A 94,588-nucleotide genomic window follows, 5' to 3' on the forward strand; every position below is an offset into this window, starting at 1 on the left:
GCAACCCGACGCTGAACCGCTTCTTCTCGCTGCACTACCTGCTGCCCTTCATGATCGCCGGCGTGGTGATCCTGCACATCTGGGCGCTGCACATCCCGGGCTCCAACAACCCGGCCGGCATCGAGAAGAAGACCGAGAAGGACACTCTGCCCTTCCACCCCTACTTCACGGTGAAGGACGCGCTCGCGCTCGTCGTCTTCGTGATGTTCTTCTCGTGGTTCGTGTTCTACATCCCGAACTACCTCGGCCACGCCGACAACTACATCCCCGCCGACCCGGCGGTGACGCCCGCCCACATCGTGCCCGAATGGTACTTCCTGCCGTTCTACGCCATCCTGCGCGCCATTCCGGACAAGCTGATGGGCGTGCTCGCGATGTTCGGCTCGATCGCGGTGCTGGTGTTCCTGCCCTGGCTCGACACCTCCAAGATCAAGTCGGCGACCTATCGGCCGCTGTACCGCCAGTTCTTCTGGGTGTTCGTGGCGTGCTGCATCGGGCTCGGCTGGCTCGGCGCCAAGCCGCCGGAGGGTGGCTACGTCATCGCGTCGCGCATCCTGACGGCCTACTACTTCGCCCACTTCCTCATCATCCTGCCGCTGCTGGGTCTGTTCGAGACGCCGCGGCGCATCCCCGGCTCGATCGCCGAGGCGGTGCTGGGCAAGCAGGGTTCTGCGAGCGCGATGGCCGCCGGTGCCGCCGCTTCGCCGAACACCAAGGGCTGAGCGGTTACGGGGGATAGGACAATGATCAAGAACCGACTGGTTTCCCTCGTCGCCGGCGCCGCCGCGCTCCTCGCCGTCGCCGGCCCCGCGCTCGCGGCCGGCGAGGTGGTTCAGCCGCCGCGCAACTCCTGGACCTTCGCGGGGCCGTTCGGCCACTTCGACGCCACGCAGCTCCAGCGCGGCTTCAAGGTGTTCCGCGAGGTCTGCTCGAACTGCCATTCGATGAACCTGATCGCCTTCCGCAACCTCTCGGAGAAGGGCGGGCCGGAGTTCACGGAAGCCCAGGTGAAGGCGCTCGCCGCCGAGTACAAGGTCACCGACGGACCCAACGACTCCGGCGAGATGTTCCAGCGGCCCGCCCGCCCGGCGGATCGCTGGCCGGCGCCGTTCAAGAACAAGCAGGAAGCCCAGACCGCCAATGGCGGCGCCTACCCGCCGGACTTCTCGGTGATCGCCAAGGCGCGCACCTACGAGCGCGGTTTCCCGTGGTTCCTCTTCGACATCGTGCTGCAGTTCCAGGAGCAGGGCGTCGACTACATCACCGCGCTGATGCAGGGCTACAAGGAGCCCGAGCACGGTGTCGAGGTGCCGGCCGGCAAGTACTACAACACCTACTTCCCCGGCCACATCATCGCGATGCCGCAGCCGCTCAACGACGGCCAGGTCGAGTATCCCAAGGACGCCAATGGCCGTCCGCAGGCTCCCGAGACCATCGCCCAGTACGCGCAGGACGTCTCGGCGTTCCTGATGTGGGCGGCCGAGCCGCACCTCGAGGCCCGCAAGGAGCTGGGCTTCAAGACGCTGGCCTTCCTGCTCGTCTTCGCCGGCCTCCTCTACTTCACCAAGCGCAAGATCTGGTCGAAGGTCGAGGGCCACGCCCACGCCTGACGCTCACGTCGGCATGTCTTCGAAAAGGGCCCCGGGACACCGGGGCCCTTTTCCGTTGGACGTACCGGATCACGGCGGAAAGCCTTGTCACCCGGCCAGCCGTCCGTACAGTCCGGGCGAGGGAGACTCGTCATGACCAAAGCCATTCTCGGAATCATCGGTGGCTCGGGCATCTACGATTTGCCCGGTCTCGAGGACGTCCGCGAGGAGCGGATCGTCGGGCCGTGGGGCGAGCCGTCGGACGTCCTGCGCCGCGGGCGCATCGGGACCACCGAACTGGTCTTCCTGCCCCGCCACGGGCGTGGCCACCGCATCCCGCCGTCCGAGATCAACTACCGCGCCAACATCGACGCGCTGAAGCGCGCGGGCGTCACGGACATCGTCTCGTTGTCCGCCTGCGGTTCGTTCAAGCCCGACCTCCCGCCCGGCCTGTTCGTCCTGGTCGACCAGTTCGTCGATCGCACCCACGGCCGGGCTTCGAGCTTCTTCGGCACGGGCTGCGTGGCGCACGTGTCCATGGCTCATCCCGTCGGCCCCCGTCTGGCCGGCCGGCTCGCCGCCGCCGCCGATGCCGAGGGCGTCGCCGTGCGCCAGGGCGGCACCTATGTCTGCATGGAGGGACCGCAGTTCTCGTCCTATGCCGAGTCGCTCACCTACAAGGGCCTCGGCTACGACGTGATCGGCATGACAGCCATGCCCGAGGCCAAGCTCGCCCGCGAGGCCGAGATCACCTACGCCACGCTGGCCATGGTGACGGATTTCGATTGCTGGCATCCGGACCACGACCATGTCGACGTGAAGTCGGTGATCGAGGTCATGCACGCCAACACGGAGAAGGCCCGGCGCCTCGTCGCGCGCCTGGCGCGCGACTTCCCGACCGAGCGGGAGGACTGCCCCGCCGGGTCCCACAAGGCCCTCGACTTCGCCATCATGACCGCCCCTGCCCAGCGCGATCCGGCCCTGCTCGCGAAGCTCGACGCCGTGGCGGGGCGGGTGCTGCGCGGCTGACGTCCCTCATCAAACCGGAAGAACTCCATGGTCGATCTCCGCAGCGCCATCCGCACGATCCCCGACTATCCGAAGCCGGGCATCCTCTTCCGGGACATCACGACCCTGCTGGGCGACGCCCGGGCCTTCCGCCGGGCCGTGGATGAGCTCGTCCAGCCGTACGCGGGCACCAAGGTCGACAAGATCGCCGGCATCGAGGCCCGCGGCTTCATCCTCGGCGGCGCGGTGGCGCACCAGCTCTCGGCCGGCTTCGTTCCCATCCGCAAGAAGGGCAAGCTGCCCCACGCCACCGTCTCGATCGCCTACTCGCTGGAGTACGGCATCGACCAGATGGAGATGCACGAGGACGCTGTCGCCAAGGGCGAGCGCGTCATCCTCGTCGACGACCTCATCGCCACCGGCGGCACGGCGACGGCGGCGGTGCAGCTGCTGCAGCGCATCGGCGCCGAGGTCGTGGCCGCCATCTTCGTCATCGACCTGCCCGATCTCGGCGGCGCGGACAAGCTGCGCGCCCTGGGCGTCCCCGTCCGCACGCTCATCGGCTTCGAGGGCCACTGAACTCAGCTCCGGGGGCCGCCCGCCCCGAGCCACGCCACCCACCCCCACGGCCGCTCCAGGCCACCCACGCTCCGGAAGGATCCCCATGGCCCCGCTGCCCTACGCCACCATCCCCGACCTCGCCGGCAAGGTCGTCCTCGTCACGGGCGGATCCACGGGGATCGGCGCCGCCGCGGCCGAGGCTTTCGCCGCCACGGGCTGCCGGGTGATGGTGCACTACAATGCCAGCGCGGCCGAAGCGGAGGCGGTGGTGGCGCGCATCGTCGCCGCGGGCGGCCAGGCCGCCGCCGTGCAGGGCGACGTCACGGACCGGGCCCAGCCGGCGGCCATCCTGGCGGCCACCGTCGAGCGGTTCGGCGGCGTCGACGTCCTCGTCAACAACGCGGGCGGCATGCTCGGCCGCAAGTCGCTCGCCGAGATGACCGACGATCACTACGACCAGGTGATGCAGCTCAATGCCTGGTCGGTGCTCGCCTTCATGCGCGAGGCCCAGCCGCTGCTGAAGGCCCGGGGCGGCGGATCCATCATCAACGTGACCTCGATCGCCGCGCGCAACGGCGGCGGCAGCGGCGCCGAGCTCTATGCCGCGTCGAAAGGCTTCGTCTCGACGCTGACGCGCGGCCTGTCGAAGGCCCTGTGGAAGGACAACATCCGCGTCAACGGCATCGCGCCTGGCACGATCCACACGCCGTTCCACGAGCGCTACTCGACGGCCGAACAGCGCGAGGCGATGCGCCAGACCATTCCGATGGGCCGTCTGGGAACGTCCGAGGACTGCGCCGGCGCGTTCCTGTTCCTGGCCTCCGACGCCCTCTCCGGCTACATGATCGGGCAGGTGATCGAGGTCAACGGCGGCCAGTTGATGCCCTGAGGCATCATCCCACCAGGCGGATACCGGCTGGTGGACGAAGACGGTGCGCGCTGCCGGCCGAGGTCAGCCGGCGGCGCCCGGCGACACTTCCAGGAAGTTCGTCCCGGTGAACTCGAAGGCGCGCTCGCCCTTCTGGTTGTCGGCCCAGTTCTGGTGCGTCAACAGTCCCCAGCCGGGACGGCTGGCGGACACCCGCTTGTCGACGATCTTGCTCCAGAAGACCAGCGTGTCACCCGGCTTCACCGGACGCAGCCAGCGCAGGTCCCGGAAGCCGGGGGAGGGGCCGAGTTTGGGAACGGGCCGGCCTTGGGCCCGCGCGTCCTCGGCCTGGCGCTTCAGGCTGTCGACGCGCAGCCGCATCCACATGGAGGCCGTGTGCCACCCCGAGGCGCAGAGCCCACCGAAGTGGCTCGCCGCGCCGGCGGCCTCGTCGAGGTGGAAGGGCTGCGGATCGAAGGCGCGCGCGAAGGTCTTGATCTCGTCGGCGGTGAAGGTGTGGCTGCCGAGCTCCTCGGCCTCTCCGACCACGACGTCGTTGAAGAACCGGGTCACGCCAGGGCCTCCTGCGTCCTGCGGCCGAAGATGATGCTGTTCACCTCTTCCAGCACGACCTCTCCGGCCTGGTTCAGGAGTTCGAAGCGGAACTTCACGTAGCCGCGGTCGGCCTTCTTGGCGGAGGGGCGCGCCTCGAGGATCGTCTGGCGCACGCTCAGAACGTCGCCCGGCCGCACCGGCCGCAGCCACCGCATCTCGTCGATGCCCGGCGAGCCCATGCCGCGGCTTCCGCCCAGCATGTTGTCGACCATCATCCGCATCATGATCCCGCAGGAATGCCAGCCCGAGGCGGCGAGCCCGCCCAGCATCGACTGCGCCGCGGCGCCCTCGTCGAGGTGCATCGGCTGGGGATCGAACTGGCTCGCGAAGGAGACGATCTCCTCGCGGGTCACCTCGTGTCGCCCGTAGGTCGTCACGGTTCCGGGGACGAAGTCTTCGAAGGCGAGATCGGGCACGGGACTGATCCTTCGGACGGCGTTGCGCCGACGGCAGGCGTACGGAAGCACGAGGTCGGGGGCAACCCCGGCCGACGCAGGGCCGGTCAGTTGGCGAAGCGGAAGTGCAGGACGTCCCCGTCCAGGACCACGTAGTCCTTGCCCTCGAGGCGGAAGCGCCCGGCATCGCGTGCGCCGGCCTCACCCTTGTGCTGGACGTAGTCGCCATAGGCGATCGTCTCGGCCCGGATGAACCCCTTCTCGAAGTCCGTATGGATGACGCCGGCCGCCTGGGGCGCCTTGGTGCCCTTGGTGATGGTCCAGGCGCGCGCCTCCTTCGGACCCACGGTGAAGTAGGTGACGAGGTGCAGGAGATCGTAGCCGGCGCGGATCACGCGGTTGAGGCCCGGCTCGTCGAGGCCGACGGCCTCCAGGTATTCCTTCTGCTCCTCGGGGGCGAGGACGGCGATCTCGCTCTCGATCTTGGCCGAGACGACGACCGCCACCGCACCCTCTTCCTTGGCGCGGGCAAAGACCTTGGCGGAGAAACCGTTGCCGTCGTGGGCGGAAGCCTCCTCGACGTTGCAGACGTAGAGCACGGGCTTGGCCGTCAGCAGGTTCAGCATCTGGAAGTTGCGCTCTTCCTCGGCCTTGCGCTCGACGAGGCGCGCAGGCTTGCCGTCCTGCAGGAGCTTGAGGCAGCGCTGGATCAGGTCGAGCTGTTCCTTGGAATCCTTGTCGCCGCTGCGCGCCTTCTTCTCGAGCGCGGTGACGCGCTTCTCGAGGCTCTCGAGGTCGGCGAGCATGAGCTCGGTCTCGATGGTCTCGATGTCGGCGATCGGGTCCACCTTGCCCTCGACATGGGTGATGTCGCCGTCCTCGAAGCAGCGCACCACATGGGCGATGGCGTCCACCTCGCGGATGTTGGCCAGGAACTGGTTGCCGAGGCCCTCGCCCTTCGAGGCGCCGCGCACGATGCCGGCGATGTCGACGAAGGTGATGCGGGTCGGGATGATCTGGCCCGAACTCGCGATCTTCGCCAGCGTGTCCAATCGCGGATCCGGCACCGCGACGTCGCCGACGTTCGGCTCGATCGTGCAGAACGGATAGTTCGCCGCCTGCGCCGCCGCAGTCTGCGTCAGCGCGTTGAAGAGGGTCGACTTGCCGACGTTCGGCAGTCCGACGATTCCACACTTGAAGCCCATGTCAGTGCACCAGTCGTTCGAGGTGGGTAGGCTTGTGCAGGAAAGGGTTGATGAGTACCAGCCCCTCGATGCGTCGGCCGCGTGAGATCGTGAGTTCGAGAGCGCCTGTCAATCGGCGCCAAATCCTAGTTGCCCTTCGCCTCGCCCTTTTCCCGCAACGTCTTCACCTCCGCCCAGCCGCAGGCCTCCATGCGCAGGTGGACCTTGCTCTGGAAGGCGTTGTCGTCGCCCTTGGCGAGCAGGTCGGCGTGCATCGAGCAGGCGCCGCACAGATCGCCCACCCATTCCAGCTCGGCGCGTCCGAAGTCGTTGAGAACGTAGCCGTGCACGAGATCCTTATGGCCGGGATGGCCGATCCCGAGCCTCACGCGCTTGTAGTCGTTGCCGCACTGGGCGCTGATCGAGCGCAGGCCGTTGTGGCCGGCATTGCCGCCGCCGACCTTCACCCGCAGCTTCGCGGGCGCCAGGTCGAGCTCGTCGTGGAACACGACCACGTCGCCGAGGGCGATCTTGAAGAAGCGCTGGGCTTCCGCGACCGCCCGTCCGGACTCGTTCATGAAGGTCTCGGGCTTCAGCAGCACGATCTTCTCGTCGGCAATGGTGACGTCCGCGCTCTCGCCCTGAAAGCGGCGCCGCCAGGGGCTCGCCCGGTGCTCGCGCGCGATCGCGTCCAGCGCCATGAAGCCGATATTGTGCCGGTTGCCGGCGTAGCGGCTGCCCGGATTGCCCAGCCCGACGAAGAGCAGCATCGAGAGCTCCCGACATGAAGAGGCCGGGCAGGGAGGCTTGCTCCCGCGCCCGGCCCGGTCTCAGGTCCCGGCGGAACCGGCCTTGCGGCCGGATCGGCCTTACTTCTTCGCAGGGGCCGCCTTGGCGGGCGCAGCCGCCGGAGCGGCGGCGGGGGCCGCGGCCGGAGCCTCGTCCTTCATGCCCGACGGAGCGGCGATCGTGGCGATCGTGAAGTCACGCTCCTGGATGATCGGCTTGCAGTTCGCCGGCAGCGTCACCGCCGAGATGTGCAGCGAATCGTTGATGTCGAGCCCGGCGAGGTCCGCCGTGATCGAATCCGGGATGTTGTCGGCCGGAACGAGCATCTCGATGGCGTGGCGCACGATGTTCAGGGTGCCACCGCGCTTGATGCCCGGCGACGTCTCCTGGTTGATGAAGTGCACCGGGACGTCGACGCGGATCGACTGGCCGGCCTTCAGGCGCAGGAAGTCGACGTGAAGGGGGAAATCCTTCACCGGGTCGAGCTGGTAGTCGCGGGGCAGCACGCGGGTCTTCACGCCGTCCACCTCGACCTCGAACTGGGTCGTGAGGAAATGACCGGCGAAAATGAGCTGCTGGGTGGTCTTGTAGTCGAGGGCGATCGACACGGGCGCCTCTCCGGCCCCGTAGATCACGGCAGGCACGAGGCCCTGGCGACGAACGGCACGCGCGGCCCCCTTGCCGCCGGTCGGCCGCGTCGAAGCCTTGATCTGCTTCACGGCTGTGGACATGGATCTCTTCCTTCAAAACGAGAGGGCCGCCACGCGGCCCAACACGGTTGCGCCCGTGCCTCCAGGGGTGTCTGGCGGGCGCGGCGGTGCCATAGCAGAAAAGGCCCCGCGAGGGAAGGGCACCGTCCCGGACGGCTGCGAGACGGCTGGCGCCTCAGTCGAACAGGCTCGAGACGCTCTCTTCCAGCGCGGTGCGGTGGATCGCCTCGCCGAGCAGGGAGGCGACCGAAATCACACGGATGTTGCGTGCCACCTTCACGGCCTCGGTCGGCTGGATCGAATCCGTCAGCACGAGGGTCTTCAGCTTGGACGCGGCGATGCGGGCCACAGCGCCGCCCGACAGCACGCCGTGCGTGATGTAGGCGTGAACTTCCTTGGCACCGGCCTGCAGGAGGGCATCGGCCGCGTTGCAGAGGGTGCCGCCCGAATCGATGATGTCGTCCACCAGGATGCAGCAGCGGCCCTCGACTTCGCCGATGATGTTCATCACCTCGCTTTCGCCGGCGCGCTCGCGGCGCTTGTCGACGATGGCGAGCGGAGCATCGATGCGCTTGGCCAGCGCGCGCGCGCGCACCACGCCGCCGACGTCAGGCGAGACGACCATCACGTTCGACAGTTCCATTCGCTCCCTGACGTCGCGCACCATGACCGGAGCGGCGAACAGGTTGTCGGTCGGAATGTCGAAGAAGCCCTGGATCTGGCCGGCGTGGAGATCGATCGTGAGGACGCGGTCGGCGCCTGCCTGGGTGATCAGGTTGGCGACCAGCTTGGCCGAGATCGGGGTGCGCGGGCCGGCCTTCCGGTCCTGTCGGGCATAACCGAAATAGGGGATCACCGCCGTGATGCGCCGGGCCGACGAGCGGCGCAGCGCGTCCGTGATGATCAGCAGTTCCATCAGGTGGTCGTTGGCGGGGAACGAGGTCGACTGGATGATGTAGACGTCCTGGCCGCGGACGTTCTCCTGGATCTCGACGAAGACCTCCATGTCGGCGAACCGCCGGACCTGGCACTTGGCGAGGGGAACTTCCAGGTAAGCGGCGATCGCGTCGGCGAGGGCGCGGTTCGAGTTGCCCGCAACGAGCTTGATCGGAGCTTTCATCGGGTGGTCCCCGTTCCAACTGGAGTCGCGACCCGGCCGGCGGACTGGCCCGCGACGGCCAAGGCTGCCGGACTCGGCGCGAGGACCTTCGTCCTCGGGCGGGTCCATACCAGCGTCGGCAGCCCGGAACAATACGACCGGACCGTGACATCAACATCAAACAGCCGGAACAGGTGCACAAATCCCCGTCAGCCGCCCACTTGGGCGGGCCGCAAGCGCGGATGAGACCAAATCCGGGGCAAAGCGTTGATGCCCCATGCTCTGGTACGACGATTCATACACATCCGCGGTTCCCCGCATTCGCCTGCGAGCGGCGCGGGACGTCTGGCAGTCGGCGGCGGGCCGGTCCGAGCCCAAGGCCCAATCCGCGCGTCTCGCCGCCTTCGTGGGACTGTCCCAGGTGCTCCAGGGCGTCGCGGACGCGGCGCTGGCGGCGCGGGGCCTCGACGACGAAACGCCGGCCACGGGCGAGCTCGGCAGCGCGCTCCACGCGCTTGCGGCCGTGCTGGCCCGTCCCGACGACCCTGCCGCGGGCGAGCAGGAGGCCTCCCGCCTGCTGGAGGCGCTGGCCGAGGACGGTGAGGGCGACTGGCGCGACGAGACCATCGCCTGCCGCGCGCCGGAGGGATACGCCTTCTACGCGGTTTACCCGGAGGCCTATGCGGACGCCGCGCGGCGATCGGGCCTCGGCGCCGACACGCAGGTCATCGGCCTGCGCAGCATCGGGACGGGGCTGGCCGCCATGGTGGCCGCGGCCCTCGGGGCCGAAACCGCCGCCACCCTTAGGCCGGTCGGACAGCCCTTCGATCGCAGCGTCGTGCCCGGTCCGGGTCTTCTGCGCCGGTGGCAGGCCGCCTCGCGGTCAGCCGCCTTCGCCGTGGTGGACGAGGGGCCCGGCGCCAGCGGGTCGTCGTTCCGGGCCGCGGTGCGCTGCCTGGAGGAGTGCGGCGTCCCGCGCGACCGCATTCATCTCTTTCCGTCCCACGCCAACGGCCCGGGCGCCGCGAGCCGGCCCGAGTGGCGGGAGGCGTGGGCGGGCTTCAATCGCCATCCCGCCGACATCGACGCCTTCCTCGGCCTCGATGGGGCTGGCGACGTCCGGCGGCTCGAAGGCTGGATCGCCAAGGCCACGGGCACCGACGTCCGGTCCGTCCGCGACGTCTCTGCCGGGCGTTGGCGCGAGGTCTTCTGGCCCGACTCGGAAACCCTGCCCCCGGTCGCACCGGCCCTGGAGCGGCGCAAGATCCTGGCCGAGACCGGGCGAGGCCCCGTGATCGCGCGCTTCGCCGGCCTGGGCCAGCCCGGCGAGGACAAGCTCGCGCTGGCCAGGGCCCTGGCGGCCTGCGGCTTCGTGCCCGAACCCTACGGCCTGGCCTGCGGATTTCTGGTCGAGCGATGGCAGGAGGGCGCGCGGCCCGCGACGACGGCGCAGGATCGCGAGCGCATCCTCGCCGTCCTGCCGGACTATCTCGCCGCCCGGGCGCACCTCTTCCCGGGCCTCGGCCGCCGCGGCGCATCGCTTCCGGCGCTGGCCGCGATGGTCAGGCGCAATGCCGCCGTCCGCTTCGGACCGCAGGGCGAAGCCGCCGGGGCGGCCCTCGCGGCCCGCGCATCGGCCCTGGTCGAGAAGGTCCGCCCCATCTGCATCGATGGCCGACTGGACCTGTGCGAATGGCTGGTGGATGAGGGCGGGCGCGTCCTCAAGGCCGATGCCATCGACCACCACGACGACCATTCGCTGGTCGGCTGCCAGGACCTCGCCTGGGACGTGGCCGGCGCCGCGGCCGAATTGCACCTCGACACGGCGCAGACACGGGCCCTGTGCGGCGCGATCGGCGAACGTGGCGTGCCGCAGCCGGATTGGGATCTCGTGTCCTTCTACACGCCCTGCTATGCGGCGAGCCGCCTCGCGGCGGACTGCCTGGCGCGCGACATGGCGGGCCCGGGCGAGGAGGGGGAACGGCTGGAACGACGCGCCGACGGCTATGCCCACCGGCTGGCGGCGACGCTCGGCATGCGAGAGAGCCCCTAGCCCCAGCGCTCCGCGGCGCGGTCGTCGGCGTCCTTGGCCTCGACCCAGTCTCCCGCGGACCCGTCGATGCCGTGCTCCTTCTTCCAGAACGGCGCGCGCGTCTTGAGGAAATCCATCATGAACTCGGCCGCGGCGAACGCCGCAGCCCGGTGGGCCGAGGCCGCGACGACGAGGACGATGTTGCCGCCCGGCGGGATACGGCCGCTGCGGTGGATCGCCGTCAGGCCCATCAGGGGCCAGCGCGCGCAGGCCTGTTCGGCCACCCGGCGCATCTCCTCCTCGGCCATGCCCGGATAGTGCTCGAGCTCCAGGGCCGCGAGGCGCCCCTGCTCGTCCCGGCACAGGCCGGAGAACGTGGCGACGGCCCCGATGTCGGTGCGCCCGGCGGTCAGCGCCGCCACCTCCGACGCGAGGTCGAAATCCGCGGTCTGGACGCGGATGGCGACGGGGCAGGGGGCGGACACCTCAGCCCCCCGTCATCGGCGGAAAGAACGCGACCTCATGGGCGCCGGCGACCGGTGCGTCGGGCTTCACGTGCTTGCGATCCAGCGCCGCGCGCACCACGGCGGGATTTTCGAAGGCATAGGCATAGCCCTCGCCGCGTCCCGCGAGCCAGGCGGCGAGGTCCCGCACGGTCGTCACCTCGCCGGGGAGCTCGATCTCTTCCTCGGCCTTGCCGATGCGCTCGCGAACCCAGGCGAAATAGACGAGCTTCATCTCAGCCCTCGTGGTCGATCACGTGGTGGATGCCCGCCCGGAAATAATCCCAGCCCGTGTAGAGGGTGAGCAGCGCGGCGATCCACAGCAGCACGAGGCCGATGGTCACCGTGCCCGGCAGCACGGTCTCTCCCGCCGGCCCGACGATGAGGAAGCCGAGCGCCACGAGCTGAAGGGTCGTCTTCCACTTGGCCACGGTCGACACGGGCACGCTGACCCGCAGTTCGGCCAGGTACTCCCGCAAGCCGGACACCAGGATTTCGCGCGACAGGATGACGATCGCGGCCCAGATCGACCAGCTGGAGATGGTCCGGTCGGCGACCAGCATCAGGAGGCAGGCCGCGACGAGCAACTTGTCGGCGATGGGATCGAGCATGCGGCCAAGCGCCGACTGCTGCGACCAGGCCCGTGCCAGGTAGCCGTCGAAATAGTCCGTGATGGCCGCGGCCGTGAAGACCCCGAGCGCCACCCAGCGCATCCAGAACTCTTCCGGCCAGAACATGCACACGACCACGACCGGCACCGCGACGACGCGCCCGTAGGTGAGCACGTTGGGCAGGCTGAACGGGTGAGCACGCATGGGAGCGGAAAGCGTCATGGGCGCCGAGAGAACATGGCGGACGGGGAAGCGTCAACCGCGCGAGACGCCGTCCTGTATCCCGGATCCGACGACATCGTGTGCATGCGCTCAACGGCTCTCATGGAAGTGATCGTACACGGCCCTCGCCGTGGCCATGTTGACGCCGGGCGTGGCCGCCAGGTCGTCGAGCGAAGCCCGGGCGATGGCCTTGGCGGTCCCGAAATGCAGCAGCAGGGCCCTCTTGCGGGCCGGCCCGATGCCGGAGATCTCGTCCAGCGGGCTCTTCGTGAACTCACGCTTGCGCTTGGCGCGGTGGGTGCCGATGGCGAAGCGATGCGCCTCGTCCCGCAGGCGCTGGATGAAATACAGGGCCGGGTCGCGCGGGGCGAGCTTGAACGGTTCGCGCCCGGGGACGAAGAAGGTCTCGCGGCCCGCGTCACGATCCGGCCCCTTGGCCACCCCCACCATGGGCACGCCCTCGATTCCCAGGTCGCGCAGCACCCCCTGGGCAGCCTCGAGCTGACCCTTGCCGCCGTCGATGAGCACCAGGTCGGGCCAAGCCGGCATGTCGCCGCCGGCAGCCTCGGCATCGGCCCCGCCGTCCTGCGGCACCTCGCGCGGCGCCTCCTTCACGAGCCGCGCGAAGCGGCGCGTCAGCACCTCGCGCATCATGCCGAAGTCGTCGCCCGGGGTGAGCTCCGTCGACTTGATGTTGAAGGTCCGGTAGTGCGGCTTCGAGAAGCCCTGGCCGCCGGCCACGATCATGGCGCCGACCGCGTTCGTGCCCATGATGTGGGAGTTGTCGTAGACCTCCACCCGGCGAACCGGTCCCGCCACGCCGAAGGCCTGGCCGATGGCGGCCAGCAGCTTCTGCTGGGACGAAGTGTCGGCGAGCCTGCGGCCGAGCGCCTCGCGGGCGTTCTGGGCGGCGTGCTCGACGAGGTCGCGCTTCTCCCCGCGCTTGGGCACCGCCACCTCGACGCGCGATCCCGCCTTGGTCGAGAGCGCGTCCTGCAGCAGCTCCAGGTCCTCGGTGGCATGCGACAGCAGCACGAGGCTGGGCGTCGGCTTGTCGTCGTAGAACTGGGCGACGAAGGCGCCGAGCACCTCTTCGGCCGGGGTCGACCTGTCCGCCCGGGGGAAATAGGCGCGATTGCCCCAGTTCTGGAAATTGCGGAAGAAGAAGACCTGGATGCAGAACTGGCCCGCCTCCTCGTGGAGGGCGAAGACGTCCGCCTCCTCGACGCTCTGCGGATTGATGTCCTGGCTCGCCTGGATGGCCGACAGGGCGGCCAGGCGGTCGCGATAGCGCGCCGCGCGCTCGAATTCGAGTTCGTCGGACGCCCTCTGCATCTCGTCGGCCAGGGACTTCTTCACCCCCTGGCTTCCGCCCCGCAGGAAGTCGCGGGCCTGCGAGACCAGCCGGGCATATTCGACATGGCCGATCTCGCCCGTGCACGGGCCCGAGCAGCGCTTGATCTGGTGCAGCAGGCAGGGGCGCGTGCGGTTCTCGTAGTAGCTGTCGGTGCAGCTGCGCAGCAGGAACGCGCGTTGCAGCGCGTTCAGCGTTCGGTTGACGGCCCAGACGCTGGCGAAAGGCCCGAAATAGTCGCCCGGCCGGTTGCGCGCGCCGCGGTGCTTGGTCAGCTGCGGCGACACGTGGTCGCCGGTGATGACGATGTAGGGGAACGACTTGTCGTCGCGCAGCAGCACGTTGAAGCGCGGCTTCAGCTGCTTGATGAGGTTGGCCTCGAGCAGCAGGGCCTCGGTCTCGGTCTCCGTGGTGACGAACTCCATCGCCGCCGTTTCGGAGATCATCCGGGCGATGCGGTTCGAATGGCCGATGCCGCGCGTGTAGGACGCGACCCGCTTCTTCAGGCTGCGCGCCTTGCCGACGTAGAGCACGTCGCCGGCCGTATCCATCATGCGGTAGACGCCTGGCCCGTTCGGCAGCGTCTTCCAGAAATGCCGGATGACGGCGACGCCGGCGCGGAGCCGCGCGCTCCCGCCTTCGGTGTCGAAGGCGAGGTCCGTGCCGGAGTCGGCTTCCGTGGCGAGGTCGTCCGCCGCGTCCTCGACGAGGTCGGCGTCGTCCTCCTCCAGGTCCGGCGGGAGGTCTGAGTCGGGGTGCGTGCGGGGCGGCATGCGGGACATTTAGGACGCCCGGCCGCGTGAGGGAAGGCGCAGGTTGCCACCGAGTCACGCGTCGGGGCTGGTCGTGCGCCCACGCTTGCGCCAGGGGGCGCGCCGGGCGCAGTCTGGCGGCGCAAGGAACTCCGGAGCAAAGACCATGGCCTTCCAGTGCGACATTCCCGCCCGCCCGACCGTCCAGGTGGACGACGAGGCGGTCCGCATCACGCGCTGGGATTTCGAGCCGGGCGCGGTGACGGGGTGGCACCGCCACGGCTGGCCTTATTTCGTGGTCATGCTGGTGGCCGGCGTGCTGCGCGTGCACGACGGAAGCAAGGTCACGGACGTCCCCCTCGAGGCGGGCCAGTCCTATCGCCGGCCCGAGGGCATCGAGCACGACGTCATGAACGGCTCCGCGCACCCGATCTCTTTCGTGGAAATCGAGGTGAAGCGGCCGGATCTGCTGGCGAATCCGTAAGAGCCGCCGTCAGATGACCTGTCTTCCCGTTTCGATGTGAGCGAGCCCATGGCCGTGCATTTCAGCCGCGACGAATTCGCCAGCCGCCGTGACCGCCTGCTTGCGGCCATGGCCGCCCGAGGGCTCGACGGGATGCTGCTGTTTGCCCAGGAGAGCCACTTCTGGCTGACGGGCTACGACACGTTCGGTTTCTGCTTCTACCAGACCATCTACGTGGCCGCCGACGGACGCATGGCGCTCCTCACGCGCTCGGCCGACCTGCGCCAGGCCCAGCACACGTCCATCCTGTCCGACGTGCGCATCTGGCGGGATGCCGAGGGCTCCAATCCGACGCTCGACACGGTGCGGCTCGTGCGTGATCTCGGCGGGGCGGGCAAGCGCATCGGCGTCGAGTTCGACAGCTACGGCCTGACGCACTTCAATGGCCGGAGGCTGGAGGCAGCCTTCGACGGCGTGGCGACGCTGGTCGACGCGTCCGACCTCGTCTCGCGCCTGCGCGCCGTGAAGTCGGCGGCGGAGATCGCCTGCGTGCGCGAGGCGGGCCGGCTCTCCGACCTGGCCGACCGGGCCGCCATCGCAGCGATCCGCGCCGGTGCGGACGAAGGCGAGATCCTCGCCGCGCAGCAGGGCGCGGTGTTCGCGGCGGGCGGCGACTATCCCGGCAACGAGTTCATCATCGGCAGCGGCCGGGACGCGCTGCTGTGCCGCTACAAGTCGGGGCGCCGGAAGCTCGATGCGGTCGACCAGATCACGCTCGAATTCGCGGGGGCGTTTCGCCACTACCATGCCGCGATCATGCGGACGGTGGCCGTCGGTGAGCCCCGGCCGCTGCACGTGCGCTACCATGCGGTCGCGCGCGAGGCCCTGCTGGCCTGCGAGGCCGCGATCCGCCCCGGTGCGACGGCCGGGGACGTGTTCGCCGCCCATACGGGGGTGTTCGACGCGCACGGGCTGGGCACCCACCGTCTGAACGCCTGCGGTTATTCGCTGGGAGCGAAATTCACTCCGTCATGGATGGACCCGCCCATGTTCTACGCGGACAATTCATGGGTGCTGGAACCGGGCATGGTGATGTTCGCCCACATGATCCTCATGGATTCGCAGAGCGAGACGGCGATGTGCCTCGGGCGGACCTATCTGGTCACCCCGGAGGGGCGGGAAACCTTGAACTGTACCCAACTGGACCTGCAGGTCCGATAGGCGTAATGGTGCCGGGACGCGGCGTATCGATTGAACCGGGAGGAAGCACGATGAACCGACGCCTTCGGGTTGCCGCCGTCGTTTCCGCTTCGATCTGGGCCGCCGGCTGCCAGCAGGGCATGGAAGGCGCCGCCGTGAGCGCCCCCGGGGTTCCGGTGGCCGTGGAGACCATCGAAGGGGCGCCGGACGCCCTGCGGGCCAAGGTCAACGCCGAAGTCGCGACACAGGCCTCCGCCCGCCGCATCGAGCTCGTGTCGGGCGAGAGCGCGCCGCGCTACCGCCTGAAGGGCTATCTCACCGCCTACCCGACCGAGAACGGCGAGACGGCGCTGGCCTTCGTGTGGGACGTGTTCGACGCTTCCAAGAAGCGCGCGCAGCGCGTCTCCACCACCACCATCGCCCGGGGCCAGTCGCAGGATCCGTGGCAGCAGATCGGCGAAACGCAGATCGCCAAGGCGGCGTCCCAGAGCATGAACGAGGTCGCGAGCTTCCTCGCCGCCTCGGGAACGCCGACCGAGACCTCCGACGTGGGCCCGCGCATGGCCGGCACCAACAAGGCGCTCGGGTTCAGCGCAGCCGAGTGAGCGGCCAGGACGATCGCCCGCCGACCTTCGGATCGCCCCTCCCAAGTCCTTCGTGAAGGCGGTCGAAAACGCAACGGGGCGGCGTGTCCCGGACACGCCGCCCCGTCTCGCATCGAACAAGAGGTCGTCAGGCCGCCGCGGCGGCCTTCGGGCGCACTTCGGCGGAGTAGTCCTCGACCAGCGTGCGGGTGATGTTGCCGGGCTGGTAGCTGTGCGGGCCGACCTGCGACACCGGCGTGACTTCCGCGGCCGTGCCGGTGATGAAGCACTCGTTGAAGCTCGGCAGCTCGTCCGGCATGATCCGGCGCTCGATGACGTCGATGCCGCGCCGCTTGGCGAGGTCGATCGTCGTGCGCCGCGTGATGCCGTCCAGGAAGCAGTCGGCGATCGGGGTGTGGATGGCGCCGTCCTTCGTGAAGAACACGTTGGCGCCGGTGCACTCCGCCACGCGGCCCTGCCAGTCATACATCAGGGCGTCCGCAAAACCCTTCTTCTCCGCGCGATGCTTGGAGATGGTGCAGATCATGTAGAGGCCGGCGGCCTTGGCCTCCGACGGCGCGGTCATCGGGTCGGGGCGGCGATAGTCCGCGATGTCGAGCTTGATGCCCTTCATCTTGGTCTCGATGTCGAACATCGAGGGCCAGTCCCACACGGCGATAGCGACGTGGATGGTCGAGTGCTGGGCGGCGACGGCCATCATCTCGGACCCGCGCCAGGCGACGGGGCGGACATAGGCGTCCTTCATGTTGTTGAGCTCGAGCACCTTGTGCTTGGCGGCGTCGATCTCGGCGACCGAATAAGGGATCGTGAAGTCCAGGATCGAGGCCGACTTGTGCAGGCGCTCGGAATGCTCGGTGGACTTGAAGATCTGGCCGCCATAGGCGCGCTCGCCCTCGAACACGCATGACCCGTAATGCAGGCCATGGGTGAGCACGTGCACCTTCGCGTCGGTCCAGGGCACGATCTGGCCGTCGAACCAGATATAACCTTCGCGACGGTCGAACGGGATCACGGACATGGCCTACTCTCCTTGGGCTTGGGCGGCGGGACGGGATCGGCTCCGGAAGGGGCCTTTCCCGCAGGCGTCGGTTCTTTCCTTTCGCCGCGAGGCCTTGACGAGTAACAATCACTCTGAAATATGTCAACAACGCTGACATAAAATCGGAGCGGCTCCCCCGCGATGCAGACGGCCCTCGACACCGCGCTGGCAAAGCCGGCCGATCCCCATGCCGAACCGCCTCTTTTCGACCTCATCGAACTGCTCTTCTTCGCCTATCGCGATTTCGTCGGCGATCCGGACAGGATTCTGGAGCAGTATGGATTTGGACGCGCCCATCATCGGGTGCTGCACTTCGTCAACCGCAACCCCGGCCTGACGATCGCGGCCCTTCTCGATATCCTGAGGATCACGAAGCAGAGCCTGAACCGCGTGCTGAAGGAACTGATCGAGCAAGGCTATGTCGAGCAGCAGGCCGGCGAGACGGATCGCCGGCAGCGGCTGCTGTTTGCCACGGCGAGCGGCCGTGCGCTCGCGCTCGACCTCGCGACCCTGCAGACCCGCCGCATCGCCCACGCGATCGAGGAGGCCGGCCCGGAGGCCGCGGCGGCCGCCCGGCGGTTCCTCGCGGCCATGATCGACACGGAGGGCGCGGGTGTGCCGAGCCGCTTCGGCGAGGAGGCAGGCTCGCTCGACGACCCGGAGAAGCGACCTTGAACGCGGCGCGCTCCGTCGCCGTCCCGGCCGACGATGCACCCCACGTGCTCATCGTCGACGATGACCGGCGCATCCGCGACCTGCTGTCCCGCTTTCTCACCGAGAACGGCTACCGCGTCTCCACCGCCAAGGACGCGGCCGAAGCCCGCGGGCGCATCGCCAACCTGCTCTTCGACGGCTACGTCATCGACGTGATGATGCCCGGCGAGAACGGCTTCGACCTGGCGCAGTGGGTCCGCGAATCCTCGAGCGTTCCGATTCTGATGCTCACCGCCCGCGCCGACGCCAAGGACAGGGTGCGGGGGTTGGAGATCGGCGCGGACGACTACCTGCCCAAGCCCTTCGAGCCGCGCGAACTCGTCCTGCGCCTCAACAACATCATCCGCCGGACGGCCTCGTCCGCGCCGGCCACGCCGGCGCCGACGCAGCCCGAGCTCGTCCGGTTCGGACCCTACTTCTACCGCCTCGACAAGGGCGAGCTGCGCCACGGCGACGAGATCATCCGGATCACCGAGCGCGAGCGCGAGATGCTGACGATCCTGGCCCGCCAGCCCGGCGAGACCGTGCCGCGCGAAGCGCTGGCCGGGCGCGGCGAGCTTTCGAACGAACGGACCGTCGACGTCCAGATCAACCGGCTGCGCCGCAAGATCGAGACGGACCCCGCCAACCCCCTGCTGCTCCAGACGGTCCGCGGGAGCGGCTACCGGCTGGTCGTCGAGTAGCGCCATGGCCGCCGCCGAACAGGTCCTGCGGCGACCCTCCTCCGCCTGGCGCAAGGCCAGCCGGTTCGTCGGCGCCCGCATGCCCAAGGGCCTGTTCGCACGCGCGCTGATCATCATCATCGCACCGATGGTGATCCTGCAGTCGGTGCTCGCCTATGCCTTCATGGAGCGTCACTGGCAGACGGTGACGCGCCGGCTTTCCGCCGCGGTCACGCAGGACATCGCCGCGCTCATCGACATCGCCGAGAGCTATCCGCAGGACGCCGACTACGAGACGCTGTCGCGCATCGCCGGCGACAGGCTGGCGCTCGACGTCGAGATGCTGCCGCCGGGGCCGCTCCCGAGCCCCGCGCCCAAGCCGTTCTTCTCGATCCTCGATTCCAGCCTCTCGCACGAGTTGCGCCGGCAGATCGGCCGGCCCTTCTGGATCGACACGGTGGGCAAGTCCAACCTCGTGGAGATCCGGGTCCAGCTGGACCGTGGCATCCTGCGGGTGCTGACGCGCCGCTCGCAGGCCTATGCGTCCAACTCGCACATCTTCCTCATGTGGATGGTGGGCACCTCGCTGGTGCTGCTCGGCATCGCGGTGATCTTCCTGCGCAACCAGATCCGCCCGATCCTGCGTCTGGCCGAGGCGGCGGAGAGCTTCGGCAAGGGCCGCGAGATCGACTTCACGCCGCGCGGAGCGCGCGAGGTGCGCCAGGCCGGCCATGCCTTCATCGAGATGCGGCGGCGCGTGGAGCGCGCCATCGAGCAGCGCACCGCGATGCTGAACGGCGTGAGCCACGACCTGCGCACGATCCTGACCCGGTTCAAGCTGTCGCTGGCCCTGATGGAGGACGACGACGTGCCGGAGATCGACGCCCTGAAGAAGGACGTCGACGAGATGAGCCGCATGCTGGAGGCCTATCTCGCCTTTGCCCGCGGCGATGCCGGCGAGCAGTCGGCGCCCACCGACATGGGCGCCCTGCTCGAGGAGCTGAAGGCCGACGCAGAGCGCGCCGGCCATGCGACCCAGGTGGCGGTGAGCGGGGACCCCATCGCCACCGTTCGCCCCGACGCGTTCAAGCGCTGCATCGGCAACCTCGTGTCGAACGCGGCCCGCCACGGGGACCGGATCGCCATTTCGGCGGTGCGTGATCCGCGATGGCTGACCATCATCGTCGACGACGACGGCCCTGGCATTCCGACCGACCAGCGCGACGAGGTCTTCAAGCCGTTCGTGCGCCTCGACGAGGCCCGCAACGTCGACGAGGGCGGAACCGGGCTCGGCCTCGCCATCGCCCGCGACATCGCGCGATCCCACGGCGGCGACGTGATGCTGGCCGACAGCCCCCTGGGCGGCCTGCGCGCCACCGTCCGCGTGCCGGTGTGACGCCGGCGCGGCTTCACGCCAACGCGATGGCCGCGATCAGCCGGCCGTAGTCCGGCTCGCTGCGGTGCACCGTCCGCCGGTAGCTGTAGAAGCGGGTTTCGTCGGCGTAGGTGCACAGGCCGAGGTCCACGAACCGGCCGATGCCGGATCGCCCCATGCGGTCTGCGATGTAGGCGGGAAGATCGAACATCGCATGGCGCTCGCGCGCCGACGGCGTGAAGTAGCGGGCGTTGGCCGGGTCGACGTCGAGGAAGCGCTGCGAGAACTCCGGGCCCACTTCGTAGGCCGCGCGGCTGATCGTCGGGCCCAGCACGGCCACCGTGTCGGACCGCCGGGCGCCGAGCCCCTCCATTGCCGCCAGGGTGCTTTCGATCACGCCGGTGAAGGCCCCTTTCCAGCCCGAGTGGCAGGCCCCGATGACGCCGGCCCTGGGATCGGCGAACAGGATCGGGCCGCAGTCGGCGCTGGCGACGGCGAGGGCCAGGCCGCGCTCCGCGGTCACGAGGCCGTCGGCCTTGGGGCGGTCGCCGGGCCAGGGGCCACGGGCCACCACCACGTCGGGCGAATGCACCTGGTGGACGTTGACGAGCCGCTCGGGGGCGACGCCCAGGGCTGCCGCCATGCGGGCGCGGTTCTCGCGGACGTCGGCCTGGTCGTCGCCCGAACCCTGGCCGCCATTGAGGCTCGCGTAGATGCCCTTCGACACGCCGCCCTCGCGGGTGAAGAAGGCATGGCGCACGCCGGGAAGGCTCAGCGGCTCGGCCTCGATCCGACCGGGGAGGGGATGGTCGATGGCGCTCACGATGATTCTCCACCTGGGGACCTGGACAGTTCCCCGGCCTGCGGGACGCTGTCAAACCCGGCCGGGGTGCCCAGGCCGGCCTGGGTGACCGCGAGCACCTTGAAGAGCGAACCCATGCCCGCGGGCCCCTCGTCGGTGAGGCGGGCGAGGGCGCGGCGCTGGGCCTCGCCGCCGTCCGCGGCGCGGCGCGACAGCGCGGCCGCCCGCGCCGCGATCCCGAGCTCCCGCAGGAACGCGCCCTGTCCGACCGGGCCGTGGACGGCCGCACCCGCGCCGCGCGCCGCGACGCCCAGCGCGTGGAAGTCGACGTGCACGGTGAGGTCGGCCTCCCCGGGATCGGCGAGGACGTCGACGAAGGCGTGCCGCTTCAGGGCCTGGAGCGTGTCGCCCAGGGCCGGGCCCTCATAGCCGTAGTCGATGGCGAGCATCGCTCCCCCGGTCGCGGCGATGCGGCCGGCCAGCGTGGCGGCGATGCGCGTGCCCAGCTCGTGGAGTTCGAGCACGCCTCCGTCGGGACCGGCGGGAGCCGAGGCCGGGAAGGCCTCCGGCGCGAGCCCGAAGATCAGCCCGCCGGCGTCGTCGAGCCCCACCAGCCGCTCATGCCAGCGGCCGCCCCTGGCGACGATCTGGCGCACCGGCAACGCGTCGAAGAACTCGTTGGCGACCACGAGGAGGGGACCGTCCGGCAGGTCCTCGATTCCCGCGTGCCAGGACACGGCGACACCCGCCTCCGCCAGCGTGGCACGCTGCCTCTCCCGCAGGACGGGACTGGTCTCGACGAGATGGACCTCGAGCGCGTCGCGGAAGCCCGGCACGATGCGGGCGGCCCGCAGCGCATCGGCCATCAGCGTGCCGCGGCCGGGCCCCAGTTCCACCAGCAGCACGCGGCCCGGCCTGCCCATGCGCTGCCACGCGTCGGCGCACCACAGCCCCACGAGTTCGCCGAACATCTGCGAGATCTCGGGAGCCGTGGTGAAGTCGCCGTCCGCGCCGAAGGGGTCGCGCGTCATGTAGTAGCCGAAGCGCGGATCGCCCAGGCAGAGCGCCATGTAGCGCGCCACCGTGATGGGGCCCTCGACCGCGATGAGCCGCGCGAGTTCCGCGTGCAGCGGGGTCACGTGCCGGCACTCTCGCGCCGGGCCCGCCGGGAATAGGCCACCAGCACGAGCCCGGCGGCGATGAGGGGCAGCGACAGCAGCATGCCCATGGTCGCGCCGCCGAACAGGTAGCCGAGCTGGGCGTCTGGCTCGCGGAAGAACTCGCAGGCGATCCGCGCCAGCCCGTAGCCGATCCCGAACAGACCGGAGACGAGGCCCGGCCGGCGCAGGGCACCGCCGCGGATCGCCAGGGCGAGCACCACGAACAGCACCAGGCCCTCGAGGGCCGCCTCGTAGAGCTGGCTGGGGTGGCGCGGCACGGGCCCGCCGTTGGGGAACACCATCGCCCAGGGCACGTCGGCGGCCCGGCCCCAGAGTTCGCCGTTGATGAAGTTGGCGATGCGGCCGAGCAGCAGGCCGATCGGTGCGACCGCGGCGGCGACGTCGGCCAGCGACAGGACCGGCAGGCCGCGGCGCCGGGCCAGGACGACCAGCGCCAGCGCGCAGCCGAACAGGCCGCCGTGGAAGGACATGCCGCCCTTCCACACCGCCAGGATCTCGCCCGGGTTGGCGAGGAAGAAGGGCAGGTTGTAGAAGAGCACGTATCCCGTTCGCCCGCCGATCACGACGCCAAGCGCCGCATAGACGAGAAGGTCGTCGAGGTGCTCCGCGGTCGGGCGCACCCGCCCGCCCCATAGGGCTTCCGTCGCGGCGAGCCTTCGCGCGTAGAGCCAGCCGCCGATGAGGCCGACGACATAGGCCAGCGCGTACCAACGGATGGCGAAGGGCCCGACCTGCACGAGAACGGGGTCGATCACCGGAAACGGAATCGCGAGGGTGATCATGCGGGACGGCACATCCTGGCTGGCGCGGACGGCTTGCCCGCACGCCCTGCATGCGACGCATGCCGCGGAGCGTCAAGCTGAGGCCGGACGGGGCAGCAGCGCCGGCGGGGTGCACGGCTCGCGGCAGACGTGCTAAAGCAGGCCCGCGAGCGGCGACGCAGGCCCGCCTGAAACGGCGGGGACGGCAGGCGCGGCTCGGGGACGGGCCGCTTCCTGGCGGGGCGGCCGGTCCGGCTGGAGTGGAGGGACGCGGCGCCTTTGCCGCCCTCGCAAGGAGACGACCCATGGCCCAGAACCGCATCCTCGACGACATGGCGCGCCTCTTCACGGACGCGGCCGGCATGGCCCAGGGCGTGCGCCGCGAGGCGGAGGGCGTGATGAAGGCGCAGCTGGAGCGCCTCATCCGCGACATGGACGTCGTGAGCCGCGAGGAGTTCGAGGCCGTGCGCGAGATGGCTGTTCTCGCGCGTGAAGAGAACGAGCGGCTGGCGGCCCGCATCGCCGCGCTCGAGGCCCGCATGGGCGCCTCGTCGGGGGACTGATCGACCCCCGCGCGGACCCCGCCGCGGACGATCGCTTGTGGACGGACGGACCGTGCCGATTGTCGCGGGACCCCGAATCCAAGACGGTCCAACTCGCTCGTTGTGCGGCACGACTCGCCCGCGCTATCGTCGGAACAGGAAGTGATTCGCCGGCTTAGTCACAGAGATTCAATGTGAATCTCGGGTGGCGGCGAATGTGGTGTCCACCGGGGTTCTTCGCCCCGGAGGCAACGTGTTCCGGTGTTTGTGTGCGACCGCGTACCCACGGAACCAGCCACTCGAGCCGGGGAACGGCATGGCCGCCATGGAAGTCGAAGTCGTCGAAAGAGCAGAACATCCGCTGGACGTGGTAGAGCGTCTTGCGAACACGCATGACTGGAGGTTCGACCGCGCCGACGAGAACGAGATCTCGGTTTCGGTGACGGGTTCATGGTGCGAGTACCACGTCGCGTTCACCTGGCTCGACGACATGGAGGCGCTTCACGTCGCCTGCGCCTTCGACCTCAAGATTCCCGTGCGCCGTCGTCCGGACTTCATCGAACTGGTGTCGCTGATCAACGAGCAGCTCTGGGTCGGCCATTTCGACCTCTGGAATTCGGAAGACGTGGTGATGTTCCGCCACTCCCTGCTTCTGGCAGGCGGGGCGGAACCCAACGGCCGGCAGTGCGAGAGCCTGCTCAAGGTCGCGATCGATGCCTGCGATCGCTATTACCAGGCGTTCCAGTTCGTCCTGTGGGCCGGCAAGACGCCGCGCGAGGCCCTGGAAGGCGCCATGTTCGAGACGGCCGGAGAGGCCTGATCGTCCGGGCCGTCGCCCGGGGTGACAATTCGCCTCGTTCTCCTGCATAAAGCCATCGACGGTGCACCGCCGGCGCGGTGCGGTCTGTGCAGTGAGGCGCCGCGATGGCCGATCTTCCTTCCTCGCTCGTGCTCGTGGGCTGCGGCAAGATGGGCGGGGCCATGCTGGAAGGCTGGCTCCGCATGGGGCTGTCGGCCGAGACCACCACGATCCTCGACCCCCATGCCTCGCCGTCGCTCGTGGCGGCCTGCGAGCAGCACGGCATCTCGCTCAATCCGAGCCATGAGACGATCCGCCCGCCGGAGGTCCTCGTGCTCGGCATCAAGCCGCAGATGCTGGACGACGCGGCGTCTTCGCTGAAGGATCTCGTCGGTCCGCAGACCATGATCGTCTCGATCCTGGCTGGCAAGACGATCGCCAACCTCGCCGAGCGCATCCCGGCCGCGAAGGCCGTCGTCCGGGCCATGCCGAACCTGCCGGCGTCCGTGCTGCGCGGGGTGACCGGGGTGGTGGCGAACCCGGGCACGAGCGCGGAGCAGCGCCTGGTGGCCGAAACCCTGCTCTCGGCCGTCGGACGGGTCGAATGGCTCGAGCACGAAGGCCTGATCGACGCCGTGACGGCCGTGTCCGGATCCGGCCCGGCCTATGTGTTCTACCTCACGGAGTGCCTGGCCAGGGCGGGCACCGCCGCGGGGCTGCCGGCCGATCTGGCGGAACGCCTGGCGCGCGCGACCGTGGAGGGGGCTGGCGAACTCTTGCACCGGTCCGACCTCGCCCCGGGAACGCTGCGCGAGAACGTGACGTCCCCCGGCGGCACGACGGCGGCTGCGCTGGCCGTCCTCATGGCGGCGGACGGGCTCGATCCGCTCATGCGCGATGCCGTGGCCGCGGCGCGCCGGCGCGCCGAGGAACTGTCCGGCTAACGCCGCGCGTCTTGCGACGGCAGGTCGCAAGCCTTTGTCGGGCCACACGGCGGCCCTATCTTCATCCTCACGAGACAGTGCAGGAGGCTGACATGGCCAAGACTCCCGGTTCCAAGACTCCCGGTTCCAACACACCTGGTTCCAAGATGCCCGGAAGCAAGCGCGAACCCAAGGGCCGGCCCGAGACGGAGGCCGTGTCGGCGGGTTCGGCCGCGCCCCGGGCCTCCGCGCGCGACCGGATCATCGACGCCACGCTGGCCCTTGCCGCCGAGCAGGACTGGGACGAGGTCGACCTGCGCGCCATCGCGGAGCGGGCCGGCGTCACGCTCTCCGAGTTCCGCGACGCCTTCCCCTCCAAGGGAGCGGTCCTGGCCGGGCTGTCCCGGCGGGTGGACCGGATCGTCCTGGACGGCACCGGCTCCGAACTCGACGGCGAGCCGGTCCGCGAGCGCCTGTTCGACGTCATGATGCGGCGGCTCGACGCCCTCACGCCCTACAAGGAAGGGCTTCGTGGCATCGGGGCGTCGGTTCGCCGCGATCCGCTGACGCTGGGCGCGCTGAACCAGATGGCGGTCAACTCGATGCGGTTCATGCTCGCGGCCGCCGGCGTCGACACCAGCGGTCCGATGGGCATGGTCAAGGTCCAGGGCGCCGTCCTGATCTGGGGCCGGGTCATGGACGCGTGGTTCCACGACGAGGATCCGGGCCTGGCCAAGACCATGGCGACGCTCGATCGCGAACTCCGGCGCGGCGGCCAGTTCGTGTCCGGCCTGAACGACCTGTGCAAGCTCGCATCGCCGCTGCGCGCCTTCTTCGACCGCGCCGCGGAAGGGGGCCGCCGCTTCCGGGAGCGCCGCCGCGCCAGCCCGTACGACGATCGCGACCCGCGCGACGACGACTACGCGACGGCCGTTTGAGGGGCGACCATGTCCGACATGCCGGCGGCGGAGACCATCCGCTACGATGACTTCCTGAAGGTCGACGTTCGCGTCGGCACGGTGGTCAGCGCGGAGCCGTTTCCCCAGGCCCGCAAGCCCGCCTACAAGCTCACGATCGACTTCGGCGGCGACATCGGCATCAAGCGCTCGTCGGCCCAGATCACCGTGAACCACCGCCTGGAGGACCTGGTCGGAAGCCAGGTCCTGGCGGTGGTGAATTTCCCGCCACGGCAGATCGGGCCCTTCATGTCCGAGGTGCTGACGCTGGGCGTTCCCGACGCGGCCGGCGAGGTGGTGCTCATCCGCCCCGACCAGGCGGTGCCGAAAGGCGGGCGGCTCTACTGAGAGCGTCATCCGACGATGTCGGGGGTCTTCCAGCCGATCGACTGCCCCGCGTCGACGCACAGGGTCTGGCCCGTCACGCTGCGGGCTTGCGCCAGATAGAGCACGGCGTCGGCGATCTCCCCCGGGGAGACCGCGTGCTGCAGGGGCACGCCGGCCACCTCCTGGGCCATGCCGGCGTCGCCGTCATGGACGTTGGCCAGCGTCGGCCCCGGTCCGACGGCGTTGACCCGGATGCGGGGCGCCAGCGCCTGGGCCATCGTCGTCGTCGCCGCGTGCAGGGCCGCCTTGGTCAGGGTGTAGGAGAACACCTGCGGCGTGAGGCGGCGCACCCGCTGGTCCACGATGTTGACGATGGACGGCGCGTCGCCCGAGGCCACGCCCGCGAAGGCCGAGGCGAGCAGGGCGGGGGCCCGGATGTTGACCGCGAACTGGCGGTCCCACAGGGCCGGATCCAGGGTCTCCAGCGTATCCTTGTCGAAGGTCGACGCGTTGTTGACGAGGAGGGACAGTCCACCCAGCGCGGCGGCGGCCTCACTCACGAGCCGCGGACAGGTGGCGGCCTCCGAGAGATCCCCCTGCACCACGACTGCGGTCGTGCCTGACGATGCGAGCCGGGCGGCGAGGTCGTCGGCCTCCTGCCGCGATGTCCCGCAGTGGATCGCGACGGCATAGCCGGCCTCCGCCAACCGCTCGACGATGGCCCGGCCGACCCTGCGGGCACCACCCGTCACGAGCGCCTTGCGACCGCTCATTCGAACCCCCGGGCGCGCGCCTTGGCGAGCCGCTTGGCTTCCAGGTGCTTGGCCACGCGCAGGTAGCGGTAGAAGGCGAAGTTCATCGCGGTCATGAACCCGTAGGCTCCGCGCAACGCGTGGCGGCGAAAGACATAGGCTTTGACGAAGTTCGCCGGGAACTCGAGCAGCAGCCGCAGCACGGACACGCCGTCTCCGCGGGCCTCCATGTCGGCCACCAGGGCGTCGGTGTAGGCATTCAGCTTGGTCATCTGGTCGCCGAGCGATCGCACCGAGAAATGATGGATCGTGCCCTTCAGCTTGGCCACCCGCGCGCCCTGCGCGAGATCGACGCGGTCCCAGACCGGCGAGGCAGAATAGGAGCCCTTGTCGCGTCGGTAGAGGCGCACCGGCGAAAGCGCGTAGGCGAAGCGGTGCGGCGCGCCCTCGCCGGGAAAGATCTCGGCGATGCGGATGCGGTAGGCATCGGCCGCCGGGCCGTCCCCGGAGAACAGCGCGCGGATCTCGGACGCGAGATCGGGGGGCACGACCTCGTCGGCATCCAGGTTCAGGAGCCAGGGGTGGCGGCACAGCGTCTCGGCGTGGCGCTTTTGCGGACCGTAGCCCTCGAAGGCGTGCTCGACCACGCGCGCGCCGAGACTGGCGGCCAGCTCCCGCGTCCCGTCGGTGGAGCCGGAGTCGACCACCACGATGTCGTCGCTGAGGTCGCGGACCGCGCGCAGCGTCCGGCCGAGGCGGTCGGCCTCGTTCTTGGCGATGATGAAGATGGAGAGGGGAAGCGGGGTCGTGTCGGTCATGGTCCGCCGTCTGTTCACGCACGCATGACACGGGGGCGCAGACGCGACAAGACGCAACCCGTTTCAGGACGGCCGGCAGGGCGGGCCCTTTCACCTTCCGTTAACGCAGATGAACGGGGCGTTGAGCGCTCCCGGACAAGTTGAGAGATTGGTTACCCTGAATTTCGGTTAGGGTTAAACAAAGCGAAGCTTTGGCGTATCCAGATCGCGAGGCGGCATTCCGGCCGCACAACGAGGATTCAGCCATGAAAGCTCTCCGCACCATCGCCCTCCTGGCGGTCGCCGCGTTTGCCGGCACGGACGCGGCCCGGGCAGCGGATCTTCCCCGCCGCACGGATCCTTACGCCCCGGCCCCGTCCTACGCGCCGTCGCTCTCCAACTGGCAGGGCTTCTACGTGGGCGGCCATCTCGGTGGCGGTTTCGGCAAGGCAGGCCCCGTGGACACGTCCGGCCTCCTGGGCGGTGCCCATGCCGGCGTCAACGTCCAGTACGACCGCTTCGTGGTCGGCGCGGAAGGCGACTTCACCTTCTCGGGCGTGGGCAACAACAGCTTCACGGAGCGCGCCCGGCACGACTGGCTCGCGTCGATCCGCGGCCGCGGCGGCTACTCGTTCGGCAACATCCTGGCCTACGGCACGCTGGGCTTCGCGTTCGCGGACGTGAACTACCGCAGCATCCTGGGCCGGGCGAGCGACACCACCACCGGGTGGGCCATCGGCTTCGGTGCGGAGATGATGGTGACGCCGAACGTGACCATCCGCGCAGAGTATTTGAGGTATGAACTCGGCAGCACGACTTACCCCTCGGCCATCGGTCCCGTACAGATCGATAGCAGTGTGAACGTCATTCGCGCGGGTGCCAGCTACAAGTTCTGATCGCTCTAGTTCGCGAAATCATCGCGAGAACTGTCCCGCCTCGGCGGGATGGTTCTTGCGTTGCCCATAACTGTGTCTCGTTTGCTACGGTTGGGGAAAGTTTTGGTCGAAATTGTCACGAGCTTGACCGAAGCTGTCCACGATCCTGCCACGATCACGGTTCAAACCGAAGGGGACGCCGGTGCCTGGGGGGCCGGCCGTACCTGTTTCCTTCCCCGGAGCCCTAAGGCTCCCGCCCCTGTGAGACTGTTCCGGAGTGAACCCATGAAGAAGACCACCCTCGTCGGCGCCCTCGCGCTCGGCCTCCTGTCGACCTCGGCCTTCGCCGCCGACCTGCCCAGCCGCAAGATGGCCCCGGTCGCCCCGGTGACCTATGCTCCGGCCTTCACCTGGACCGGCTTCTACGTCGGCGCCAACGCCGGCTACGGCTTCGGCCAGATCACGAAGGCGGGCACCCTGTTCAACGATCCGTCGGGCTTCGTTGGCGGTGGCCAGATCGGCTACAACTACCAGATGAACAACATCGTGTTCGGCCTCGAGGGTGACCTCCAGTACGCCGATCTGCGCGACAAGGTCAGCCCGGCCGGTCGCCTCGCGGGTCTGCCCGCCGGCACGAAGAACGGCATCGAGTGGTTCGGCACGGTCCGTCCGCGCGTCGGCTTCGCCGCTGACCGCGCCCTGTTCTACGTGACGGGCGGTCTGGCTTACGGCAACCAGAAGCTCAACGTCCCCGGCGTCGGCTCGGGCGACAACGTCAACATCGGCTGGACCGCCGGCGCTGGCGTCGAGTACGCCTTCACCAACAACTGGACGGCCAAGGTCGAAGGCCTGTACGTCAACCTCGACTCGCACAACTACGTCGTGACGGCGCCCTCGACCAAGTCGGGCACCGAGTTCGGCCTCGTGCGCGCCGGCGTGAACTACAAGTTCTGATCCGCTTTCGAGCCGATCGTTCGAGGAGGGGCCCGGTTCAGCCGGGCCCCTTTTCGTTGGGCGCTCCTTGCGCGGCGACACGGCGGGCGGATGGCCCTAGCCGTCGCGCCATGGAGGGCGAACGTCACTCCCGCGAACGGGCGCGGTTGCCGGGAGTGGATGGGCCAGCCCGCGGGGCCCGCCGGACTCAGCCCTTGAAGCGGGTGTCCTCGAAGGCCGGCACCCGCGCCGCGAAGGCGTCGAGCCAGGACACGAGCTTCGGGTAGCTCGCGCGCCAGCGCCCTTCGAAGCGAAGGTCCAGATAGCCCAGCGCACAGGCCAGCGCGATCGGGCCGATGTGCGGCCGCTCGCCGATGGCGGGCGGGGACGCCTCCAGGGTCGTCAGCGCCCGGTCCACCTTCTCCTGCTGGTAGGCCACCCACTTCGGGTCCCGCCGGCTCTCGTCCCGGAAGCGCCCCTCGTAGACCTGCAGCAACGCCGCATCGAGGATGCCGTCCGCCAGCGCCTGCATCCGCAGGGCCGCGAAACGCTCCGGCCCCTTCGGGATCACCACGCCTCCGCCGGCCCGCTCGTCGACCCACTCGACGATGACGCGCGAGTCGAACAGCGTCTCGCCGTCGTCCAGCACCAGCGTCGGGATCTTGCCGAGCGGGTTCTGGATCCGAAGGGGATCGTTCGGGTTGGTCGTATCGGCCGTTTCAACGGTCAAGCTGTCCGACAGCCCGGCGAGGCTGACGGCGATCTTGACCTTGCGGCCGAAGGGTGAGGCTGGAGACGACTTGAGGACGGGCACGACTGATCCTTGGCAGAGTCCGTATGACCCTGCCGATCATGGCACGCGCTTTGGCCGCTGTCAGTCGTTCAGGATGACCAGGTTGACGGCCTTCGGACCCTTGCCCTTCTTGTCGGGCTCGATCTCGAAGGTCACCTTCTGACCCTGGTCAAGCGTCTGCAAACCTGCACGCGAAACGGCTGTGACATGAACGAAGATGTCCCGACCGCCATCGTCCGGCTTGATGAAGCCGTAGCCTTTTTCGGTATTGAAGAATTTCACCACACCCTGCTGAGGCATGCTTATCGCTCCACCTGGCCGGGCCCGTGAGCCCGTCTTCGTTAGCGCGGCCCCCCGCGCCTCGTGCATGGGGATTCGGCCGACCATGCCTCTGCTGCACCCGTGCGAGGGGTGCAATCATCCGCACCTCCGGTCAGAAGGATCCACGCGCACAACTTCATTATGTCAACGACTTTGATCTGTTATGCAAGAACAAATCAGATTTCAGGGCCGAGGGTGATGGCCATCAATGGTCTGAAATCGGTTACACAGCGTCTAGTCAACAACGCTGACCTGTTGTGCCACCGCGTGAGCGGTTTAGATCGAAACCGTTGGTTTGCGGGTCAGGTCTCGCCCGTGAGCCATTCACAGCGGTACGGCGCACGATTGCCCTGCCGAAGTATAGAGGCCAGCGCGGGAAGCATGGTCTGGCACTCTTCAAAGAGTGGCCAAGGCGGATTCACGACCGCCAGTCCGGTGCCACTGAACTCACGCGAGTCATCGCGATCGTTCACCTGGAGCTCAATGCAAAGAACCTTACGTATCTCCGAACGTGAAAGCGTGGCGCGGAAAGCTGAAGCTTGGCTCTTGTCCTTCAGCGGATACCAGGCGGCATAGACACCACTGGGCCACTTCTTCCACGCCGCCGAGAGCAGGGCGGCGAGACGGTCGAACTCGCCCTGCTCCTCGAAGGGAGGATCGATCAGCACGAGGCCCCGCCGCTCGACGGGCGGCACGTAGGCCTTCAGCCCCGTCCAGCCATCGAGCTCGATCACTTTCGCGCGACGATCGTGCTCCATGCGCTCCCGCAGGCGGCGTGCATCGGTCGGGTGCTTCTCGATGAAGATCAGCCGGTCCTGCGCCCGCGCCAGATGCCGCGCGATTTCCGGGGAGCCCGGATAGCCGAGCGGCAGGTCGTAGAGCGCGCGGCATGCCGCGACGGTCTCGAGATAGGGCGCGAGCAGTTCCGCCGCCTTCGGTTCGAGCCGGGCGTCCAGCAGGCGCCCGATCCCCGCATGCCATTCGCCGGTCTTGCCGGCCTCGACCGACCCGAGGTCGTAGACCCCGATGCCGGCATGGGTGTCGATGACACGGAACGGGGCGTCCTTCTGGCCGAGATAGACCAGCATGCGCGCCAGGATGGCGTGCTTGACGACATCCGCGAAATTTCCGGCGTGATAGGCGTGCCTGTAATTCATCCCGCCATCAACCGCAGGCGGGCGCCGGCGTCAACGGACGGCGGGAACCGTGATGTCGCGGGCCCGGCAGCCGCGGCGGTCGACCTCCGGGCAGGAGGTGAAGCTGCGCAGGTCGCGCGTGAAGCAGACGCGAACCTCCTGGAGCACGCTTCCCTTGCAGGCCACGCTCATCATGTCGGCCCGCAGACCCGGGTTCGCCGCCACGAAGGACCGCTCCAGGTCGATGGCGGTCGTCGTCATGGCCGACGTCGGGCGGGCGAGGTCCGGCGGGACCTGGATCTTGTCGCGCGCGCTGCGCACGTCGCGGAAATAGTCGGTCGGACTGCGGCCGGAGCACGTCCCGTGCTTGCGCCACTCGTAGCGGGCGAGGCCTTCGTCCGGGAAAACGCCGCGCGCGGCCTCCAGCGAGAGACGGGAGGGGGTGGGGTTCGCCGGCTGGCATTCCGTCGGAAAGCCACGGTCGAACTGGGGCCACAGGCCGTGGACCACGAACCCCAGTCCGGCCCCCGTCCTGCACTGGTCCCGGCCCTTGCTGTCGCCTTCGGAGGCGCAGAAGCCCGGCGACCAGGACAGGGCCAGGACGTAGAAGTCGAAATCCCCCGGCGTTCCCCCGCGTCGTTCGGACTGGGCGGAGGCCGGGACGGCGCAGGCGAACAAGGCCAGAGCCGCGGCGGCAATCCCGAGCCCCAGGCGACGCGAGGCAGCGATCATGGACCGGGATCCCGCAGGGACGACTGGATCAGGGACGGGCCATCTTGCAGGCCGGCGCGTAAGCGAGGTTGCGGTCGAGGCCGCCCACGCAGAATTCCACGCCCCAGCTCGCGCCGATGATGCCCGTGTCCTCGCCGACGAAGTAGTCGAGCGAGCGGCGCTGACCGTCGGAGGTCGTCACCTCGCCCGTGCAGAACAGGCGCGGAATGTAGTCGAGGCCCCACGGGCGGAAGGCGACGGCCCGCAGGTTCTGGAAGGAGACGATGGTCAGGTTGGAGTTCCAGTACTCCGCCTGGGTGCCGGCGAAGCGGTCCGCGATCTTCGACTGCACGCCCGTGTCCGTGCAGGCCGGAATGGCGGCCGGGCTGGCGCTGTAGGGGATCTTCCAGTTTTCGGCGGGCATCCGCAGGGGACCGTTGCCGCCGGCCTGGGCCGCGCCGAGGGCGGCGATGCTCGCGGTGGCAGCGAGTGTGAGGAGGCGTGCGAAACGCAGCGAGGCAGTCATCCGGTCACTCCACGAGCAGGGGCGCGCCGATCGCGCGGCTCAACGTATCCGGGCGGACGATGCGGGAGTCGGGGGGCGCCGGTCAAGCAGACGCCTCGGTTTGACCTTAATTTTCGGCTCGGCGTTGCGTCGCGCTCACAGCCGGGCCGGCGATTTCAGCCGTTGGTGGGTGGCAGGTGGCCTTGGCGGGCATGGACCGCTGCTTGCGGATGCTGTTTGGTGCGCCCCGTGGAGCGCAGCGAGGAGCGAGGCATGGCCCAGGCGTCGTGGGATTTCTGGATCGACCGGGGTGGCACGTTCACCGACGTCATCGGCCGCGATCCCTCGGGCGTCCTCCACGCCCGCAAGCTCCTGTCGGAGAATCCGGAGGCCTACCGCGACGCGGCCGTGCAGGGAATCCGCGACCTCCTGGCCCTGGCGGAAGGCGAGCCCGTGCCGCGCGGCGCGATCGGCGACGTGCGCATGGGGACGACGGTGGCCACCAACGCGCTCCTGGAGCGCAAGGGGGAACGCACGGCTCTCGTCACGACGCGAGGCTTCCGGGATGCGCTGCGCATCGGGTACCAGGCCCGCCCGAAGATCTTCGCCAAGGCGATCGTCAAGCCCGAGCAACTCTACACCCACACCGTGGAGGTGGATGAGAGGGTGCGCGCCGACGGAACGGTGGAGCGCGAGCCCGACCTCGAGGCCGTGCGCCGCGACCTCGTGGCCCTGCGCGAGGCCGGCATTTCGGCCGTCGCGATCGTGTTCATGCACGCCTACCGCTATCCAGAGCACGAACGGCGCGTCGCGGCTCTGGCCCGCGACCTCGGGTTCCCGCAGGTGTCGGTCAGCCACGAGGTCAGCCCGCTGGTCAAGCTGGTCGGGCGCGGCGACACCACGGTGGTGGACGCCTATCTGTCGCCCATTCTCGCCCGCTACGTCGCACAGGTGGCAGATGCGCTCGACGCCGGCCACGAGGCGGGCGGATCCGGCGCGCGCCTGATGTTCATGATGTCCTCCGGCGGGTTGACGGCGGCCGACCTGTTCAAGGGCAAGGACGCCATCCTCTCCGGGCCGGCCGGCGGGGTCGTCGCGCTCGCCGAGACGGGGCGCGAGGCCGGCTTCGGGCGCGTGATCGGTTTCGACATGGGCGGCACCTCGACCGACGTGGCCCATTTCGACGGGGAGTACGAGCGCGCCTTCGAGACCGAGGTCGCGGGCGTGCGCATGCGCGCGCCCATGATGCTCATTCATACGGTCGCCGCCGGGGGCGGCTCGATCCTGCACTTCGACGGGGCACGCTTCCGGGTCGGCCCGGACTCGGCCGGGGCCAATCCGGGTCCCGCCTGTTACCGGCGCGGCGGGCCGCTCGCCGTGACCGACGCCAACGTCATGCTCGGCAAGCTGGACCCCCGGTGGTTCCCCGCGATCTTCGGGCCCGGCCAGGACGAGCCGCTCGACGTCGCGGCGGTCCAGGCGGGCTTCTCCGCGCTGGCGGCCCGCGTCGGCGACGGCCGGGAGCCCGAAGAGGTCGCCGACGGTTTCGTGCGCATCGCCGTGTCGAACATGGCCGAGGCGATCAAGAAGATCTCCGTGGCGCGCGGCTACGACGTGACGCAGTACGCCTTGAACGCCTTCGGGGGAGCTTCCGGGCAGCATGCCTGCCTCGTCGCCGATGCCCTGGCGATGTCGACCGTGCTCATCCACCCCTATTCGTCGCTCCTGTCAGCCTACGGCATGGGCCTCGCCGACATTCGCGCCTCGCGCCAGCAGGGCATCGAGGCCGCCTTCGGCCCCGACATGCTGCCCATGCTGCTCGACGAGGCCGATCGCCTCGGCGCGGTCTGCCGGGCGGAGGTGGAGAGGCAGGGCGTCGATGCCCCGGGCGTGTCGCTCCAGGTGCGCGCCCATGTCCGCTATGCCGGCACCGACACGACGCTGGAGGTGCCCGTCGACGTCGAGGCTATCCGGGCCGGCGACGGCCCTGGCGTGCTCCGCGCCATGAAGGAGCATTTCCAGGCGGCGCACCGCGCCCGCTTCGGCTTCATCGACGAGGCCAAGCCGCTCGTCGTCGAGGCCGTCGGGGTCGAGGCGATCGGCGGCGGGGCCACCGTCCCGGCCCGCGGCACCGGCGAGGCGCCTCGGCGCGCTCCGCGTCCCGCATCCCGGACCCGGTTCTTCTCCCAGGGGCAATGGCGCGAGGCCGGCGTCTACCGGCGCGAGGACCTCGAGCCGGGCGACCGCATGCCCGGACCCGCGCTCGTCATCGAGCGCCACCAGACCGTCGTTGTCGAGGACGGATGGCAAGCGGACCTCACGGCGCGCGATCACCTGGTGCTGACCCGCGCGGTCCCCCTGCCCAAGCGCACGGCGCTGGGCACGGATGCCGACCCCGTGATGCTCGAGATCTTCAACAACCTGTTCATGTCCATCGCCGAACAGATGGGCGTCACGCTCCAGAACACGGCCTACTCGGTGAACATCAAGGAGCGGCTGGATTTCTCGTGCGCCGTCTTCGACGCGCAGGGCAACCTGGTCGCCAACGCGCCGCACATGCCGGTCCACCTGGGGTCGATGGACAAGTCGGTCGAGACCATCATCCGCCTCAACCAAGGGCGCATCCGGCCGGGCGACGTGTACATGCTGAATGCGCCCTACAACGGCGGTACGCACCTGCCCGACATCACGGTGTGCACCCCGGTCTTCGACGAGGACGAGCGCGACATTCTCTTCTGGGTCGCCTCGCGCGGCCATCATGCGGACGTGGGCGGCGTCTCTCCCGGGTCGATGTCTCCGCGGGCCACGACCATCGAGGAGGAGGGGGTCTACATCGACAACTTCCAGATCGTCGCGGCCGGGCGCTTCCGCGAGGCCGAGACGGTGGCCCTGCTGACCGGCGCCACATGGCCGGTCCGCAACGTCGTCCAGAACGTCAACGACCTGAAGGCCCAGATCGCGGCCAACGAGAAAGGCGCGCGCGAACTGCGCAAGATGCTCGCGGAGTTCGGCCTGCCCGTCGTGACGGCCTATATGGGCCACGTCCAGGACAACGCGGCGGAAGGCGTCCGGCGGGTTCTCGACCGCCTGCGCGACGCCTCGTTCGTGTATCCGATGGACCAGGGCTGCGAGATCCGGGTGCGCATCACCGTGGATCACGAAGCGCGGGAGGCGACGGTCGACTTCACCGGCACCTCGCCGCAGCGCTCCGACAATTTCAACGCGCCGCTGCCGGTGACCCGGGCCGCGGTGCTCTACGTCTTCCGCGTCATGGTCGACGACGACATTCCCATGAACGCGGGATGCCTGCGACCCATCCGCATCGTCGTGCCGGAGGACTCGATGCTGTCGCCGCGCTATCCCGCGGCGGTGGTGGCGGGGAACGTGGAGACGTCGCAGGCCGTCACGAACTGTCTTTTCGGGGCCCTGCAGGCGATGGGCGCATCCCAGGGCACGATGAACAACCTCACCTTCGGCAACGACCGTTACCAGTATTACGAGACGATCTGCTCGGGTTCCCCGGCAGGGCCGGGCTTCGATGGCACGCCCGGGGTGCACGTGCACATGACGAACTCGCGGCTCACCGATCCCGAGATCCTCGAGTACCGCTTCCCGGTGCTGCTGGAGGACTTCCACATCCGCCCGGCCTCGGGCGGGCGCGGCCGGTGGTCCGCCGGCGACGGCACCAGCCGGACCTTGCGCTTCCTGGAGCCGATGGATTGCGCGATCCTGTCCTCGCATCGCAAGGTCCGGCCGTTCGGGCTGGATGGCGGCGAACCGGGGGAATGCGGACGGACGCTGGTGCGGCGCTCGGACGGCCGCGTGGAGGAGCTCGCCGCCTGCGACCAGACGCGCCTGGAGGCCGGGGAGGCGGTGACGGTGATCACGCCGACGGGCGGCGGGTTCGGCCCGCCGCGGCGTTGAGGCTGCCGGTCGCTATCGCCTGACGGGGGCCGGCGGGCGCATCGGTGCGCTCTCCGGCGCATCGACGACGCCCTGTTCGTCGATCAGGTCGCCGATCTCGTCGCCGCCGCCGGGAACGCCCAGCATCAGCGGCTGGCCCGTCGCGGCGAGTCCCTGGGGCCGCGGCGCGAATCCGGATCCGTAGGGCGCCTGGGGCGCCGTGGCGACCGGGCCGGGCCGCGTCGACAGCTGCCCGCCGGCGGCCAGGTAGGCCGGCAGCCGCGGCTCGAATTTCAGGATCGGCTTGCAGATCGAGCGGCCGCGCGCGTGGCGGGCGAGGTCGATGTGGAAGTGGTTGTAGTGCTCGGCATCCGAGCCGGGGCCTAGCACCGTGGTGAAGCGGGCGCACGACCCGACGAACACCTCGCGCAGGAAGTCCTGGTCGCGCGAGGCGCCGCGCCAGCCGCGCTCGACCGTGAGTTCGCGCCCGTCGGCAAAGCGGAAGGCCATGACGTCCATGGCGTTGCCGAAGGAGTGCTCCGACCGCGGGCCGCCAGCCCGGTTGTTCACGCTGCGACAGGAATAGGAGCCGGCCCGCAGCTCGGTGACGCGGCTTCCGAAATAGAGCTGCGCGGCGGGCTGCACGACCTCTTCGATCCAGCCGTCGATGACGGGGATGATCGGGCAGGCGAGGGTGGCCCGGCTCGTCAGCCCCACGGTGCCGTCGGCGAACGCGGACAGCCGGAAAGGCTGCAGCATGCCGCAAGCCCCGGGCCCGGAGATCTCCTTGGCCGGTTCGACCCAGGGGGTGACTTTCACCACCCCCGATGAGAGGCACGTCCGTTCGGCCTCGTCGCGCCACGGCGCGCGCTGCTCGTAGACGAACAGGCCGCAACCGGACATCAGGACGAGGATGGCGGAACAGACGAGATACTGGACAGTCCCGCGTCGCATCCCGGGACAATGCGAGCGGTCACTTTAAGCCTTCGTGAAGCCTGTCCGGGCCGTTTCGTCCCGTCGGGGGACGGGCGGCGGACTGTCCTCGGAAGCTTTCGTTAGGTTTGACGCATGCGAGGCGGGCCGCCCCGGGGAGGGGCGGCCCGCCATGCCTTGTGTCAGGTCAGGCCTGGGCGGGACCCGAGGTGTCGGCGGCCTTGCGGGAGGCCAGGAACTGGTCGAACTCGGCCTTGTCCTTGGCCCGCCGCAGCGTGTCGAGGAAGTCGCCGAAGGCGCGTTGTTCGGCCACGAGGCGATCGAACTCGGCCTGAAGCCGCTTCAACTCCTGGTCCTTGTAGTCTTCGAAGGCGCTGTTGCCGCTGTCGCGTCGCAACTCGCCGCCGCCCCAGCCCGCGCCGAAGGCGCCGCGACCGAATGCCGCAACGCGCTCCTCGCACCGCTCGGACCGGCGGCAGCCGTTGCGCCAGCCACCGTTCCGCCACACCAGGTAGCCCAGAATGGCCAGTCCGACCGGCCAGAAAACAACGAAGCCCGCGACCATCGCCGCGATCTCCAGGGGACGCCAACCGCCACGGCCGGCAGGTGACCAGCCCTCACGCGTCGCAGACCAGGACATCTGTCCCTCCATGTGAATGTGACGAACATTTACATGGCGGTTGCCGGCGTGCCCGTCAAGAGGGGTCGGACGGAATGAGGGTCTGGCTCGATGTCTTCGCCACGGCGGAGCCTGCTCCCCGCTGGGCAACCACCTCTCCGCCGTCTTGCCCGAGCCCGGCCCGGACACCCACGACTTTGCCGGGGCCATCCTGACGTCGTGGATACCGCGCCAAGCCGGCTAGGCCGCGGAGAGGGAACGAAAGCCGGACGCTCAGGTCGAGCCACAAGCTCTCAGAGCTTGCCGGCTCCGGGGGGCAGGCCGAGGAGGCGGCCCGTGCCGGCCATCAGCAGGGCTTCCGTGTCGACCTCCCGGCCCAGCTGCCCGCTTCCGGCGAGCATCGCCAGCCCGTGGGACAGCGCCCAGACCTGGACCGCCAGGTTGCGGGTTTCCTCCGGGGTCCGGTTGCCTCCGCCCAGCGCCTTGGCAATGCCGTCGATCAGCATCGCAAAGGCGTCGCGGGCCGGCGACGACTCCATGTCGTCGGGCGTGGCGCACCACGAGAACATGGCGGTGTAGAGCCCGGGTTGCTCGCGGGCGAACGAAAGATAGGCGCTGCCCATGGCCCGGAAACTCGCCACCGGATCGGACGCGCTGCGCATCGCTTCGCCCAGTCGCTGGCCGAACAGCGCGAATCCTTCCGCGGCGACCTCGGCCAGAAGGGCGTCGCGATCCTTGAAGTGGCGGTAGGGAGCGGCCGGACTGACGCCGGCGATCTTGGCCGCGTCGGCAAGGGAGAAGCCCGCGGCCCCGCGCTCCCCGAGCAGCCGGCGCGCCGCATCCATCAATGCCTCGCGCAGCCGGCCGTGGTGGTATCCACGCCGTGCGAAGGGGCCGCACCCGTCGGGTGGGCCGAAGGGTCCCCGGCCACGCATGGCTGAGCGATACTGGATAAGTCGGGCGGCCGCAAACGTCGGGACCGCCTTGACCCGGGCCACCGCGCCATGACAGAGCGAGCCGGGCGGGAGAATGCCATGGACAAGCGTGCGAAATACATCTTTCCGGTGCTGATGTCGGGGGTCATGGCCTTTCTGATGACGGCCCTGGTCACCGCGCTCAATCTGGGCTTTCCCCCGGACTATCTGTCGCGCTGGCTGCATGCCTTCGTCATCGCGTGGCCCTTCGCATGCATGGCGGCGTTCATCGCCATCCCGGTCGCCCGCCGCGCGACCGACGCCATCGTGAGCAAGCTCGGATGATCTCCCTCCTGTCGATCCTCGCGGACATCGACGCCGGCAGGACCTCGCCGGAGCGCAGCCTCTCGGAGGCGCAGCGCAGGATCGCGGCGGAAGACGGATCGCTCCACGCCTTCGCTTCGGTCGCTCCCGAGCGGGCCTTCGCGCCCCGCCGGCCCGGGCCGCTGCTGGGCATCGCCGTCGGCATCAAGGACATCATCGACACCGCCGACCTGCCGACCGAGATGGGCTGCCCGTCCATCTGGGGCGGCTGGCAGCCCCGCGCCGACGCCCCGGTGGTGGGGCTCGTGAAGGCCGCGGGCGGCGTCGTGGCCGGCAAGACCGTCACGACCGCGCTCGCCCAGCTCGACCCGTCACCCACGCTCAACCCCCATGATCCGGCTCGCACGCCGGGCGGTTCCTCCTCCGGCTCGGCGGCCGCCGTGGCGGCGGGCCTCGTGCCCCTCGCACTGGGCACGCAGACGGGCGGATCGGTGATCCGGCCGGCCTCCTTCTGTGGCGTCGCGGCCGTGAAGCCGTCCTTCCGGCTCATTCCGACGGTGGGCGTCAAGACGCAGGCCTGGACCCTCGACACCGTCGGCCTGTTCGCCGCGACCGTCGCCGACTGCGCCTTCGCCCTCGCCGCGATCTCCGGCCGCGACCTGGCAGTGGACCGCGAACCGGGCGCGCCGGCCATCGGCATCGTCAGGCCGTCGTTCGGCGGGGCGGCCTCCCCGCAAGCCCGCTCCGCGATCGCCACCGCGGCTGCTGCGGCGGAGAGAGCCGGTTGCCGCGTGGTCGACATCGATCTGCCCGCGGTGATGGCCGACGCCTTCGAGGCGGCCGCCGTGATCGGCGCCTACGAGATGCGCGTCTCCTACGATTGGGAGTTCGTGAACCGGAAGGACGACCTGCCGCCGGTTCTCAGGGCCGCCCTGGAACGGGCCGACGGCCTGCGACCGTACGATTACGACCAGGCGCGCGGGCGCGCGAGGCGCGCGAGGACGGCCGTACGCTCGATCTTCGAGGAGGCGGGCGTGGACGTTTTCGTCACCTACGCCTCCGACGGCGTGGCGCCCGGTCGGGAGACGACCGGCGACCCCCGGTTCAATCGCCTGTGGACCCTGCTCGGCGTGCCCTGCGTCAACGTTCCGGGGATCCGGACCCGGTCCGGCCTTCCCCTCGGCCTGCAAGTCGTCGCCCCCTTCGCGCGGGATCAGCGGGCCCTCACCGCCGCCGCGCTGCTTGAAGAGATCTGGCGCGATCTGGAGCCTCTCCCCGATCCGGCTTGACGGTGTCTTTCCGAGACCTGTCAAATGCGAAGGGAATGATCTATTCCCCCGTGGAATACTTCACAGCAGCATGTAGTGGTGCGGGAACCGGCTCCGGCGGGGCGGCGTTACACCTGCGTCCGTCGGGCTCAAGTCGAATTTAAGTTACTTAATATTGAGTGGAGCCGGGTGCCTCGGGACAAAAAGCTTGCGCTCCCGCGGTTCCGTGCTAGCGTTAAAAATGCGTGAAGGTGCCGAAAGGAGGACCATATGGTCATCGCCCAAAGGCTGAACCTGGTAGCCATGTGTGCGGCGTTCGCCCTCGTCGGGGCCGTCGTTCTCGGGCTTTTCTGACGCAGCACCCGCACCGGATCCGGTGCGGCCGGTGGTACCGCGAGGCGGGCACCGGAAGACGGCAGGGCCTGGGGAGGCACCTGCCGGAGCAGACAGGCCAGAATGACGTCCGGTAAACCGGCGCAATGGCAACAGACACGAGAGGGGACGCCGCCGGCCGCTGGCCGGCGGCGTTTTTCGTCCAGCCACGCTGTGGATAACGGGCAAAACTCCACCGCGCGCGAGGCGGTCCGCCGCTGGAGCCCCGTTTCCGGGCGAACCGAAAGGATGAGCCGCCGGCCATCCTGTCCTATATGTGCGAGCGATGCGCTACCCGCCCGGAACCCTCGACGAGATTCGCGCCCGCCTCCCGGTGTCCGAGGTGGTGGGAAAGCGTGTCCGCTTGCAGAAGGCCGGCCGGGAATGGAAGGGGCTCTCGCCTTTCAACGCGGAAAAGACCCCATCGTTTTTCGTCAACGATCAGAAAGGCTTCTATCACGACTTCTCGTCGGGAAAGCACGGTGACATCTTCTCCTTCCTGATGGAGACGGAGGGCGTGCCGTTCCCGGAGGCGGTGGAGCGGCTCGCGGCGATGGCCGGCGTCGACCTGCCCAAGATCTCGCCCCAGGCGATCGAGCAGGAGGAAAGGAGCCGCAGCCTCGTCGAGGTCATGGCCATGGCCGCGTCCTTCTTCCAGGCGGAGCTGCGGGGCCGGGCGGGGACCAGGGCGCGAGCCTATCTCGACGGACGCGGCCTCTCGCCGGAGACCCGCGACGCCTTCGGGATCGGCTATGCGCCCGCGGACCGTTTCTCGCTGCGCGATCACCTGGCCGGCAAGGGCGTGACGCCCGAGGCCATGATGGAGGTCGGGCTGCTGGTCCAGCCGGAGGGCACGGCCGTGCCCTTCGACCGCTTCCGCGATCGGGTGATGTTCCCGATCTGCGACGTCAGGGGGCGCGTCATCGCCTTCGGCGGGCGGGCGCTCGAGAAGGATGTCCCGGCCAAGTACCTGAATTCCCCCGAGACGACGCTCTTTCACAAGGGGCGGGTGCTCTACAACCATCACAACGCCCGCAAGGCGGCCCACGACAAGGGCAGCGTCATCGCCGTCGAGGGCTATGTCGACGTGATCGCGATGAGCGCGGTGGGGTTCGCCAACACCGTGGCGCCGCTCGGCACCGCCCTCACGCCCGACCAGCTCGCCCTTCTGTGGCGGATGGCGGACGAGCCGATCCTGTGCTTCGACGGCGACAAGGCCGGCCGGCGGGCCGCCTACCGCGCCCTCGACGTGGCTCTGCCGATCGTGACGCCGGGAAAATCCCTGCGGATCGCCTTCATGCCGGAAGGACAGGACCCGGACGACCTGGCGCGCGCCGGTGGGCACGGTGCGTTGGCGCGGGTGATCGACGCCGCCCAGCCTCTGGCCGAGGTGCTGTGGGCGCGCGAGGTCGAGGCCGGCCCGCTCGACACGCCCGAGCGCCGGGCCGCGCTGGAGCGCCGCCTGCGCGACCTGCTGTCGGCCATCCAGGACGAGGACCTGCGCCGCCACTACCGGGCCGACATGGACGCGCGCCTGCGCGCCATGATGCCCGGCTCGGCCCCGCGCGGCGAGCGCAGGCCCTGGGTCGAGCGCCGAGGCGGGGGCCGTTTCGAGCCCCGCCGGCCCACCGGAATCCCGGAGCAGCTCAGGGCCAGCCCGCTGCTGGCCCGCAGCGCGCTGTTCTCGCGCGCGCCGTCACCGTCGCCGCGGGAGTCGCTGATCGTGCTGGGGCTGGCGGCCCACGCGGACCTTCTCGCCGACATGGCCGAGGCGCTGGCCAGCATGGATCTCGCCGACGCCGATGCCGGCCGCGTCAGGCAGGCTCTCGTGGATGCAGCCGCCCATGGCGAACTGCCCGCGTCGGGCAGCGTCCGGGAACTGCTGGAGGCCTGGGGCCTCGCCACGCCGGTCGCGCGGCTGGAGGGGGCCGTCCGGCCCGGGGACCGGTGGTGCCTTGACTCGGCCGCCGATCCCGAGGAAGTGAAAGACAGCGTTCGACAGGCCATGATCTTGCATCGGCGCGCTTTGACGCTACATAACGAACTCGGTCTGGCCCAGACTGCATTCGCACAGGACGACAGCGAGGCGAACCTCGCGTGGATCCGGGATCTGCAGGCGCAGATTTCCGCGATCGACGGCACCGAGGCGGAGCGCGAGCGTCCCGAGGCGTGGGGCGAGGTCGGATCGGACGGGGAGTAGCGCTGGCGAAGAGACGAGGCACGGATCCGCGATGCGGGGCCGCCTGGATGTCTCGTCGGCGGTGCAGGACGGGGAACTTTGGCCCGTGAGTGTTGCTCCGCAGACCGGAGGAGGCCCGGTGTGCAGGACGGTTAAGCTTGACTTAATCGAATCGCGACACTGATGGGGACGGTGCGGTGAGCAGGGCGGAAGGGCACGGTCCCTGCCGCCCCTTCATGCGTGAACGATGCGGTCGTCCCCTTCGGGACGTCGGTGTCGCAGACGGACTCGGAGCGATCGGGCATGGCGACAAAGACAAACGACAAGGCCGAAGGCGATGTGGCCGATGCCCCGCAGGCCGACAGCCCGTTGCTGGACCTTACCGATCAGGCCGTCAAGCGGATGATCAAGCTCGCGAAGAAACGCGGGTTCGTGACGTATGAGGAGCTGAACGAGGTCCTTCCGTCCGAGGAAGTGACGTCGGAACAGATCGAAGACATCCTGGCGATGCTCAACGAGATGGGCATCAACGTGGTCGAGTCCGAGGAGGCCGACGGCGAGCGTCCGGAGTCTGCCGCCGAGGCCGACGAGGAAGACGAGCCCGGCGACCTCGTCGAGGCCGCTCCGCGCGCCGTGGTCACCAAGACCGAGCGCGCCGAGCCCGCCGACCGCACCGACGACCCCGTGCGCATGTACCTGCGCGAGATGGGATCGGTCGAGCTGCTGTCGCGCGAGGGCGAAATCGCCATCGCCAAGCGCATCGAGGCCGGCCGCGAGGCCATGATCGCCGGGCTCTGCGAGAGCCCGCTGACCTTCCAGGCCATCATCATCTGGCGCGACGAGCTGAACGACGGCAAGGTCCTGCTGCGCGACATCATCGACCTCGAGGCCACCTACGCGGGCCCCGAGGGCAAGGGTGCGCCCAAGGCCGGCGAGGTCGAGGAAGAGGCCGAGGCCGCCGAGGGCGGGATGGGCGACGAGCCGCCGATCCCCGAAGGCGACATGGAAGAAGACGACATGGAGAACAATGTCTCCCTGTCGGCCATGGAAGCCGAGCTGAAGCCGAAGGTCCTGGAGACCTTCGATCGCATCGCCGACGCCTACAAGAAGCTGCGCCGCCTGCAGGACCAGAACGTCGAGTCGCGCCTCCAGAACACGACGCTGTCGCCCGCCCAGGAGCGCAAGTACAAGAAGCTCAAGGAAGAGATCGTCACCGACGTCAAGTCGCTGTCGCTCAACCAGAACCGCATCGACAACCTGGTCGAGCAGCTCTACGACATCAACAAGCGGCTGATCGGCCTCGAGGGCCGGCTCATGCGCCTGGCCGAGAGCTACAAGGTCTCGCGCGACGACTTCCTCAAGAACTACCAGGGGTCGGAGCTCGATCCCAAGTGGGTCCTGCGCGTGTCCAAGCTCGGGACGCGCGGCTGGAAGGATTTCGTCGCCCACGACAAGGACGCGATCAAGGACATCCGCCAGGACATCCACAACCTCGCCTCCGAGACGGGCCTGGAAATCCAGGAATTCCGCAAGATCGTGCACATCGTCCAGAAGGGCGAGCGCGAAGCGCGGCAGGCGAAGAAGGAGATGGTCGAGGCCAACCTGCGCCTCGTGATCTCGATCGCCAAGAAATACACGAACCGCGGCCTTCAGTTCCTGGATCTCATCCAGGAGGGCAACATCGGCCTGATGAAGGCGGTGGACAAGTTCGAGTATCGCCGCGGCTACAAGTTCTCCACCTATGCGACCTGGTGGATCCGGCAGGCGATCACCCGTTCGATCGCCGACCAGGCCCGCACGATCCGCATTCCGGTGCACATGATCGAGACGATCAACAAGATCGTGCGCACCAGCCGCCAGATGCTGCACGAGATCGGCCGCGAGCCGACCCCGGAGGAACTCGCCGAAAAGCTGGCGATGCCGCTGGAGAAGGTCCGCAAGGTGCTCAAGATCGCCAAGGAGCCGATCTCCCTCGAGACGCCGATCGGCGACGAGGAAGACAGCCACCTGGGCGACTTCATCGAGGACAAGAACGCGATCCTGCCCATCGACGCAGCGATCCAGTCGAACCTGCGCGAGACGACCACCCGCGTCCTGGCTTCGCTCACGCCCCGCGAGGAGCGCGTGCTGCGCATGCGCTTCGGCATCGGCATGAACACCGACCACACCCTCGAAGAGGTGGGCCAGCAGTTCTCGGTGACCCGCGAACGTATCCGCCAGATCGAGGCCAAGGCCCTGCGCAAGCTCAAGCACCCGAGCCGCAGCAGGAAGCTCCGGAGCTTCCTCGACAACTGAGGGCGAAATCCTGTTCCGAGCAGCCGAGAGACGGTGCGTCCTTCGACACGCCGCCTTCGGCGGCTGCTCGGAGCATGTGAACCCTTCACCGAAGGACTGGCAGTCCAGTTCAATCCGACCTCTCAGCCGTCATCCCCGGGCTTGGCCCGGGGACCCACGACTTTGACGGCGCCATTCTGAAGGCGTGGGTGGCCGGGCCAGGCCCGGCCATGACGCGGAGCGGGAGGTGCTCGCTGGACGACTGAAAGATTCACATCCGAAGGCCGCGAAGCGGCCGAGTCGAAGGACGCACGACGGCTCAGCCGGCCCCCAGCGCCGCGAGCCAGCGCTTCAGCCGCGCCAAGTTGGCGCCCAGGTCGGACCGGCCGATCTGGCTGCGTGAGTACAGGGCAACGGTGGACTTGCCCTCCGGTTGCGGCAGCACCAGCACGTCCACCGTGTCGGGGTAGCGCATCAACGGCGTCCGGACGACGTAGCGGTCGCCCCGCCCCGAGACGGCCTCGGCCACCTGCACCGCCCCCGGCTCCGCCAGCGCGACGGCGCGGATCTTTTCCCGGAGGTCGGGCGCCGACAGCGCGAAAACGGGGGAGGGGAGGTCCGAACGGGCTCCGCCGCAGAGCCCGGGCGGGCAGATCAGCGCGTCGTTGGGGGTCGTCCGCCGGACGAGGCGGGAAAAGTCCACGGGGCCGAGGTCGGGCGGCCCGAAGGCGAGTGTCCAGACCCGCTCGATCCCGAACGGCTTGTCGCGCAGGGCGATGCTGATGGCCACGACGGCCAGGAGGGCACCCAGGATCGTGAGCATGGTCCGCATAGGCCGCGATGGTGAGGGCAGGGTAGGTTTCACTCTCACCTCCCCGATGCGAGTCGTCCATGCCGTCGATAACGTCCCCCGCCGTCCTTCCGATCCTGCTGCTGATCGCCTCGAACGTCTTCATGACCGTGGCCTGGTACGGCCACCTCAAGTTCACCGACCGGGCCCTGCCCGTCGTGGTCATGGCAAGCTGGGGAATTGCGTTCTTCGAGTACTGGCTGGCCGTGCCCGCCAACCGGATCGGCCATGCGGTCTATTCGGCCGCGCAGCTCAAGACGATCCAGGAGGTCGTCACGCTGGTGGTGTTCGCCAGCTTCTCGGTGCTGGTTCTCAAGGAACCGCTGGGCTGGAACCACGCGATCGGGTTTTCCCTGATCGCCGCGGGCGCCTTCTTCATCTTCCGGCCCTGAAGGGCCTCAGCGCAGCGCGATCGTCTGCAGCGGCGCCTTGGCGGTGGCGGCGGTCGGCCCGGCCTCCGGCGCCGGCCGGGCGAGCAGGACGACGGCCGTGCCGACCATCAGCATCATGGTGAGCCAGGACGAGATCATGAGGTGGCGACGCGCCTCGATGCGCACCGGGGCGCCCGTGCTGGGGCGGGGCATCGTCAGGGGGGCGTCGAGATCGCGGATCATGGGAGGGCTCCGGGTGACGTCGGTGTTGTCCGATGGCGTGACCATGCCGCAGCCCCGTCCGAACCGATGTGCGATCGCGCACACGGGCGTTTCACCGCTCCATCTCGCGCGTCGATCGGTTCGATCAAGGCTTTTGGCTTGAACTGCCCTGGGCTGCGGACTAGGTTCCGCCGTCCTCAAGGGGACCTTGCTGAACCGTTCCCGGGCCCGAGGGCCCGACGCCGATCCGGAGCCCCGCCATGGCCTTCCTCGCCGACGCCCTGAACCGCGTGAAGCCGTCCGCCACGATTGCCGTGACGCAGAAGGCCCGCGACCTGAAGAACCAGGGCCGGGAGATCATCAGCCTCTCGGTCGGCGAGCCGGACTTCGACACGCCCGAGAACATCAAGGAAGCCGCCATCGCGGCCATCCGCCGCGGTGAGACCAAGTACACCCCCGTCTCCGGCATCCAGCCGCTGCGCGAGGCGATCGTGCGCAAGTTCAAGCGCGAGAACGGCCTCGACTACAAGGCGTCGCAGACGATCGTCGGCACCGGCGGCAAGCAGGTGCTCTACAACGCCTTCCTGGTGACGCTGAACCCCGGTGACGAGGTGATCATCCAGGCGCCGTACTGGGTCAGCTACCCCGACATGGTGCTGCTGTGCGGCGGCACGCCCGTGTTCGTCGACTGCACCATCGAGTCGAACTTCAAGCTGCGCGCCGCCGACCTCGAGCGCGCCATCACGCCCAAGACCAAGTGGCTGATCCTGAACTCGCCCTCGAACCCCTCCGGCGCCGCCTACACGCGCGACGAGCTGAAGGCGATCACCGACGTCCTGCTCAAGCACCCGCACGTGTGGGTGCTGACGGACGACATGTACGAGCACCTCACCTTCGGCGACTTCGTGTTCACCACGCCGGCCCAGATCGAGCCGAACCTGATGGACCGCACGCTGACCATGAACGGCGTGTCGAAGGCCTACGCGATGACCGGCTGGCGCATCGGCTACGCGGCCGGGCCCGAGAAGCTCATCAAGGCCATGGACATGGTGCAGGGCCAGCAGACGTCCGGCGCCTGCTCGGTGGCCCAGTGGGCCGCCGTCGAGGCCCTGGACGGCCCGCAGGACTTCATCCCCCAGAGCCGCAAGGTCTTCGAGGGGCGCCGCGACCTCGTCGTGTCGATGCTGAACCAGGCCAAGGGCCTGCGCTGCCCGCTGCCGGAAGGCGCCTTCTACGTGTACCCGTCCTGCGCCGAACTGATCGGCAAGACGGCGCCGTCGGGCAAGGTCATCGCGACCGACGAGGATTTCGTGTCCGAGCTCCTGCAGGCGGAAGGCGTCGCCGCGGTCCATGGATCGGCCTTCGGCCTCGGCCCCAACTTCCGCATCTCCTACGCCACCTCGAACGAACTGCTCGAGAAGGCCTGCGCCAAGATCCAGAGCTTCTGCGCCAGCCTGCGCTGAGGCTCGCCGGACGACCGTCGACCCGTTCGCGACAACCTACCTGCCGTCTTGGCCGGGCTTGGCCCGGCCATCCACGACTGCGGATGGTGCCTGCAAAGTCGTGGATGCCCGGGCCAAGCCCGGGCAGGACGCGCGGAAAGCGAAAGCAGCATGCTTTCGCGCTTCAACGGTCCCTCAAAGCTCCCGCACTTCCACGAAGGCCGCGGCGTCGCAGGCCTCGATGACGCTGTCGATGACGTCCTGGTCCTCCCCGTCCTTCACCTTGGGAAGGTCGTCGGGCGCCACGTAGACGATGTAGCCCAGCACATTGTTGAGCGCGGCGCTGGGGTGCTCCTCGGCGTAGCTGCGCTCGTCCTCGAGGGTGAGGGCGTCATAGCGCTTCACGGCCTCCAGCGGCGTCTCCTCGCGCGGGGGACCGTCAAGGTCCAGCGTGTCGGCCACGATGGACCCGGTGACGTTGTCGAGGATGATGTAGCGAGGCATGCGAAGGCTCCTGCAGGTCGTCCGGCTGCGACATTCGTGGCCGGAACCGCGCCGTACCCGGCGCGTTGGCGCGGTTCTTGACGAACCGCGAGGACAATCATGACCGACATTTCGCAGGCACGCATCCTCATCCTGGCTACGGACGGCTACGAACAGTCCGAGCTGAGGGTGCCGCTGAACAAGCTCCGCGAGGCCGGCGCCACCGTCGACGTGGCCGCTCCTTCCAAGACCCGCGAGCCCGGCCGCATCCGCGGATGGGACGAGAGCGACTGGGGCGACACCGTGCCCGTCGACAAGCCGCTCGAAGCGGTGGACGCCGAGAGCTACGACGCTCTGGTGCTTCCGGGCGGCCAGATGAACCCCGACAAGCTCCGCATGGAGCCCAAGGCAGTCGCGCTCGTGAAGCGCTTCGCCGATACAGGCAAGGTGGTCGCCGCCGTGTGCCACGGACCGTGGCTCCTGGTCGAGGCGGGGCTCGCGCGCGGGCGCGAGATGACGTCCTGGCCGTCGCTCAAGACCGACATCGCCAATGCCGGCGGACGGTGGACCGACCGCGAGGTGGTGACCGACAACGGCATCGTCACCAGCCGCAATCCGGGTGACCTCGACGCCTTCGTCGCCAAGATCATCGAGGAGATCGGCGAGGGTCGCCACGGCCGCCGCTCGGCCGCCTGATCCCACACGCATTCGTGCACGGGCCGTCGGCTGACGCCGGCGGCCCGCATGATATCGTGAGGGCATGCGCATCGTGCGGACCCTGCTCGCCATCGTGACCATCGCCATCCCGGCGAACCTGGCCCCGGTGTCCGTCACGGCGCACGAGGTCGTGCGTCGCCCCGATGCGGGCCCGCAGCTTCCGCCATGCACCTGCCGGGCGAACGGGCAGGACTTCCAGATGGGCGAGGTCGCGTGTCTGCGCACGAGCCAGGGGGCCCGGCTCGCGCGCTGCGTCATGGTCCTGAACAATTCGTCCTGGGAAACGATCCAGCAGTCCTGCCCCTCCGCGGACCGGGCTTTCACGCCACGTCCCAGCGGCTGACGCCGGCGGCGTCAGCGCGCCGGAGCGAGCTCCAGCTCGGTCACGCCGGCCGCCAGGTTGAGCCCGGTCTGGGCGCTGACCGACAGCGGCTGCAGGCTAATCGTCCGGTTCGAACCGCCGACGAGGAGGTTGGCGCCCAGGCCCGCACCCGCGGTCGCCTCCGCGCCCGCGCCGGCATAGGTGCCGGCCAGTGCGCCACGCTGCCAGGTGTTGGTGGGCGCCAGCACGGCCCAGGCGATCTGGCCCTTGGTGGTCGCGCCCACGTCGAGACCGTACTTGCGCACCGTTCCGACATAGCGCTCGCGCGGCCCTCCGCCCCGCGCCGGGGTGAACCGGCAGGAGAGCGCCTTGGACGACGTGATGATCAGGCCGACGCCCCCCGAGACGGAGCATTCGAGCAGTCCCACCCGGGCCGGCGGCGCCGCGCTCTGGGCCGAGGCGGGAACGATGGCGGCGGTCAGCGCCGCAGCGGCGATCAAGGTGCGCAACATGACGTGTCTCCAGGTGAATGCCCGCAGACAACCTTGAGCGCGGGCAAGAGGTTCCGCAGGACGATCTCCGCCGCTTGTTGCGGTATATCGATATATGATATCAATTCGCCATGAGAACGCTCATCGACGTCCCGGAACACGATCTCGATCGCCTGGCGGAGCTCGCGTCGAAGCGCAAGACGTCGAGGGCTGCGCTGGTGCGCGAGGCGATCCAGCAGTTTCTGATGGCCCAGCGTCCTCTTCGCGACGATGACGCGTTCGGGCTTTGGAAGACGGGCGAAAGCGGTCTCGACTATCAAAACCGGCTCCGCGACGAATGGTGAGAGCCGTCTTCGACACCTGCATTCTCATCGACCACCTGAACGGAGTCGGTGGCGCGCGCGAAGAGCTGGGCCGCTACGCCGAGCGCTTCATCAGCGTCGTGACGTGGATGGAGGTGATGGTGGGAACGACACCCGTCACGGACGCGGCGACGCACGCCTTCCTCGACGGTTTCGTCGTCGTTCCACTGGACGGCCACGTCTCGGAGCGCGCGGTTGCCATTCGCCGCGAGCGGCGCATGCGTTTGCCGGACGCCATCATCGCAGCAACCGCGGCGTCGATCGCCGCGGTCCTCGTCACCCGGAACACCAAGGATTTCGACGCCACCGATCCCGGCGTCAGGGTTCCGTACACGACGGTGTGACCCAGCCCGGAGCTCAGCCCTTCTTTCCTCTGAAGGTCCGCGTGCCCGGCCGGCCCGCCTTGCTGCGCGCCGCCTCGGTGGCGCCTAGCGGCCGACCCGTGCCGCCGCCCAGATTGTGCGGGCCCATCTCGTCCAGCGACGGTTTGCGGGCGCGTGTCTCGGGCATGTTGGCGGCATCGCCGTATTTGCGGGGTCCGCGGTAGCCGCCCGTCTTGTCGTCCACCTCCGACTGGGTCGCGAGCGGATCGTCGGCGATCGCGAGTTCGGTGGCCTGCAGGCGCTTGATCTCGTCGCGCAGCCGCGCGGCCGTCTCGAACTCGAGATTGGCGGCCGCCTCGCGCATGCGCTTCTCCAGATCGGCGAGGGTCGCCTTCATGTTGTGGCCGACGAGCTGGCCCTCCTTCGCCACGCCGGTGTCCACGCGGACGTGGTCGCGCTCGTAGACGCTTTCGAGGATGTCGCCGATGTTGCGCTTCACGCTTTCAGGCGTGATGCCGTTCTCCTCATTGTAGCGCTGCTGCTTCTCGCGGCGGCGGTTGGTCTCGGCGATGGCGCGCTCCATCGAGCCGGTGATCTGGTCGGCATAGAGGATGACGCGGCCGTCGACGTTGCGCGCCGCGCGGCCGATGGTCTGGATCAGCGAGGTTTCCGATCGCAGGAAGCCTTCCTTGTCGGCATCCAGGATGGCCACCAGCGCGCATTCGGGAATGTCGAGGCCCTCGCGCAGCAGGTTGATGCCCACCAGCACGTCGAAGGCGCCGAGCCGCAGGTCGCGCAGGATCTCGATGCGCTCGATCGTGTCGATGTCGGAGTGCATGTAGCGCACCCGCACGCCGTTCTCGTGCAGGTACTCGGTCAGGTCCTCGGCCATGCGCTTGGTGAGCACCGTGACGAGGGTGCGGTAGCCCGCCTGGGCCACCTGGCGCACCTCGCCGAGAAGGTCGTCCACCTGCGCGCGCGCCGGCCGGATGTCCACCTGCGGATCGATCAGGCCGGTCGGGCGGATGACCTGTTCGACGAAGACGCCGCCGGTCCGCTCCATCTCCCAGGAGCCCGGCGTCGCCGACACGTGCACGGTCTGCGGGCGCATGGCGTCCCACTCCTCGAAGCGGAGGGGGCGGTTGTCCATGCAGGAGGGCAGGCGGAAGCCGTACTCCGCCAGCGTGGCCTTGCGCCGGAAGTCGCCGCGATACATGCCGCCGATCTGCGGCACCGTGACGTGGCTCTCGTCGGTGAAGACGAGGGCGTTGTCCGGCAGGTATTCGAACAGGGTCGGCGGCGGCTCGCCGGGCTTGCGGCCGGTCAGGTAGCGCGAATAGTTCTCGATGCCGGCGCACGACCCGGTCGACTCCAGCATCTCGAGATCGAAGGTGGTGCGCTGTTCCAGGCGCTGTGCCTCGAGCAGGCGGCCCATGCGGTAGAGCTCCTCCAGCCGGATCTTGAGCTCTTCCTTGATGCTCTTCACCGCCTGCTGCAGCGTCGGCTTCGGCGTGACGTAGTGCGAGTTCGCGTAGATCTTCACGAACTCCAGGTCGGCGGTCTTGGTGCCGGTGAGAGGGTCGAACTCCTGGATCGACTCCACCTCGTCGCCGAACAGGCTGATCCGCCAGGCGCGATCCTCGTAGTGGGCCGGAAAGATCTCCACCACGTCGCCGCGCACCCGGAAGGTGCCGCGCTGGAAGTCGCCCAGCGAGCGCCGGTACTGGAGCGCGGTCAGGTCGGCGAGGAGCTGGCGCTGGTCCAGCGTCTCGCCCGCCTTGATGGCGAAGGTCATCGCCGTGTAGGTCTCCACCGAGCCGATACCGTAGATGCACGACACCGACGCGACGATGATCACGTCGTCACGCTCCAGCAGGGCGCGCGTCGCCGCGTGCCGCATCCGGTCGATCTGCTCGTTGATCGAGCTTTCCTTCTCGATGTAGGTGTCGGTGCGCGGGACGTAGGCTTCCGGCTGGTAATAGTCGTAGTAGCTGACGAAATACTCGACCGCGTTGTTGGGAAAGAAGCTCTTGAACTCGCCGTAGAGCTGGGCCGCCAGCGTCTTGTTGGGGGCGAGAATGAGGGCAGGGCGGTTCGTCCGGGCGATGACCTGCGCCATCGTGAACGTCTTGCCCGAGCCGGTGACGCCGAGCAGCACCTGGTCCCGATCGTGGTTGCCGACGCCGGACACCAGTTCTTCGATGGCGGTGGGCTGGTCGCCGCGCGGCTCGAACTCGGACACGAGATCGAAGGCGATGCCGCCTTCCGACTTTTCCGGGCGTGGGGGGCGGTGCGGCGCCCACACCTTCTGCTCGCGCAGGTTGGGGTCGCCCTGCTCCAACAACGATTTGAGGGAGTCGACCGTGGCCGTCGCGCCGGTGAGCCCGTTGCGGACGAGCTGCGCGTCCTCGTCGTCGTCCCTGGCGACGTTGCCCTGCCGCACGCGCTTGGGCGCGGCGTTCAGGATGTCGGCGCGCGAGAGGTTCTTGTCCCTCTTGCGGTTGCCGGGCGACAGGGCTTCGGCGGCCGGCTCGTCCGGCAGGCCGAGGGCGCGTGCGAGCTTGGTATCGACGGGCCTGACCGTGTCGGCATCGTAGCCGCTCTGCGGCCCTTCCTGGAATCCACGCGCCGACGCGCGATCACGGTTGATCGCAGGGTTGAGAAGCGCGGCAAGGTGCTCGTCGAGCGGCTTCAGCTCGGGTTTCGACGCCTTCGCGCGGGTCTCGCGCGGCGTCCTGGAGGGTGTTTTGGCCATGGCTGGAAGATGGGCCGACTCAGGCCCCTCGGCAAGCCATGGCGGATCAGTGCCACTTTCTGCGAGTTACATTACGAACAATCAACCGAAGGCTGAAGCTTCGCTATACATTTCACTCAAATGAGGTGAAAAGGCTCTCGTTACCGGCCGCGACATAAATGGCGTCATTTCAAGAGCTTATTTTTTCCCAGCCCATCCGGTGATAGGAGCCTCCGCAAAAGGCTCCTTTCTTTTTTGCCGCACATTGTCGCTCGCATACCGGGAATTCCGGTCTCGAATTGATCACAGTTTCCCGGAATGCTTGTGCTCAGGTTCAAGCACCGCGGAGATCACATGACCGACCCCGCAAACGACCTGAGGCACGCGCTCAACCGCTTCGGCCTCGGCGGCCGACCGGGTGAACCGCAGCGGATCGCCGGCGACCCGCGCGGCGCCGTGCTGGCCCAGCTGGCCCGAACCGACGCTGCCCTGCTGTCCGGCCCCGCTCTGCCGGCCACCAGCGCCGCGTATGTCTCGTATCGACGGCAGGAGATCGGACGGGAGCGCGAGCGGCTGATGGTGGCCGCCGCGACGGCGCAGTCCGCTCCTGCTCCCACGCCCGCCATGGCGCAGCCCGGTGCCATGACGGCGATGGCGACCCCGCCGCAGAGCCCGCAGCCCGCGGCGGCCAAGCCGCCGCCGCCACCCCTCGCGTACGAGCACCAGGTCTACCGGGCCGAATCCGGCGCCCGCTTCGAGCGCCTCGCCCAAACGGAGACGCCGTTCGTCGAGCGGCTCGTCATGTTCTGGATGAACCACTTCACCGTGTCGGTGGCCAAGGGTGGGCATCTGCGCTCGATCGCCGGCTCCTTCGAGCGGGAAGCGATCAGGCCGCACGTGCTCGGCCGGTTCGCCGACATGCTGAAGGCCGTCGAAACGCATCCGGCCATGCTCTTCTACCTCGACAATCCGGCGTCGACGGGACCGGAATCCCGCACCGGCCTGGCCAACAAACGCGGGCTGAACGAAAATCTGGCCCGCGAAATCCTCGAACTCCACACCCTCGGCGTCGATGGCGGCTACAGCCAGGCGGACGTGACGTCCTTTGCCCGCGTCCTGACCGGGTGGAACGTCACCAACCCGGACGAGGACGTCGTCTACGGCGGCCGCTTCAGCTTCGCGCCCGGCCGTCACGAGCCCGGGGCGCACAGCGTTCTGGGCGTCTCCTACGCGGAGACCACGTCGAACGAGCAGGGCCTCGCCGTTCTCGAAGGGCTGTCGCGTCACCCCGCGACGGCGGCGTTCGTCGCCAGGAAGCTGGCCAAGCATTTCGTCGCCGACGATCCGCCGAAAGCCCTGGTCGACGCGCTGGCCAAGCGCTTCATCGAGACCGACGGCGACCTCGCCGCCGTGTCGCGCGCGCTGATCGAGGCGCCCGGGGCCTGGGAGCCGCCTGCCACCAAGATGCGCTCGCCCATCGAGTTCGTGGCGGCCGTCCTGCGCCTCTCGCCGAAGCTTCCCGACCCGGTGCAGACGCTGAACCAGCTCGCCGGTCTGGGCCAGCCGCTGTGGCAGGCGCCCGGGCCCAACGGCTGGTCGGATCGGGTCCAGGCCTGGGCATCGCCCGAAGGCCTGGACGCCCGCCTGGATCTCGCTGCGCTCTGGGGCCGGCAGCTCGGCCAGAGCAACCCGAAGGACGTTCTGGACGCCGTGCTTGGCCCGGTCGCCTCAGCCGAGACCCGCCAGGCGGTCGCCCGCGCCGAGAGCCGACCGCAGGGCCTCGCGATCCTGTTCATGTCTCCCGAATTCCAGCGCCGGTGAGGTCAGCCATGCTGTGTGAAACACCGTCCCTCTCCCGCCGCGCCCTCCTCGGCGTCGGCGGCTCCATGGCCGCCTGGGCCTACATGCCCCGTTTCGCGAACGCCGCGGACGGTCGCGATCCTCGCCTGGTCACCATCGTGCTCAGGGGCGCACTCGACGGCCTTTCGGCCGTGGCGCCGATCGGCGATCCCGACTATGAGGCACTTCGCGCGTCGATCGCTCTCGCCAAGACCGGCGACAACGCCGTCCAGATGCTCGACGGCTTCTTCGGCCTGCACCCGGCGATGCCGGTGCTGGCCAGGCTCTACCGGGCCAACCAGGCACTCGTGGTTCACGCCGTCGCGACCAACTACCGCGAGCGGTCCCACTTCGACGGGCAGGACGTGCTGGAAAGCGGCCAGCCCGGCCCGGGCCGCGTCGAAAGCGGCTGGCTGAACCGGGCGCTCCTGGCTCTGCCGAAAGGAGAGCGCGTCGCGGCCGGGGGCGGCCTCGGTGTCGGCACGCTCAGCCCTCTCGTCATCCGTGGCCAGGCCCCCGTCCTTGGCTGGGCTCCGCAGGCCATCCAGAAAGCGGATGGCGATCTGGCGGGCCGCGTGCTCGATCTCTACCGCCACCAGGACCCCGTGCTCGGCGAGGCCCTCTCAAAGGGCCTCGACACGAACCGCATGGCCTCGGAGTCCGGCATGTCCGGCGACGCGGCACGACCGCGTGGCGGACCGGATTCGGTGGAGGGCATGAAGCAGATGGCGGCGGGAACGGCGCGCCTGCTCGCCCGCGACGACGGCCCGCGCCTCGCCGCGCTGGCCTTCGACGGATGGGACACCCATGCCAACGAAGGCGGCGCCACCGGACGCCTGGCGACCCTTCTGTCGGGCCTCGACGCGGCGCTCGGGATCTTCGAGCAGAGCATGGGACCGGCCTGGAGCCAGACCGCCATCCTGGTGGTCACCGAGTTCGGGCGCACGGCCCGCATCAACGGCACCGTCGGCACAGACCATGGCACCGGAACGGTGGCTTTCCTCGCCGGCGGCGCGGTGAAGGGCGGGCGCATCGTCACCGACTGGCCAGGCCTGAAGAGCGCCAATCTCCACGAGAACCGTGACCTGAAGCCGACGACGGACCTGCGTGCCGTGGCCAAGGGGCTACTGGCGGATCACCTGGGCCTATCGCCCGCGGTGCTGGGCAGCACGGTCTTCCCGGATTCGATGGGCGTGGCCCCGCTGAAGGGGCTGTTGGGATAGCGGCCTGGCTGCGGCCAGTCAGCCCTTCCAGTCGAGTGCAAGGGCATCGAGCCGAAGCGGCAACTCGGGCACGAGATGCCCTGCCAAGGTCGCATCGGCCTGCGCGACGGTGACGCGCGAAAATCCGCCGTCACCCGGCTCGCGGTGGACGTGCACGACACTCCGGACAGCGTCTATGACCCAGAGTTCGCGCACTCCGAAGGCGGCATAGATGGATGGCTTGCGCTGGAGGTCGTATCCGAGCGTCGAGTCCGCGATTTCGACGGCGAGAAGGATATTGGGGCCGGTGATGTCGGGAAGCTGTACTGGAGCGCGGTAGACGATGACGTCTGGCTCGAGGAACGTGTCGACGGACAAGCGGAACGTCGTTTCCGGCACGACCTGCAACGGCTCCGGAACGTTTCGCAGCCAATGCCTGAGAAGAGCCGCCTTCAGCACTTCGTGCCGGATCCCCTTGGCAGGCATGGGCACGAGCTCTCCGCCGATGAGTTCGAGTCGCTCGTCCTCCTGAAGAATGCCGCAGGCCACCATGCGCTCGACCTCCTCGACCGTGAAGCCACGGCGAGGGAGGCCTTCGGCGGCCTGGGTTTCACGGACAGGGACGGGGACCCGAAGGTTCATGGGCATCAGCCTATGATACAGCCTCGGCGACCTTCCAGCGAGCGGGGGTTGAACTCGCACAACCCTGCAAGTCCGGCAAACTGCCCAAGGCCAAGAGCATGGGCGGCAAGTGCTTAAGCCACCGCGCCGGTGCGGACTGGCCACGCCGGCGACCGGTGTCCGGCTCAGCCAGCCAGCTTGGCCTTGATCGCCGCGCTGGCCTTGCCGAAGTCCATGCGCCCGGCGAACTGCTCCTTGAGGGCCGCCATGACCTTCCCCATGTCCTTCATGCCGGCCGCGCCGGTCGACGCGATGGCCGCGTCGATGGCGGCGGAGACGCCGGCCTCGTCCATCTGCTGGGGCATGAAGCCCATGATGATGGCGATCTCCTCGCGCTCCTGCTCAGCGAGCTCGGGACGGCCGTTGTCCTCGTAGATCTTCAGGCTCTCCTGGCGCTGCTTCACCATCTTCTGCAGCAGGCCCAGGATGTCCTCGTCCGACAGCGGCTCCTTGCCGGCGCCGCGGGCCTCGATGTCGCGGTCCTTGAGCGCGGCGGTGATCAGGCGGATCGTGGAAACGCGGCGCTTGTCGCCGGTCTTCATCGCGTCCTTCAGGCCCGCTGTGAACTGCTCGCGCATGGCTCGTCCTTCGCTGTTGGGCGCTCACGCGATCGGTCCAGACCGTCCACGCGATGCGCCGTCCTGCGCCAAGTGGCTGCAAGACCTTGTGAATTTCATCCGTACCGGCGGTTGACGCTGGCCGCTCGCCCGCATAGGTTCGCGCCAGCTGACCCGGGGCGACCGGGCGATTCCGTTCGACCGGGTGGTTTTCATCCGCTCGGGGCGCAGGACTAGGACGAAAATGGCAACGCTTCAAGATCAGGCGGCCGGCGCCGGGTTCGGTGGCGGCTGGGAAGACCCCCGCGCGACGGCCCTTCTGGTGCTGGCCGACGGGACCGTCCTCGAGGGCACCGGCATCGGCGCCGTCGGCGAGGCGCCCGGCGAGGTCTGCTTCAACACGGCGATGACGGGCTACGAGGAGATCCTGACCGATCCCTCCTATGCCGGACAGATCGTCACCTTCACCTTCCCGCATGTCGGCAATGTCGGCACCAACGAGGAAGACGTGGAGACGGTGAACATGGCCTCTGCCTCCGGGGTCCGTGGCGTCGTGCTGCACACCGTCATCACCGAGCCCGCCAACTGGCGCGCCACGCGCCATTTCGACCAGTGGCTGAAGGCGCGCGGCATCGTCGGAATCGCCGGCCTCGACACCCGCGCCCTGACCGCCCTCATCCGCGAGAAGGGCATGCCCAACGCGGTCGTCGTGCATGCGCCGGACGGCGTCTTCGACGTCGCCGCCCTGCGGGCGCGCGCCGCGGCGCTGCCCAGCATGGACGGTCTCGACCTCGTGCCGATGGTGACGTCCTCGCAGCGGTTCTCCTGGGACGAGACGAGCTGGGAACTGGGCCGTGGCTACGGCCGGCTCGAGGAGCCCCGCCACCACGTGGTCGCGATCGACTACGGCGTGAAGCGCAACATCCTGCGGCTCCTGGCCGATCGCGGCTGCAAGGTCACCGTCGTTCCGGCGACGGCGACGGCCGAGGAGATCATGGCCCTCGCGCCCGATGGCGTGTTCCTGTCGAACGGCCCCGGCGACCCCGCGGCGACCGGCACCTATTCGGTGCCCGTGATCCGCGCGGTGCTCGACAGCGGCATCCCGACCTTCGGCATCTGCCTGGGTCACCAGATGATGGCGCTGGCCGTCGGCGCGAAGACGCGCAAGATGCACCAGGGCCACCACGGCGCGAACCACCCGGTGAAGGACTTCACGACCAACAAGGTCGAGATCGTGTCGATGAACCATGGCTTCGCCGTGGACCGCGACAGCCTGCCGGCGAACGCCAAGGAGACGCATGTCTCCCTGTTCGACGGCTCGAACTGCGGCATCGCGCTGACGGATCGGCCGGCCTTCTCGGTCCAGCACCATCCCGAGGCCTCGCCCGGCCCGCAGGACAGCCACTATCTGTTCGACCGGTTCGTCGGGATGATCGAGGAGCGCAAGGCCGCCCGCGCCTGAGGCGCGGACAGGTCCGCGGAACTCGCGGCGCGAGAGAGCGGTTGTTGAACCCGGCGAGCGGGGGCGTAGCATCGGCCATCCCCCGATTCGCTGCCCGTTCTGCGCATTCTCGCGCCGGAGTTCCCTCATGCTCGACAGACACGCCTTGATCGTTCTTGCCCTCCTTGCAGGGACCGCGCCGGCGTTCGCCGCCGGGGTCCCCGCCCGGGGCAAGGACCTCGCCGAGAAGAAATGCGCGATTTGCCACGCGATCGGGACCACGGGCGACAGCCCCAACCCCAAGTCCCCGCCGTTTCGGACGCTCTCGCAGCGCTATCCGATCGACAGCCTGCAGGAGGCTCTGGCCGAAGGGATCACCGTCGGCCATGAGGGCGTGGAGATGCCCGAGTTCCGCATGGAACCACGCGAGATCGACGACTTCCTCGCGTTCCTGAAGAGCATCAACAAGTAGCTGCCGATTGCACCCGACGCACCGGCACGGCATTGTCGGGCGTCAACGGCAGATGGACGGGCATGGCGACGAGCTGGCTGGATTTCTTCAACGGCGAGCACGCGCTCTACGTCAACGATCGGCACAAGGCGCTGCATGATCGCCTGGTCGCACGCGACGTCGCGGCACTGGTCGGTCCGGGTGACGACACCGTCCTCGACTTCGGTTGCGGCGAAGCGACGGAAGCCGCCGCCGTCGCGGCCCGCTGCAAGCGCCTGTGGCTCAGCGACGCGGCCCCGGCCGTGCTGGGCCGCGTCGCCCAGCGTTTCGCCGGCGACGCCGTCATCCGGACCGCCACGCCGTCCGAGGTCGAGGCGATGCGGGACGCGACGCTGGACCTCGTCGTCGTGAATTCGCTGCTGCAGTACCTGCCGCGCACCGACCTGGTGCGATGGCTCTCGATCTGGCACGACAAGCTCAGGCCGGGGGGACGCCTGGTGCTGGGCGACGTGATCCCGCCCGACGTCAGTCCGCTGACGGACGCGGTGGCCCTCCTGCGCTTCGGCTGGGAGGGAGGCTTCCTGACGGGAGCCGTCGCCGGTCTCGTGCGCACCTTCTTCTCGGACTATCGCAACCTGCGCGCGCAGCTCGGCCTGTCGACGTACGAGGAGAGCGACATCCTCTCCATCGTCGAAGCCGCCGGCTTCACCGCCTCCCGCCGCCGACCGAACATCGGCCACAACCAGGCGCGCATGACCATCGTCGGCCTGAAGGACGGCTGATCGGGGACGCGGGCGGCTCAGGCCGGACGGAAGGTCCACCAGCGGTTGGCGGCGAAGCTCCACACCATGACGATGCCCGTCGTCACGACCTGTGCCGGCAGGTACGGCAGGCCAAGCTTTCCGTTGAGGAACGCCATGAGGAGGCCCGTCAGGACGAAGCCCACGCCGGCCACCAGCGCGAAGCGCCACGTGGCCTCGCTGTGGGGGCGATCGCTCTCGAAGGCGAAACGGCGGTTCAGGACGTAGGACACGATCCCGCCGAGCACGTAGCCCGCGAGCGTCGCCGGGACGGGCGTGGTTTGGGCGCCCTCCACCAGGCCGATGAGCGTGCCGTAGTGGACCACGGCGGCCACGAGGCCGACCCCGAAAAAGGCGGTGAACTGGCGGGCGAGATGCAGCGCGGACATTCCGCATTGCTAGAGCATGCTGCGAAAAGGTGGAAACCGGCTTTTTCGCAGAAAGCACGCGGCGGCCCTGAAATCGCGCTCACGCGGCCGCCGGATGACGGCGCCTTCGGCCGCGCTGGCCGGCCTCCCGCTCAGAACTTGTAGGCCAGGCCCGCCCTCACCAGGTCCTGGCTCGCCCGGAAGCGGTCGTGATCGCTGCCCGCCGTGGTCACGCCATCCACCGTCAAGGTCGCCGCCCGGGTGCGGCTGCGGGATCCGAAGTCCATGTGGAGATACTCGATCCGGGCGATGGCGTGTTCGGTGATGGCGTAGTCGAGCCCCAGGCCGGCCGCCCAGCCGATCGTGTTGCCGTCCGGCGGCGGGTCGTAGGTCCCGTTGACGGAACGCATGCGGGGCTGGCCGTAGGCGATGCCCAACGTGCCGAACACCAGGAGCCGGCCGAACGCGTAGCCGGCGCGCGCCCGCGCGCTGCCACTGACATCGTTGGAATAGCGCATCTTCAGGGTGCCGCCGGGTCCGGTCAGGTTCGAGTCGACGGATCCGCTGCGCAGCGTGGCGTCGACCTCGACGCCGGTGACGATGCTCCCGAAGCTGCGGTTCCACCCCCCGTAGAGCCCGCCGCCGAACGAACTGCGGTTCACCTTCGCCGCATACGGCTCGGCGGCCGCCATGCCGCTCACGAACCAGCTGTAGTCGAGGCGGCTCGCGTCCAGCATTAGGCTGGCATGGACGCCCGCATAGGGTCCCTCCCAGAAGAACACGTCGTCGGGCGGCACGGTCGGCGGAATTGGCCCTGTCGGCAGGTCCGCTCCCTGAACCGTGATGGGCAGGAGGCATGCCAGGGCTGTCGCCCACGCGAGGTGTCGCGGCGTCATGAGAACGATCCTTCGGGATGCGGTGGGCAAGCCGGAGCAGGATTCCCCATGATCGAGGCCACCGAAACGGTGCGGTGGTTGCGTTTGCCGCAATTCCACCGCCTCGGGAGGTTGTATGAGCTCACAGGCCTCCAGCAGGGGCCGTGCCGTTTCCGCTTTTCTCACTCCCGATTCTCGTCTAGGACATCGCGACTTCAGCACGAAGTCATGGCGCGTCGTCTCCAGCCGGGTCCGAGAGGGCAGGGCGGGATGCATCGGCGCGCTGCAGGGCCGGCAGCGGCCCTTTTTTGTACCCCGGCGCGCTGCGTCAGACCGGACGACCGCTGCTGCGGCCGGGCGGTGCGCCCCTCCGGCGCCGGGCAAGACAGGATACGAAGAGCGACATGCCGAAGCGGACAGACATTTCCACCATCCTCATCGTCGGCGCCGGTCCCATCGTGATCGGCCAGGCATGCGAGTTCGATTATTCGGGCACGCAGGCGGTCAAGGCGCTGAAGGAGGAGGGGTACCGCATCGTCCTGGTCAATTCGAACCCCGCGACGATCATGACCGATCCGAACATGGCGGATCGAACCTATATCGAGCCGATCACGCCCGAGATCGTGGCCAAGATCATCGAGAAGGAGCGCCACGCGGTCCCCGGCGGCTTCGCGCTGCTGCCCACCATGGGCGGTCAGACGGCCCTCAACTGCGCGCTGTCGCTCAAGAAGATGGGCACGCTCGAACAGTTCGACGTGGAGATGATCGGCGCCACGGCGGAGGCGATCGACAAGGCGGAGGATCGCGAGCTTTTCCGCAACGCGATGACCAAGATCGGTCTCGAAACGCCGCGCTCCCACCAGATCAAGACGCTGGCCGGCGCGCTCGACGCGCTCAACGACATCGGCCTGCCGGCCATCATCCGGCCGTCCTTCACGATGGGCGGGACCGGCGGCGGCATCGCCTACAACAAGGCCGAGTTCATCGAGATCGTCGAGCGCGGCATCGACGCCTCGCCCACCAACGAGGTGCTGATCGAGGAGAGCGTGCTCGGCTGGAAGGAGTTCGAGATGGAGGTCGTCCGCGACAAGGCGGACAACTGCATCATCGTCTGCTCCATCGAGAACATCGACCCGATGGGCGTCCACACGGGCGACAGCATCACCATCGCGCCGGCGCTGACGCTGACCGACAAGGAATACCAGATCATGCGCGACGCCTCGCTGGCGGTGCTGCGCGAAATCGGCGTCGAGACGGGCGGATCCAACGTGCAGTTCGCGGTCAATCCCGAGAACGGCCGCATGATCGTCATCGAGATGAACCCGCGCGTGTCGCGCTCCTCGGCGCTGGCCTCCAAGGCGACGGGCTTCCCGATCGCCAAGGTCGCGGCCAAGCTCGCCGTCGGCTACACCCTCGACGAGATCGCCAACGACATCACGGGCGGCGCGACGCCGGCCTCGTTCGAACCGACGATCGACTACATCGTCACCAAGATCCCGCGCTTCGCCTTCGAGAAATTCCCGGGCGCCGAGCACACGCTCACCACCTCCATGAAGTCGGTGGGCGAGGCGATGGCCATCGGCAGGACCTTCCAGGAATCCCTGCAGAAGGCGCTGCGCTCGCTCGAGACGGGCCTCACCGGCCTCGACGAGATCGAGATCGAGGGTCTGGGCCAGGGCGACGACAAGAACGCCATCCGCGCGGCGCTTGGCACCCCCACGCCCGACCGGCTCCTCAAGGTCGTGCAGGCGATGCGGCTCGGCTTCGACGTCGAGCAGGTCTACCAGGCCTGCAAGATCGACAAGTGGTTCCTGAACCAGATCGCCGCGATCGTCGAGGTCGAGGACAAGGTGAAGGCCCTCGGCCTGCCGACGACGGCGGGGGCCTTCCGGCAGCTGAAGAGCATGGGCTTCTCCGACGCGCGCCTCGCGGTGCTCGCCAAGCTCTCCGAGGCCGAGGTGACGAAGCGGCGCCGCGCGCTCGACGTGCGCCCGGTGTTCAAGCGGATCGACACCTGCGCCGCCGAGTTCGCCTCGCCGACGGCCTACATGTACTCGACCTATGCGCCGCCCTTCGCGGGCGGCCTCGCCGACGAGGCGCGCCCGAGCGATCGCAAGAAGATCGTCATCCTGGGCGGCGGGCCGAACCGCATCGGGCAGGGCATCGAGTTCGACTACTGCTGCTGCCACGCCTGCTTCGCGCTGTCGGACGCGGGCTTCGAGACCATCATGGTCAACTGCAACCCGGAAACGGTGTCGACCGACTACGACACCTCCGACCGGCTCTATTTCGAGCCGCTGACGGCCGAGGACGTCATCGAAATCCTTCACAAGGAGAAGGAGAACGGCACGCTTCTCGGCGTCATCGTGCAGTTCGGCGGCCAGACACCGCTCAAGCTCGCCAAGGCCCTGGAGAGCGCCGGCATCCCGATCCTGGGAACCTCGCCGGACGCCATCGACCTCGCCGAGGATCGCGACCGCTTCAAGCGGCTCCTCGACAAGCTGGGCCTGAAGCAGCCGCAGAACGGGATCGCCTACTCGGTCGAGCAGAGCCGCCTGGTGATGCAGGACCTGGGGCTGCCGCTCGTCGTGCGTCCTTCCTACGTGCTCGGTGGCCGGGCCATGGAGATCATCCACGACGAGGCGACGTTCGATCGCTACCTGCTCGGCACGCTGCCGGAGCTGGTGCCCAACGACGTGAAGGCCCGCTACCCCAACGACAAGACGGGCCAGATCAACATGGTGCTGGGCAAGAACCCGCTCCTGTTCGACCGCTACCTGTCCGACGCGATCGAGGTCGACGTCGACTGCCTGAGCGACGGCAAGGACGTGTTCATCGCCGGCATCATGGAGCACATCGAGGAGGCGGGCATCCATTCGGGCGACTCGGCCTGCGCCCTGCCGCCCCATTCGCTGAAGCCCGAGATGATCGCGGAACTGGAGCGCCAGACCCGTGAGCTCGCCCTGGCCCTGGACGTGGGCGGTCTGATGAACGTGCAGTACGCCATCAAGGACGGAGAGATCTACGTCCTCGAGGTGAACCCGCGCGCCTCGCGGACGGTGCCGTTCGTGGCCAAGGTGGTCGGTGAGCCCATCGCCAAGATCGCCTCGCGGATCATGGCCGGCGAGAAGCTTCCGAGCTTCGGTCTGAAGGCGAAGACGCTCGACCACATCGGCGTGAAGGAGGCCGTGTTCCCCTTCGCGCGGTTCCCCGGCGTGGACGTCCTGCTGGGGCCGGAAATGCGCTCCACGGGCGAGGTCATGGGCCTCGACAGCTCGTTCGGCGTGGCCTTCGCCAAGAGCCAGCTCGGCGGCGGCACGAAGGTGCCGAAATCCGGAACCGTCTTCGTCTCCATGCGCGACGACGACAAGACGCGGATCCTGCCGAGCATGCGCGTGTTGGCCGATCTTGGTTTCCAGATCGTTGCCACCAGCGGGACCCAGCGCTTCCTCGAGGAAAATGGCGTCAAGGCGGCCAAGATCAACAAGGTGCTCGAAGGCCGGCCGCACGTCGTCGACGCGATCAAGAACGGCGGAATCCAGCTCGTCTTCAACACCACCGAAGGCAAGCAGGCGCTCACCGACAGTCGCTCCCTGCGCCGGGCAGCCCTCTTGCATAAGGTGCCGTATTACACCACGCTAGCAGGTGCAGTCGCAGCGGCGCAGGGGATCAAGGCCTATTCGGGCGGGGATCTGGAAGTGCGGGCGCTGCAGGACTATTTCGGGGTGCGCGACTGAACCCAGGGTCGCGCGCCGAGTTTCTGTTGCCCGACGACGCGTCGCCAGGGTGGGCCCGGCTCCAGGCCCATGCTGGCTTTCGCGTCGTTTGAACGAGCTGAGACGGATGTGACGATGGACAAGATTCCGATGACTCCCAAGGGTCACAAGGCCCTTGAAGAGGAATTGCGGTTCCGCCAGCAGGAAGAGCGTCCGCGCATCATCGCCGCCATTTCGGAGGCGCGCTCCCACGGCGACCTGTCGGAAAATGCCGAGTACCACGCGGCGAAGGAGCAGCAGTCCCTGAACGAGGGCCGCATCGCGGAGCTCGAGGACAAGTTGTCCCGCGCGGAGATCATCGACGTTTCCAAGCTGTCGGGATCGACGATCAAGTTCGGCGCGACCGTGAAACTCATCGACGAGGACACGGACGAGGAGAAAACCTACCAGATCGTCGGCGACGCCGAGGCCGATGTGAAGTCCGGCAAGGTTTCGATCTCCTCGCCGATCGCGCGCGCCCTCATCGGCAAGAAGACCGGCGATTCGGTCGAGGTGAACACGCCCGGCGGCGGCAAGAGCTACGAGATCGTCGATGTCGCGTTCGTTTGACAGGCGCGCCGTGCTCGGTGCGGCGGCCGGGCTCCTGGCCTCGGCCGCGCTTCCGGCCCAGGCGGCCGGCCAGCGCTTCAGCCGCATCGTCGTCGACGTCGAGCCGCTGCGGGCCAAGGGCCTCGGCGGCTTCGCCGAGACGGTCAGCGCCACTCTGGGACCCGCGCTGGCGACCGAGTTCGCCGGTGCCGTGGATCCGCGGGACCGGTCCGCGCCGATGCTCGTCGTGCGCGTCGACTCCGTCATGCTGAACGGCAATCTCAATGGCGGGGACGGTCGCCACAGCGGCAAATTCGGCGTGACCGACTACATGGAGGGCGCGGGCCTCGTCGTCGCCAACGGCAAGGTTCTGGCGCAATATCCGGTGCTCGGGGCCTATGACAACGTGATGGGCCCTGCCGTCATGGCGCCGAACAATTTCGCGGTTCGCCTCAAGGCGCTGAGCGCCTTCTACGCGGGCTGGATGCGCCGCAAGGTCGGCGCCTGATCCCATCAGACAGGGGCGATCGGTTCGTCCTTGACCTTTTCCAGGGCGATGGCCGTGCGGATCGTCCGCACGTTCGGCAGGGCCGTCAGTTCGGCGACGATCGCCTGAAACGCCCTGAGATCCTCGGCGACACCCTTCAGCATGAAGTCGATGTCGCCCGACAGCGTCCAGCACTCGCGGATGGCGCTCCAGTCCCTGATCTGCTGACGGAACTGTTCCAGGTCGGCCTCCGCCTGGCTCGCCAGGTGGACGAAAGCGAAGAACACCACGTCGAAGCCGAGCTGCTTCTCGTCCACGAGGGCGCGATAGCCCGTGATGATGCCGCGGTCCTCGAGCGCACGGACGCGCCGCAGGCTGGGCGGTGCGGAAATCCCGAGCCGGCGTGCCAGCTCGACATTGGTCATGCGGCCATCCGCCTGAAGCTCGCGGAGGATCCTGAGGTCTGTTTCGTCGGGTGAGGACGTCAAGGCGGGGTCCCGGGGCAGAGTCGTGCCCTGTTTACCCGGAGCAGGCCCCGGCGGACAGGCCCGAAGGTGCACAAAGTGAAGCCGGCCCTGCCCAAGCTCCGTTCCAGCGTGCTAGACCGGATCCATGTCCGAGCCATCGTCCGAGCCCCTCCGCCTCCCGAGCGGGACCCGCTGCTGGGTCGTCACTGACGGCAAGGCCGGTGACGAGGTTCAGTGCGTCGGCGTCGCCGAGGCGCTCGGACTCCATCCGGACATCCGCCGCATCGCGCCGCGTCGACCGTGGTCGTGGTTCATGCCGTGGGGCCCCGCCGATCCCCGCGAGGCGCCCGGACGGGAGGGAGGCCCGCTCGCGGGGCCGCTTCCCGACCTGCTGATCGCCTCCGGCCGGCGCGCCGTCGCATCGCTGCGCGCGGTCAAGGCGGCGTCTGCCGGGCGAACCTTCACGGTGTTCCTGAAGGATCCGCGAACGGGCGCGGGGACCGCCGACCTGATCTGGGTGCCCGAGCACGATGCCCTGCGCGGCCCGAACGTGGTCGTGACGCTGACCTCGCCGCACGGCCTCAGCGCCGCGCGCCTCGCCGCGGCCGCGGCCGATCCGCCCGCCGCGGTGGCCGCGACGCCGCGCCCGCGCGTGGCGCTCGTCCTGGGGGGCAACAGCCGGCACCACGTCTTCACGGACGCCGACATCGCCCGCCTCGCGGACCACGTGCGGATGCTGGCCGACGCCGGCGTGGCAATCATGGCGACGGCCTCGCGCCGGACGCCGACCCAGCTCGTCGAGCGCATCCGATCGGCGATCGCGCCCGGTCGGGGGTTCCTGTGGGACGGCACCGGACCGAACCCCTACGCGGCCATGCTGGCCTGTGCGGACGCGGTCGTCGTGACCGCCGATTCCGTCAACATGACCGGCGAAGCCTGTGCCACGGGCAAGCCGGTGCTGCTTTTCGAGCCCACCGCGCGGGGCGGGGCGCCGCCTGCCAAACAAAAACGGTTGATCGAGGGCTTGAAACGGCACGGAGCCGTGCATTCCTTTCAGGGGAAGCTTGAAGGCCATGCATACGAGCCGCTAAATTCCACCCCCATCATCGCCGCGGCGATTGCCCGGGCGTTTATCCGCCGCACCAGAAACGTCTCTGCAACCGGTTGAGCAAAGGCGTTTTCGCGACTATCAAGGACCATGCCATGTCCAGCATGCACGCGAAGCTGATCATTCTCGGTTCGGGGCCCGCCGGCTACACGGCGGCCATCTATGCGGCGCGGGCAATGCTCAATCCCGTCCTCATCTCCGGCTTCCAGCCGGGTGGGCAGCTGATGATCACGACCGACGTCGAGAATTATCCCGGCTTCGCGGATGTCATCCAGGGCCCTTGGCTCATGGAGCAGATGCAGAAGCAGGCCGAGCACGTCGGCACGACCATGATTTCCGACCATATCGCCCAGGCGGACCTGCAATCGCGCCCGTTCCGGCTCACCGGTGACAGCGGCACGGTCTACACGTGCGACGCGCTGATCATCGCCACCGGCGCCCAGGCGAAGTGGCTGGGGCTGCCGTCCGAGGAGGCTTTCAAGGGCTTCGGCGTGTCGGCCTGCGCCACCTGCGACGGCTTCTTCTTCCGCAACAAGGAGGTCGTCGTGGTCGGCGGCGGCAACACCGCCGTGGAGGAAGCGCTCTACCTGGCCAATCTCGCCTCCAAGGTCACCGTGGTGCATCGGCGCGACAGCTTCCGCGCCGAGCGGATCCTGCAGGAGCGGCTCTTCGCCCACCCGAAGGTCGAGGTCGTCTGGGACAGCGCGATCGACGAGATCTGCGGGGCGCAGTCCCCTCCCGGCGTGACCCATGTGCGCTTGAAGAACGTGAAGACCGGCGCGCTGCGCGACGTGAAGACGGACGGCGTGTTCATCGCCATCGGCCACAAGCCCGCGACCGAGCTGTTCGTCGGCCAGGTCGCGACCCGGCCGTCGGGCTACATCGAGACCACGCCGGGCCACACGACCACCAACATCCCCGGCGTGTTCGCCGCGGGCGACGTCACCGACGAAACCTACCGCCAGGCCGTTACGGCCGCCGGGCTCGGCTGCATGGCCGCGCTCGAGGCCGAGCGCTGGCTGGCGGGCCATGCCCTCGAACTGCAGGCTGCCGAGTAATGCCCTTATCCACCCTGACCTCGAGCCTCGACTGGGACAAGGTCCGCATCTTCTACACCGCGGCGGAGGCCGGCAGCTTCACCCATGCGGGTGACGCGCTCGCCCTCAGCCAGTCCGCCGTGAGCCGTCAGGTCGGTGCCCTCGAGCGCGACCTCGGTGTGCCGCTCTTTCACCGCCACGCGCGCGGCCTCATCCTGACCGAGCAGGGCGAACAGCTTTTCCGCACGGCCAAGGAGATGATGCTCAAGCTCGAGGCGACGCGCGCCCGGCTGACGGACAGCCGCGAGCACCCCAACGGCGAGCTGCGCGTCACCACGGCGAACGGCATCGGGCAGAACTGGCTCACGCCGCGCCTGGGCGAATTCCTGGACCTCTACCCGGAGGTCCGGCTGCAGTTGATCCTCACCGATGAGGAACTCGACCTGTCGATGCGCGAGGCCGATGTCGCCATCCGGCTGCGCCAGCCGCAGCAGGGCGACCTGATCCAGCGCAAGCTCTTCACGGTGCATTTCCACGTCTACGCGTCGCAGGACTACATCAAGGGTCATGGCGCGCCGAAGGACCTGTCCGAGATCGACGAGCACCGCATCCTCACCTTCGGCGGCCCCACGCCGGCCTACCTGCTGGACGTGCACTGGCTGACCACGGTGGGACGCGACGCGCGCCACCCGCGCCAGGCGGCGCTCACCGTCAACAACATCACGGCGCTCAAGAAGGCCGTGGAACGCGGTGTCGGAATCGCGGTGTTGCCGGACTACCTCGTCGAGGCGAACTCCAACCTCGTGCAGGTGCTCAACCAAAACGACATGCCGTCGCTCGACACCTATCTCGTCTATCCCGAGGAGATGAAGTCGGTCGCGCGCGTGCAGGTGTTCAGGGACTTCCTCGTCTCCAAGGCCCAGCGCTGGACCTACTGACCGCCGGTGCAAGGCCTGCGAGAGAAGTGATAACGGCAGGGTTGCACATTTGCATGCCTGTCATGAGCGCAGTTGCATTGCCCGCAGACGTCCTGCACCGCATATACGGGGCGGTTCCGGTCGTGAGCTCCACCATCCCCTCCCGGTGTTGAGGTCACGTTGGACCGTTCCCCTCTGGACGGTTTTCGGGTTTCGATCCGGAACAGATCCAATAGGCCGGGCGCCCTAGGCACCCGGCCTTTTTTTTGTCCCGGCGCAAGCCCGCCCGCCGCCCTCAGTGCGTGTGAACCTTTGGCCAGTCCAGCTTGCGCCACCCTCTCCGCGTCATGGCCGGGCTTGGCCCGGCCACCCACGACTTGTGAACGGCCCCGGCAAAGTCGTGGGTCCCCGGGCCAAGCCCGGGGATGACGGCTGAGAGATGGGCATGAACGGGACTGCTAGTCCCGCGGCCAAAGATTCCCAGCCTCTCAATGCCGGGCGGCCGCGACCTTGCGGACGACGGCGTCGGCTGGCTTTCCGGCGAGTTCGGCCAGATGGTCGAGCGCGGTCGTGAACGTGCCGACGCCGGCGGTCGCGGAGCGCAGTTCGACGATCAGGTCGCCGATCTCCGCCTCGGGGATGAGGGCCTTGAGCAGGTCCCATCCGTCCCAGCCCGGACGCGCGTCGTAGCCGAGGATCTGCCCGCGGCGGGCCGAGATCATCGCGCTCGCCTTCGACATCGCGTCGGTGGGCACGGCGATCTCGACGGCGTGGATCGGCTCGAGCAGCACGGAGCCGGCCTTGGGGAGCGCCTCGGCCATGGCCAGCCGCGCGGCGGCCCGGAAGGCCATGTCCGAACTGTCGACCGAATGGTAGGAGCCGTCGAGCAGGGCGACCTGGACATCGACGACGGGGAAGCCGAGGGGGCCCTCGGCGAGGGCCTCGGCAGCGCCGTGCTCGACCGAGGAGATGTACTGCCGCGGCACCACCCCGCCGGTGACGCGGTCGACGAACTTGAACCCGCTCCCGCGCGGAAGCGGTTCGATCTCGATCACCACGTCGCCGAACTGGCCGTGGCCGCCCGTCTGCTTCTTGTGGCGGCCGCGGACCGAGACCTTGTGGCGGATCGTCTCGCGATAGCCCACTGCGGCATCGCGACGGTCGATGGCGACGCCGTAGCGCCCCGACAGGCGCTCCAGCGCGACCTTGAGATGCACCTCGCCCTGGCCGGAGAGCCTGAGCTGGCCGCCTTCGCCGCCGTGCTCGACCGCCAGCGAGGGATCCTCCTCCATCAGCTTGGCCAGCGCCGCATTGAGCCGCACGTCGTCCTTGCGGTCGTGCGTGGCGATGGCGAAGCTGTAGACCGGCTCGGGCGGCGCCACCGATGCCACCGCCTGCGGCGCCTGGCGACCGATGCCGAAGGTATCGCCGGTGTGGATGCCCTCCAGTCGCCCGAAGGCGAGGACATCCCCCTCGCGGGCCTCGGCCTCGCGCACGCCGCTGCTTCCCATCAGCCGCTGCACGCCGCCCACGCGCACCTCGCCGCCGCGCGATCCGATGACGGTTTCTCCCTCCTTGACGCTGCCGCGCAGCACGCGCGCGACGGACAGCTTGCCCCCGTGCGTCGTGTGGATGGTCTTCATCACATGGGCCAGGGCGGGGCCGTCCGCCGGCACGCCCAGCCGCTCCCGGGTGGACGCGATGCCGGGGGCCTCGTGGCGCAGTGCCTTGAGCAGGCGCGTGATGCCGTTGCCCCGGTCCGCCGAGCCGAACAGCACGGGCACGGCGTGTCCGTCGCGCAGTTCCTTGCGCAGGTCGTCGAACACCTGGTCGCGCGGCGGCTCGATCTCCTCGATGAGCTCTTCCATGAGCGAGTCATCGTAGTCGGCGAGGCGCTCGAGCATCGAGAAGCGCGCCTGCCGCTCGCCGCCGAGTTCGTCGGCCGGAATCTCGACCACCTCGCTGGCCGCATGCTCGCGGTAGATGAAGGCGCGCTCGAGCGCGAGGTCGATGTAGCCGATGGCGATCCCGTCCTTCCAGATGGGGATCTGCCGCAGCAGTAGCGGCGTGCGCGAGGCCTGCTGCAGCAGCGCGAGGCTGTCCTGGATCCGGCGGCTCGCGCTGTCGATCTTGTTGAGGAACAGGAAGCGCGGGATCCCCGCCTCCTCGAGGTCGCGCAGGATCACCTGCAGGGCCGGCAGTTTCCGCTCGTCCGTTTCGCAGACCACGATCGCCGCGTCGCAGGCCGGAACGACCGCGCGGGCCTCGGCCGCGAACTCCACCGAGCCGGGGCAATCGACGAAGGTGAATCGCTCGTCGATGAAGGTCACCGAGGCGACGTTCGGCTCGACCCCGTGGCCGTGGGCCCGGGCTTCGGCGCTGCCGTCGCCCAGCGTGCTGGCGTCGGCCACGCGCCCGGCGCGTGCGACCGCTCCGGTGCGCTCGAGAATGGCCTCGAGCAGCGTGGTCTTGCCGCTCTGGAAGGGGCCCACGATGGCAATGCAGCGTGGACCCATGGCTGGTCTTGCGTGAGGAATGCGCTCCAAGCCCGCGTCTCCCATGATCTCCTCCCGTGGAGTTGGGCGCCGGCCTGCGGCCGACGTCTATGGACTGTCTGGCCTTATCGCATCGCCGATGCTCGGCCTGTCGCGGGAGGGATGCAAGACATTTCGCGGGCCATCCGGAAATCGACGGATGGCCCCGGCCGCGAGCTGCGCACGGAAAAGCCGGCGGCAGCTTGCGCTGCCGCCGGCTCAGCCGACGCCTGGATTTTTCGCCTGGCGATCAGCTCTTGGCGGGCTCCGCCGTCGGCTCCTCGGCGAAGATGTCGCGATCCTTGTTCTCGGGAACGACCAGCAGGCCGATCACGAAGGAGGCGAGCGCGATGACGATCGGGTACCAGAGACCGAAATAGGGGTCGCCGGTCTGGGCGATCATCGCGAAGGCCGTCGCGGGCATCAGGCCGCCGAACCAGCCGTTGCCGATGTGGTAGGGCAGCGACATGCCGGTGTAGCGGATCCGCGTCGGGAACAGCTCGACCAGCGCCGCGGCGATCGGGCCGTAGACCATGGTGACGAGGACGACGAGGAAGGTCAGGACCGCGACCAGCGTGAAGGTCTGGGCGCGGAAGATGTCGAAGAAGCCCGACATCTTGACGATCTCGGGGTTGGCGACACCCGGCATCGGGTAGCCGGCCGCGCCGAGCGCGTCGTTGACGGTCTTCGTGAAGGCCGCAGGAACGGTCTTGGCGGCGTCGCCCGTGAGCTTCGAGAGCTCGTAGGCTTCGATCTCCTTGCTGCCGATGCGGACCTTGGTGGCCGATCCCGCCGGAGCCGGCTCGACCGAGTAGTTCACGGAGTTGCGGGCGAGCAGCGCCTTGGCGATGTCGCACGAGCTCGTGAACTTGGAGGTGCCCGTCGGGTTGAACTGGAACGAGCACTGCTCCTTGTCGGCCACGACGACGACCTTGGTCGACTGCTGAGCCTTGTGCAGCATCGGGTTGGCGGTCGCCGAGAGGAACTGGAACAGCGGGAAGTAGCTGAGCGCGGCGATGACCATGCCGGCCAGGATGATCGGCTTGCGCCCGATGCGGTCGGACAGCGAGCCGAAAATCACGAACCCGACGGTGCCGAGGATCAGCGACCACGCGATCAGCACGTTCGCGGTGAACATGTCGACGCGCAGGATGTTCTGCAGGAAGAACAGGGCGTAGAACTGGCCCGTGTACCAGACGACCGCCTGGCCGGCGACGAGGCCGAACAGGGCGATGACGGCGAAGCGGGCGTTCTTCCACTGGCCGAAGGCCTCGGCCAGCGGCGCCTTGGACTGCTTGCCCTCGTCCTTCATCTTCTTGAAGGCGGGGCTTTCTTCCATCTGCATGCGGATCCACACCGAGATCGCGAGCAGGAAGATCGACAGCAGGAACGGCACGCGCCAGCCCCACGCCGCGAACGCCTGTTCGCCGGTCCAGCTGCGCACCGCCAGGATCACCATGAGCGACAGCAGCAGGCCGAGCGTGGCCGTGGTCTGGATCCAGCTCGTGAAGAAGCCGCGGCGGCCCTGCGGGGCGTGCTCGGCCACGTAGACGACCGCACCGCCGTACTCGCCGCCGAGCGCGAGGCCCTGCAGCATGCGCAGCGCGATCAGCAGCACCGGTGCCAGCCAGCCGATGGTCTCGTAGCCCGGCAGCAGGCCGACCACGAAGGTGGAGACACCCATGATCAGGATGGTCATGAGGAAGGTGTACTTGCGCCCGACGAGGTCACCCAGCCGGCCGAACACGAGCGCGCCGAACGGGCGCACCAGGAAGCCCGCGGCAAAGGCGAGCAGCGCGAAGACGTTGCGCGTGGCTTCCGGGAACGCGGAGAAGAACTGAGCGCCGATGATGGCGGCCAGAGATCCGTAAAGGTAGAAATCGTACCATTCAAAAATTGTCCCGGCCGACGAGGCCAGGATCACCCGCTTTTCCTCGCGGGTCATCGGCCGCTGCCGCTCGGCGGCACCGGTCATCACTTGCGTGGACATTGCTTCCCTCCATGGATGCCGGCATCGGCTGCGGCCTGTTCTCGACCGTCCCGACGACACCTGGACCCCAACCCCCTCCCCATGAGGGGCTGCCTGCTGAGATGGGCTGCCATGCTTTCGCTGCAAGTCTTGCCTGCCAAGTAAAACGCTTAGACTTTGGAATAACGAGTCAGATATGTGAAAAGGAACTACGTATAATTCCACCGAAGATGAGTGGAAATAACGCGCCAAGCAAAACAACAGAAGAAAAGCGGAAAAACAGAGCTGACAGGATCCGGTGTCAACGCCGGCAGGCGCCGGGCCGACGGCGGGACGAGCGGCATCGCACGGGCCGGGACCGCATGGTGCATGCTCGCGCCTATGCAATCGCAAGTAGTGAAACGTAGAGGCGTTAGCCAATACAGGGCGTTTGCGTTGACGATGTGTGGTCCACCTCGTAGATAAGCTCATAATTTCAATTAATCATTGCAGACGGACAGAGCTGTTATGGCGGCGGATTCCAGCGACGAAGACTCGGTCTGGCCGGGATATGTCGATGCGCTGACGACCATGGTGATGGTCATGACCATGGTCATGATGATCCTGGGCGTGGTCGTCTTCGGCACCTCCCAGGGCATCTCGCGAAAGTTCCTGGAGCGGGTCGCGGACGCGGCCAACGTCGACGCCGGCAGCGACGTCTCCACCCGCAAGATCTCCGACGACCTGCTGGCCTGGGTGCAGCGGCACGCCGACCTCGGGTCGGCGCCCTATCTCTCACCGGGTGACGACAGGCCCCGGGGCGGCGCCACGCAGGGCACGGCGCAACTGCCCAACCCCGGCGTCACGTCACGGCAACTGACCACGCGCGGCCCCTTGCAGGCCGACGCGCAGAACAACCCGAGCGGACCCAATGTCGGGCCGCCCCTCGAGGACGTCACCGCGACCGCGGCGATCGACCAGGCCCAGCCCTTCTCGATGCGGCCGCCGGGCACCGAAGTCGTCGAACCGCCGGGCCAGGGCTGGCCGGCCGCCCCGTTCAGGCCGGCGGGGCCGCGCGAGGGAGCGGACGCGGTGGCTTGGCCCTCCCGTCCGCACCCCGACGGCGCGCGCGATCCGATCGAGGAGACGCCAAGCGACAAGCCCGCGCAGGTTGCCTCGCTGGGGGGCGCCCAGCCTCTCCTGAAGCCCCGCCCGGTGGACCTGGGCGCGGGAGCCCTGGATCCCGTCGAGATCGTGTCGCGCCAGCGCGCCGACGTGGAGCCGGCGAGGGCCGGTTCGCGCGTCGGCCGGGACGCGGGCGCCCGTCCAGCCATCACCGTGCGTTTCGAGGACCGGGCCACGCGGCTGGATCCCGAGGCGCTCGACATGGTCAAGAAGACGATCCAGTCCGGCGCCGACTTCAACGGCGCGGCCACCATCACGATCACGGGGCTGGCGAGCGTCGTCGGCTCGTCCGTGTCCGATGCCCGCCGGACCGCCTACTACCGGGTCATCGCCGTCCGGGAAGCGCTGATCGCGGCCGGCATCCGCCCCGGTGCCCTGCGCATGGGGGTTCTCGACACGAACAACACGGCGAGCGACATCGTCACGATCGCCGCCGGCAGGTGACGCGGCGTGGCGAGCGATCGACGATTCCGGTCAGCGCAGCGCGTTCTCCTGGATGCGGCGAACGGGGCGCACCAGCGCTTCCAGGACCGTCTGCTTGCCGGAGATGATGTTCACGTCGGCCAGCATGCCCGGCACGACCGGCTTGTCCGCGCCGAAGGCCGTGCCGTCGGCCTCGAGCCGCACCCGGAAATAGGGCTGGCCCTTCTCGTCCGGCAGCGCGTCGGGAGAAATGTCCACGACCTTGCCGGGCAGTCCTCCGTAGACGGAGAAGTCATAGGCGCTCACCTTGACCACGGCGGGCAGTCCCGGCCACACCTGCGCGCGGTCGGCGGGCGACAGCCTGGCCTCGACGGCGACCGAGGAGCCGGCCGGCACGAGCTGGATCAGCGGATCGCCGGATTTCACGACGCCGCCGATCGTGTTGACGAAGAGCTTGTTGACGACGCCCGCCATGGGCGCGACGACCTCCGTCCGCACGCTGCGCTCCTGCATGGCCTGGACGGATTCCACCAGCTTGGCGATCTGGACCTGGGTGTCGACCCGGTCGCGGTCCGCGTCGCTGCGGAACTTCAGTACCTGTTCGGAGCGCCTGCCGCCCAGCTCGCTCAGCGCGGCCTCGGTGCGCGGGATGTCGTGGGCGAGGTCCGAGATCTTGGCCTCCATCTGCTGCAACTGCCTCTCGTTGTCGAGGAGGTCGTTGCTCGACACGGCGCCGATGCTGTTGAGCTTGCGCAGGTTCCCCAGCCGCTGCAGCAGGAGCTCCCGCTCTGTCCGGGTGAGGCCGAGCCGCGCCTTCAGCTCGGAGAGCTCCAGGTCCTTCTGGCGGACCTGGTCGTCGAGAATGCGCAACTGCACCATGAGCGTCCGCCGGCGGGTCTCGAACAGGCCGGTCTCCTGCGACGCGATGCCGGGAAGCTCGGCGGAAAGGGCCGCCGGGATCTCGATGCGCTCGGCACCCTGGCTTTCGGCCGCCAGCCGCGCGGCGCGGATGGTCTTGGCCTTGATCTCGATCTGGGCCTGCAGGAGTTCGGAGCGCGCGAAACTGTTCTCGACCCGCAGCATCGGCGTGCCGCGGGCGACCGTCTCGCCCTCGCGGACGAGGATCTCGGTCACGATGCCCCCCTCGAAATGCTGGATGACCTGGTTCTGCAGCTGCGGGATCACGCGCCCCGCCCCGTGGGTCACCTTGTCGAGGCTGGTCAGGGCCGCCCAGGCCACGAAGGCCACCAGGCTCGCCGCGATGGTGACGACGAGCATCCCGCGCGCGCGGCTTTCGATGCGGTCCGTGTGACGAGGGTAAGGCAGGCTATCGCCGCCAGGCTGGGCAATGGACATCTGCAATCCGTGACTTCGAAAAAAGGCGAGCACGTCGAAAACACGTGCTGGTGTAGGCTGAACAGGTTCATTCAAGCTTAAGCTGTCGCGTCTTATATCAGCTTTGATTGGTGTTGGTGATTTTTGAGTGATGTTGGGATTGCATTCGAGGGCCGCTCGGGCCCGCACGACGTCTGCCGCCATGACGGTCGATGAGGCGCTGCCGCCCTGCGGCAATCTCGTGGCCGATATCAATGCCATCGCCGAGCGCTGGTTCGGTCGCACGGCGGCTGACGGCCTCAGCTTCGACACGGCGCTGCCGACGCCGGAGGCGCTGGCCGACGCGGCGGGACGGCGCGGCCTGTCGGTCACCTACCGGCAGCTTTCCCTCGCGGACCTGACCCCGTCCGACTTCCCCTGCGTTATCCTCGATCGCGACGGCGGCTCGCGCCTGCTTGCCGGCCCGGACGGGCAGGGGCATGTGAGCGTCCTGGCACGGGGCGGCACGTCGCGCGTGCCGGTCTCGACCCTGGCGGCACGCCACGCCGGCACCGTCTTCTTCGTCCGGCCCCGGCTGGACGCGGCCCTGGGCGATGAGCCCGGCCACGGGCAGCCGCTGTCTCGGCCCGCGGTGGACCCGGCCGGCTCGGTGGGCCTGTTCGCCTCGGTCGTGCGGCACATGCTGGTCGGCAATGGCCGGCTGTTTCTCCTCCTCTGCCTCGCCTCGCTCATCGGCAACGTGCTGATGCTCGCCATCCCCATCTATTCGATGGCCGTCTACGACCGGGTCGTGCCGCATCTTGCCTTCGAGACCTTGTGGGCGCTGACCACGGGCATCCTGATCGTGCTCGGTGCGGATTTCGCGGTCCGCCTGGTCCGCCACCAACTGGTCGACGCCATGGCGGTGAAGAGCGGCGTCGCCCTCCAGTCGCGTCTCTTCGCCCGTGTCCTGCGGATGCCGCTCGACAAGGCGCCACGCAACGCCGCGCTGCTGCAACTGTGGATGAGGGAACTCGACTCGCTGTGCCAGACCGTGCCGCTGGTGCTCGTGTCGGCAGCGATCGACCTGCCATTCGTTCTCATCGTCTCGGGCATTCTCTACGGACTCGGCGGGCCGGTGGCGCTTGTGCCCGTGGCGGTGGCCATGGTTCTGGGCGTGGTGTTCGTGGCCACTCACGCCCTGGCGGCGGAGCGTGCCAAGGAAACGAACGCGCTCGCCAGGGCCCAGGCGACCCTGGTGGCCGAGGCCGCGGACGGCCTGGAGGCCGTGAAGCTGGCCGCCGCCGAGGGGGCCGTGCTGCGGCGCTTCGAGCGCCTGGCCGACGCCGCCGCTTTCGCCGGACACGAAGCCCGGCATTGGACGGTGCTGGGCAGCCAGGTCACCCTGTCGCTGGGCCAGGTGGCCATCGTTCTCGCCATGCTCGTCGGTGTCTATGTGATCGCCGACAACGCCATGACCATCGGCGCGCTGTCGGCGGCGACGCTGCTGGTGGGACGGCTGATGGCGCCGGTCGCCCAGTTCGTCTCGAGCCTGCAGCGCATGAGGTTGCTGGTGCGCTCGGCCGACGGGCTCGACAAGGTCCTTGTGGCCCCGGTCGAGCATGGCGGCGAGGGCCGCGGCGGCGGCGTCGTGCGGGGGCGCTTCGACCTGCGCGGCGTGCGCTTCTCCTATCCCGAGGCGCATGCGCCCGCCCTGCAGGACGTCTCGCTGGTGATCCGTCCGGGCGAGAAGATCGCCGTGATCGGCCGCGTGGGATGCGGAAAGAGCACGTTGCTGCGCATGCTCGTGCGCCTCTGCGACCCCGAGGCGGGCAGCGTCTTTCTCGACGAGGCCGACATTCGCCAAGTGTCGCCCGACGTCCTGCGCCGGCAGGTGGCCATGATGCGCCAGGACCAGGCGCTCTTCGACGACACGCTGCGCGCCAACCTGTGCTTCGGTCTCGACGAGGTGCCCGAGCCGATCTTCGACCGGGCGGTCGCGGTCTCGGGTGTCCGCGAGATCGCGGCCCGTCATCCGATGGGCTACGGACAGCGTATCGGGCCGCGCGGAGAGCGCCTCTCCGGCGGCGAGCGCCAGATGGTGGCCCTCGCGAGGGCGCTGATGACGGATCCGCGCGTCCTCATCCTGGACGAACCGACGGCGTCCCTCGACAACACGCTGGAAAGCCGGGTGGTGCGCGACCTGCAGGCCTTCGCGGAAGGCCGCACCCTCATCGTCGCGACCCACCGCGCCCAGACGCTCGCCCTGGCTGACCGGATCATCTGGATGGAGGGGGGCCGCATCGTGGCCGACGGCCCGAAGGACGAGGTGCTGCGCAAGCTTAACGGTTCGTAAAGCATAAAATTGAAGACGACCAACGCTTGAGTCGTTGTTCATCAATCAGAGTTTAGGCTCCCGACGTTTCTACTGTGAATTGTTCGGGACATTGATATGGCTGCGGCCGATAGCAACGACGACGATAGCGGCAATATATGGTCCGGCTACGTCGACGCGCTCACCACGATGACGATGGTGATGACGCTCATCATGATGCTGCTCGGCATCGTGGTGTTCGGGCTCTCGCAGCAGATCTCCCGATCGTTCCTCGTCAAGATCGCCGAGGCGACCAACGTCGATGCGAGCGCGAACCGGACCGCGTCGCAAATCGCCGGCGACATCCTGGAGCGGTTGGCCAAGCGTCCCGACCAGGTCGGTTTCGAAGCTGCCGCCCGCGGCGCTGCCGCCCAGCAGGGGACGCATGGCGCCGCGCGCGAGCAGGACGCCGACGGGATCGCACTGCAACCCCTGGCGGACGACGGGACGGCCGTTTCGGGCCGCGACCGCGCCACGGCCGCGGCGGCGTCCGGCGGCTCGCACCGGCCTGCCGCCGGCACCACCATCGGCACGGGGGCGGGGGCGTCGTTCGACGAGCCGAAGGTCGCCGGGCAAGCGCCGATCGGCGACAGTCCCAGCCAGCGCGCGGGCGCGGGCCCCACCGACCTCGAGGTGACCTCCGATCTCACGGCGGCCCTGGCCGCAACGAACCAGCGCCGGGTCGGCAGCACGATGGCTCCCGCGATCAAGGACAGCCCGCCGGTCGCGGCGACGGCGCCCGTCGAGATCGAGTCGACGCGCGAGGCCGACCTCGTCCGACCGGGCGAGGGAGCCAAGGTGGGCTCGGGCCTGGCGACCATCAACATCAAGTTCAAGGACAAGGCCACGTTGCTCGACGCGGTCTCGGCCCAGGTGCTGCGGTCGTCGGTGGCCGACCCGACGTCGGCCTTCCGGACCGCTCGCCTCGTGGAGATCGCGGCGGCGGCCGACCCGTCCAACGGCACGTTGAGCGATGCGCGGCGGTTCGCCTACTACCGGGTGCTCACCGTGCGGAAAGAGATCCTAAGCGCAGGAATTGACGCGTCCAGGGTCATCATGAAGATCGACGACTCGCTGACGGTGACCAACAGTAATACGGTGCGTTTGACGGCACGACCGTGAATAGGTAGAAGCCCTCGTCATTGCAATCTCTCGACTATTTGATCGTTGTCTTTTCAACCGAAGGTTGTTGAAATCATGAAAGCTACAGTCAGGTTGCAATACTGGAGGATTGCATCCGTCTATGGCCTGATCGGCGTGATCGTCGCCTGGCAGTGGCATTTCATCAGGACGGGCGTCGAATCCAACCCGTACCTCAACCTCCTGATCATCGCGGTGTTCGGCTTCGGCAGTCTGAAGCTTGTCGCGTCCCTGATGCAGTTGCGCAAGGAGGGTGTCGCCTTCGAGGCGCTGGAGGAACTGTGGGCGGACGTCCAGAGCGATCGCGCCGGCGGCGAGGTTCGCCTGGCGCGGTTCGAGCGCGCGTTCGAACCGGGCGTGCTCTACCGGCGGCCGAAGCTCCTGGGCCACATCTTCGAGCTCACTCTCGAAGAGTTGATGCGCACGCGGCAGATGCGCATCTCCGTGTCGACCATGCAGAACCTGATGCACGCCGTCGACGGCCGGATCGCCATGGAACGGTCCCTGGTCAGCTACCTGGCGGGGCTTTGCATCTTCCTCGGCCTCATCGGCACCTTCATCGGCCTCATGGAAATGGTGCAATCGGTGGGCGGCATCATCGGCACGGTCGCCGGTGACCCGGCAGCCGGCGGCAACCCCACCGAGACCGTCCAACGCCTCATCAGTTCGCTGCAGGCGCCGCTGAATGGCATGGCGACAGGATTTTCGTCCTCTCTGTTCGGCCTTTTCAGTTCACTCGTCCTGGGCTTGACGGCGAAGTTCGTCAGCCAGGCCACGGGTGCCCTGCGGGACGAGTTCGAGGCCTGGCTCGCCAGCATTTCCGAGATCGAGGGCAAGGAGCTCAGCGACTCCGGGGGCGCGCACCATGGCATCGCGACCGGCCAGTTGGGAGGCATGGCCGTGTCGCTGCTCGCCGGCATGCGCCGCTCGCAGGACTCCCTCGACCAGGTGGCCACCTCGGTGCGTCTCCTGGGGGAGCGCCAGTCCCAGCACGTCGAACTCCTGGGCAAGGCCGTGGAGCAGATGCAGCACTTCGCGGCCCAGGAGGCCAAGATCCGCCAGGCCCTGTCGCGCACCGACGCGATATGGCAGCAGCTCGGCAAGGTGCGGGACGATCTGCACCGCATGGAAAGCGTCGTGTCGACCCGCGTCGCCGATGGGTTCGAGGCCGTGTCGACCCGGCTCTCCGCGGACTCGGCCGTCCTGATGGGAGGCATCCAGCAACTCGCCGGCGGGCAGGCCGGGCTCGGCCAGCGGCTCGAGGCCGTCGCGGCGGACATGGGCCACGCGGTGGCGCGGGTCGGCGAGGGGGTCGGACGTGTCGACGAGGCCGTCGAGGGGCTGGGCCGCGCCATGGGCGAAGCCCGCGCCCAACAGGCCCGCGACACCGGGCACACCGCGCAGGTGCTGGCGGAGATCGCCGCCCTGGCGCGAGAGGGGGCGACACGCGCCGGCGCCGCCGAGGCCGCCAGCCGGTCTCGCATCGAAGGGCTCGACCATGTGGCCGCCCGCATGTCGGAGACCTCGACCGCGTTGCAGGCCCTGATCGACGTGGCGGGACGCCAGCCCGATGCCATGGCGGCCGCCTTGCGGCCGGTGCTGGCCGAGGGCTTCGCCGGCCTGGCCCGCTCCATGGCGGACGGGACCGAGGCGCTGGGCTCCGCCGTCGCCGGGCTCGCCGCCCAGCAGACGGCGCTGGCCGCCACCCTGGATGCCACGGGCCCGGCCAAGGTGCTGGGACAGGAGCTGCGCGAGGTTGCCCGCACCATCGAGGGCGGCATGACCTCGGGCTTCGGGGATCTCGCCCGGTCTGTGGAGGGCATCTTCCTCTCCTACGCGGAGCTCGCCCGCCGCTCCGGCGCGGAGCCCGCGCCGTCGTCCGTGGAGGTGACCGTCGAGCCGGAGGCCTCCGATCAGCCCATTGCCCTGGATCGCCTGAGCGACATCGCGCGACGCCGGCATCCGGCGCGGCAGCCGGGCCGCTGAGATCCCCGACCGTGGAACCGCGAGCGTAAGGAGAAGGACGATGGCGGCGACGATGAGGGCGGATATCGCACCGATGCGTTGGTTCAGGCGGCGGCCGAACCGCGGCCTGCGCCAGCACGAACGCTACCCCTGCTGCATCCAGGGCGCGCTGGAGATCCGCGAGCGCAGCTACCGGATCGAAGGCCTGGTCATGGAGATCTCGCGTGGCGGCGCGCTGTTTCGCGAGGCCTCCCGGTTCATCCTCGACCGGGTCGGCATGTCCGTGACGGTCCAGACGGCGGATATCAGCGTGACCGGCACGATCGTGAACATGCGGCCGGCCGGCTACGGCATCCGGTTCGACAACCTCATCGACGACACGCTCGTGGCCGACCTCGTGTCCCGCTACGGCGTGCAGTGATGTGGGAAAGTCTTCTTTGTGAACGGAGGCCCGTTGTCTCGGTGAAAAAGCTCAGGTTTAGCTAGCGGGATGCGTGTGGTGCAGGGTACCGCGCCGCCGAGCGGCGTGGATCGCAGCGTGAGACCGAGCGAGCGTGCGGGGCGCGGACTGCGCACCGCCGCGCTGCTGGTGCTTGGCCTGCTCAGTGCCTGCAACACCACCGGCGAGGCATGCGACGCCTGCGCCGCAACCACCGGAGCCCTGTCGCCGGCACCCGTCGCCGACCCGCGCGTAGAGGCCGAGCAGCGGGCCCGCAACGCGCTCGCCGCCCTGCCGGAAGCGGCCGCCGCCCGGGCCGGCGAAGGCCCCTCGCTGGACGATGTGAAGCCGTTCGCGGCGCCGAAGGCCGCGCCGTCGAAGCCCGCGACGCTGAGCGAGGCCGTGACGCGTGCCCTGGCCGACAACCCGCAGATCGGTCTCGCCGTCGCGCGGTACGACGAAGCGTCGGCCCTGGTGCGGGTGGCACAGGCGCCGCTCTACCCGCAGGCCGAGGCCAGCGTCGCCGGGGGGCACGGGTTGACCGGCAGTTATGCGACGGCGGTGGGAGACTATTGGTCGACGAAGAACGCCATGGGCGCCGCGCGTGTCGAGACCAATCTCAGTGCCCGTCAGCTCCTGTTCAATTTCGGAGCCACCGCGGCCGACGTGGACCGCGCGGCACGCACCATGGACGCGCAGGCCCTTCAATCGGTGGCGACCGCCGAGGACGTGGCCTTCAGCGTGTCGCAGGCCTACATGAAGCTCCTGCAGCAGCGCGAGCTGCTGAAACTGGCGGACGAGAACCTCGCCGCGCTCAAGGACATCGCCCGGCTCGTCGACGAGAACGAGCGCAACGGCAACGCCACGCTGGCGGACGTAAAGCGGGCCCGGGCCCGCGTGCTCGACGCGCAGACCTTCCGTTCGGATCAGGACTACGAGCTGCACCTCGCCACCGACCGTTTCAGGCGCCTCGCCCGGGCCGAGCCAGGGGCGTTGCGGGCGCCCAGGCCGCTCACCGGCAGCATTCCGGCCAACAAGGACGTGGCCCTGCAGGAGGCCTACCGGGCCAACCCGGCGATCCTCTCGCTGCAGAGTTCGATCGCCGCGGGCAAGCGCGAACTGGACGCCGTCAAGCTCGGAACCCTGCCGACGCTGAACCTCGAGGCGGGCGTCACCGGCAAGCACAATGCCGGCGAGAAGAACAAGACCGAGCTGGACGTGCGCACCGTGGCGGCGCTGCGCTACAAGCTGCTCGACGGCGGGCTGCAGAGCGCCCAGATCGACCAGGCCGTGTCGCGCATCGTGCAGCAGGAAATGAAGCTGCAGAGCCAGAAGGACGACATCGAGGCGGACCTGCGCCAGTTCTACTGGCAGCTCGAGTCGGCCCGCGGCAAGCAGGCCGGGCTGAGCGACGGGGTGGAGACGAGCCTCAAGGCCCGCGAGCTCTACAACGAGCAGTTCCGCGGCGGAAAGCGCACGCTGCTGGAGCTCCTCGACGTCGAGACGGCCTACTTCAACGCCCGCCGCACGCAGATCACCAACCGGTTCGACGAACAGCTCGCCACCTTCGGCATCATCAAGTCCGTCGGCCGGTTCGTACGCACCGTGGTCGGTACCCGGGCCTGACGCCCGGAACAGTCCCGTTTCGACACCGAAATCCTGATCGTCGTGGTTGCAGTGCACGGGTGAATACCGTCTAGAGCAATGGAAATGCGCGTGTAGATTGCTTTCTCAGATAGTACAACCCAAAGTAATTTTACGTTGTTTTGAGTGAAGATTCGGGTTGTACTTGCTCTACACTGTAGGGACCGGATAGTTTCCGAAACGTTGCAATGGGCTTCGTGCCCGTCTGTCCGGAGACTGTTCCATGTCCGCATCCCGTCCGTCCGATCGTGAGGTCCGCCAGGCTCGTGCCGAAGCCGTCCTGGGCCTGCGGCCTTCCGCCTTGCGGAACGGGGTCGTGGCGCTCGAGCCACGCATGATCTTCGACGGCGCGATGGCGGCCACGGCCGACGCCGTGGTCAAGCAGGCCACGGACGATGCAAGCCACGCGGCGGCGCAGGCGGAGGCCAACCACGCGGCCGAAGCCAACGCCGCCGACAGCCATGCCGCGGACAAGGCCACCACCGCTGTGCCGGACGCCGCGCCCGTCGCGGCCACCCCGCCGGCCACGTCGGCCGCGCCGGCCTCCGCCGTGGAAGTCGTCTTCGTGGACAGCCGCGTCTCGGACGCCGATGCCTTCGCGAAGTCCGCCGGCCCGGGCCGCCTGGTCGTCAGCATCTCGGCCGATCAGGACGGCCTCGCCGCGATCGGCGACGTGCTCGACAGCCTCGACCGTCCCGTCTCCGCCATCCACATCGTGAGCCACGGCCGGGAGGGCTCCTTCACGCTCGGCAGTCAGAAGATCGACACCGCCGCGGTCGAGGCCGACGCCGCGCTCCTCGCCACCTGGCGCCCGCACCTCGCCGCCGGAGCCGACATCCTGCTCTACGGCTGCGACACCGGCGCCGGCGTGGAAGGGGCGGCACTCATCGCCGCCCTCTCGCGCGAGACGGGGGCCGACGTGGCGGCCTCCGACGACGCGACGGGGAGCAGGACGGGCGCGGACTGGGCGCTCGAGAAGAACACGGGCAGCATCGAGGCGCGCATGGTTGCGCCGGAGGGATGGAATGGGAGCTTGGCGACGCAGGCTGAGGCGCGGGAGGCTCTCGGCGGGGTCGATACGTCCAAGCTGCTGGTGTGGCTGGACGCGAAGACCCCACCGACGACGTCGAACGGCATACAAGCCTGGGCCAACAAGATCGACACCGGAACCGCCGCATCCTTTCGGTGGTCCGGAACGGGTACCGCCACCGTCGGCAGCGACGCCACGAATGGGGCCTATGTCAGCTTCGCAGGAACCGGCGGATTTGACCTTGGGTCGATCAGCTGGCCAGCCGACGGGCTGACCGTCTTCATCGTCATGGCGGGAAACGAGCCGACGACGCCGTCGACGACGGCGACAACCCGCACCATCCTGGGACTGAACGGAAACCAGTTCCTCGCCCAGAAATACCTCGCCGACGGAACAGCGGACTTCAATGACGCGATCCTGGGTCAGGCATCGGATCCTTCCGGCTCGATCGTCGCCATCGACTCGGGAAGTGACTACTTCAAAACGCAAGTCATCACGGCCCGCGAGTTTGGAAAGTCAGGCGCAGCGCAGACGCTGGACGTTCGCTCCAACCTGTCCGACGTGAAGACGGTGGGTGAAACGCGAAACTACGCTACGGGCAGCAACGTGCCCATGTTCCTCGGCGCATCGGGGGCGAACGGCGGAAGGGCCTTCATGACCGTCCGCGAAGTCGTGGTGTTCGGCCGCAGCCTGAGCGCGGCGGAGAGCCGCTCGGTCGAAGCGGCCCTGGCAGCGAAATGGAAGTTGAACGACACCACAGCAGGGGGCGGCAACAATCTGCTTTTCAAGCCCGCGGACACGTCCTACAGCAACGGCGTCGCTGTTGTGTCCCGCTCGGATCAGGACGGCATGCGGTTGGCCCGCAGTGGCGGACTGACCATCGATGCCACCAACTATCTGTCCACCAGCATCAGCTCGATCGGCTGGGGCTACGCCACGGGTACGACGAGCAGCTTCAGCGCCTATACCGCAGTGGACAGCCCCATCACCAAGGCGCTCGACCGCGTCTGGGCCATCGACGTCGGCGGCAGCAACTCTGGACGGGCCGATTTCACATTCGACGTTTCGGCTCCCCTGACCTCGACCGAAGTCACGCAGCTTCGTGTGGCCTACAGGGCTCCCGGCTCGGCAGACTGGTCCATCGTGTCTTCGGCGAAAGCCGTCCAGGACGGCACGACGATCAAGGTCACGGGCGTCCTGATCAACGATCCGGCCTTTGCGAGCATTCGCGACGGCTTCATCACTCTCGTGCTCGCCCCCGATTTGCCCGCAGCCGAGGTGAGGGACAGCTCCGGAACCGTGCATCCGGACCTTCGGACGAGCGGGTCGACACAGACCATCGTTCTGTCCGGGAGCAATCTGCCTGACGGGATCACCTATTCCGTCAATGGCGGAGCCGACCTGTCGGCCGTCACCAGAATCTCGGCCGACAGCCTGCAAATCACGCTGACGAATGTCCAGTCCGGGACGAACACGGTCCTGTTCAAGACGCCATCGGGAAAGGTCCTGCCCTTCAGCTTCTACGTAGACCCGGCGGCGGCGATCGCGTTCGACGTCATCCAGCCGCCCAGCACGTTGAACACGCTGTCGCCCTCTCCCCCGCAGACTGTCGTCACCACGACGACCGCGACCGACGGATCCGTGAGCTATACGGTCCTGGTCAACGAGTTCGTCGCCAACACGGCGACGCGCTCCATGCTGCCCGTCGCGCAGGTCTCGCCCCAGGATCCCACGCGCGGCCCGTACACCTTCAGCATGACGGGAACGAGCCTGTTCACGATCGACGTGGTCACTGGATGGATCATCGTCGCGAACGGCATGGCACTGGACTACGAAACCACGCAAGGCGACATCCAGGCTCAGATCAAGGTCACCAATGGTGTCGGGGCCGAGGTCACCCGCAATGTGACGTTCCGCCTGCGCGACGTGAACGATGCTCCTGCCCTGACGCTTGTGCCTGACACGATCGTTACGAACCCGGGCAGCACGACGAACGTCTACTATCTCGACGCTGGAGCGTCCGCGACGTTCAGCAACGGGACACAGGCACAAAGAAACGTCATCACGTTCAGCGTGGCGGACGCCGACCAACTCAGCCCGCGCGTGCAGAATGCTCTTGTCCGCCTCGAGATCGACGCGAGCAATTCCGTGAACTTAGGACTTCTGACCGTCGCGGGCGTCGTGAACGGTAGGGTGCAGGTCACGATGCGTGACAGCGCCGGAAACGTCTTGCGTGACGGCGCCGGCAATCCCGTCACGGAAACCGTGTCCGTCCTGGGCTCCGGGACGTCGGTCATTCGCCTCGTCGGCAAGAAGGCGGCCATCGAGACCCTGCTGCCGTCCATATCCTTGCGAGCACCGTCCACCGGAACGGTCGCGAACGCTTACTCCATGTCTGTGAAGATCACCTACAATGACCTTGGCAATGCGGCCTACGGTGGTGTGGAACTGGAGGCGTCCGGCTCGTTCACCGTGGTCTTCAGGAATGCGCCTATCCGGTTCGTCAGCAATGGTTCCCCCGCGGACGGCCTCACGGTCACGATGGGGCAGGCCCGTTTCGACCCGATCGGCACGGCCGGCGTCACCGGCGTCTCCATCGCTTCGCTCTTCGGCAACGTCGCTACCGGCGGGGCTGCCAACATTCTGTACGCACTCCAGGCCGACACCAACCCGTCGGCGAGCCAGTGGGGAATCGCGATCACTGGACGCGACGGCACCAATGGCACGTGGCGGTACAGCATCGACGCAGGAGCGACCTGGCGCACCCTTCCCGCGACGATGAGTGGCACCACCGTTCTCCTGCCTAGCACGGCCCTCCTGTATTTCGAGAAGGGCGCGGACAATGCCATGGGTCAACTCACTGTCCGGGCTCTCGACCTGTATGCCACGTCGCAGGCAACAACGGTCCCGGCAGATGGAACCGTGCGTCCCATCACGGATGTTGCGGGCCTTCTATCGCCCGAAACGGCCACCATTACCGTCAAGCAGAACACGGCACCGACCGCGCCGCCCAGCTTCACGGCCACTCAGGTCCTCTTTACCAACGCGACCTACAACACGACGACGGGCGTGAGGCTGGCTGAGTCCATCGGAAATCCCAATACTGCGACCGTGAGCGGCCTGGGACTGCGTGTCTCGGATCTTCTGAATCTGCAAAACGATATAGCCAGCAACAAAGCCAGCGATGCCGATGGCCGCCCGGGTGGCATCGCCATTGTGGGCGCGACCTCGGACGCGCTGGCATCAGGTTCGGGGACCGTTGGGTGGTGGTATTCGACCGACAGTGGCGTGACCTGGACGAGGCTTACCGCCGTTTCGGACGCTAACGCCTTGCTCCTCGCCAATCGCGCTGCGACGCGCGTGTTCTACCAGGCTGCGAACGCGGCCGATCTGGCCAGCGCGAAACTCACACTCCGGGTCTGGGATCCTGCGGGCGCAGGCGGCACCGATATCAGCTTCGTGAACGGCGGCAAGAATGCCGCGAACATCAACGTCGGCTTCGCCAACATCGCTTCAGCTACCGGCGCATTCTCCAATACCTATCAGGTTTCGCTGACGGCGAACACGCTCCCGACGACGACGGCGACCTCCCCGTCCTTCGACGAAACGATCCAGGCGACCGATCGGGACACACCGCTCATCCTGGGGGCAAAGTCCGGTGTAAGCATCAAGGATATCATCGGCGGAATTGGTTACTCGGACGTCAATGATAATGGCGTGCGTGGAATCATGATCACAAAGGCTAGCAACACGAGTCTTGCCTATACGACGGACGGCGGCCTGACCTGGAACAATGTGCTGGGACAGACACTCTACCTTCTGGCCGACGGTGACCTCACGCGCGTCTCCATCCAGGCTGGCCAGCCCGCGACCGCGAGGAGCGTGGGCGCGACCGGAACATTCACCGTGCGCGCTTGGGACGGGACCGGCGCGGACAGCGGAACCCTGATCGGGTCTGGAGAGAACACCAAGCGAAACTTCATCCGGGACTACTCTGGATCCAGCAGAGACATCACGGTCACCTTGAAGGTCGCTGCCGCAGGTGCCAACGAGCGACCCGTTCTCGACACTTCGAAGCAATTCGAAAACAAGGACATCGCTCTGGCCGCGTTCGATCTCGACCCCATCATCGCGGGGACGGCACAAGGTCGTCCCAACCCGAACTCCGCACTCTGGACGTCGGTCTCCAGCCTCACGGCACGCGGCGTGGTCGACCTCGACACGCCGGTAGCAAACATCGGATTGGCCATCACGAAGCTGACCGGCGGACGTCTCTACGTCAAAAGCATCACCTCGACATCTTACAGCAGCGCCAGCAATTTGAGCGACACGAACGCTCTGCTGATCGGGCCGAACGACTCCATCGCCTTCATCCCAGACAGCTATGCGCTGGCCAACGGAAAATACGTCCTGGGTCCGCAAGCCGTGGAGGTTCAGGTCAAGGCATTCGATTCGGCGTGGAGCGGCACCGTCAACGGTGTGCAGAAGTCCTACACAGCGGGAACCTTGGCCAATACGAACGACAATGACCAGTCTCCCTATTCTGCATTCTCGACTGCGTCCGCAAAGCTTACACTCAATGTGCTGGCGGTAAACACCCCACCCGTGATCAAGATGGGCGCGAACGTCCCGGCCAATCCCACCTACACGTTCACCGAAGCCGAGGTTGCCGCGACGGATTCGGTGCCACTTTACGTGTTCTCCACCGCAACCGTCAGCACCGCAAGTGTCACTGCCGCCAACGTGACCGGCGACGACACCGACCAGTCCATCACGAGGATGGAGCTCACCGTCTCGAACGTCAGCGACGGTGCGAACGAAATCCTGTTGATCGACGGGCTGCAGGTGAAGCTGAACGTCGCCTCCGGCAGCACGTCGACCATCTATGGGCCGAATGCGACGACCGGATCGGTCGGCGTGAAGGCGGAGGTCACGATGAGCGGGACGACGGCGACGATCGTCATCACGCAAGGTACGGGGATGGCCGTGACGGACGCGACGGCAATCCTGCGCGGCCTCGCCTATCTCAACACCAGCGACTCTCCGAGCCAGGGGACGAGGACGATCGCCGTGACGGGGCTGACCGACAGCGGAGCGAGCGCCAACGTGGCGGCGACGTCCGGCCTCCCGCGTGCCACCGTGAGCGTCATCAAAACCAATGACGCCCCGGTCCTCAATACGAGCGTGACGCCCGTGCTCGCGGCCGTGAACGAGGACGCAGGCGCGCCATCTGGGGCGGTGGGAACGCTCGTCTCCACGCTGGTGTCGCAGTCGAATGTCAGCGATGCGGATGCTGGCGCGCTCACGGGCATCGCCTTGACCGCGACGTCCACCGCGAACGGGACGTGGTTCTACTCGACCAACGGGGGCGCGAACTGGACGGCGGTCGGGACTGTGTCCGACACCTCGGCGCTTTTGCTTGCCGCCGACACGAACACGCGCCTGTATTTCCGTCCGACGGCCGATTTCAACGGGACCGTTTCGAGCGCCATCACCTTCCGCGCGTGGGACAGGACGACAGGGACGGCCGGCAACAGGGTCAGCACCACGAGCGTCGGCGGCACGACGCCGTTCTCGACGGCCGCGGCCACGGCCGCGATCACCGTGAACGCGGTGAACGACGCACCGGTGCTGAATGCGAGCATGACCCCCGTGTTGGCGTCCGTGAACGAGGACGCGGGCGCGCCGGCCGGGGCGGTCGGGACGCTCGTCTCCGCGCTTGTCTCTCAGTCCGGCGCAGGGGCCAACGTCACCGATGCCGATGCCGGGGCATCGACCGGCCTGGCGTTGACCGGAACGGCGGCGACGAGCGGCACCTGGTGGTACTCCACCAACGGGGGCTCGAGCTGGACGGCGGTGGGCGCGGTGTCCGATACATCCGCGTTGCTGCTGGCCGCGGATGGCAACACCCGACTGTATTTCCAACCGAGTCCCAACTTCAACGGATCGGTGGCGAACGCCATCACGTTCCGGGCCTGGGACCAGACATCGGGAACGGCGGGCAGCAAGGTCGACACCACGACCAACGGCGGCACGACGGCCTTCTCGACGGCGACCGACACGGCCGACATCTCCGTAAACGCAGTGAACGACGCGCCGGTGCTGGATGCGTCCAAGACGCCCCTTCTGGCGTCCGTGAACAAGGGGGCGGGCGTGCCGGCCGGGCCGGTCGGGACGCTCGTGTCCGCGCTTGTCTCTCAGTCCGGAGCGGGCGCCAACGTCACCGATCCTGATTCGGGTGCATTGACCGGCCTCGCCCTGACGGCGACCGCGACGGCGAACGGCACGTGGTGGTACTCGACCAACGGCGGCTCGAGCTGGGCGGCGGTCGGGGCTGTCTCGGACGGATCGGCGCTCCTGCTGGCGGCGGATGCGAACACGCGGCTGTACTTCCAGCCGAGCGCGAACTTCAGTGGGCCGGTGGCGAACGCGATCACGTTCCGGGCCTGGGACCAGACGTTGGGGACGGCCGGCAGCAAGGTCGACACCACCACGAACGGCGGTACGACGGCGTTCTCGACGGCGACCGACACGGCCGACATCACCGTGAACGCGGTGAACGCCGCGCCCGTGCTGGATGCGTCCAAAACACCCCTTCTGTCTTCCGTGAACAAGGGCGCCAGCGCGCCGGCCGGTGCGGTCGGGACGCTCGTCACCGCGCTCGTCTCTCAGTCCGGAGCAGGGGCCAACGTCACCGATGCGGATACGGGAGCCTCGACGGGCCTCGCCCTCACGGCAACCGCGACGACGAACGGCACGTGGTGGTACTCGACCGACGGTGGCACGAGCTGGGCGGCGGTCGGGGCCGTCTCGGACGGCTCGGCGCTCCTGCTGGCGGCGGATGCAAACACGCGGCTGTACTTCCAGCCGAGCGCAAACTTCAGCGGGCTGGTGGCCAACGCGATCACGTTCCGGGCCTGGGACCAGACATCGGGAACGGCGGGCAGCAAGGTCGACACCACGACCAACGGCGGCACGACGGCCTTCTCGACGGCAACCGACACGGCCGACATCACCGTGAACGCGGTAAACAACATCCCCGTCCTCGCCGCGGTCACGCAGCCCGGGGTGGTCGACGAGGCCGCCAACGCGTCGTCCCAGCAGGTCGTGACGTCGGGAACCCTGTCGGTGACGGACCTCGACGTCGGCAACACGCTGACAGCGAGCGCCGATGCACCGCTGATCCAGCTGAACGGCGCCACTCCGCCGGCCGGAGCGATCCCTTCGGCGGTCCTGACGGCCCTGCAAAATGCGGCCTTGACCCTGGGCGCCCCGGCAACGTCCGACGGCGGGACGAAGACCATCAGCTGGGGCTTCGACAACACGCTGGCGCTGGATTGGCTGAAGGAGGGCGACGTCCTGACGCTGACCTACTTCGTGAAGGTGTCGGACGGCACGGCGGACAGCAGTACGCAGTACATCACCATCACGATCAGGGGTGCCAACGACGCGCCCACGATCACGGTGACCGATCCGGCGGCGGTGACGGAG

At 68.5% G+C, this 94,588-nt stretch carries 85 protein-coding genes (1 of these 85 only partly in view); 48 read left to right on the forward strand and 37 right to left on the reverse strand.

All coding sequences use genetic code 11. From position 1 onward, the window contains the following. From Q0Q47_RS10755 to Q0Q47_RS10775, 5 genes are all read left to right on the forward strand, one after another. Positions 1 to 722 carry the 3' portion of a cytochrome b/b6 gene (locus tag Q0Q47_RS10755; protein ID WP_293858707.1) on the forward strand. It extends 556 nt beyond the left edge of the window, so only the last 722 of its 1,278 coding nucleotides appear in the window; its start codon lies off the left edge, out of view; its stop codon occupies positions 720 to 722. Positions 723 to 743: 21 nt separating this feature from the next. Next, positions 744 to 1,610, forward strand: coding sequence for a cytochrome c1 (locus Q0Q47_RS10760; RefSeq protein WP_293858710.1), 867 nt, complete (start codon positions 744 to 746; stop codon positions 1,608 to 1,610). 132 nt (positions 1,611 to 1,742) lie between these two features. Beyond that, entirely contained in the window at positions 1,743 to 2,618 is an 876-nt protein-coding gene (locus Q0Q47_RS10765) for an S-methyl-5'-thioadenosine phosphorylase (protein WP_293858713.1), read from the forward strand. Between the two features lie 27 nt (positions 2,619 to 2,645). Next, entirely contained in the window at positions 2,646 to 3,176 is a 531-nt protein-coding gene (locus Q0Q47_RS10770) for an adenine phosphoribosyltransferase (RefSeq protein ID WP_293858716.1), read from the forward strand. 85 nt (positions 3,177 to 3,261) lie between these two features. Further along, on the forward strand, positions 3,262 to 4,047 hold the full coding sequence (locus Q0Q47_RS10775) for an SDR family NAD(P)-dependent oxidoreductase (protein WP_293858719.1): 786 nt from the start codon (positions 3,262 to 3,264) through the stop codon (positions 4,045 to 4,047). Positions 4,048 to 4,110: 63 nt separating this feature from the next. Here the strand turns inward: Q0Q47_RS10775 and Q0Q47_RS10780 are convergent, their stop codons facing one another. From Q0Q47_RS10780 to Q0Q47_RS10805, 6 genes are all read right to left on the reverse strand, one after another. Next, positions 4,111 to 4,599, reverse strand: a complete 489-nt coding sequence (locus tag Q0Q47_RS10780; RefSeq protein ID WP_293858722.1) for a MaoC family dehydratase — start codon at positions 4,597 to 4,599, stop codon at positions 4,111 to 4,113. Further along, the gene (locus Q0Q47_RS10785; protein ID WP_293858725.1) at positions 4,596 to 5,057 is read right to left on the reverse strand and encodes a MaoC family dehydratase; all 462 of its coding nucleotides are present in this window, start codon (positions 5,055 to 5,057) and stop codon (positions 4,596 to 4,598) included. The genes Q0Q47_RS10780 and Q0Q47_RS10785 overlap by 4 nt, the downstream gene beginning before the upstream one ends. A gap of 86 nt (positions 5,058 to 5,143) precedes the next feature. Then, a complete protein-coding gene (ychF, locus tag Q0Q47_RS10790; protein WP_293858728.1) occupies positions 5,144 to 6,241 on the reverse strand; it encodes a redox-regulated ATPase YchF in 1,098 nt (365 codons plus the stop codon). A gap of 125 nt (positions 6,242 to 6,366) precedes the next feature. Next, complete coding sequence (gene pth, locus Q0Q47_RS10795; RefSeq protein ID WP_293858731.1) at positions 6,367 to 6,990, reverse strand: aminoacyl-tRNA hydrolase; 624 nt, start codon at positions 6,988 to 6,990, stop codon at positions 6,367 to 6,369. 99 nt (positions 6,991 to 7,089) lie between these two features. Then, the gene (locus tag Q0Q47_RS10800) at positions 7,090 to 7,740 is read right to left on the reverse strand and encodes a 50S ribosomal protein L25/general stress protein Ctc (protein WP_293858734.1); all 651 of its coding nucleotides are present in this window, start codon (positions 7,738 to 7,740) and stop codon (positions 7,090 to 7,092) included. A 154-nt stretch (positions 7,741 to 7,894) separates the two neighbouring features. Further along, complete coding sequence (locus tag Q0Q47_RS10805) at positions 7,895 to 8,839, reverse strand: ribose-phosphate pyrophosphokinase (RefSeq protein ID WP_293858737.1); 945 nt, start codon at positions 8,837 to 8,839, stop codon at positions 7,895 to 7,897. Between the two features lie 256 nt (positions 8,840 to 9,095). Here Q0Q47_RS10805 and Q0Q47_RS10810 point away from each other — a divergent pair, with 256 nt between their 5' ends. Then, the gene (locus Q0Q47_RS10810; protein ID WP_293858740.1) at positions 9,096 to 10,871 is read left to right on the forward strand and encodes a hypothetical protein; all 1,776 of its coding nucleotides are present in this window, start codon (positions 9,096 to 9,098) and stop codon (positions 10,869 to 10,871) included. On the opposite strand, the gene Q0Q47_RS10815 is transcribed toward Q0Q47_RS10810, so the two are convergent. From Q0Q47_RS10815 to uvrC, 4 genes are all read right to left on the reverse strand, one after another. Beyond that, complete coding sequence (locus tag Q0Q47_RS10815) at positions 10,868 to 11,335, reverse strand: molybdenum cofactor biosynthesis protein MoaE (protein ID WP_293858743.1); 468 nt, start codon at positions 11,333 to 11,335, stop codon at positions 10,868 to 10,870. The two genes, Q0Q47_RS10810 and Q0Q47_RS10815, sit on opposite strands and share 4 nt — an antisense overlap. A 1-nt stretch (position 11,336) precedes the next feature. Next, positions 11,337 to 11,588, reverse strand: coding sequence for a molybdopterin converting factor subunit 1 (gene moaD / locus Q0Q47_RS10820; protein WP_293858746.1), 252 nt, complete (start codon positions 11,586 to 11,588; stop codon positions 11,337 to 11,339). Between the two features lies 1 nt (position 11,589). Further along, positions 11,590 to 12,186 carry a CDP-diacylglycerol--glycerol-3-phosphate 3-phosphatidyltransferase gene (pgsA, locus tag Q0Q47_RS10825; RefSeq protein WP_293858749.1) on the reverse strand — a complete coding sequence of 199 codons (597 nt, stop codon included), beginning with the start codon at positions 12,184 to 12,186 and terminating at the stop codon, positions 11,590 to 11,592. A 90-nt stretch (positions 12,187 to 12,276) separates the two neighbouring features. Next, positions 12,277 to 14,322 (reverse strand): excinuclease ABC subunit UvrC, encoded by a 2,046-nt coding sequence (uvrC, locus tag Q0Q47_RS10830; RefSeq protein WP_293858752.1) that lies wholly within the window; start codon positions 14,320 to 14,322, stop codon positions 12,277 to 12,279. Between the two features lie 136 nt (positions 14,323 to 14,458). On the opposite strand from uvrC, the gene Q0Q47_RS10835 reads away from it, so the two are divergent. From Q0Q47_RS10835 to Q0Q47_RS10845, 3 genes are read left to right on the forward strand one after another with little or no spacing between them, the layout of a single operon-like run. Continuing rightward, positions 14,459 to 14,776 (forward strand): cupin domain-containing protein, encoded by a 318-nt coding sequence (locus Q0Q47_RS10835; RefSeq protein ID WP_293858755.1) that lies wholly within the window; start codon positions 14,459 to 14,461, stop codon positions 14,774 to 14,776. A gap of 48 nt (positions 14,777 to 14,824) precedes the next feature. After that, positions 14,825 to 15,976 carry a Xaa-Pro peptidase family protein gene (locus Q0Q47_RS10840; RefSeq protein ID WP_293858758.1) on the forward strand — a complete coding sequence of 384 codons (1,152 nt, stop codon included), beginning with the start codon at positions 14,825 to 14,827 and terminating at the stop codon, positions 15,974 to 15,976. Positions 15,977 to 16,026: 50 nt separating this feature from the next. Then, a complete protein-coding gene (locus Q0Q47_RS10845) occupies positions 16,027 to 16,560 on the forward strand; it encodes a hypothetical protein (RefSeq protein ID WP_293858761.1) in 534 nt (177 codons plus the stop codon). Between the two features lie 127 nt (positions 16,561 to 16,687). Here the strand turns inward: Q0Q47_RS10845 and Q0Q47_RS10850 are convergent, their stop codons facing one another. After that, positions 16,688 to 17,578 (reverse strand): branched-chain amino acid aminotransferase, encoded by an 891-nt coding sequence (locus tag Q0Q47_RS10850; RefSeq protein WP_293858764.1) that lies wholly within the window; start codon positions 17,576 to 17,578, stop codon positions 16,688 to 16,690. Between the two features lie 162 nt (positions 17,579 to 17,740). Here Q0Q47_RS10850 and Q0Q47_RS10855 point away from each other — a divergent pair, with 162 nt between their 5' ends. The 3 genes from Q0Q47_RS10855 to Q0Q47_RS10865 are packed head-to-tail and all read left to right on the forward strand — an operon-like array spanning position 17,741 to position 20,371. Further along, entirely contained in the window at positions 17,741 to 18,274 is a 534-nt protein-coding gene (locus Q0Q47_RS10855; protein ID WP_293858767.1) for a MarR family winged helix-turn-helix transcriptional regulator, read from the forward strand. Then, complete coding sequence (locus tag Q0Q47_RS10860) at positions 18,271 to 18,996, forward strand: response regulator transcription factor (RefSeq protein ID WP_293858770.1); 726 nt, start codon at positions 18,271 to 18,273, stop codon at positions 18,994 to 18,996. Before Q0Q47_RS10855 ends, Q0Q47_RS10860 begins: the two co-directional genes overlap by 4 nt. 4 nt (positions 18,997 to 19,000) lie before the next feature. Further along, complete coding sequence (locus Q0Q47_RS10865; RefSeq protein ID WP_293858773.1) at positions 19,001 to 20,371, forward strand: ATP-binding protein; 1,371 nt, start codon at positions 19,001 to 19,003, stop codon at positions 20,369 to 20,371. 13 nt (positions 20,372 to 20,384) lie between these two features. On the opposite strand, the gene pgeF is transcribed toward Q0Q47_RS10865, so the two are convergent. The 3 genes from pgeF to lgt are packed head-to-tail and all read right to left on the reverse strand — an operon-like array spanning position 20,385 to position 23,115. After that, on the reverse strand, positions 20,385 to 21,173 hold the full coding sequence (gene pgeF, locus Q0Q47_RS10870) for a peptidoglycan editing factor PgeF (protein ID WP_293858776.1): 789 nt from the start codon (positions 21,171 to 21,173) through the stop codon (positions 20,385 to 20,387). Continuing rightward, entirely contained in the window at positions 21,170 to 22,291 is a 1,122-nt protein-coding gene (locus Q0Q47_RS10875) for an SAM-dependent methyltransferase (protein WP_293858779.1), read from the reverse strand. The genes pgeF and Q0Q47_RS10875 overlap by 4 nt, the downstream gene beginning before the upstream one ends. Continuing rightward, on the reverse strand, positions 22,288 to 23,115 hold the full coding sequence (gene lgt, locus Q0Q47_RS10880; RefSeq protein WP_293858782.1) for a prolipoprotein diacylglyceryl transferase: 828 nt from the start codon (positions 23,113 to 23,115) through the stop codon (positions 22,288 to 22,290). Before lgt ends, Q0Q47_RS10875 begins: the two co-directional genes overlap by 4 nt. A 284-nt stretch (positions 23,116 to 23,399) precedes the next feature. On the opposite strand from lgt, the gene Q0Q47_RS10885 reads away from it, so the two are divergent. From Q0Q47_RS10885 to Q0Q47_RS10905, 5 genes are all read left to right on the forward strand, one after another. Next, positions 23,400 to 23,657, forward strand: a complete 258-nt coding sequence (locus Q0Q47_RS10885; RefSeq protein WP_293858785.1) for an accessory factor UbiK family protein — start codon at positions 23,400 to 23,402, stop codon at positions 23,655 to 23,657. Positions 23,658 to 23,952: 295 nt separating this feature from the next. After that, positions 23,953 to 24,456: a YbjN domain-containing protein gene (locus tag Q0Q47_RS10890; protein WP_293858788.1), complete on the forward strand. Its 504-nt coding sequence runs from the start codon at positions 23,953 to 23,955 to the stop codon at positions 24,454 to 24,456. A gap of 104 nt (positions 24,457 to 24,560) precedes the next feature. Beyond that, the gene (proC, locus tag Q0Q47_RS10895; RefSeq protein ID WP_293858791.1) at positions 24,561 to 25,379 is read left to right on the forward strand and encodes a pyrroline-5-carboxylate reductase; all 819 of its coding nucleotides are present in this window, start codon (positions 24,561 to 24,563) and stop codon (positions 25,377 to 25,379) included. A 92-nt stretch (positions 25,380 to 25,471) separates the two neighbouring features. Then, the gene (locus tag Q0Q47_RS10900) at positions 25,472 to 26,296 is read left to right on the forward strand and encodes a TetR/AcrR family transcriptional regulator (protein WP_293858794.1); all 825 of its coding nucleotides are present in this window, start codon (positions 25,472 to 25,474) and stop codon (positions 26,294 to 26,296) included. A 9-nt stretch (positions 26,297 to 26,305) separates the two neighbouring features. Next, positions 26,306 to 26,662, forward strand: coding sequence for a tRNA-binding protein (locus Q0Q47_RS10905; RefSeq protein ID WP_293858797.1), 357 nt, complete (start codon positions 26,306 to 26,308; stop codon positions 26,660 to 26,662). Between the two features lie 5 nt (positions 26,663 to 26,667). Here Q0Q47_RS10905 and Q0Q47_RS10910 read toward each other — a convergent pair whose 3' ends face one another. Beyond that, entirely contained in the window at positions 26,668 to 27,414 is a 747-nt protein-coding gene (locus Q0Q47_RS10910) for an SDR family oxidoreductase (protein WP_293858800.1), read from the reverse strand. Then, complete coding sequence (locus Q0Q47_RS10915) at positions 27,411 to 28,211, reverse strand: glycosyltransferase family 2 protein (protein WP_293858803.1); 801 nt, start codon at positions 28,209 to 28,211, stop codon at positions 27,411 to 27,413. Before Q0Q47_RS10915 ends, Q0Q47_RS10910 begins: the two co-directional genes overlap by 4 nt. Before the next feature lie 245 nt (positions 28,212 to 28,456). On the opposite strand from Q0Q47_RS10915, the gene Q0Q47_RS10920 reads away from it, so the two are divergent. Both Q0Q47_RS10920 and Q0Q47_RS10925 read left to right on the forward strand, forming a co-directional pair. Next, the gene (locus Q0Q47_RS10920; protein WP_293858806.1) at positions 28,457 to 29,086 is read left to right on the forward strand and encodes an outer membrane beta-barrel protein; all 630 of its coding nucleotides are present in this window, start codon (positions 28,457 to 28,459) and stop codon (positions 29,084 to 29,086) included. Positions 29,087 to 29,350: 264 nt separating this feature from the next. After that, positions 29,351 to 30,019 carry an outer membrane protein gene (locus tag Q0Q47_RS10925; RefSeq protein ID WP_293858809.1) on the forward strand — a complete coding sequence of 223 codons (669 nt, stop codon included), beginning with the start codon at positions 29,351 to 29,353 and terminating at the stop codon, positions 30,017 to 30,019. 187 nt (positions 30,020 to 30,206) lie between these two features. Here the strand turns inward: Q0Q47_RS10925 and Q0Q47_RS10930 are convergent, their stop codons facing one another. The 5 genes from Q0Q47_RS10930 to Q0Q47_RS10950 all read right to left on the reverse strand — a co-directional run bounded on the left by Q0Q47_RS10930 (position 30,207) and on the right by Q0Q47_RS10950 (position 33,485). Further along, positions 30,207 to 30,812, reverse strand: a complete 606-nt coding sequence (locus Q0Q47_RS10930) for a glutathione S-transferase family protein (RefSeq protein ID WP_293858812.1) — start codon at positions 30,810 to 30,812, stop codon at positions 30,207 to 30,209. 60 nt (positions 30,813 to 30,872) lie between these two features. Continuing rightward, entirely contained in the window at positions 30,873 to 31,091 is a 219-nt protein-coding gene (locus Q0Q47_RS10935) for a cold-shock protein (protein WP_293858815.1), read from the reverse strand. Positions 31,092 to 31,414: 323 nt separating this feature from the next. Further along, the gene (locus tag Q0Q47_RS10940) at positions 31,415 to 32,269 is read right to left on the reverse strand and encodes a 23S rRNA (adenine(2030)-N(6))-methyltransferase RlmJ (RefSeq protein ID WP_293858819.1); all 855 of its coding nucleotides are present in this window, start codon (positions 32,267 to 32,269) and stop codon (positions 31,415 to 31,417) included. A 30-nt stretch (positions 32,270 to 32,299) separates the two neighbouring features. After that, positions 32,300 to 32,980, reverse strand: coding sequence for a ribonuclease T2 (locus tag Q0Q47_RS10945; RefSeq protein WP_293858822.1), 681 nt, complete (start codon positions 32,978 to 32,980; stop codon positions 32,300 to 32,302). A gap of 28 nt (positions 32,981 to 33,008) precedes the next feature. Beyond that, entirely contained in the window at positions 33,009 to 33,485 is a 477-nt protein-coding gene (locus tag Q0Q47_RS10950) for a hypothetical protein (protein ID WP_293858825.1), read from the reverse strand. Positions 33,486 to 33,737: 252 nt separating this feature from the next. Between Q0Q47_RS10950 and Q0Q47_RS10955 the strand changes: the two genes are divergently transcribed. Then, the gene (locus Q0Q47_RS10955) at positions 33,738 to 37,388 is read left to right on the forward strand and encodes a hydantoinase B/oxoprolinase family protein (protein ID WP_293858828.1); all 3,651 of its coding nucleotides are present in this window, start codon (positions 33,738 to 33,740) and stop codon (positions 37,386 to 37,388) included. Between the two features lie 12 nt (positions 37,389 to 37,400). Here the strand turns inward: Q0Q47_RS10955 and Q0Q47_RS10960 are convergent, their stop codons facing one another. The 3 genes from Q0Q47_RS10960 to Q0Q47_RS10970 all read right to left on the reverse strand — a co-directional run bounded on the left by Q0Q47_RS10960 (position 37,401) and on the right by Q0Q47_RS10970 (position 39,764). Further along, a complete protein-coding gene (locus Q0Q47_RS10960) occupies positions 37,401 to 38,321 on the reverse strand; it encodes an extensin family protein (RefSeq protein ID WP_293858831.1) in 921 nt (306 codons plus the stop codon). A gap of 166 nt (positions 38,322 to 38,487) precedes the next feature. Beyond that, complete coding sequence (locus tag Q0Q47_RS10965) at positions 38,488 to 38,940, reverse strand: DUF2852 domain-containing protein (protein ID WP_293858834.1); 453 nt, start codon at positions 38,938 to 38,940, stop codon at positions 38,488 to 38,490. Between the two features lie 272 nt (positions 38,941 to 39,212). Next, on the reverse strand, positions 39,213 to 39,764 hold the full coding sequence (locus tag Q0Q47_RS10970; RefSeq protein ID WP_293858837.1) for a TetR/AcrR family transcriptional regulator: 552 nt from the start codon (positions 39,762 to 39,764) through the stop codon (positions 39,213 to 39,215). Between the two features lie 189 nt (positions 39,765 to 39,953). On the opposite strand from Q0Q47_RS10970, the gene Q0Q47_RS10975 reads away from it, so the two are divergent. The 4 genes from Q0Q47_RS10975 to rpoD all read left to right on the forward strand — a co-directional run bounded on the left by Q0Q47_RS10975 (position 39,954) and on the right by rpoD (position 46,271). After that, a complete protein-coding gene (locus Q0Q47_RS10975) occupies positions 39,954 to 40,178 on the forward strand; it encodes a DUF2798 domain-containing protein (RefSeq protein ID WP_293858840.1) in 225 nt (74 codons plus the stop codon). Continuing rightward, complete coding sequence (locus Q0Q47_RS10980) at positions 40,175 to 41,446, forward strand: amidase (RefSeq protein WP_293858843.1); 1,272 nt, start codon at positions 40,175 to 40,177, stop codon at positions 41,444 to 41,446. Before Q0Q47_RS10975 ends, Q0Q47_RS10980 begins: the two co-directional genes overlap by 4 nt. A gap of 637 nt (positions 41,447 to 42,083) precedes the next feature. Then, positions 42,084 to 43,997 (forward strand): DNA primase, encoded by a 1,914-nt coding sequence (gene dnaG, locus Q0Q47_RS10985; protein WP_293858846.1) that lies wholly within the window; start codon positions 42,084 to 42,086, stop codon positions 43,995 to 43,997. Positions 43,998 to 44,279: 282 nt separating this feature from the next. Beyond that, the gene (gene rpoD / locus Q0Q47_RS10990) at positions 44,280 to 46,271 is read left to right on the forward strand and encodes an RNA polymerase sigma factor RpoD (protein WP_293858849.1); all 1,992 of its coding nucleotides are present in this window, start codon (positions 44,280 to 44,282) and stop codon (positions 46,269 to 46,271) included. Between the two features lie 298 nt (positions 46,272 to 46,569). On the opposite strand, the gene Q0Q47_RS10995 is transcribed toward rpoD, so the two are convergent. Next, positions 46,570 to 47,073: a DUF1499 domain-containing protein gene (locus Q0Q47_RS10995; protein ID WP_293858852.1), complete on the reverse strand. Its 504-nt coding sequence runs from the start codon at positions 47,071 to 47,073 to the stop codon at positions 46,570 to 46,572. A gap of 68 nt (positions 47,074 to 47,141) precedes the next feature. Between Q0Q47_RS10995 and Q0Q47_RS11000 the strand changes: the two genes are divergently transcribed. Continuing rightward, complete coding sequence (locus tag Q0Q47_RS11000; protein WP_293858855.1) at positions 47,142 to 47,492, forward strand: DMT family protein; 351 nt, start codon at positions 47,142 to 47,144, stop codon at positions 47,490 to 47,492. A gap of 6 nt (positions 47,493 to 47,498) precedes the next feature. On the opposite strand, the gene Q0Q47_RS11005 is transcribed toward Q0Q47_RS11000, so the two are convergent. After that, on the reverse strand, positions 47,499 to 47,714 hold the full coding sequence (locus tag Q0Q47_RS11005) for a hypothetical protein (protein WP_293858858.1): 216 nt from the start codon (positions 47,712 to 47,714) through the stop codon (positions 47,499 to 47,501). A 239-nt stretch (positions 47,715 to 47,953) separates the two neighbouring features. Here Q0Q47_RS11005 and Q0Q47_RS11010 point away from each other — a divergent pair, with 239 nt between their 5' ends. Beyond that, on the forward strand, positions 47,954 to 49,156 hold the full coding sequence (locus Q0Q47_RS11010; RefSeq protein WP_293858861.1) for a pyridoxal phosphate-dependent aminotransferase: 1,203 nt from the start codon (positions 47,954 to 47,956) through the stop codon (positions 49,154 to 49,156). A gap of 174 nt (positions 49,157 to 49,330) precedes the next feature. Here Q0Q47_RS11010 and Q0Q47_RS11015 read toward each other — a convergent pair whose 3' ends face one another. Next, positions 49,331 to 49,639, reverse strand: coding sequence for a hypothetical protein (locus Q0Q47_RS11015; RefSeq protein WP_293858864.1), 309 nt, complete (start codon positions 49,637 to 49,639; stop codon positions 49,331 to 49,333). A gap of 99 nt (positions 49,640 to 49,738) precedes the next feature. Between Q0Q47_RS11015 and Q0Q47_RS11020 the strand changes: the two genes are divergently transcribed. Next, the gene (locus Q0Q47_RS11020) at positions 49,739 to 50,314 is read left to right on the forward strand and encodes a type 1 glutamine amidotransferase domain-containing protein (protein WP_293858867.1); all 576 of its coding nucleotides are present in this window, start codon (positions 49,739 to 49,741) and stop codon (positions 50,312 to 50,314) included. Positions 50,315 to 50,378: 64 nt separating this feature from the next. After that, entirely contained in the window at positions 50,379 to 50,678 is a 300-nt protein-coding gene (locus tag Q0Q47_RS11025; RefSeq protein WP_293858870.1) for a hypothetical protein, read from the forward strand. A gap of 11 nt (positions 50,679 to 50,689) precedes the next feature. On the opposite strand, the gene Q0Q47_RS11030 is transcribed toward Q0Q47_RS11025, so the two are convergent. Next, positions 50,690 to 51,169: a DUF992 domain-containing protein gene (locus Q0Q47_RS11030; protein ID WP_293858873.1), complete on the reverse strand. Its 480-nt coding sequence runs from the start codon at positions 51,167 to 51,169 to the stop codon at positions 50,690 to 50,692. Between the two features lie 110 nt (positions 51,170 to 51,279). Here Q0Q47_RS11030 and Q0Q47_RS11035 point away from each other — a divergent pair, with 110 nt between their 5' ends. Beyond that, positions 51,280 to 51,492: a CopG family transcriptional regulator gene (locus tag Q0Q47_RS11035; RefSeq protein WP_293858877.1), complete on the forward strand. Its 213-nt coding sequence runs from the start codon at positions 51,280 to 51,282 to the stop codon at positions 51,490 to 51,492. Continuing rightward, on the forward strand, positions 51,486 to 51,854 hold the full coding sequence (locus Q0Q47_RS11040) for a type II toxin-antitoxin system VapC family toxin (RefSeq protein ID WP_293858880.1): 369 nt from the start codon (positions 51,486 to 51,488) through the stop codon (positions 51,852 to 51,854). The genes Q0Q47_RS11035 and Q0Q47_RS11040 overlap by 7 nt, the downstream gene beginning before the upstream one ends. Positions 51,855 to 51,867: 13 nt before the next feature. Here Q0Q47_RS11040 and uvrB read toward each other — a convergent pair whose 3' ends face one another. Continuing rightward, positions 51,868 to 54,588, reverse strand: coding sequence for an excinuclease ABC subunit UvrB (gene uvrB / locus Q0Q47_RS11045; protein WP_293858883.1), 2,721 nt, complete (start codon positions 54,586 to 54,588; stop codon positions 51,868 to 51,870). Positions 54,589 to 54,921: 333 nt separating this feature from the next. Between uvrB and Q0Q47_RS11050 the strand changes: the two genes are divergently transcribed. Continuing rightward, a complete protein-coding gene (locus Q0Q47_RS11050) occupies positions 54,922 to 56,388 on the forward strand; it encodes a DUF1800 family protein (protein WP_293858886.1) in 1,467 nt (488 codons plus the stop codon). An 8-nt stretch (positions 56,389 to 56,396) separates the two neighbouring features. Continuing rightward, complete coding sequence (locus tag Q0Q47_RS11055; RefSeq protein ID WP_293858889.1) at positions 56,397 to 57,629, forward strand: DUF1501 domain-containing protein; 1,233 nt, start codon at positions 56,397 to 56,399, stop codon at positions 57,627 to 57,629. An 18-nt stretch (positions 57,630 to 57,647) separates the two neighbouring features. On the opposite strand, the gene Q0Q47_RS11060 is transcribed toward Q0Q47_RS11055, so the two are convergent. Continuing rightward, positions 57,648 to 58,256 (reverse strand): Uma2 family endonuclease, encoded by a 609-nt coding sequence (locus Q0Q47_RS11060; protein ID WP_367278236.1) that lies wholly within the window; start codon positions 58,254 to 58,256, stop codon positions 57,648 to 57,650. 158 nt (positions 58,257 to 58,414) lie between these two features. Next, the gene (locus Q0Q47_RS11065; RefSeq protein WP_293858895.1) at positions 58,415 to 58,867 is read right to left on the reverse strand and encodes a GatB/YqeY domain-containing protein; all 453 of its coding nucleotides are present in this window, start codon (positions 58,865 to 58,867) and stop codon (positions 58,415 to 58,417) included. A gap of 223 nt (positions 58,868 to 59,090) precedes the next feature. Here Q0Q47_RS11065 and carA point away from each other — a divergent pair, with 223 nt between their 5' ends. The 3 genes from carA to Q0Q47_RS11080 all read left to right on the forward strand — a co-directional run bounded on the left by carA (position 59,091) and on the right by Q0Q47_RS11080 (position 61,520). Next, the gene (carA, locus tag Q0Q47_RS11070) at positions 59,091 to 60,308 is read left to right on the forward strand and encodes a glutamine-hydrolyzing carbamoyl-phosphate synthase small subunit (RefSeq protein WP_293858898.1); all 1,218 of its coding nucleotides are present in this window, start codon (positions 59,091 to 59,093) and stop codon (positions 60,306 to 60,308) included. A 127-nt stretch (positions 60,309 to 60,435) separates the two neighbouring features. Continuing rightward, on the forward strand, positions 60,436 to 60,759 hold the full coding sequence (locus Q0Q47_RS11075; RefSeq protein WP_293858901.1) for a c-type cytochrome: 324 nt from the start codon (positions 60,436 to 60,438) through the stop codon (positions 60,757 to 60,759). A gap of 62 nt (positions 60,760 to 60,821) precedes the next feature. Beyond that, a complete protein-coding gene (locus Q0Q47_RS11080; RefSeq protein WP_293858905.1) occupies positions 60,822 to 61,520 on the forward strand; it encodes a class I SAM-dependent methyltransferase in 699 nt (232 codons plus the stop codon). 17 nt (positions 61,521 to 61,537) lie between these two features. Here Q0Q47_RS11080 and Q0Q47_RS11085 read toward each other — a convergent pair whose 3' ends face one another. Together Q0Q47_RS11085 and Q0Q47_RS11090 are read right to left on the reverse strand one after the other, a co-directional pair. Next, positions 61,538 to 61,927: a GtrA family protein gene (locus Q0Q47_RS11085; RefSeq protein ID WP_293858908.1), complete on the reverse strand. Its 390-nt coding sequence runs from the start codon at positions 61,925 to 61,927 to the stop codon at positions 61,538 to 61,540. A 131-nt stretch (positions 61,928 to 62,058) separates the two neighbouring features. Beyond that, positions 62,059 to 62,802 (reverse strand): outer membrane beta-barrel protein, encoded by a 744-nt coding sequence (locus Q0Q47_RS11090; RefSeq protein ID WP_293858911.1) that lies wholly within the window; start codon positions 62,800 to 62,802, stop codon positions 62,059 to 62,061. A 383-nt stretch (positions 62,803 to 63,185) separates the two neighbouring features. On the opposite strand from Q0Q47_RS11090, the gene carB reads away from it, so the two are divergent. The 3 genes from carB to Q0Q47_RS11105 all read left to right on the forward strand — a co-directional run bounded on the left by carB (position 63,186) and on the right by Q0Q47_RS11105 (position 67,593). Beyond that, on the forward strand, positions 63,186 to 66,518 hold the full coding sequence (gene carB, locus Q0Q47_RS11095) for a carbamoyl-phosphate synthase large subunit (RefSeq protein WP_293858914.1): 3,333 nt from the start codon (positions 63,186 to 63,188) through the stop codon (positions 66,516 to 66,518). A 114-nt stretch (positions 66,519 to 66,632) separates the two neighbouring features. Continuing rightward, positions 66,633 to 67,106, forward strand: a complete 474-nt coding sequence (greA, locus tag Q0Q47_RS11100) for a transcription elongation factor GreA (protein WP_293858958.1) — start codon at positions 66,633 to 66,635, stop codon at positions 67,104 to 67,106. Then, entirely contained in the window at positions 67,090 to 67,593 is a 504-nt protein-coding gene (locus Q0Q47_RS11105; RefSeq protein WP_293858917.1) for a hypothetical protein, read from the forward strand. The genes greA and Q0Q47_RS11105 overlap by 17 nt, the downstream gene beginning before the upstream one ends. A 5-nt stretch (positions 67,594 to 67,598) precedes the next feature. Here the strand turns inward: Q0Q47_RS11105 and Q0Q47_RS11110 are convergent, their stop codons facing one another. Further along, positions 67,599 to 68,060 carry an Lrp/AsnC family transcriptional regulator gene (locus Q0Q47_RS11110; protein WP_293858920.1) on the reverse strand — a complete coding sequence of 154 codons (462 nt, stop codon included), beginning with the start codon at positions 68,058 to 68,060 and terminating at the stop codon, positions 67,599 to 67,601. A gap of 124 nt (positions 68,061 to 68,184) precedes the next feature. Here Q0Q47_RS11110 and Q0Q47_RS11115 point away from each other — a divergent pair, with 124 nt between their 5' ends. Genes Q0Q47_RS11115 through Q0Q47_RS11125 form a run of 3 tightly spaced genes read left to right on the forward strand, consistent with a single transcriptional unit; the run spans position 68,185 to position 71,122 of the window. Further along, the gene (locus tag Q0Q47_RS11115; protein ID WP_293858923.1) at positions 68,185 to 69,207 is read left to right on the forward strand and encodes a mitochondrial fission ELM1 family protein; all 1,023 of its coding nucleotides are present in this window, start codon (positions 68,185 to 68,187) and stop codon (positions 69,205 to 69,207) included. Positions 69,208 to 69,242: 35 nt separating this feature from the next. Beyond that, positions 69,243 to 70,205 (forward strand): thioredoxin-disulfide reductase, encoded by a 963-nt coding sequence (gene trxB, locus Q0Q47_RS11120; RefSeq protein ID WP_293858926.1) that lies wholly within the window; start codon positions 69,243 to 69,245, stop codon positions 70,203 to 70,205. Continuing rightward, positions 70,205 to 71,122 (forward strand): LysR family transcriptional regulator, encoded by a 918-nt coding sequence (locus Q0Q47_RS11125; protein ID WP_293858928.1) that lies wholly within the window; start codon positions 70,205 to 70,207, stop codon positions 71,120 to 71,122. The genes trxB and Q0Q47_RS11125 overlap by 1 nt, the downstream gene beginning before the upstream one ends. 467 nt (positions 71,123 to 71,589) lie before the next feature. Here the strand turns inward: Q0Q47_RS11125 and Q0Q47_RS11130 are convergent, their stop codons facing one another. Together Q0Q47_RS11130 and Q0Q47_RS11135 are read right to left on the reverse strand one after the other, a co-directional pair. Continuing rightward, the gene (locus Q0Q47_RS11130; RefSeq protein ID WP_293858929.1) at positions 71,590 to 73,617 is read right to left on the reverse strand and encodes an elongation factor G; all 2,028 of its coding nucleotides are present in this window, start codon (positions 73,615 to 73,617) and stop codon (positions 71,590 to 71,592) included. A 268-nt stretch (positions 73,618 to 73,885) separates the two neighbouring features. Further along, positions 73,886 to 75,580 carry an MFS transporter gene (locus Q0Q47_RS11135; RefSeq protein ID WP_293858961.1) on the reverse strand — a complete coding sequence of 565 codons (1,695 nt, stop codon included), beginning with the start codon at positions 75,578 to 75,580 and terminating at the stop codon, positions 73,886 to 73,888. A 531-nt stretch (positions 75,581 to 76,111) separates the two neighbouring features. On the opposite strand from Q0Q47_RS11135, the gene Q0Q47_RS11140 reads away from it, so the two are divergent. Beyond that, positions 76,112 to 77,212: a hypothetical protein gene (locus tag Q0Q47_RS11140; protein ID WP_293858931.1), complete on the forward strand. Its 1,101-nt coding sequence runs from the start codon at positions 76,112 to 76,114 to the stop codon at positions 77,210 to 77,212. 30 nt (positions 77,213 to 77,242) lie between these two features. Here Q0Q47_RS11140 and Q0Q47_RS11145 read toward each other — a convergent pair whose 3' ends face one another. After that, complete coding sequence (locus Q0Q47_RS11145; protein ID WP_293858934.1) at positions 77,243 to 78,469, reverse strand: HlyD family type I secretion periplasmic adaptor subunit; 1,227 nt, start codon at positions 78,467 to 78,469, stop codon at positions 77,243 to 77,245. A gap of 259 nt (positions 78,470 to 78,728) precedes the next feature. Between Q0Q47_RS11145 and Q0Q47_RS11150 the strand changes: the two genes are divergently transcribed. From Q0Q47_RS11150 to Q0Q47_RS11175, 6 genes are all read left to right on the forward strand, one after another. Next, on the forward strand, positions 78,729 to 80,861 hold the full coding sequence (locus Q0Q47_RS11150) for an ATP-binding cassette domain-containing protein (protein WP_293858937.1): 2,133 nt from the start codon (positions 78,729 to 78,731) through the stop codon (positions 80,859 to 80,861). 96 nt (positions 80,862 to 80,957) lie between these two features. After that, positions 80,958 to 82,001 (forward strand): hypothetical protein, encoded by a 1,044-nt coding sequence (locus Q0Q47_RS11155; protein WP_293858940.1) that lies wholly within the window; start codon positions 80,958 to 80,960, stop codon positions 81,999 to 82,001. Between the two features lie 75 nt (positions 82,002 to 82,076). Next, on the forward strand, positions 82,077 to 84,005 hold the full coding sequence (locus Q0Q47_RS11160; RefSeq protein WP_293858943.1) for a hypothetical protein: 1,929 nt from the start codon (positions 82,077 to 82,079) through the stop codon (positions 84,003 to 84,005). A 73-nt stretch (positions 84,006 to 84,078) separates the two neighbouring features. Next, a complete protein-coding gene (locus Q0Q47_RS11165) occupies positions 84,079 to 84,405 on the forward strand; it encodes a PilZ domain-containing protein (RefSeq protein ID WP_293858946.1) in 327 nt (108 codons plus the stop codon). 117 nt (positions 84,406 to 84,522) lie between these two features. Further along, positions 84,523 to 86,049 (forward strand): TolC family protein, encoded by a 1,527-nt coding sequence (locus Q0Q47_RS11170; RefSeq protein WP_293858949.1) that lies wholly within the window; start codon positions 84,523 to 84,525, stop codon positions 86,047 to 86,049. A 241-nt stretch (positions 86,050 to 86,290) separates the two neighbouring features. Next, on the forward strand, positions 86,291 to 94,588 hold an 8,298-nt coding region (locus Q0Q47_RS11175), incomplete at its 3' end, for a DUF4347 domain-containing protein (RefSeq protein WP_293858952.1).

The organism is uncultured Alsobacter sp. (assembly GCF_945952055.1).
Lineage (GTDB): Bacteria > Pseudomonadota > Alphaproteobacteria > Rhizobiales > Beijerinckiaceae > Alsobacter.

What these genes read in the sequence shown, in the direction of transcription:
- Q0Q47_RS10770 (WP_293858716.1), top strand. Translation starts at nt 2,646, where the DNA reads ATGGTCGATCTCCGCAGCGCCATCCGCACGATCCCCGACTATCCGAAG.
- Q0Q47_RS10805 (WP_293858737.1), bottom strand. Translation starts at nt 8,839, where the DNA reads ATGAAAGCTCCGATCAAGCTCGTTGCGGGCAACTCGAACCGCGCCCTC.
- Q0Q47_RS11040 (WP_293858880.1), top strand. Translation starts at nt 51,486, where the DNA reads ATGGTGAGAGCCGTCTTCGACACCTGCATTCTCATCGACCACCTGAAC.
- Q0Q47_RS10925 (WP_293858809.1), top strand. Translation starts at nt 29,351, where the DNA reads ATGAAGAAGACCACCCTCGTCGGCGCCCTCGCGCTCGGCCTCCTGTCG.
- Q0Q47_RS11025 (WP_293858870.1), top strand. Translation starts at nt 50,379, where the DNA reads ATGCGCATCGTGCGGACCCTGCTCGCCATCGTGACCATCGCCATCCCG.
- Q0Q47_RS11135 (WP_293858961.1), bottom strand. Translation starts at nt 75,580, where the DNA reads ATGACCCGCGAGGAAAAGCGGGTGATCCTGGCCTCGTCGGCCGGGACA.
- Q0Q47_RS11090 (WP_293858911.1), bottom strand. Translation starts at nt 62,802, where the DNA reads ATGACGCCGCGACACCTCGCGTGGGCGACAGCCCTGGCATGCCTCCTG.
- Q0Q47_RS11020 (WP_293858867.1), top strand. Translation starts at nt 49,739, where the DNA reads ATGACCGACATTTCGCAGGCACGCATCCTCATCCTGGCTACGGACGGC.
- Q0Q47_RS10890 (WP_293858788.1), top strand. Translation starts at nt 23,953, where the DNA reads ATGGCCGCCATGGAAGTCGAAGTCGTCGAAAGAGCAGAACATCCGCTG.
- Q0Q47_RS10995 (WP_293858852.1), bottom strand. Translation starts at nt 47,073, where the DNA reads ATGCTCACGATCCTGGGTGCCCTCCTGGCCGTCGTGGCCATCAGCATC.
- Q0Q47_RS11035 (WP_293858877.1), top strand. Translation starts at nt 51,280, where the DNA reads ATGAGAACGCTCATCGACGTCCCGGAACACGATCTCGATCGCCTGGCG.
- Q0Q47_RS11130 (WP_293858929.1), bottom strand. Translation starts at nt 73,617, where the DNA reads ATGGGTCCACGCTGCATTGCCATCGTGGGCCCCTTCCAGAGCGGCAAG.
- Q0Q47_RS11055 (WP_293858889.1), top strand. Translation starts at nt 56,397, where the DNA reads ATGCTGTGTGAAACACCGTCCCTCTCCCGCCGCGCCCTCCTCGGCGTC.
- Q0Q47_RS11080 (WP_293858905.1), top strand. Translation starts at nt 60,822, where the DNA reads ATGGCGACGAGCTGGCTGGATTTCTTCAACGGCGAGCACGCGCTCTAC.
- Q0Q47_RS10960 (WP_293858831.1), bottom strand. Translation starts at nt 38,321, where the DNA reads ATGCGACGCGGGACTGTCCAGTATCTCGTCTGTTCCGCCATCCTCGTC.
- Q0Q47_RS10920 (WP_293858806.1), top strand. Translation starts at nt 28,457, where the DNA reads ATGAAAGCTCTCCGCACCATCGCCCTCCTGGCGGTCGCCGCGTTTGCC.
- Q0Q47_RS10910 (WP_293858800.1), bottom strand. Translation starts at nt 27,414, where the DNA reads ATGAGCGGTCGCAAGGCGCTCGTGACGGGTGGTGCCCGCAGGGTCGGC.
- Q0Q47_RS10775 (WP_293858719.1), top strand. Translation starts at nt 3,262, where the DNA reads ATGGCCCCGCTGCCCTACGCCACCATCCCCGACCTCGCCGGCAAGGTC.
- carA (WP_293858898.1), top strand. Translation starts at nt 59,091, where the DNA reads ATGGCAACGCTTCAAGATCAGGCGGCCGGCGCCGGGTTCGGTGGCGGC.
- Q0Q47_RS10940 (WP_293858819.1), bottom strand. Translation starts at nt 32,269, where the DNA reads ATGAATTACAGGCACGCCTATCACGCCGGAAATTTCGCGGATGTCGTC.
- Q0Q47_RS10965 (WP_293858834.1), bottom strand. Translation starts at nt 38,940, where the DNA reads ATGTCCTGGTCTGCGACGCGTGAGGGCTGGTCACCTGCCGGCCGTGGC.
- Q0Q47_RS10900 (WP_293858794.1), top strand. Translation starts at nt 25,472, where the DNA reads ATGGCCAAGACTCCCGGTTCCAAGACTCCCGGTTCCAACACACCTGGT.
- Q0Q47_RS10835 (WP_293858755.1), top strand. Translation starts at nt 14,459, where the DNA reads ATGGCCTTCCAGTGCGACATTCCCGCCCGCCCGACCGTCCAGGTGGAC.
- Q0Q47_RS10800 (WP_293858734.1), bottom strand. Translation starts at nt 7,740, where the DNA reads ATGTCCACAGCCGTGAAGCAGATCAAGGCTTCGACGCGGCCGACCGGC.
- Q0Q47_RS11060 (WP_367278236.1), bottom strand. Translation starts at nt 58,256, where the DNA reads ATGCCCATGAACCTTCGGGTCCCCGTCCCTGTCCGTGAAACCCAGGCC.
- dnaG (WP_293858846.1), top strand. Translation starts at nt 42,084, where the DNA reads ATGCGCTACCCGCCCGGAACCCTCGACGAGATTCGCGCCCGCCTCCCG.
- Q0Q47_RS10810 (WP_293858740.1), top strand. Translation starts at nt 9,096, where the DNA reads ATGCTCTGGTACGACGATTCATACACATCCGCGGTTCCCCGCATTCGC.
- Q0Q47_RS10955 (WP_293858828.1), top strand. Translation starts at nt 33,738, where the DNA reads ATGGCCCAGGCGTCGTGGGATTTCTGGATCGACCGGGGTGGCACGTTC.
- uvrB (WP_293858883.1), bottom strand. Translation starts at nt 54,588, where the DNA reads ATGGCCAAAACACCCTCCAGGACGCCGCGCGAGACCCGCGCGAAGGCG.
- Q0Q47_RS11065 (WP_293858895.1), bottom strand. Translation starts at nt 58,867, where the DNA reads ATGCGCGAGCAGTTCACAGCGGGCCTGAAGGACGCGATGAAGACCGGC.
- lgt (WP_293858782.1), bottom strand. Translation starts at nt 23,115, where the DNA reads ATGATCACCCTCGCGATTCCGTTTCCGGTGATCGACCCCGTTCTCGTG.
- Q0Q47_RS11155 (WP_293858940.1), top strand. Translation starts at nt 80,958, where the DNA reads ATGGCTGCGGCCGATAGCAACGACGACGATAGCGGCAATATATGGTCC.
- trxB (WP_293858926.1), top strand. Translation starts at nt 69,243, where the DNA reads ATGTCCAGCATGCACGCGAAGCTGATCATTCTCGGTTCGGGGCCCGCC.
- pgsA (WP_293858749.1), bottom strand. Translation starts at nt 12,186, where the DNA reads ATGACGCTTTCCGCTCCCATGCGTGCTCACCCGTTCAGCCTGCCCAAC.
- Q0Q47_RS11000 (WP_293858855.1), top strand. Translation starts at nt 47,142, where the DNA reads ATGCCGTCGATAACGTCCCCCGCCGTCCTTCCGATCCTGCTGCTGATC.
- Q0Q47_RS10980 (WP_293858843.1), top strand. Translation starts at nt 40,175, where the DNA reads ATGATCTCCCTCCTGTCGATCCTCGCGGACATCGACGCCGGCAGGACC.
- rpoD (WP_293858849.1), top strand. Translation starts at nt 44,280, where the DNA reads ATGGCGACAAAGACAAACGACAAGGCCGAAGGCGATGTGGCCGATGCC.
- Q0Q47_RS10950 (WP_293858825.1), bottom strand. Translation starts at nt 33,485, where the DNA reads ATGACTGCCTCGCTGCGTTTCGCACGCCTCCTCACACTCGCTGCCACC.
- Q0Q47_RS10945 (WP_293858822.1), bottom strand. Translation starts at nt 32,980, where the DNA reads ATGATCGCTGCCTCGCGTCGCCTGGGGCTCGGGATTGCCGCCGCGGCT.
- Q0Q47_RS11030 (WP_293858873.1), bottom strand. Translation starts at nt 51,169, where the DNA reads ATGTTGCGCACCTTGATCGCCGCTGCGGCGCTGACCGCCGCCATCGTT.
- pth (WP_293858731.1), bottom strand. Translation starts at nt 6,990, where the DNA reads ATGCTGCTCTTCGTCGGGCTGGGCAATCCGGGCAGCCGCTACGCCGGC.
- Q0Q47_RS10975 (WP_293858840.1), top strand. Translation starts at nt 39,954, where the DNA reads ATGGACAAGCGTGCGAAATACATCTTTCCGGTGCTGATGTCGGGGGTC.
- Q0Q47_RS10865 (WP_293858773.1), top strand. Translation starts at nt 19,001, where the DNA reads ATGGCCGCCGCCGAACAGGTCCTGCGGCGACCCTCCTCCGCCTGGCGC.
- uvrC (WP_293858752.1), bottom strand. Translation starts at nt 14,322, where the DNA reads ATGTCCCGCATGCCGCCCCGCACGCACCCCGACTCAGACCTCCCGCCG.
- Q0Q47_RS11005 (WP_293858858.1), bottom strand. Translation starts at nt 47,714, where the DNA reads ATGATCCGCGATCTCGACGCCCCCCTGACGATGCCCCGCCCCAGCACG.
- moaD (WP_293858746.1), bottom strand. Translation starts at nt 11,588, where the DNA reads ATGAAGCTCGTCTATTTCGCCTGGGTTCGCGAGCGCATCGGCAAGGCC.
- proC (WP_293858791.1), top strand. Translation starts at nt 24,561, where the DNA reads ATGGCCGATCTTCCTTCCTCGCTCGTGCTCGTGGGCTGCGGCAAGATG.
- Q0Q47_RS11115 (WP_293858923.1), top strand. Translation starts at nt 68,185, where the DNA reads ATGTCCGAGCCATCGTCCGAGCCCCTCCGCCTCCCGAGCGGGACCCGC.
- Q0Q47_RS10760 (WP_293858710.1), top strand. Translation starts at nt 744, where the DNA reads ATGATCAAGAACCGACTGGTTTCCCTCGTCGCCGGCGCCGCCGCGCTC.
- Q0Q47_RS11145 (WP_293858934.1), bottom strand. Translation starts at nt 78,469, where the DNA reads ATGCTCGTCGTCACCATCGCGGCGAGCCTGGTGGCCTTCGTGGCCTGG.
- greA (WP_293858958.1), top strand. Translation starts at nt 66,633, where the DNA reads ATGGACAAGATTCCGATGACTCCCAAGGGTCACAAGGCCCTTGAAGAG.
- Q0Q47_RS11075 (WP_293858901.1), top strand. Translation starts at nt 60,436, where the DNA reads ATGCTCGACAGACACGCCTTGATCGTTCTTGCCCTCCTTGCAGGGACC.
- Q0Q47_RS11010 (WP_293858861.1), top strand. Translation starts at nt 47,954, where the DNA reads ATGGCCTTCCTCGCCGACGCCCTGAACCGCGTGAAGCCGTCCGCCACG.
- Q0Q47_RS10850 (WP_293858764.1), bottom strand. Translation starts at nt 17,578, where the DNA reads ATGTCCGTGATCCCGTTCGACCGTCGCGAAGGTTATATCTGGTTCGAC.
- Q0Q47_RS10905 (WP_293858797.1), top strand. Translation starts at nt 26,306, where the DNA reads ATGTCCGACATGCCGGCGGCGGAGACCATCCGCTACGATGACTTCCTG.
- Q0Q47_RS10765 (WP_293858713.1), top strand. Translation starts at nt 1,743, where the DNA reads ATGACCAAAGCCATTCTCGGAATCATCGGTGGCTCGGGCATCTACGAT.
- Q0Q47_RS10885 (WP_293858785.1), top strand. Translation starts at nt 23,400, where the DNA reads ATGGCCCAGAACCGCATCCTCGACGACATGGCGCGCCTCTTCACGGAC.
- carB (WP_293858914.1), top strand. Translation starts at nt 63,186, where the DNA reads ATGCCGAAGCGGACAGACATTTCCACCATCCTCATCGTCGGCGCCGGT.
- Q0Q47_RS11050 (WP_293858886.1), top strand. Translation starts at nt 54,922, where the DNA reads ATGACCGACCCCGCAAACGACCTGAGGCACGCGCTCAACCGCTTCGGC.
- Q0Q47_RS11140 (WP_293858931.1), top strand. Translation starts at nt 76,112, where the DNA reads ATGGCGGCGGATTCCAGCGACGAAGACTCGGTCTGGCCGGGATATGTC.
- Q0Q47_RS11015 (WP_293858864.1), bottom strand. Translation starts at nt 49,639, where the DNA reads ATGCCTCGCTACATCATCCTCGACAACGTCACCGGGTCCATCGTGGCC.
- Q0Q47_RS10840 (WP_293858758.1), top strand. Translation starts at nt 14,825, where the DNA reads ATGGCCGTGCATTTCAGCCGCGACGAATTCGCCAGCCGCCGTGACCGC.
- Q0Q47_RS11165 (WP_293858946.1), top strand. Translation starts at nt 84,079, where the DNA reads ATGCGTTGGTTCAGGCGGCGGCCGAACCGCGGCCTGCGCCAGCACGAA.
- Q0Q47_RS10970 (WP_293858837.1), bottom strand. Translation starts at nt 39,764, where the DNA reads ATGGATGCGGCGCGCCGGCTGCTCGGGGAGCGCGGGGCCGCGGGCTTC.
- Q0Q47_RS11160 (WP_293858943.1), top strand. Translation starts at nt 82,077, where the DNA reads ATGAAAGCTACAGTCAGGTTGCAATACTGGAGGATTGCATCCGTCTAT.
- Q0Q47_RS11125 (WP_293858928.1), top strand. Translation starts at nt 70,205, where the DNA reads ATGCCCTTATCCACCCTGACCTCGAGCCTCGACTGGGACAAGGTCCGC.
- Q0Q47_RS11085 (WP_293858908.1), bottom strand. Translation starts at nt 61,927, where the DNA reads ATGTCCGCGCTGCATCTCGCCCGCCAGTTCACCGCCTTTTTCGGGGTC.
- Q0Q47_RS10845 (WP_293858761.1), top strand. Translation starts at nt 16,027, where the DNA reads ATGAACCGACGCCTTCGGGTTGCCGCCGTCGTTTCCGCTTCGATCTGG.
- Q0Q47_RS11105 (WP_293858917.1), top strand. Translation starts at nt 67,090, where the DNA reads ATGTCGCGTTCGTTTGACAGGCGCGCCGTGCTCGGTGCGGCGGCCGGG.
- Q0Q47_RS10935 (WP_293858815.1), bottom strand. Translation starts at nt 31,091, where the DNA reads ATGCCTCAGCAGGGTGTGGTGAAATTCTTCAATACCGAAAAAGGCTAC.
- ychF (WP_293858728.1), bottom strand. Translation starts at nt 6,241, where the DNA reads ATGGGCTTCAAGTGTGGAATCGTCGGACTGCCGAACGTCGGCAAGTCG.
- Q0Q47_RS11150 (WP_293858937.1), top strand. Translation starts at nt 78,729, where the DNA reads ATGACGGTCGATGAGGCGCTGCCGCCCTGCGGCAATCTCGTGGCCGAT.
- Q0Q47_RS10915 (WP_293858803.1), bottom strand. Translation starts at nt 28,211, where the DNA reads ATGACCGACACGACCCCGCTTCCCCTCTCCATCTTCATCATCGCCAAG.
- Q0Q47_RS10855 (WP_293858767.1), top strand. Translation starts at nt 17,741, where the DNA reads ATGCAGACGGCCCTCGACACCGCGCTGGCAAAGCCGGCCGATCCCCAT.